This is a genomic window from Nonomuraea rhodomycinica, from assembly GCF_013363995.1.
Taxonomy (GTDB): Bacteria; Actinomycetota; Actinomycetes; order Streptosporangiales; family Streptosporangiaceae; genus Nonomuraea; species Nonomuraea rhodomycinica.
The window spans coordinates 80,711-196,053 of the sequence record NZ_JABWGO010000005.1 but is presented as its reverse complement, the minus strand read 5'-3'; the positions used below and the strand labels follow the sequence as shown (position 1 = coordinate 196,053).

Below are 115,343 nucleotides of genomic sequence, written 5' to 3'. Positions count from 1 at the left end.
CTGAAGGTGGGGACGCAGGAATGAGGCTCGTGCTCACACCGGAGCAGCGGGAGCTGCGCGAGGCGGTCCGCTCGTTCCTGGCCGCGGCCTCGCCGCCCGCCAAGGCCCGCGACGGCTACGACCCGGCCGTCCACGCCCGCCTCAACGGCGAGCTGGGCCTGTCCGGGCTGATCGTCCCCGAGGAGTACGGCGGGGCGGGCGCGGGCATGGCCGAGCTGGCCGTCGCGCTGGAGGAGACCGGGGCGGCGCTGCTGCCGGGGCCGTTCCTGGCCACGGCGTTCGCGGCGCTCGCGCTCACCCGGGCGCCCGACAAGGAGCTGCTGACCGGCGTCGCCGAGGGCCGGATCGCCGCCACGCTCGCCCTGCCCCTCGTGCCGGACGGCCTGGCGGCACGGGCCGAGGGCGGCGCGGTCACCCTGCGCGGGACGCTGCCGCGGGTGCTGAGCGGGACGGAGGCGGACGTGCTGCTCGCCGCCCTGCCCGGGGCGCCGGCGGGCGACGGGTCCGGCACGCAGGGGGAGCCCTCCTCGGACGACGGGACCGGCACGCCGGGGGAGTCGCCGGGCGGCGGGCGGGCGGGGCGGTCCTCGGACGGCGGGCCCGTGCTGGTCGCCGTGGACCTGGGCGGAGCGGGCGTCACCCGCGTCCCGCTGGAGACCCTCGACCTCACCCGGGGCCAGGCGCGGGTGGAGCTGGACGGCGCCCCGGCCCGGGTGCTCGGCCGGCTGGGCGCCGACGGGGCCGCCGCGGTGGCCGATCTGGTGGCCGTCGCGCTGGCCGCCGAACAGCTCGGCGTGCTGCGCGCCTCGCTCGACGCCATCGTCGCCTACGCCAAGATCCGCGTCACGTTCGGCCGCTTCATCGGGTCCTACCAGGGCGTCAAGCACAAGCTGGCCGACATGCACTGCAAGCTCGAACAGGCCGAGTCCGTCGTCCGCCACGCCGCCTGGGCCGCCGACGAGGACCCCGCCGAGCTGCCCCACGCCGCCGCGCTCGCCCAGGCGTACGTGGGCCGCGCCTGCTTCGAGGTGGCCCGTGACCACCTGCTGCTGCACGGCGGCGTCGGGTTCACCTGGGAGCACGACGCGCACCTGTTCTACAAGCGGGCCAAGGCCGACGAGGTGCTGCTCGGCCCGCCGCGCGTCCACCGCGCCCGCCTCGCCGCGCTCATGGAGGCCGGGGCACCCGTTGCGGGGGAGGCGTGATGGCGGCCGACGAGCACCCGCCCGGTTTCTACGCGCTGGCCGCCGCCGACCCCGGCCGCCTCGCGGTGATCGACGCCGACGGCACCCGGACCACGTACGGCGAGCTGCTGACCCTCGTCAACCAGGTCTCCCACGGCCTGCGCGCCCGCGGGCTCGGCACCGGCGACGTGGTCGCCGGCGTGCTGCCCAACGGCCTCGACGCCGTCGTCATGCTCATGGCCACCGGCCAGCTCGGCCTGTACTACGTACCGGTCAACTGGCACCTCACCGCGCCCGAGATCGCCTACATCCTCGGCGACTGCGACGCCAGGCTCGTCGTCACCCACGAGGCGTACGCCGACAAGGTGCCCGCCGGAGCCGAGACGGGCACGGCCGGACTCGCCGCAGGACAACCCGGCAGCGCGCCCGGGAACCGCACCGCGGGCGCGGTCATGTGGTACACCTCCGGTACCACCGGCTTCCCCAAGGGCGTCCAGCGCCGGCTGCCCGGCTCGGAGCCGGAGGCGGTCGTCCCGCTCTACACCTGGTTCCTCGGCGAGGTGGTGGACCTGAGGCCGGGGCGCGACGTCCACCTGGTGACCTCGCCGATGTACCACTCCGCGCCGTGCGCGCACACGCAGTTCGCGCTGCACCTCGGGCACACCGTGGTGATCACCGCGCGGTTCGAGCCGGTCCACGTCCTGGAGCTGATCCAGCGCCACCGGGTGACGAACGCGATGATGGTGCCGACCATGTTCCACCGCATGCTCCAGCTCCCGCGCGAGGTCCGCGAGGCGTACGACGTGTCCAGCCTGCGGCAGGTGATCCACACGGCCGCAGCCTGCCCGGTCGCGGTCAAGCGGGAGATCATGCGGTGGTGGGGGCCGGTGCTGTACGAGTACTACGGCTCCACCGAGTCCACGATCGCCTTCGCGGTCAAGCCGGAGGAGTGGCTGGCCAGGCCCGGGACCGTGGGCCGGCCCGTGCCGACGTTCGAGGTGCGGATCCTCGACGACCAGGGCCGCGAGCTGCCGCCGGGCGAGCCCGGCATGGTGTACGTCAAGTCGGGCCTCGGCCGGTTCGAGTACCGCAAGGACCCCGCCAAGACGGCCGCCAGCATGCGCGGCGAGTGGTACGCCCCCGGCGACATCGGCTACCTCGACAAGGACGGATACCTGTTCCTGTGCGACCGGCGCACCGACCTGATCGTCTCGGGCGGCGTCAACATCTACCCGGCCGAGGTCGAGGCCGCGCTGCTGGAGCACCCCGCGGTCGCCGACGTGGCCGTCATCGGCGTGCCCGACGAGGAGTGGGGGCACCGGGTGGTCGCGCTCGTGCAGCCTGCCGAGGGGGTCACGCCCGGACAGGAGCTGACGGCCGCGCTGCTGGAGCACTGCGCGCCCCGCCTGGCCCGGTTCAAGCATCCGCGGGTGGTCGAGTACCGCGACAGCCTGCCGCGCACGCCGACGGGCAAGCTGTCCCGCTCCCGGGTGCGGGAGGCGTACCTCGCCCAGCGGTGATGTTCAGGAGGCGGCCGTCCTCGCGGCGGCCGCCCGCCGGTAGCGCTCGCCCAGCTCCGCCACCGCCTCGGCCAGCTCAGGCGGGTCCAGCACCTCGAAGTCCACGCCCAGGAACCCCATCCACGCCGCCAGCCCGCCCAGGTCGTCACCGCCGATCCGCAGCAGGCAGGTGCCGTCGTCCATCGGCTCCGGCTCCAGCCCGGCCGGCAGGTGCCCCATCCGGTCGGCCGGCGCGTGCAGCAGCACCGTCGCCCGGTACCTCCACATCGCGGTGTTGACGCCCTTCTCCACGTACTGCGCCACGTCGCCGTCGCCGGGCAGCTCGCGTGCGGCGAACCGCGGTCCCTCCGGGACGCGCGGGCGCATCCGGTCCACCCGGAACGTCCGCCAGTCGCCCCGCTCGACGTCGTAGGCCAGCAGGTACCACCGGCCGCGCCGATGGACCAGCCGGTACGGCTCCACGTCGCGCACCGTGGACTCGCCCTCGTGGCCCGTGTAGTCGAAGCGCAGCCGGTGCCGGTCGCGGGCGGCGTTGGCGATCGTCGTCAGCACCTCCGGCGCCACCGAGGGGGCCTGGCCCGGGATCTGCACCGTGTAGGCGTTGAGAGCGCTCACCCGGTGCCGCAGCCGCGAGGGCAGCACCTGCTCCAGCTTGGCCAGGGCCCGTACCGACGTCTCCTCGATGCCCTCGACGCCGCCGCCCGCGGCCCGGCCCAGCCCCACCGCCACGGCGACGGCCTCCTCGTCGTCCAGCAGCAGCGGCGGGAGCGCGGCGCCCGCCCCGAGCCGGTAGCCGCCCGCGACGCCCGGGGTGGCGTGGACGGGATAGCCGAGGCTGCGCAGCCGCTCGACGTCGTTGCGGATCGTCCGGGTGGAGACCCCGAGCCGTCCGGCCAGCTCGGGGCCCGACCACTCCCGGTGCGCCTGGAGGAGGGACAGCAGCTTCAGCAGGCGCGCGGACGTTTCCAGCATGCGCCCAGTCTGCCCGTCATCGCGGAAGGTTCGCTTCCGTGATGCCGACGTCGGTGCGGTTCAGCCGCCGAACAGCTTCTGCGCCTGCTGGACGACGGTGAGCACGGTCAGCGTGCCGAAGAACGCGATCGACCACACCAGCGCGGCCAGCCGGTACGACCGGACCTTGATCGCGGACGGCAGCGCCCGGCGGTTCAGCACGATGAGCAGGATCGAGTACACGAACATCATCACCGCCGCGAAGCTCGCGGACAGCACCAGCAGGATCAGCGGCTGGTCGAAGCCGAGCAGCAGCACCGCGACGCCGACCAGCGTCATGGCCCAGACCACGGCGAAGTAGACCCGGTTCACCGAGACGGACCGGTCGCGCAGGTAGACCGTCTTGATCGTGTCGGAGGCCAGCCGCGAGGTGTAGTCCACGATGCCCATGGCCGAGGCGAACAGCGCCAGCGCCCCGATCACCCAGAACAGCACCCCGAACCACGGGCCCACCACGTCCTGCAGCGTCTCGCCCTCCACCTTGAGGAACCCGATGCTGTTGGCCAGCCCCTGCTTCCCGAACACGGTGGAGTACGCCAGCATCGACATGAACGCGATCGTCAGGAACGACACCAGCGCGAACGTCGTGGCCTGCTCGACGTTCGCGAAGCGCCACCAGGCCCGCCACCGGGCCAGGTTCGCCTTGGTGGGCGCGAACTGAAAGCCCGTCGAGGAGGCCGCCTCCTCGTGCCCGGTGACCGGGCTGACCAGGCGCGGCACGTACCCGCCCATGCCGAAGCCCTTGTCGCGGATCCAGTTGCTCTGGCAGAGGTTCTGGCCGCCGCCCGCGCCCGCGTAGGCGATGGCGCCCATGAGCAGCGCGAAGTCCAGCGGCGGGACCGGGATCCGGGCGCCCGCCGTCAGCCCCTTGCCCAGCTCCACCCAGCTCTGCGCGGTGATCGCCAGCGCGACCGCCACCACGACGAGGATCGTCACCAGCGCGATCTTGACGAAGATCACCCGTTCCAGCGCGACGTAGATCACCGGCGCCAGCGTGAGCGCGAGCGCGATGACCAGCAGCATGCCGATCGCGATCCAGCGCACGCTGCCCTGGCCCGAGCCGGTCAGGTAGGTGACCATGGTGGCCGACGTGGTCACCCAGCCGGGCCACAGGTTGGACGCGAGCGTCATCAGGACGAACACGATGCCCCAGTGCCGCCACAACCGGCTGAACCCGGTCAGCGCCGTCTCGCCGGTGGCCAGCGTGTAACGCTCGATCTCCATGTTGAGGAACCACTGCGTGATGATGCCGATCGCCGCACCCCAGATGAAGACCAGCCCGACCTGGGAGGCGATGTACGGCCAGAGGATGAACTCGCCCGAGGCGAGCCCCACGCCCGCTCCCACCAGCCCCGGGCCGATGATGCGCCAGGTGGAGCTGGGCGGCTCGGGCAGGTCGCGGACGCTGACGGACGGCAGGACGCGTGCGGGGACGGTGGGGGTGAACTCCGTCATCGCGGTTCTCCTTGTTCGGCTCCCGGCTGAAAGCTCAAAACAGCGGATAGCTTTTATTTCCGGGTTTGCGATGACATATTCACATTTGCACAACTTTCGCGAGACGCCCGTAAAGGCGGCGAAACTTTCCAGCCGCCTCCTGCCCGAGACGCCGGCCGTCATGAGGCGGGTCTGATCCGTGAGTGCTGCGCCAGGAACCAGTCGGCGGCGATGTCGGTCTCCGTGATGCGCCCGATCAGCGCCAAGGCCGAGCTGATGCTCTCCGGATCCTCCACGGGATCGTCGAGGACGTCGTCATCGCTGATCTGGAAGCGCAGGCCGTCCATCAGGTGATCGAGCGCGTGCGGCTCGTCGCCGGACTCGGTCCATGAGGCGAGCTTCGCGGGGCGGTGGGGCGACGCGGAGGGATGCCTCGGGGCGGCGGGGCGATGTGGAGGGATGCCTCGGGGCGGTGTGGACGGGCCTATCCGGGCTGCCGGGTCGTGACGACGTACTCCCCGGCGTCCGTGAATCCCACCACCCGACCGCCCTGCCGCATCAGCCCGCCCAGCACGTCCCGGACCGCCAGCCGCCACGCCTTACCCGCCCCAGGGTCGCGCCGCCGCAGCGTCTCGATGTCGCGCGGTGTCGCCACCAGCGCCACATGGCCGTCCGCGCGGCCCTTCACCGGCCGCTCGTCCTCCACACCCAGCGCCACCGTGTACGGCGGGGCCGGCGGCTGCTCCGGATCCTCCTCCAGCCGCCACGCCATGAACAACCGGTCGGACTCGTCGCCCTCGTTGATGGCGTCGGCCATGACCCCGTAGAAGTTCTCGGCGTACCCGGTCGGCCGAGCCCCGAGCTTCACCAGGTTGAACCGTGCGTTCCTGCGGACCAGCGGGTCGAACGTCCAGGTGATGCGGGTCAGGCCGTGCTCCAGGCACCAGGCGCGCTGGTGGAGCTTGAGCGCGTAGCCGATCCCACGCCCGATCGCGGCGCCGGTCACGTGGGAGTGCAGCGCGCCACCCGCCGCCAGGAACCCCACGGACGCGCCCACCAGCCGCTCACCCTCGTACGCCCCGGCCACGTACCCGCCGGTGTGGGCAAAGCCGATCATCAGCTCGACGGACACGGGGGCGTTGGCGGGATCAGGGTGCCAGATGCCGTCGAACAGGCGGTGGACGTCCTGGAACTCGGGGATCCGGTGCAGTTCGCGGATCGTCACCCCGGTCCGCAGAGCCGCCTGTTCCGCCACCAGCCGCGCAGCCTCCACTCCGCCGCCGGCCCGCCGCGCGGGCTCCCCTCCGTCGCCCGCCCGCCACGCGCCCTCCACACCGCCTCCTCCTGGTCGCCTGACCCACGCTTCCTCTTCCACCCGCCGCCTGGCTTCCACGTCCTTCGCCTCCGCCCGCTGGGTGGCTTCCACATCGCCTCGCATGTGCCGCGTGACCCGCGCTTCGTCATCGGCCCGCCGCCCGGCTTCCGCGCTGCCCGTCTCCGCCCGCTCGCTGGCCTGTGCTTCGTCTTCGGCCCGCCGTATGGCTTTCACGCCGCCTTCCGCTGGCTGCGTGGCTTCCGCGCTGCCCGTCTCCGCCCGTTCGGTGGCCTGTGCTTCGTCTTCGGCCCGCCGTATGGCTTTTGCGTGGGGCTCCGCCTGCTGGGCGGCCTCCGCCTTGCTCTCCGCAGGCTGCTCACTCATGGCCACCCGCCTTTGCCGTCGCGCTGCTCATCCCTGCTCATCCCCGTGTTTCACCTATCGAGCGTTCGTGTCTCGCGGATTCCCGGCGTCGGAGCGCGCTGCTCGTCCCCGCGTTCCGCCCGCCGAGCGCCCGTGTCACCGCGGATCCCCGGCGTTCGCGGCCCGCCGCTCATCCCCGTTCATCCCGGCGGATCACCTCCCGAGCGCCCGTGTCACGGGGACCGTTGGCGTTCGCAGTCCGCTGTACGGTGTCCCCGTTCGGCTCGGAGGGTGCACGGGTTACCGGCGTCTCAGCCTGCCGAGTCGGCCCCGGAAGCCCGGCCTCTTCCGGGGGACCGGTGTGCCTGGCCGGTACCGACGACCCGGCGTGGCCCGCGTACTCGGAGGCGAGAGCGTATCCCGCTCCTCGGCCGTCGGCCCGACGTACCAGCCGCCCGCCCGACACCCGTACGGCGGTCTCCGTCCCGTCGTGCACGGAGGGCAACCCGGCGGCCGCGGCCACGCGTCCGCTCTCGTCGTACACGATCCGCACGTCCGGCCACACACCCTCAGGGACGGCGGCGCGCAGGTGTGCGCCCATCCGGGCCAGCGCGAACCGTGCCAGCGGCCCGCGCTCGCCGGGATCGCCCGTCACCACGATCAGGGTGAGGGACAGCTCGGCCGGCACGGCCCGCACGACGGACTCCAGCGCCGACAGGCGCCGCAACCCGAGGAGGACCACCAGCCCGTCGCCGTCGAGCGTGAGTGGACATCCGCGCAGGACGTCCACCACCGGGGGCGGCGTCCAGGGGGCGTCGAGGGAGTACGGCTTCAGAGTGAGGACGGGGAGCAGCGGTGCGGGTCCGGGGTCGAGTCGCGCGAGCCGCTCACACGCGCGCACCACGTCCTCCCGCTCCGTCCGCACCGTCCCGGATCGAGTGACCGAGTGGGCGGCGGCGAGGGCGGAGCGCTGCGACGCCCCCTGGAGCAGGGTCAGCGCTGCGGTCGCCGGCCGCACCAGCCGCCGGCCCGGACGTCCGTCGAGCCGTTCCATGGCGAGGCCGAGGAGCGTCGCGTACAACGTCATGAGCTCCGCGAACGCCAGCCGGCTGCCCTCCTCGGCCTGTACCTGCGGCACGAGTTCGCGCCACACGGCCATCGCGCCCGCCGGCACGGGATCATCCAGCCAAGCCCGCGCGACCGCCCCCAGCACCCGCGCCACGTCTCCTTCGTCAGACGCTGCACTGAGACGTGATCCGCCACGTACCTCGCCGGGTAGCCGTCCTTCGCGCTCCTCGTGGAGTTGCCCTCCTTCGCGCTTCTCGTGGAGTTGCCCTCCGTCACGCTTCTCGTGGAGTTGCCCTCCGTCACGCTTCTCGTGGGGTTGCCCTCCGCCCCGTCCCTCGTCGGGTTGCCGTTCGTCCCGTCCCTCGCCGGGTGGCCATCCGTCCCATCCTTTGCCGGGTGGTGCTCCGCCGTGCTCCGCAGGGAGGGGCGATCCGTCACGCCTTCCGCCGGATGGCGATGCGCCACGCCCCTCATCGAGACGTGATCCGCCACTCCGCACACCGGATGCCGATGCGTCGCTTCCCGCAGCGGGGAGCGACGCGTTCGGCTCCTCGACCGACAGTGGCGCTACGCCCTGTCCCATGGCGACGGCTGGCGCGTCGGGCCCGTCACCCTGAAGCGCAGTCTCCATCCCCGCACCGGCGAGTTCGGTGCGGGATTCCTCGGCGAGGAGCGGCGCGCCGGGATTCTCTGCGGCGGACGGGGTGCCGTCCGGCTGCTCGCCCGAGGTCGGGCCGTCCGGCCGGTACGAGTCGGCGAGGACGGAGAAGAACAGCGCTCGCTTGCCGGGGAAGTTCGAGTAGACCGCGCCCCGGGTGAGCCCCGCCCGCTCGGCTATGTCATCGATCTTGACGTCGCGGAACCCTCGTTCGGCGAACTCGTCATGCGCCGCGGCCAGGACGCGCGCCCGGTTGCGCTTCTGCGACTCCGCTCTCGTCATCCTCCCCATCCGCTCACGATAGCGTCCGTACCAGCCCTCTGATCAGCCCGAACTCACCCCCGCGACAAGCCCGCGCCCGATTCATGGACCAGCCCTCTGGCCGGCGGGTCTCGGCCCTCGGGTCTCGCGTCTCGGGCCGGGGGAAGCCTCGGCTCCTCTCCGCGATCAGGCGAGGAACTCGCCGAGGAATCGGTGCAGGTTGCCGCCGATGATCTTGGCTACGTCCTTCTCCGGCAGGCCGCGCCCGAGCAGGCCCTCGGTCACCTTCGGAAGCCCTCTCGGCCCCTCAAGGCCCGGGACGACCGCCATCACGTCGACGCCTCTCGGCTCGAGGTCCTCGCAGCACGGCGGGGTCAGGTCCGCCATGACCTCGCGGATGAAGTCGGGCCCGAGCCCCACGTGGTCGATGCCCGCGACGTCCACCACATGCTCGATGTGGTCGAGCACGTGGTCGAGCGTGGCGGACCGGGCGTCCTCGGTGAGGAAGGGGGCGAAGAAGTTCACGCAGACGACGCCGCCGGTGGCCGCCACGCCGCGGAGCTGGTCGTCGGTGAGATTGCGGTGGTGGTCGCGCAGCGCCCGGGCCGACGAGTGCGTCGCCATGACCGGCCTGGTGGCCAGCTCCAGCACGTGCGCCACCCCGGACGCGCCCAGGTGGGACACGTCGAACACCATGCCCAGCCGTTCCATCTCCTTCAGCGCGGCGACGCCGTGCGAGGTGAGACCGCTGCCGGTCGCGTCCTCGCCGCTGCCGTCGGCGAGCGGCGTGCGGCCGAAGTGGGCGATGGAGGCGATCCGCACGCCCAGCCGGTACGCGGTCGGGATGAGCTCCACGCTCGCGTCGAGCCCCGGCATGCTCTCCAGCGCCAGGATGAGGGCGATCCGGCCCGACTCCAGCGCCTGGTCGATGTCCCGTGAGGTGAGGCAGAGCGCCACCCGGTCGGCGTTGCCCTCGGCGATCACGTGGGCGCACTCGATCATGCGCAGCGTCTGCCGCAGCGCACCCTCGGGCCGGTACTGGTCGTCGATGAAGACCGGCAGCACCTGGAGACCGACCCCGCCCTCCTGGAGCTGCGGCAGCCACTGCTCGCGGAAGAAGGCGGCCCATCGCGCGGGCGGCCGGGCGGAGACGGCCATGAGGAGGTCGTTGTGGGCGTCGGCGACGACGGAACGCCGGTGGAGGGATGTGCTGCTCATGCCCGGGACGCTACCGCCAGCGGCTCGGCGGGAGCCATGCTCGTGCGCGATCTGTGGACGACGCCCCCCGAATTCCGGGGAGCTGTGGACAACCGCCGGGCGATCAGCGGATGGCCGATGGACGACGCCGGGGTCACGCGTGACGGCTGGTGGACGACGCCGGGGTCACGCGTGACGGCCGGTGGACGACACCGGGCTCACACGTGGCGGTAGGCGGCGCGCGGCGGCCGGGACGTCAGCCTGCGGTAGAGGGTGGCCGGGCCCGGCCAGTTGTTGGTGACCCGGCCGCCGGCCGTCTTGTACCAGCTCCGGCAGCCGTCCTGCCACACCATCCGCTCCATCGCGGCGTCTAGCCGCCGCGTCCACGCGGCCATCGCCTCCGGCCGCACCTCCATGGGCCCGTGCGCGGACAGGTGCGGCAGGCAGGCCATGACGTGGTTCACCTGGCATTCCAGCATGAAGACGATCGAGTTGTGGCCCAGGTTGGTGTTGGGCCCGTACAGCAGGAACAGGTTGGGGAAGCCGGGCACCGAGATCCCCAGGTACGCCTCCGCGCCGGCCCTCCAGCGCCGCGCGAGGTCCAGCCCGTCGCGGCCGGTGACGCTCATCGGCGCGAGGAACTCGGTGCTCCGGAAACCGGTGGCGTAGATGATCGTGTCGGCCGGGTGGAGAGCCTCGGTCGTCTGGACGCCCTCCGGCGTGATCCGGACGATCCTCTCGGTCACCACGTCCACGTCCGGCCTGTTCAGGGCGGGATAGAAGGCGCTGTCGATGATGACGCGCCGGCAGCCGGGCGGGTAGTCGGGGGTGAGCTTGGCGCGCAGCTCCGGGTCCGGCACCTGGCGGTGCAGGTGTCCGAGGGCGCGCCTGCGCAACAGGCCGGCACTCCAGCCCTGGGCGAGCGCCGGGTACAGGGCGGTCTCGGCGTACCGGTAGATCCACTCGCGGTAGACGCGCTGCACGCCCGGTAAGTAGCGGAACGCGAGCCTCGCCCGGCGGCCGAACGCGGCGTCCGGCTTGGGGATCACCCAGTTCGGGGTGCGCTGGAAGACCTCCAGGCGCTCGGCGGCCCGGGCGATGTGCGGGACGAACTGGGCGGCGGACGAACCGTTGCCGATCACGGCCACCCGTCTGCCGGTGAGGTCGTGGCCGTGGTCCCAGCGGGCGGAGTGGAACGACGTACCCGCGAAGTCCCGCATTCCGGGGATGTCGGGGAGGTTGGGCCGGTTGAGCTGGCCCACCGCGCTCACCACCACGTCGAACGCCTCGGTCGAGGGGGCGGCGGACCCGGTCGCGCCGGTCACCTGCCAGCGGTCGCCCTCGAAGGCCGCGCTCACGACTTCAGTGTTGAACCTGATTTTCCGCCTGACGCCGTATTTATCGGCGCAATGCTGTAAGTAGGCAAGGATTTCGGGCTGGCCGGGATAGCGGCGCGTCCAGCTCCCGTACCTCTCGAACGAGTACGAGTACAGGTGCGAGGGGATGTCGCACCCCGCGCCCGGATAGGTGTTGTCGCGCCAGGTCCCGCCGAGGTCGCCCGCCTTCTCGAACACGGTGTACGTCGTGACGCCGGCCCGTTCCAGCCGGATCGCCATGCACAGCCCGCCGAACCCCGCCCCGATGATCGCGACCCTGGGTGCCATCCATGCCTCCTCGACGGATGTAAGGACGCACTTACGGTACGCCGGGCCCGTGCCGTGCGACAGCCCGGGCATCGCCCCCGGCAAGGGACGCGACGCCCTCCGTTCCCGATAGTCTGCCGAGGTGGCTGCAGTGACGCTGGCAGAGGTGATCGAGGTGCTCGAGGCGGCCTACCCGCCCGCCCGGGCCGAGTCGTGGGACGCGGTGGGCCTGGTCTGCGGAGACCCCGCCCAGCCGGTGGGCCGGGTGCTGTTCGCGGTCGACCCGGTCAGGGCCGTGATCGACGAGGCCGTCGAGTGGGGAGCCGACCTGATCGTCGTCCACCACCCGCTCTACCTGCGCGGCACCACCACGGTCGCCGCCGACACGCCCAAGGGCCGCATCGTCCACACCCTGATCAAGCACGACATCGCCCTCTACACCGCCCACACCAATGCCGACGTCGCCAATCCCGGCGTCTCCGACGCGCTGGCCCGCGCCGTCGGGCTGGTGGGCGACCTCGTGCCGCTCCGGCCGTTCCCGGACGACCCGTGGCGCGGCCTCGGGCGCATCGGGGAACTGCCGGAGCCGGTGACGCTGGAGGAGTTCGCGGTCGCGGTGGCCGAGGGGCTGCCGAAGACCTCGTGGGGCATCCGGGTGGCGGGCGACCCGTCGCGCCGCGTCGCCCGCGTGGCGGTCAGCGGGGGAGCGGGCGACTCGCTGCTGGAGACGGCCCGCGCGGCCGGCGTCGACGCGTTCCTCACCGCCGACCTGCGGCACCACCCGGCCAGCGAGTTCGCCGAGGCGGGCGGGCCCGCGCTCATCGACGCCGCCCACTGGGCCACCGAGTGGCCGTGGCTGGGCGGCGCCGCGTCCATCCTGCGCGGCGGTGGCGTTACCGTTGACACGCGCGTCTCCGCCACGGTCACCGATGCTTGGACAAGAGGATATTGATCATGAAAGCAGCCCCTGACGCCCAGAAGCGACTCCTCGACCTGGCCGAGCTCGACTCCGTCGCCGACCGGCTCGCCCACCGTCGCCGCACGCTGCCCGAGCTGGCCGAGATCGACGAGCAGTCCAAGCGCTACGCCAAGCTCGCCACCGAGGTCATCGAGGCCGAGACCGAGGCCGGTGACCTCGCCCGCGAGCAGGCCAAGGCCGAGGGCGACGTCGACACCGTGCGCGCCCGCGCCGAGCGGGACCAGAAGCGGCTCGACTCCGGCGCCGTGACCTCGCCCAAGGACCTCGCGAGCCTCCAGTCCGAGATCGCCTCGCTGCACCGGCGCCAGGGCGACCTCGAAGAGGTGGTGCTGGAGATCATGGAACGGCGTGAGGCCGCCGACAGCAGGGTCGCCGACCTGCGCGGCAAGCTCGACGAGGTGGCCGCGACCCGCGCCGCCGCCGAGGACCGCCGCGACGCCGCGCTCGTCGAGATCGACAAGGAGGCAGGCGAGACCGCCGGCCGCCGCGCCGCCGTGGCCGGCGACATCCCGGCCGACCTGCTCGGGCTCTACGAGAAGCTCCGGGAGCAGTACGGCGTCGGCGCCGCCATGCTGCGCGGCGGCCGCTGCCAGGGCTGCAAGGTCGCGCTGTCCATCGCCGAGATGAACCGCATCAAGGCCGCTCCCCACGACGACGTGCTGCGCTGCGAGGAGTGCCGCCGCATCCTCGTCCGCACCGCCGAGTCGGGCCTGTGACGTCGTACGTCATCGAGGCCGACGGCGGCTCGCGCGGCAACCCGGGGCCGGCCGGCTACGGCGCCGTGGTCCGCGACGCCTCCGACGGCCAGGTGCTGGCGGAGGCGGCCGAGGCGATCGGCGTCACGACCAACAATGTCGCCGAGTACCGCGGGCTGATCGCCGGCCTGCGCGCCGTCCTCGACGTGGCTGGCGAGGGGGCGTCCGTGGCGGTGCGCATGGACTCCAAGCTGGTCGTCGAGCAGATGGCCGGCCGGTGGAAGATCAAGAACGAGGGGCTGCGCCCGCTCGCCGTCGAGGCGGCCGAGCTGGTGCGGCGGTTGCGCGTGACGGAGTGGACGTGGATCCCGCGCGCCCGCAACACCCACGCCGACCGCCTGGCCAACGAGGCCATGGACGCGGCAGCCAAGGGCCTCACCTGGACCCGCTCCGCCTCCCCGGCCGACGCCTCCGGTGCTGCTGCGCCATCCCCTGGTGCCGGGTCCGGCGCTGCCGTGGCGTCTCCCGGTGTCGCGTCCGGTGGTGGTGCGGCGCGGCCCGCCGGCCGTTCCGGGGACCAGACAGACCTCCTCGACCTCTCGGCCCCCACGGCGTCCGTCGTCGCCGAGCAGCGAGGTCAGGGCGGCCGGCCCGAGGGCGTGGGCACCGGCTGGGCGCCGCCCACCCGGGTCGCCACGTCCCTGCTGCTCCTGCGCCACGGCGAGACCCCGCTCTCGGTCGAGCGCCGCTTCTCGGGGCTCGGCGACCCCGAGCTCACGCCCCACGGCCTGGCGCAGGCCGCGGCCGCCGCCGAGCGGCTGTCCCGCCCGCCGTACCGGCTGGACGCCATCGTGAGCTCGCCCCTCTCGCGCGCCCGCCGCACCGCGCAGGCGGTCGCCGACATGAGCGGCCTGGCCGTCGAGGTGGACGACGACCTCAGGGAGACCGACTTCGGCGCGTGGGAGGGGCACACGTTCACCGAGGTCCAGCGCCGGTGGCCGGAGGAGCTGAAGCGGTGGCTGGCCGACTCCGACGCGGCGCCGCCGGGCGGCGAGAGCTTCACCCAGGTTGCGGAGCGCGTCCAGCGCGCCCGCGACCGGCTGCTCGAACGCTACGAGGGCCGTACGGTGCTGGTCGTCTCGCACGTGACGCCCATCAAGACGGTGCTGCGGCTCGCGCTGATGGCCCCGCCGGCGGCCCTGTACCGGATGCACCTCGACGTCGCCTGCCTGTCGCTGGTCGAGCACTACGCCGACGGCGGGTGCGTGGTGAAGTCGTTCAACGACACGGCGCACCTTCGCTGAGCCGCGGTTCAGCGGTGGCACGAGAACCGTTCCCCGGCAGGGACGATCTGACGCGGGTCCGGGGATCCTGAAGCAGGTCCGGTCCCGCCACAACGCCTCGGTGGGACCGGCCCCCTGACCGATCCCATGACCGCCAGGGCAAGATGGGGCCATGCCGACCCATGTCGCGTTCCTGCGCGGAATCAATCTCGGCTCGCGGCGGCGGGTGTCGATGGGCGACCTGCGCGGCTGGCTGGGCGAGCTGGGCTGCGCCGGGGTGAGGACCTTCCTGACCAGCGGCAACGCCGTCTTCGACAGCGACGAACCGCCCTCCGCCCTGGGCCCGCTGATCGAGGCCGGGCTGGCGGAGCGAGCCGGGTTCCCGATCGCCTGCGTGCTGCGGACCGCCGCCGAACTCCGCGCTGTCGTCGAGCGCGACCCGTTCGGCGACGTGGCGGTCGACGGCACGCGCTACCTCGTGTCCTTCCGCGCCGCCCCGGTCCCGCCGCCGGCCTTCGCCCACACCGACTTCGAGCCGGAACGCTTCCACTTCGACGAATACGAGTCCTACTTCTGGCTGCCGGACGGCATGCGCAATTCCAAGCTGCTCGCCGCGGCCGCCAAGGCCGACGAGGGCACCGCCACGATGCGCAACTGGAACACCGTCACCCGGCTGCTCGCCGTCGCCGAGACCGTTCCGAACGGCTGACCGTCCCGAACGGGAAGGCGACGTCGGCCACATGCTCCGCCGGGCCGGCCGTGTCCCAGTTGGGATGGTAGATCTCGCGCGCCGACAGGCACTGCGGCAGGTCGCGGTCGTCGAGCCAGACCCGCAGCGCGTCGTACACGGGCAGGATCGCGGGATGGCCGCAGCGTTCCTTGGCGACCATGATGTACGCCTCGCGATGCGCCGGCTCCAGCCGCAGCCCGATCCGGCCGGCCGGCTCGATCGGGCTGTCGGTGGGCACGCAGACCTCGACCGGCCCGTGGGAGTCCTGGCTGACGGTGCCGTGGAAGACGGCGAACGGGGGCCCGGACAGGCAGCCGCCGGCCGCCGAGAGGTGGCCGAACAAGGTGGCCGAGGCCGCGGTGATGAAGCCCGCCAGCGAGGCGGCGTCCACGTGGCCCTGAACGGAGATGACGCGCTGCTCGGGGACGTCGCGCTCGCGGACCTCGTACGCGCCTGCGCCCTCTTCCAGGAAGACGCCCCTGATGTAGGCCAGAACGGACTGCTGGGCCCGCCACTCGGCCTCGCGTCGCCCCCAGTACTCCGCCACGGCCTGCGCCGCCTCCGGCCCCGTCAGCCGCAGCACCCGGCCCACCTCCGCCAGAGGCATGCCGATGGCCCGCAGCAAGGTGATGCGCCTGGCCAGCGCCAGCTGCGGGCGACTGTAGCGGCGGAAGCCGGTGCGGGGGTCGACCTGGGCGGGCGGCAGCAGGCCTTTGGTGTCGTAGAGCCGCAGCGCCTTGACCGTCAGGTTCGAACGCGCGGAGAACTCCCCGGTAGTCATCAGATCGGGCACGAGGCCCAGTATGGTGACTGCCCCAAGGGCAGAGGCAACGTCGCGGTGACGCCGCCCGGTGACGCCGCCCGGTGACGCCGCCCATCGTGCCGGGACTGGCGATGCCGGGCGCTTTGGTAGGGTCACAGGCAGACGAGCCGGCCGGGCGACCGCGTCGAGCCCTTCGCGGGGCTCGCCGAGGAAGGTCCGGGCTCCACAGGGCAGGGTGGTCGGTAACGCCGACCCGGGGTGACCCGCGGGACAGTGCCACAGAGAACAGACCGCCTCCCGTCCGCGGGAGGTAAGGGTGAAACGGTGGTGTAAGAGACCACCAGCGCCCACGGTGACGTGGGCGGCTCGGTAAACCCCACCCGGAGCAAGGTCAAGAAGGGACGCTCTCCGGAGCGTCCCGCGCGCGACGTTCGAGGGCTGCCCGCCCGAGCCGCGCGGGTAGACCGCTTGAGGCCGCCGGCAACGGCGGCCCTAGATGGATGGTCGCCCCTTCGGAGACGAAGGACAGAACCCGGCCTACAGGCCGGCTCGTCATTCCCACCTCTCCGGCCGGGGGCCGAGGGCTCACGACGCCTTCGCCCTCAGTTCGGCGAGCGACGCCCGCACGCATTCGCACCGCGCGGCCAGGCCAGTCGATCTACGATTGACGCCTTATGCGACGAAAGACACCCATACTCGCCACCGTCTTCATGATGTTAACGACGGTCTTACCGCTGTCGGCGCCCCAGGCGGCCAGCGCCGCGGACGACGCGGGAAAGCGCGGCATCACCTGGGGGCCCTGTGAGGAGGAGCCCACCGTCGAGTGCGGCACGCTGGCCGTGCCGATCGACTGGTCCAAACCGCGCGGGGCCACCGTGAAACTGGCGCTGGCGCGGCGTAAGGCCACCGATCCGTCCGCGCGGATCGGCTCCTTGCTGACCAACCCCGGCGGGCCCGGCAACTCCGGGGTGAACGACATCCTGCGACCGTCCGGGTTCAGCGAGGACGTACAGCGGCGGTTCGACATCGTCAGCTTCGACCCCCGGGGCGTGGCCCGCAGCGGCTCGACGACCTGTACGGCGTCGGTGTACAACGAGATGCCGTACCCGGTGATGAACAGCCAGGCCGACTACGACAAGTGGGTGGCCTTCGATGCGAAGCTGCACGCCGACTGCCGCAAGCAGACCGGCCCGCTGTACGACCACCTCGACTCGGTCAACGTCGCGCGGGACATGGACGCCATCCGGGCCGCGCTGGGCGAGGACAAGCTGACCTCCTACGGCGTGTCGTACGGCACGCTGGCCCAGCAGATGTACGCCGAGATGTACCCGAACCGGATCCGGGCCATGGTGCTGGACAGCAACATGGACCACAGCCTGAACGTCAAGGGCTTCCAGGTGACCGAGGCGGCCACCGTCCAGGACAGCTTCGAGGAGTTCGTCGCCTGGTGCGAGCGGGACACCGACTGCGTCCTGCACGGCCGCGACGTCAAGGCGCTGTGGAAGAGGCTGCTGGAGAAGGCGGACCGCGGCGAGCTCTACTGGCCGGGCTTCACCGACCGCCCGGTGAGCGCGCACAACCTCCTGTGGCTCGGCGTGGTGCTCAACGAGGCTCCGGCCTGGCGGCAGGAGGCCAAGGTGCTGCTCGCCCTGGACGGTGGGCCGGTGCCGGACGACATGGGCAACCCGCCCGGCAACGGACCGGTGAACGGTGAGTTCGCCGAACTGCCGACCGCGATCCTCTGCCAGGACTGGAACCTGTCGCTGCGCGACTACGCCGAGTACGCCGACGTGATGCGCGCCTCCAACGCGGTGGCGCCCGACCTGCGCTACAACCCGATGCCGATGGGTGACATGCCGCTCTGCCAGGGCCACCAGGTCCCGGTCAACAACCCGCAGCACCGGCTGCGGTACCGGGGGAGCACGCCGCTGCTGGTGGGCACCTCCATGCACGACCCCGACACGCCGTACGAGTGGTCGGCCAACGTGGCCCGCCAGCTCGGCCCCAGGGCCAGGCTGCTCACATACGAGGGCTGGGGCCACGGCATCTACGGCATGACCCAGTGCACCACGGAAGCGATGGACGACTACCTGATCTCGCTGACCGTGCCCGCACGCGGTGCCCGCTGCCCGGCGGAAGAGCCGCAGGGCTGAAAGCGGACGGTGCCGAGCTGACATCCATCAGCTCGGCACCGGGCTGGAAAACAGTTGGACGTGATCGCGGGTCCGCTGATAGGTTTCCGCGAACCGTGACAGGCACGCGAGGAGGTGAGACCCATGAACGCTGTATCGATGTGGGTGCTCCCCTCGTCGTCACGGTAAGGCGATTCGACGTAGGTGTCGCCCGGGAGCGCCGCAACAGGGCAATCCCGGAAGGTGACACCTCATGGAATCTGTGCATCTCACCGCCCGTGGCGACGGGCAGGCCGTGACGATCGAACGCGTCGCCGACGGCTCATGGCAGGCCGTGGAGGACGACCAGGTGGTCGGCCGCGGCGACCTCTCAGGCAGGCCCGACGGGCGGATGTTCGTCAGCGTCGACGCCTGGCACTGCGCCGTCTTCGACCGGCTCGCCGGCGCCATGCTGGCGGAGCTGCCGAGGCCGCTGTACACGCTGGTCGACGAGGACGACCTCGACCTGATCTCCCATTGGGAACGGGCCGGGTTCACGGCGCGGCGGCGCGAGTGGGAGTGCCTCGTGCCGACCGACCCGGCCCTCACGGGGCTCGGCCCGGCGCTCCCGCCGCCGGGGGTGACCATCGGGCCGGCGGAGGACGGCCCGCTGCGGGTGCTGGACCGCGTGATCCGCGACGAGGTCGAGGCCGCCGTCGGCTGGCGGGAGATGCCGGCCGAGGTGCTGCCCCGACCGGCCGCGCCGGACCTGTCGAGGTACACGGTGGCGGCCGAGGCGGGCGAATACGTGGGATTGGTCCGGTTGGCGGCGGTCACCAGACAGCCGCGGATCGGGCTGGTCGCCGTACGGTCCGGCCGCCGGCGCCGCGGGATCGGGCGGGCGCTGCTCGCCCGGGTACTGGACGACCTGCACCGCCGCGGGATCGAGGCGGCGTCGGCCGAGGTGAACGAGTCCAACACGGCGGCCATGGCGCTGTTCGAGGCCATAGGTGCCCGCCGTACGGGCAGCAACCTGGAACTGGTGCTGAAAGGAAGTGAACGACATGGCTAGAACAGCAGGCGGCATCGAAGTCGAAGGCACCGTCACCGAGTGCCTGCGCAACGCCACCTTCAGGGTGGAGCTGGAGAACGGGCACAAGGTGCTGGCCCACATCAGCGGGAAGATCCGCAAGAACTACATCAAGATCCTCCCGTTCGACCGGGTGCTGGTGGAGCTCAGCCCGTACGACCTGAACCGCGGCCGGATCCTCTACCGCTACCGCAACTGAACCCCCGGCCCGCCATCCGCGGGTTACGGCAACCGGCCTCCCACGGGCCGAGCAGAGGAAGCCGCTCCGCTTTCGGCCGTGACCGACACGCGCCTCATCCAGCGCCCCACGGCGCCTCCTCCAGCGCCCCGACGGTGCCCGTTGCGGGGGCCACCGCGCTCCTGGTCTCCACGCCGGTCTCCACGCGGTCCCCACCTCTCCACCGCGACGCTGCCACGCCGGTAGTGGCCCGGGAGGAGCCGGGCGCCGCGGCACCGTCAGCGGGCGGGCGCGCTCCACGGATGAGGGTGGAGCGGCCGTGTGGCAGATGGGTGGCGATGGAGAGCCACCGCGTCTTGTCCAGGGTCGCCCAGCCAGGCCGGACGACGCGTGAGGCGCCGTCCGAGAACCTCTCCGGCTCGGATCCGGCTGACCGTCAAGCGATGCCCGGGGAGCGCGGCCGTCCGGGGCCGGCAGCGCTGCCCGGCACCGCCGGACCGACACCTTCAGCCAGGTCCGGCGTGGGCCGGCAGCGCTGTCCGGCACCGCCGGATCGACACGCTCAGCCGGGTCCAGCGGCCGGACCGGCCCTGCCAGAGCGGCTCGGGATCGGCCACGCCGTTCCGGTGCCGGAACTGCCCGAGTCGTGGCGTCCGGCGCGGTGGGCGCTGCGGCTCACGGCAGAGGGCACGGTAGGGGAGTGTGAGGTCGTGAAGCGCATCTGGCCGGGTGAGACCGGAGCGCCACCCGGTTCGAGTCACATCGGACTCGTCACCATGCGACCGGGCCGAGGGACAGGCTCACGAGCCCCAGAACTTCACTTCTGGATATTCGGCCGAGGGACCGTCCAGGACAGGGCGGCGTTCGCCGCGCAGATGCGTGTCCAGGAAGGCCGTGACGTACGCGCGGGTGATCCGCAACGAGCGCTCGCCGTCGATCGGCGACGCCGGCAGCCCGAGCTGCGGCTGGAGCACCGCGTAGTCCACGAAGCTCATGTGCTCGGCCCCCGTGACCGTCAGCCAGCGCTTCCAGCCGCCCGTCACATGGGGCCAGAACGTGTCCCACGAGCCCGGCTCGCCGCTCGTGCTCGGCTGCTGCCGCGGGTTGCCGATCATCATGAACGGCTTGCCGATGTCCTGGGCCGGGGTCTTGGGGTTGTACGAGCCGTCCAGGTTGACCGCGGCCCGGACACGCCGGCTCACGGGCAGCAGATGGGCGGCGCTCTGCCCGCCGACCGAGTGACCCACCATCGCGATCCTGCGCTCGTCGATGAGGCGCTTCCAGCGCCCGGCCTTCGCCAGCCGGTCCAGCACGAACTCCGTGTCGGCCGCCCGGACCCGCGCCACCTTCTCGCCCAGTTCGGGCGTCTGCCCGCCTTTGCCGGCCTCGAACGTCGCGGTCCTGCCGTCCGGGAGCGTGGTCGCCACGGCCTCGTACGTGTGCCCGATGCCCGCGACCACGTACCCCCTGCTCGCGAACTCCTCGGCCAGCGACGTCAACGTCGCCCGCGGCAGCGTCATGCCGGGGGACATCACCACCAGCGGCCTGCCGCCCTTCCGGCCCAGCGCGGGCGCGTCCGTCGTGGCGTACGTCCTGGTCTTCGCGAGCGTGTCCGGCGGCAGGTCCTTCAGCTGGGGCACGCCGCGCAGGATCAGCTCCGACTCCTGAGGCGTGACGTACGGGGCGGGACTGTCCGCCGCCTTGCGCGCCGGATACCAGACGGACACCATCAGCTCCCGGACCTCGCGGTCGGGCACCCAGGGATCGGGGCGGCTGGAGTCGACCAGGTGGAGAGTCGAGCGTCCGACCGGGTGCGGACCGGTCGGGCGGGGGAGGGCGGGTGTGACGGCGACCGTCACGGATGCCTTGGAACGGGGTGAAGCGGACGCGGCGGCCGGGGCGGCGCCCATGAGCGTTGGGGTGCCGATGCAGGTGAGCGCGAGCATAAGGCCAGCGACGGCGTTCTTGTTCATGCCGCCCACCTTGCCGGGGAACCAGGCGGCACCGTATCCGGCGAAAGAGACGGAGCACGTTCGACTTTCGTAGGGGGTCGTCCGGCCGGACCGCCGATAACCTCGGGCCATGACGTACGGCGACGGAAGCGTTATCGAGCGCATCACGCCGTGGGCGCTCGGTGGGGTGGTGTCCGCGCTGTCCATGGCCTCGGCGACGGGCAGCGTGGGCGTCGCCTCGGGGCTGCCCTGGCCGCTGCTCGCGGCGATGGCTGCCACCTCGGGCGCCGCCGCGGTGTTCGCGGCACTGGCCGAGCGGATGCCGCCGCACGCGGGCAAGCCGATGTCGCTGCACGCGGGAAACGGGGTGTCGCTGCACGGGGATGAACGGACTTCGGTGCAGGCGGGACCGGAGGTGTCGCTGGACGAGGATGAACGGACGCGCCCGCACCCGGATACCGGGACGCGCCCGCACGCGGATACCGGGGCGCGCCCGCACGCGGATTCCCGGACGCGTCTGCACGCGGACACCCGGGCGCCGCTGTCTGCGGACGACAGTGCGCTGCTGTCCGCGGACGACAGGACGCTCTTGCGGGCTGATGGGAGAACGTCGCGCCACGCGGGCGGGAGGCCGTGGCATCACCTGGGGGGAACGCCGTGGCGCGACAGGAGTGGGGAGCCGTCCCGTCGCACGAATGGGGAGCAGCCGCGTCAGACGAGCGGGCGTCGGTTGTGGCCGCTCGCCCTGGTGGGTGCGGTGTTCTATGTGTGTCTGGTGATGTGGCCGGCCGCCGCCGCGGCGTCCTACTACGCGGGCACACGGCTGCGCGGGCGCGCACTGTTGCTGTACTGCGGGGGAGCACTCGGAGTCCTGGCCGCGGGCGGTGTCGTCTCCCACCTCGCGGGCGGCTACCGCATGCTGGTCGCGGGCACCCTGCCCAACGTGGTCGTCATGGGCGGCGCGCTGCTGGGCCTGCCCCTGATGGCCGGCCTGTGGACGCGGGCGCGCAGGCAAGTGATCGACGCGATGCGCGAGCAGGCCGAACAGCTCCGCCGCGAGCAGGGGCTGCGTGCCGATCAGGCACGGGCACAGGAACGCGCGCGCATCGCGCGGGAGATGCATGACGTGGTCGCGCACCGGGTGTCGTTGATGGTGCTCCACGCGGGGGCGCTGGAGCTGCGCGCCCCCGACGAGTCCACGGCCGAGGCCGCTGCCCTCATCGGCCGCGTCGGCCGCGACGCGCTGACCAACCTGCGCGAGGTCCTCGGGGTGCTGCGCTCAGCGGGCGGTGTCTCACACGGGATCGAAGTCGCGGCGTCACAAGAAGGCGGTGCGGCGTCTTGTGAGGAGGCGGCTGTGTGCCGAGAGGGGAGTGCGGCGTCTTCTGCGGGGGTGACTGCGTCAAGAGAGGGCGGTGCCGCGCCATCCGTGGTGGTGCCGAGTGCGGGAGCATCCGGTCAGGTAGCAGGGTTGCGGGCTGTGTCCGGTGAGGGGGTAAGTGGCCTTCCGACTGCGCCGATCGATGGCGTACCGGACTATCACCCCACGGCCAACGATCCCGTACGGCGTGATCACCTGACGGGCGGTGCGGAACTCCATCCACAACCGACCCTCGCCGACCTCGACCGGCTGCTCGACGAGTCGCGTGCGCTGGGCGTCGCGGTCAGCCGTCATGACGAGGGGGAGGCCCGTCCGCTGACGTCCACGATCGAGCGCACCGCCTACCGCGTCATCCAGGAGGCTCTGACCAACGCTCACAAGCATGCGAGTGATACCAGGATCGACGTGTTCGTCCGTTATCTGCCTGCAGATCTTGAGGTGGTGGTGCGCAACACGGCACCGTCCGTGTCCGGCCGTGGGCGTCCGGATGGCGGAGTGCCGCATGGGAGGTGTCCGGGTGCCGGTGGTGGGTTTCCGGGGTCCGGGTGGGGGCTGGTCGGGTTGAGGGAGCGGGTGGAACTGGTCGGAGGCAGCCTGGTGGCCGGTCCCCACGTCGAGGAGCCGGTCAAGGAAGGGAGCCAGCCCGGGGAGCTGGTCTGCGATGAGGTGGGGTTTCAGGTGCTGGCGCGGATACCGGCTCCATGATCCGTGTTCTGGTGGTCGATGATGAAGAGCTCGTCAGGTCCGGATTGCGCATGATTCTGGAGGCGGCGGGCGACATGGCGGTCGTCGGTGAGGCTCGGGACGGCGATGAGGCCGTGTCCGCCGCCGCCCGGCTCAGGCCCGACGTCGTGCTGATGGACGTCCGCATGCCGGGCACCGACGGGCTGACCGCCGGCGCGCGGCTGATGGCGGGGCCGCGAGCGCCGAAGCTGATCATGTTGACCACGTTCGACCTGGACGAGTACGTCCACGAGGCGCTGCGGGTGGGGGCCGTGGGGTTCCTGCTGAAGGACACGCCGCCGCGTGACCTGGCCGCCGCCGTGCGCACGGTCGCGGCCGGGCACGCCATGCTGTCGCCCACGGTCACCAAACGGGTGATCAGTTCGTTCGCCGACAGGACACCTTCCCGGGCGGAGGCCGCGCGCAACCGGCTTGCGACGCTGACGGCCCGCGAGGAGGACGTGATCAGGGCGGTGGCCCGCGGCCTGTCCAACGCCGAGATCGGCCGCGAGCTCAAGCTGACCGAGGCGACAGTGAAGGCTCATGTCAGCCGGGTGCTGGCCAAACTGAACCTGGCCAACCGGGTCCAGGCAGCCATCCTGGTCCATGATGCTGATCTGGGTTGATCGGGTGCGGTCTGTTGGTTTATGGCATGGCACCGGCTTGGGTCGGTCGGGTGCGGTCTGTTGATTCGTGACGCCGGCTCGGGTTGGTCGGGTGGGATCTGTTGGTTCATGACGCCGGCTCGGGTTGGTCGGGTGCGGACCGCAGGTTCATGACCCCATGCTCAGGTGCGTCGATTATTGCTAGCTGGCATGCGGGACGTCAGCCGGCATCCGTTCAAGATCACGTCCGGGCCGGCCTTCTTCGGATGGGTCGCGCTCGCCGACGGCGCCTACCGCTCCCGACCGGTGCCCCGGTGCTGGGCCGCTCGGGCGCTCTCAGTCTGATGCCGGCGCTCGCACTCGGGACGCGCAAAGGCACCGAACCGTAGTCCTTCATCGCCGTGCGCGCCTCTGCGTCGCATTTTCATCCACTGGGCAGGCGGCCCTTCGCCGGCCGGACGTCCCCTGGCCTGGATCGCCGTCCTCGTCATCGCGCCCTCCCCATGACGGCCAACGGCTTTAGAGGATGAGGAGTCCGAAGAATGGTCAGCACCTGGTACGTCACGAAAACACGTTGCGGCGGAACCGAGCGTTCCCTAGGGTCTCGCGCATGACAGGCTTCTGCATCTGCTTCATTCGCATCCGCTCCGGCCGGGCCCAGGCCCGCTAGGAGCGATTCCCTCCATCGCCTCCGGCGTGCCCGGGGCCCTTCGAGATCCCTTTTCTCTCGAAGACCCAGAAGGGCAACTGCTGTGGCGCAGTCTTTCGCATTCGGCGACTATTCCCACACTCAGAAGAAGACCGCCCAGAAGAAGGGCGGCGGCCGCACGCCCAGAGACCGGGCACGACGCGAGCTCTCCCAGAACTTCCTGGTCGATCGGCATGCCGTCGAGCGGATCGTCAAGGCGGCGGAACCCGCCGGGCTCGTCCTCGAACCCGGCTCCGGCGAGGGCGTCCTGACCACAGCGCTGGCCTCGACCGGCGCCCACGTCATCGGCTACGAGCTCGACCCGCTGCTCGCGGCCAAGCTGCGAGCCAGAACCCGTGACCACGCGGGCATCGAGATCGTGAAGGGCGACTTCACCGCGGCCCGGCCGCCGGAGGAGCCGTTCGCGGTCGTCGGCAACATCCCGTACTCGATCACCTCGAAGATCGTGGACTGGTGCCTGACAGCCGAGCACCTCACCTCCGCGACCCTCCTCACCCAGCTGGAGTACGCGCGCAAACGCTCGGGCGACTACGGGCGGTGGAGCCTGGTCACGGTGCTCAGCTGGCCGTGGTTCACCTGGGAACTGCTCGGCCACGTCGAACGGACCAGCTTCCGCCCGGTGCCCTCGGTCGACTCCGCCATTCTGCGCATCGACCGGCGGCCGGATCCGCTGGTCGTGGACGAGCGGGCCTACCGGGACCTGGTGGAGCTGGGCTTCACCGGTGTCGGCGGTTCGTTGCGGGCCTCGCTTGAGCGGCATCACCGACATGTCGCCCGGGCTTTCCGTGCCGCGCGCATCGACCCGGACACGGTCGTCGCCTTCGTCCATCCGGATCAGTGGATCACGCTGTTCCGGGAGCTGCACGGGTGACCGGGCCGCGGTTGTGCCGCCCCCCTCATCCCGTCTGATCCGCCCCATGGCCTTCGCCTGATCCGCCCCCGGCCTCCGCCCCCGGCCTCCGCCCCCGGCCTCCGCCCCCGGCCTCCGCCCCCGGCCTCCGCCCCCGGCCTCCGCCCCCGGCCTCCGCCCCCGGCCTCCGCCCCCGGCCTTCGCCTGGGCGGCCGCCCACGCGAAGGCTGGGGGCGCGTGGGCGGGGCCCGTTGCCGGGGCGTGTGGCCGGGCGCGGCCGCTGCCCCGGACGGCGGCGTGGCATCCTCGTGGGACATGCTGCGTCGGCCTCGGATGGAGGCGTGGTGCTCTCGTGGGAGGTGCTGCGTCGGCCTCGGATGGAGGCGTGGTGCTCTCGTGGGAGGTGCTGCGTCGGCCTCGGATGGAGGCGTGGTGCTCTCGTGGGAGGTGCTGCGTTGGCCTCGGATGGAGGCGTGGCGTCCTGGTGGGGCATGCTCCGCCGGCCCCAGGCAGAGGAACGGCTCCGCCTGGGGCCCTGCTGCTCGCGCGGATGAACACCCCGCCACGGACGCCGCCGGCTCCGTCGCCAGGCTGAGGGCCCGTCACTCGGCCGGTGGACGACGCGGCAGGGGTTCGCCGCCTACCGTCGGCGACGTGTTGAACGACCACGTGACCTTCCGCCGCCTCGCGGCGGGCACCCTGCTCATCGCCGCCCCCCTGCTCCAGGCGGTGGCGGTCATCGTCGACCCCGGCACCTGGGGCGACGACCGTGAGGCGGTCAGCTACGGCTCCAACCCCGCCCTCGCCCAGACCGAGTCCGCCCTCTATCACTGGAGCTGGATGCTCATGGCCGTGGCCGCCATCGGCCTCGTCCACCTCACCCGGCAGCGGGCGACCCGGCTCGGGCACATCGCCGGCGCCATGACGGTCATCGGCTACCTCAACCTGTCGGCCCTGCTGATGATGGACCCCGTCGAGTGGTGGCTCGGCCGGCACCATCCGCCGGAGCAGGCGCAGAAGATCCTCGACGAGATGCTCAACCTCCCGGGCGTGATCATCGGGTTCCAGATGCCGTGGGTGCCGCTCGGCCTCGTCGGACTGCCGCTGCTGACCGTCGCCGTGTGGCGGTCCGGGTTCTCCGGCTGGTGGGTGCCCGTGACGGTCGCTGTCGGCTACCTCGGCGCGTTCGCGGTCGACTACGGCCCGATCACCGTCGTGCTCTGGATCCTCCCCGTCGCCGGGCTCGGCGCGCTCGGGGTCAAGGTCCTGCGCATGGGCGACGACGCCTGGGCCGCCCTCTATGCGCGGCGAGGGGCGCAGGACACGCCTCCGCCCCTGCCGGTCCCCGAGAGCGGCGAGGACCGGCACCACGCGAGGTGACCCGCAGGACGCCCCGCCGGTACCACGCCCGGGTCAGATCTTCACCGACACCGTGGACGGCAGCGGCGGCAGCATCTGCACCCGGGCCGAGCCGATGTCGAAGTACAGCCCGACCAGCTCCAGCCGCCCCGCCCGTACCTGCTCGTCCACCTTGCGGTGGGTGCGGAGGTTCTCGAGCTGCTGCTGCACGTTGATCCGGCAGAGCTGGTCGAGCGCCCGCGAGTCGAGCGGCCCGTCGGCGTTCTCGATGAACCTGGCCAGGCTGTGGTGGCCGTGCCGCAGCCAGCGCCGCATCCCCGGCAGGCTGCCCGCCTTCACCCCGCCGCTCAGCAGCCCGGCCATCGCCCCGCAGCCGGAGTGCCCGCACACGGTGATCGTGTGGACGCCCAGCACCTGCGTGGCGTACTCGATGGCCGCCACCACCGAGTCGTCGTGCGGCTCGGCGCCCCGGCGGGGCACCAGGTTGCCGATGTTGCGGACCGTGAACAGATCGCCCGGCCCGCTCGCCGTGATCAGGCTCGGCACCACCCGCGAGTCGGCGCACGTGATGAACAGGTGCGACGGCTGCTGCTTGTGGGCCAGCTCGGTGAGGATGGGCCGCACCAGCGGCGCCGTACGCCGGTGGAACTCCCGCGCGCCCGCCGTCAGCCGGCACTCGGGCCGGTCGGGCGGCCCCACCGGCGGCTCCGACGACGGCTCGGCCGAGGGCCGGACGGGCCGGCGGTGCCGGTGCGCCCACGGCAGCCACCACCGGTCGGGCGCCCGGGGCGGCTTCTTGGCCTGATAGGTACGGGCGCCGCTCGCGGCCAGCGCGTACCACTCGTCGTGCAACTCGTCGATCTCCACCGTGCCACCCGACCGCTCGTGGTTGAGCCGCCAGGAGTGGATGGCCTCGAAGGCGGCGTTGTCCATGAAGTCGATGTTGAGGTCGAGGTCCACGGCCGAGCGCGGCGGGATGGCGCGCAGCTCGTGGGTCAGCCGCGGCACCCCCAGGAACGTCAGCGACCCGCTGATCGACACGTGCCACCTCCCGTCGTCCACCGGCTCGTGCGTCTTGACCGTCACCCACGTCAGCCGCCGCAGCGCCATCACCGCGGCCAGCGCCAGGCCCGCCACCACGCCCTCGGCCAGGCCGAGCACGACGACCGCCAGCATGGTGATGACGTAGACCGGCACCTCGCCGTGGCCGTGGACCTTGCGGATGTGGCCGAGGTTGACCATCTGCACGCCGATGAACACCAGCAGCGCCGCCAGCGCCTCCACGGGGATGAGCTGGATCGTCCAGCCGAACCCCAGCGCGAACATCAGCACCCACACCCCGTGCAGCACCGCCGACGCGCGGCTGCGGGCCCCGGCCTGGACGTTGGCGGTGCTGCGCACGATCACCCCGGCCACCGGCAGGCCGCCGAGCGCGCCCGAGACCATGTTGGCCGCGCCCTGGCCGGTCAGCTCCTGGTCGAGGTCGGCGCGCGGCCCCGCGTGCATGCCGTCGACCGCCACCGAGCACAGCAGCGACTCGACGCCCGCGAGCAGCGCCACCAGCAGCACGGCGGCCACGATCTCGTGCCAGTCGCCCTGCGGCAGCACCGGGAACGCCCACGTGCCGAGGCTGCCCGACAGGTCGACCCGGGTGACGTCCCACTGGAACGCCCACGCGACGAGCGCGGCCACGAGCAGCGCCGCGAGCGGCGCGGGCACCACCCTGATCTGCTTCGGCAGCCGCGTCCACAGCGCGAGGACCGCGATCGTGAGCAGCCCGACCGCCACGGTGTGGCCGTGCATCGCGGCCACCTGGGCCGGCAGCTCCATGAGGTTGGCCAGGGCCGAGCGTTGCGGGCTTCCGCCGAGCACGATGTGCAGCTGGGACAGCGCGATCACCACGCCGACGCCCGCGAGCATGCCGTGGATGACGGCGGGGGAGACGGCCAGCGCCGCCCGGGCCGCCCGCAGCAGGCCCAGCACGAGCTGGACCGCCCCGGCCAGCAGAGTGATCATGCAGGTCGCCCGCCAGCCGTACGTCTGGACGAGGTCCGCCACCACCAGCGAGAGGCCGGCGGCGGGCCCGCTCACCTGGACGACGGAGCCGCCGAGCGCTCCGGCCACGACACCGCCCACGACGGCGGCTATGAGTCCTGCGGCGAGGGGGGCACCCGAGGCCATCGCGATGCCCAGGGAGAGCGGCACCGCGACGAGGAAGACCACGAGCGAGGCAGGCACATCGTACCTGAGAGTCCTCAGCACGTTACTGTGAGTGTCGCCGGTCATGCCGCAAACCCTAGTGCCCCGCCGGGGCGGGGCTTCAGGGTCGTCACCGGGTTTTACGGAATCCAGGGCTGACGCGGCGGCGCGCCTGGCTGCGACACCGGCCGCCGTCACTCTCGCCGAGCCGGGCGGGCCGTGGGAAGGACGTCCCGGGCGGGCCGTGGGAAGGACGTCCCGGGCGGGCCGTGGGAAGGACGTCCCGGGCGGGCCGCGAGAAGGGCGGCCCGGCGGGGGCCGGGAGAAGGACCTCCCGGCGGGGCCGCGAGGAGGCGGCCCCGGGCGGGATCAGCGGTAGTAGTCGGGGAAGTCCGGCTCGGGGGTGGCCCGGCGACGGCCTCGGCCGCCGCCGCTCTGGCCCGGACGCCGCCCCTCGGGCTTGCCGTACATCTCGTTGTAGGTCGGCCAGCCGCCGGTGCCGCCGGTGGACGGCGACTCGGGCCAGCCGGGACCGCCCGGCTGTCCGGCCGCGCCGGCGAAGTCGCCCGTCTCGTACGCGACGGACTGCGGCGCGGGCGGCGCCGACAGCACGTCGTCGTGGGGCGAGACCGCGCGCGCCGGCGCGGTCGGCACGCCCGTCGCCGGGGACGGGGCGGTCAGCGGGTCGCTGTCGTCGGCCACGGCCCAGCCGGCGCGCACCTCGTACGACGCCGGGTAGGAGCCGGACGGCTGCTGCGGCTGGAAGCCCGGCCACGACCCGGAAGGGCCGGAGGCGGGTGCGGGGGCCGGAGCCGGGGAGTCGTCCAGGATGTCGTGTGACGGCCAGGAGCCGGAGGCGGACGGGATGGCGGGGGTGGCAGGAGTGGCGGGGGTGGTCCACCCGGCGTCGAGGGCGTCGGCGGCGTTGTGGGCGGCCGGGAACGGGTCGCTCGTCGGCGCCCCGTGGATGGGGGCGACCGGCGTGGCGGGGAAGGAGCCGCTGCTCGCCGGGCTGAACGCGCCGCCCGCGGCGGCGAACGTGCCGGTCACCGGGCCGGTGGTGGGCAGCGGGCCGGTGGAGACGCCGTTGCTGGACAGGGAGCCGGGGGCGCCCACGGCCGGGAAGGAGCCGCTGGCGGTCGGGGTCCCGTTGGTCGACAGGGAGCCGGAGGGCAGCGGTTCGGGGCGGTTGGCCGGCACCGGCTTGGCGCCGGCGCCGAGGATGCTCATCACGTCGGCGGGCGGGGCCGAGAAGGTCACCGTGCGCTGGTCGGCCAGGTCGGACGCCGACGGCACGGGACGGGGCTGCGCGGGCTCGACCAGGTCGGCCAGGCCGGCCGTGGGAGCGGGGACGGGAGCGGCGGGCTCGCGGCGCGGCCGGTGCGGCAGCGGCGCCTGGACGGTGGTGGCGTCCGGGTCGGCGGCGGCCTGGCGGCGGGCGGGACGCTTGCGCTCGCCGGTGCGCTCGCGGCCGGCGGGTCGGGCCGCGGCGGGCCGCTCGGGCTCGGCGGGACGGACCGCCGCGGGCCGCTCGGGCTCGCGCTCGTCACGCTCGACGGGGCGGGCGGCGCCCTTGCGGGCCGCCACGGTGCCGCCGGCGCCGAAGCCGCCCTCGGTGGCGTCGCTGCGGATGGTCGCCCAGAACTCCTCGTCGTCCTCGTCGTTCGTCGGGTTGCCCCACTCGTCCACGCCGCGCTTGCCTCGCTGACCGGTGCGCACGGGTTTGGGCTTGACCTCGTCGATGGGGCTGAAGTCAGGGCTGAAGTTGGCCATGCGGGGTTCGTGGGCGGCGAATTCGTCCGTGGACCGAGCGTGCGTCTGCTCTTCCTTCTCGATCATCTGCTTCAGCCGCTCCGGAGGAAGCGAGCTCTCCCGCCGGCTCATCGAACGCATGCCCAGTGCCACGACAGCGATCACGAGGAGCACGACAGCGACCAGGCTGACTACGACCGCGATCATTGCACCACCCTCAAAGCCATGGCCTCCCTGTGGCGCCGGTGAGGTCGCGCGGCCATCGACGCGACCTGCCCCCATTGATCACCAGCGCCTGACAATTGGATCTGATTGTGTCGGACCACTGCGAGCGTTGTCACACCCTAAGCGAAGAATTGGTAACGATTACTACACCGGGTGTTTGGAACCTCACTCGATGTTCACCGCCGTCAGACGACCTCGGGCGATGGTCTTGTCGGCGATCTCCCGCAGGATCTCGGGGAGGGGAGCGCCCTCCTTGGCCTGCACCTTCGCCGACAGCGTGTAGACCGTGAAGCGGTAGCTCACGCCTCGCGCGCACGGAGGCTGGTAGCCCACCTTCCCGCTGGTCACCCGGGCCTGGCTGGAGCCGTCCGGAGGGTTCTCCGCCGCTCCGGGGCCCAGCTCGGTGGTGGTCGCGGGGATGTTGTACAGCACCCACTGCACGCCCGACTCGGACTGCGTGTGGGAGTCGACCACGATCGCGATCGACTTCGCCTGGGGGAGCGGCTCGCTGGACCAGCGCAGCGGCGGGCTGCCCTGGGTGCCCTCGCACGAGTACTCGCGCGGCAACGGCTCGCCCTCGCGCAGCTCGGGGCTGGAGACGTTGATCTGCGCGATCTCCTTGGCCTCCGATCTGCCCACCAGGAAACTGGCGCCGCATCCCGACATGGCCAGCATGGCCGTCACCGCTGTCACAGTGACAACGATGGATCCCATGCGTCCAGTCGTGTTACACAGCCCCATGTCGCATGATGCTACGCGGCCATGAGGCGTGCGCCGACCGTTTCGCGAAGGTCGGTGAATGGTAAAGAGACCCAAAGGGGCCAGAAACCCGACATCGAGACCGTGTATCCGCAGGCGAGCACCGTCTTCACCGCCCGGCCGCCCGCGAGACTCCGATTCCGGGGGACGGCGCCCGTTCTCGGCGAGGCCGGAGGGGCGTCCGGCGGAGATCGCCGGGGGGCGGCGCGGCTTAAGCTGGTTTGCGTGACCGCAACTGGCCCGCTACGGGATCCGGCGCACCGCGTCTCGCCCAAGGCCGTCCGGCTCTGGCTGATGGAGGCGTTGATCGCCTTCGTGCTGCTGATCGGCGGCTCGTACCTGGCCGGGGGGTGGGTCGGCGGGAGCGGGTGGCCGTGGGTGCCCGACTGGTTCGCGGCCCGGCCCTGGCTGCTGCCGGTCACCGTGGGGGTGCTGACGACGCCGTTCCTGGCGGCCGAGCCGTTCGTCCGCTACGCCGTGCACCGCTGGGAGCTGTCCGGGGACGTCGTGTACGCGCGGACCGGGTTCCTGACCAGGGAGTGGGTGTTCGTGCCGGTGAGCCGCATCCAGACGGTCGACAAGGCCCAGGGCTGGCTGGAGCGGGCGCTCGGGCTGGCGACGCTGGAGATCCGCACCGCCTCGCACGCGGGCTCGTCCACCATCAAGGGGCTGGACTACGCGGTGGCGGCGGGGCTGGCCGAGCGGCTGGCGCACCGCGCCGAGCAGCTCAGGGACGACGCCACATGACCCATCCCGCCCAGCCGCCCCAGGAACCCGCGCAGACGGGCCCGCCGTATCCGGGCCCCGCGCCGGTGGGCCCTGCGCCCGGGGGTCCGCCACCGGGTGGTCCGCCACCGGGTGGTCCGCCACCGGGTGGTCCGCCACCAGGTGGTCCGCCGCCGGGTGGTTCGCTGCCGGATGGTCCGCCGCCGATGGCCCGTGAGTCGGTCGCGCCGTTGCGGCTCAGTCCCAAGGTGCTGCTCATCGACCCCGTGCGGATGCTGCCGTCCCTGTTGCTGCCCCTGGTCGGCGTGCTGTTCGTGGGCGGCTTCTCCGGCCGCTCGTACGTCTGGGCGGCCGTCGGCCTCGCCGGCACCGTCGCGTTCGCCGTGGTCAGATGGGCCACGCTCACGTACGAGGTGCTGGGAGACCGGCTGGAGATCAGGCGCTCGCTCGTCAGCCGCTCCGTGCGCACCATCCCGCTCGAACGCATCCGCGGCGTGGACGTCTCCACCCCGCCCCTGCACCGGGTCCTCGGCCTGACCGTCCTCAAGATCGACACCGGGGCGAGCGGCGGCGACGAGGAGGGCAAGCTCGACGGCGTCACACCCGGGGAGGCCGAACGGCTGAAGGCCGTCCTGCTGCGCCGGGCCCGCCCAGCCGCCGCCGGCGTGCCCGCCTCGGCCGGCCCGCTCGCCGGGGAGGCACCCGCCGCGCGCCGCTCCGGCCGCACGATCATCGAGGTGCCGCGGGTGTGGCTGCTGTACGGCCCGCTGTCCGGCGCGTACCTGCTGACCCCGTTCGCGCTGGCCGGCGGCGCCGTCGGGCTGGCCTTCCAGTGGGGCAACGACCTGGGCTTCGGCCGCGACGCCGCCTGGACGGCCGGCGAATGGCTCTGGCGCCACCCGTACCTGCTGCTCGGGGTCGCCGTGCTGCTCGTGCTGGCGATGCCGTTCGCGGGCGGCCTCATGTACGCGGTGTTCAACTGGGACTTCCGGCTCATGGAGCGCGACGGGTACCTCGTGGCCGAGCGGGGGCTGGTCAACCGGCGCAGCGTGTCGCTGGAGTCCCGGCGGGTGCGCGGGTACGAGATCGTCGAAGGCTTCGCGGAGCGCTGGGCCGGAGTCGTCCGTGTCTGGGCGATCGTGACCGGACTCGGCGACTCGTCCACCCGCGGCCAGCTCCTGCCGGACGTGCCGCGGCCGGTCGCCTTCCGCGTCACGGCCGACGCCGTCGGACCCTACCGGGCCGGGCTGCGTCCCCACCCGCCCGTCGCCCGCAACCGCCGCCTGTTCCGCGCCGTCTTCCCGTGGGCGGCGCTCACCGTGCTGGCCGTGCTGGCGGAGGCGGTGACGGGGTCGCCGCTGTGGTGGTTCCTCGCCGTGCCCGCGCTGCTGCTGGCGCTCGTGGGCGTGCCGCTGGGGATCGACCGCTACCGGTCCCTGGGCCACGGTTACGACGGGGTACGGCTGGCGGTCCGCTCGGGCTCGCTCCGGCGCTCGCAGGCGGTGGTGGAACGGCGCGCGGTGGTGGGCTGGCGCGTCAGGCAGACGTGGTTCCAGCGGCGGGCCGGGGTGTTCACGCTGATCGCGGGGGTCGGGGCGGGGAAGGGCGGCTACGAGGCCGTGGACGTGTCCCGGGAGCAGGTGGTGGCGCTACCGGTCGAGGTGACGCCGGACTGGGTGACGCCGTTCCTGCCGGGGGCGGGTTCCGAAGGGCGGTCGTCTGTGGTGGCGGGTTCGGAGGGACGGCCGCCGGCACGGGCAGGCTCTCAGGAGCAGCCGCCGGTGGTGGCGGGTTCTGAGGAGTCGCCGTCTGTGGTGGCGGGGTCTGGGGAGAGGTCCTCCGCGGTGGCGCGTCCTGAGGCGAGGCCGCACGCCGGGGCGGGTGACGCGCCGGGAGGCGCCGTCGGCGGTGACGGCGCGGGACTGCCCCGGGCGTCCGACGACCAGGCGCCGGGCGGGGGCGCTTCGGCCTCCTGACGTGTACGCGCGGGAGGCGGTCCTGGGGACGCCGTGTCGTGGGCGTCGCCCAGGATGCCGCCTGATCCGTCGGCCCTGGTTCCTCGTCAGTCCTGGCGGCGGGCGCCGAACATGATCTCGTCCCAGGTGGGCACCGAAGCGCGGCGCCCCCTCGAACCCTTGCGCGCCTGCCGGGCCGCCGGCGCGGGCGGCGGCGAGGGCACCGGCACGGGGGACCCGTCCTTGTTTCGCTTGCCCCGGTCGTTGCGGGGGTCGGGCTTGGGCTCGTCCTTCGGGCCGGCCGCCTTGGGCTCGTCACCCTTCGCGGCGGCGTCCTTGTCGGCCTCGCCCGTGGTGGCGTCGTCCTTGGTGGCGTCGTCCTTGGTGGTGTCGCTCTTGTCCGTGTCGGTCTTCGGCGTGTCGGTCTTGGCCGTGTCCTCGCGGGCGGCGTCGTTCACCTGAGCCGTCTCCTCCATCTGGGGGGATGGCTGTGGGGTGGGCGCCGGCTTCGGCTTGGGTACGGGCGGGCTCGACTCTTCCGAGGCCGCCGACGTCGCCGCACCGGTCGTGGCTGCGGGCGTCTCGGTGGCAGGCGTGGTGACAGGCGCGCTGCCGGGTTCGGTGACCGGGGTCGCCGGAGGCGCGTCAGCCGTCGGGGTGGCGGCCTGGGGCTCCTCGGCGGCCGTGGTGGTGGCGGGTGTGGTGGACTCGGTGCCGCTGTCGGCCGCGGTGTCGTCGGCTGACGTCTGGGCGGTGGGTGTCTCGGTGGCGGGCGTCGTGGTGGCGGGCGTCGTGGTGCTGGGCTCGGCGGCGGGCGCGTCGGGCGTCTCGGCGGTGGGTGTGCTGCCGGGCTCGGTGGCCGGAGCCTCCGGAGACGCGTCGGCGGTCGGGGTGGCCGGGGGCTCCTCAGTAGGCGCCGTGGCGGCCTGGGGCTCCTCGGCGGTCGTGGTGGTCGCGGGTGTGGTGGACTCGGTGCCGCTGTCGGCCGCGGTGTCGTCGGCTGACGTCTGGGCGGTGGGTGTCTCGGTGGCGGGCGTCGTGGTGCTGGGCTCGGCGGCGGGCGCGTCGGGCGTCTCGGCGGCCGGTGTGCTGCCGGGCTCGGTCGCCGGAGCCTCCGGAGACGCGTCGGCGGTCGGTGTGGCGTGGGCGGCCGAAGGCGCGTCGGCGGTCGCTGCGGCCGGGGCTGCCGTAGGCACGTCGGCCGTCGGGGTGGCGGCAGATGCCTCAGCGACCTGAGGCTCCTCGGCGGTCGTGGTGGCCGGCGCCTCAGCGACCTGAGGCTCCTCGGCGGTCGTGGTGGCCGGCGCCTCAGCGGCCGGCGTGGCCTGGGCGGCGGAAGGCACCTCAGCGGTCGGCGCGTCGGCGGACGCCGTGACCGGCTGCGCGACGGGTGCAGTGGTGGGCTCGGTGACCGGTGCGCCGGCGGGCTCCGTGGTGGGCGTGGGCGTGGACTCGGCAGCCGGCTCACCGGTGGGCTCGCTCGCAGCGGGCGGGGCGGCATCCGGCCGCGTGGCCTCATCCGGCTGGATCGCGGCCTGGGTGGCGTGGTCCGGCTGAGCCTCGGGCTGCGCGGCCTCGGAGGGCGCCGTTGCCGGTGACGTCTCGGCGGCAGGCGCCGCCTCCGAAGGCGCCTCCGTTCCGGTCGAGGCGGCGGCCGGGACAGCGGTTTCGGGCGAGGCCGGCGTGTCGGCTCCCGCGGGCGCCTGCCCCGCGACCGCCTCGGGCGAACTCTGCCCAGGAACGGTCTCAGAGCCCGAGATCTGTCCAGGAATGGTCTCGGATGACGTCTGTCCAGGTACGGCCGCCGACGAGGGCTCGGGAGTCCGGCCCGTGTCGGCAGGCTGCGGCGTGACCGGCAGGAACGCCGGGGTCGGCTGGCTGGACGGCTGGCTCGGCGTCTGGCTGGACGGCGTGCCAGGGGACGCGTCCGCGGGACGCTGCTGGGATGTGTCAGCCGGGCGCGGCGGGAACGTGTCGGCCGGGCGCGGCTGGGACGGGTGCGGCGCGGGCGCGTAGTACGCCTCGGCCTCGTGCCCGGTGCCGCGGTCGCTCGTACGGCCGGCGCCGAAGTCCGGCAGCCACGCCGGGGCGCCGCCACGGCGGGAGGCGTCACCGGGACGGGACTGCGCGCCCCCGCGGTCGCCCGCTGCCCCGGCGCCCGGAACACCGCGTTCCGCGCCCTCGTGGTCCCCGGAGCCGGCGGCGCCCGAGGCGGACGCGCCGGAGGAGGAGCCAGAGGACGAACCCGGGGAACGGTCGAAGCCGAACTCGCCGGGCGGCCGGGTGTAGATGCCCTCCGTGCCGCGCGCCGGAGCGGGGAAGCCCACCGCGGGCTCCTCCGGCTCCGCGTCGCGCCGTGCCGCCGAGGGGAACGGCACCGGGTCGGCGGAGGCCAGCGGCGGCACCGGCTGCAGCTTGGCCACCCGCGGCGTGAACGGCGTGACCGTGGTGTCCTCCACCGGAGGGCTCGGGTCGAAGTCGGCCGACGACAGCCGCATCGCCTCGTCGTCGTGGGGGCTCACGTGGCGGCGGCGCGGGTCGAAGAGCCATTCGGCGTGGCGCGTGTGACCGTTCCACACGTAGCCGAGCTTGACGCGCCAGAGGCCGTCGTCGCGCTTGGCGGAGTCCCAGTCGATCTCGTCGGTGGGCACGCCACGGCGGGTGAGCCGCTCGGCGACCAGCTCGCCGAGCGTGGGGCCGGACGAGGACTCGCCGGGCATGCGGACGGCGACGCGCTGCGCCTGCTGGGCGACGTACTCGCGCTCCTGGAGCACCGGTCCCTCGAACCAGCGGACGCGTTCGACCGGGATGCCGGCGGTCGCGGCGATCTCCTCCGCGGTCTCTCCCGCGCGGATGCGCGCCTGGATCTCCTTGGGGCGCAACGGACTCTCCACTTCGATCTCGTACTGGCCGAGACGGGAGAAGTTGCCGCGGACGGCAGCACGGAGCCGGTCGTCCACGGGAAGTGTGAAGCGGGTGCCTCGCCCGGCAGTCGCCAGCACGAGATAGGTGCCGTCCTCACTTACCGCGACGAGTCGGAGCTCCTGCATGCGAGTCCCTTCGTCAGCGTGCTCATTCTTCCCCCGGACCCTTGAGTCTCTCGCGTGTGCCGGTTGCCTGCCAGCACCGTACCCGGCATGTCCGAACATCGCCTTCCTGGGATAGCCCCGGGACGATGTGACGCCGGTCACATTTGTCGTTTCCATCCTTTTCAGAGCCCGCCGGTCCGGAGAGTCCTCGACGGATTCTGGCGAATGGCGGCCGTTCCCGCCGTCCACTTCGGCGAAGAGGCACGAGTGGAGGGAAAGGTGGAGAGGTGGAGCCCCGGGTCTGGGAGGTCGCCGACGCGGGAGGTCCGGTCGTGGGGGCGAAGATTGCGGACGGCGGCGGCGGCCTCCTCGGGGCTCGTCGCGACGGGGACGCCGGCGCGGGCGAGCCGCCGCACGGCCGTGTCCAGCGTCGCCGACCCGGTGGTACGGGTGCTCGACCCCGTGGCCGGCAAGGTCCAGCCCGCGGACGGTGAGGTCGTCCCTGTGGCAGGTGATGTCGAACCCGTGGTATGCGACCCCGGGCCGGAGTGCGTGGGGGTGGCGGTGACGCCGAGGACGGTGACGGCGGGCCGGCGGGCATGCCGGCGCACCCAGTCGAGCCCGGCGATCGTGTCCGAGAGGCTGCCGGTCGCGCCGCAGCCCAGCACTCGCACCGAGGCGATCCCGGCCCGCGGCGCCACCCCGTGCTCCCGCCCCGCGACCAGGCGCGCCGCGCGCGTGCCGTGGCCGGTGCAGTCGTCGCCGGTGCCGCCCGTGGCGTCGAACGCGTGCCAGGCCCGGTCCCCGAACTCCTCCCGGTCCACGTCCAGACCGCTGTCAACCACGTACACCGTCACCCCGCCGCCCGCGGAGGCGTCCCGCTCGGCGTTCCCCGGTGTGGCGGCCCGCTGGGGGAGCGGCCAGGTCGGCACGTCCGGCTCGACGGCCCGTACGCGCGGGTCGGCGCGCAGTTCGCCCACCTCGGAGGCGGTCAGCCACGTCGCGAACCCCGGCAGCGCCGCCGTGTAGTACCGCCGCACCCGCCAGCGCACCTCGCCGACGAGATCACGCGCGGCGGCCCGGTCCCGCGCCGTCACGAGGTACGGCCGGGCGTTCTCGGCCAGGACGGGGCGGGCGGCCACTCCCGAGGCGGCCGTCATCGCGGGGGACGCCACCGTGGCCGCGGCCGTCGCCACGGCGGCGGCGACGTACACGGACCTGACGCGGAAGGCGCGCCTGACGCGGAAGGCGGACCTGACACCGAACACGGGCCGGACACGCAGGACCGGCCGGACACGCAAGAGGGGGCCACGCGTGCACGTCAGGGGGACACGCGGGTCGACGCGCTCGAAGCGCGGGCCTGATCGTCGGAGCACGAGCCCTGAGGGTGCCTGTCACCCAGGTCACAGGAACAACAGGACACGCGCTCGCGTCTATTCACGAGGAAGCTCTTTACCTAACGCATGACGAGAGAGAGGACTGATCCGAGGCATGGGCGGCGAGCAGCGGAAGTTCGAGCTGAGCGTGCCGCAGATCGGGGGAAGCGCCCTCGCGTCGGTGACGGCCGCGGTGGCGGCGTCCTACCTGGGGGTCGCGGGAACGGTGATAGGCGCCGCCGTGGTCAGCGTGGCCAGCACGGTCGGCACCGCGGTCTACACGCACTATCTCAAGCAGACCGGCGACCAGGTCATCCGGCGGACGTCGATCGTCCGGCGCCGCCAGGAGTGGGAGGACGGAGACCAGGAGGGCGCGGAGCAGGGCGCGCTCGCCACAGCCGTTCAGGCCACAACCGTTCAGGCCACAGCCGTTCAGACCACAACCGTTCAGGCCACCGCCGTTCAAGCCGCAGCCGTTCAGCCCGCCGCCGCTCACCCGGGCGTGCGGGAGGCCGGGCGGGGCGCTGCGGCGGACGACGCGACCGTGGTGATGCCCGCCGTGACCGCCTCCACCGCACTCGCCCCCGCCGCGCTCCCGTCCGCCACCGAGGCGACCGCACCCCTTCCCGCGCAGGCCGCCGTCACCGCGGCGCTCCCCGCGCAGACCCGTGACGTCACCGCCGCGCTTCCCGCGCAGGCTCGTGACGTCACCGCGGCGCTTCCCGCACAGGCCGGCACCGCCACAACGCCGCTTCCCCCGCAAGCCGCCGACGTCACCGCGGCGCTTCCGGCGCACCCCGGCCCCGGCGCCGCTCCGCCCCCCGCGGTCACCCGCGCCCCTCTGCGGCGCGTGCCCGCCTGGGGGAAGGTGGCCGTGGCCGCGGGCGTGGTGTTCGGGGTCAGCATGGGCAGCATCCTCGCCTACCAGGGCCTCGCCCACACGACGGTCCACGAGCAGCTCACCGGCCAGGTGCCCGCCGCCAAGCAGAAGGTCGCCCCGGTACGCCGGGACGACGGCGGCCACGACCCCGCCCCGCGGGCCAGCGCGCCCGTCCCCACCAGGGACGACCGCACCGCCACCGCCGAGCCCGCGACGCCCAGCGCCACCCCCAGCCCCACGGCGACGCCCTCGCGCACCCGGGCCACGAGCACCGCCACGGCCACGCCCACCCCCGCCCCGACGGGCACGCGCACGCAGACCGGCCCGGCCCGCCCGACCGAGTCCGCCACGAGCGCGCCGCCGGAGGAGCCCACCGAGCCGGACGTGGGGCAGGAGGAGCCGCGGCCCGACACCGACGAGGTCATCCCGCAGTGAGGGTCAGGGGCCGAGGACCTGGTCCAGGTAGTCGTTGGCGAACAGGCGGTCCGGGTCCAGCCGGTCGCGCAGGGCCAGGAAGTCCGCGAAGCGGGGGTAGACGCCCTTCAGGTACGCGGCGTCCCGCGTGTGCAGCTTGCCCCAGTGCGGCCGTCCGCCCAGCCGGACCATGATCTCCTCGACGCCCTCGAAGTACGCCGGGTGCGGGGTCGGCCGGTACATGTGGCAGGCGATGTACCCGGTCGCCCGCCCGTACGCGGTGGACAGCCACGCGTCGCTCGGCGGCGACACGCGCACCTCCACCGGGAAGGTGATCTTCCAGTCCATCCGGTCGACCAGGTCGCGGGTCTCGCGCAGCGCCTGGGCGAGGTGTTCGCGCGGCACGGCGTACTCCATCTCCAGGAACCGCACGTCGCGCCGGGAGGTGAAGACCCGGTAGGAGGCGTCGACCGCCTCGGAGTCGCCGAGCGCCGCCGCGCTGACGGCGTTGATGCGCGGGATGAGCGCGGGGAAGCGGGCGCCGGTGGCGCAGGCGGCGCCGAAGAGGGTGTTCTCCAGGAAGACGTTGTCCAGCCAGTGCTTGAACGCGCCGGGCGGGCTGGGCGGCCCCGGGTCGCGGTTGTTGGTCTTGACCAGGCACGCGTCGGTGTGCGGCAGCCAGAAGAAGTCGAGGTGCTCGTTGCCGGCGGTGATCTGGTCGAGCGTGTCGAGGATGCCGGTCAGGGTGGCCCGGCGGCGCCGGTTGCGCAGCAGGAACGCGGGCTCCACCCGGAACGTCACGGCGGTCAGCACGCCGAGCGCCCCCAGCCCGACCCGGGCGGCGTCGAACAGGTCGTCGCCGGGGACGGCCGTGGTCAGGGAGCCGTCGGCGAGCACCAGCTCCAGCTCGGTGACCTGGTCGGCGAGGCCGCCGCTGTCGCGGCCCGTGCCGTGGGTGCCGGTCTGGATGGCGCCGGCGACGGTCTGCTCGGTGATGTCGCCCATGTTGGCCAGGGCCAGGCCGCGCTCGTGCAGCCGCTCGTTGAGGAGCTTGAGCGGCGTGCCGGCGAGCACGGTGACGCGGTCGCCGTCGAAGGAGCGCACGCCGCTGAGCGCCGTGGGCCGCAGCAGGAGGCCGTCGGTGAGGGCCACCCCGGTGAAGGAGTGGCCCGTTCCGACCATGCGGACGCGCCGCCCGGCCGCGGCGGCGTCGCGCACCGCGCGCGCGACCTCCTCCGCCGAGGCGGGCGTGCGCACCTCGTGAGGGGTGACCGACTGGTTGCGGGCCCAGTTCGTGAAGACCATGGACACCCCTTCGAGGCTCGTTCCGTCAAACGTGAACGATACTCAGTTTTGCCAGCCTTCCGGAAGCGGGAAGGCGTCGCCGGGCTGGAGGTTCTGCCGCTTCACGACGTCCGACACCGTGACCAGGTGGTAACCCTTGGCCTGCAGCGTCTTGATCAGCGACGGCATGGCGTCCACGGTCTGCTTCACCCAGTCGTGCATGAGGATGATGCCGTCCTGCTCGGCCACCGCCAGCGTCTGCTTCTTGATGGAGTCGACGTTCTTGGTGTCCCAGTCGCGGGAGCCGGCCGTCCAGAGGATGATCGGCATGTCGAACTCGGCGGCGACCTCGGAGACCTGGATGTCGGCCAGCCCGTACGGCGGGCGCAGCAGCTTGGGCTCGACGCCCGCGGCCTTCTTCACGGCGTCCTGCGTCTTCTGGATCTCGTTCCGGATGGCCGCCGGTTCGAGCTTGGTGAAGTCAGGATGCGTGTAGCTGTGGTTGCCGACCTCGTGGCCCTCCTGGACCATGCGCTTGACGTAGGCCGGACGGGCCTTCACGTACTGGCCCTCCAGGAAGAACGTCGCCTTGGCGTCGTACTTCTTGAGCGTGTCGAGGAGCGTGCCCGCGTACTTGCCGGGGCCGTCGTCGAAGGTCAGCGCGAGGCACTTGACCTGCTCGCAGTCCACCGGCGTCTTCTTGGCGGCCACCGCCGGCTTGGGGGCCGGCGTGGGGGTCGGGGTCTGGGCCAGCGCGGGCACCGGTGTCAGGGCGAGCGTGACAGCCGCGATGGCCAGTAGTGAACTCTTTTGTCGGGACATAACGAAAAGCATCCAATGTGAAGGGTGTTGCGAGGGATGTCCCGACGTTAGCGGATCACCTCTCGGCCGGTGAAGCCGCTTCGGGAAGTCTCAGCAAACCCGAACCTGCCGCGCCCACGAGCGCCGCCAGGAACGCGGCGGCCAGAGCGAAGAGGTACGCGTGTGACGCGCCGACCGCTTCGGTGAGCCGGCCGCCGGCCCACGCGCCGAGCGCCACCCCGAACCCGATGGAGGTGGAGATCCAGGCCATCCCCTCCGTGAGCAGGGACGGCGGCACCAGCCGCTCGGTCAGCGAGAAGCCCGTGATGAGCGTCGGCGAGATCGCCAGCCCGGCCAGGAAGAGGAAGCCCGCCATGACCCACGGGGCGCCGATGAACGTCAGCGGCGTCAGCCCCGCCACGAACACCGCGAGCGCCCGCAGGAAACGCCCGCGCAGCGAGATCCTCCAGTGCCGCGACCCGAACCACAGGCCCGAGACCATCGACCCGCCCGCGAACGCCGCCAGCAGGAACCCGGCCGCCCCCTTCACGCCGTGCTCCTCGGCGAACGCCACCGTGATCAGGTCCACCGAGCCGAACACCGCGCCGAGCCCCAGGTAGACGCAGGCCAGCAGGGCGACGCCGGGGATGAGGATGGGCGTGCCGCCGCCGCCCCGGACGGCCTGCACGGGCGGCTGCGTCCCCCGCTGCCCGGCCAGCGCCAGCGACCCGCCGAGCATGCACACCAGCGCCACCGTCAGCCCCGCGTACGGGTTGATCTCGGTGGCGAGGACGGTGACCAGCGCCGGACCCGTGACGAAGATCACCTCGTCGACCACGGACTCGAACGCGAACGCCGTGTGCAGCCGCGGCGAGCCGCCGTGCAGGGCCGACCAGCGGGCCCGCACCATCGAGCCGAGCGACAACGAGGTGGCGCCGACCAGCAGCGCCGCGGCGTACAGCGTCCACTCGGGCAGGCGCAGCCCCGCGCTCAGCATGAGCGCGGCCAGCGCGAGCGCGTTGAGCGAGGCCAGGGGGACGATGATGCGGGTCTGGCCGAAGCGGTCCACGAGCCGCCCGCTCATCGGGGCGGCGACCGCGAAGGAGAGGTTCGTGGTGGCGGCCACGGCGCCGGCCGTGGCGTACGACTCGGTGAGCCCCGAGATCAGCAGCACGATGCCGATGCCCAGCATGGACATCGGCATCCGGCCGACGAATCCGGCCAGCACGAATCCCTTGACGCCGGGCCCGTCGAACAACCCCCGGTAAGGCCCGACCACCTCATACCCTCCTGTCGTCGCCCGCCCACCTTGTCATGGGCGATGTCCGTTCGGCACCGGATTTTCCCGCCGATTCGGCTAACGTGTCCCGCGTGTCCGATCTTCCCCTCCGCTCCACGCTCCTCGTGGCGGCCACCGTCGCCGTCCTGACGGCGCTCGGCGGGGGAGTGGCCGTGCTGCTCGGCGGGGACCCGCACGACGTCGCGGCCCGCGAGCCCGTACGGCAGGCCCGCCTCGGCGAACGGCAGCAGGTGCGCCTCGACCAGCTCGTCCCCACCACCGCGCCGGTCAAAAGCGACACCGGCCAGGCGACCGGCGGCCCCGGCGTCACCGTGACGCCGCCCAGCGTCATCGCCATCGCCCGCGGCGAGGTGCCCAAACGGACCCGCCTCGCCCTGGCCGAGGTCAAGCACGTGGAGAAGGTCGCCGTCGTGGACGCGGGCGCCGTCCAGGTGTCCGGGACCCCGCTCAACCTGCTCGCCGTGGACCCCGTCGTCTTCCGGTCGTGGACGCCGAAGGCCGTCGCCGCGCACCCGGGCGTCTGGAGCGCCATCGGGCGCGGCGAGCTGGTCGCCGACGCCGCCGCCACCCGCCGGCTGGGCCTCGCCCTGGGCGCGGAGTACCAGGTGGACGGCGGACCCCGGCTGCGCGTCGGCGCCTCCGCCACGCTCGGCCTGCGCGGCGTGGACGGCCTGGTGAGCACCGAGCGCGGCCAGGAGCTGCGGATGGCCCGCGGCGTCGCGGTGCTGCTGCACGGCAAGGGCGCGATCAGCCGGGCGAGCGTGCGCAAGCTGCTGGGCGCCGGCTCGCAGGTCGTCTCCCTCGTCCCGGAGCGGCGGAAGAAGGCCCGCACCCCCGCCACCGCCCCGACCGCCGGACCGCCCACGACCGGGCCGGCCACCGGCGGCCGCCCCTCCAGCTACCTGGAGCTGTACAGGCAGTCGGCCACCCGCTGCCCCGGCCTGTCGTGGACGGTGCTGGCGGCCATCGGCCAGGTCGAGAGCTCGCACGGCCGCAACAACGGGCCGTCCAGCGCAGGGGCGCTCGGGCCGATGCAGTTCATGCCCGCCACCTGGAAGGTGTACGGCGTGGACGGCGACGGCGACGGCAAGAGCGACATCTGGAGCCCGTACGACGCGGTGCCCGGAGCCGCCAACTACCTGTGCGCCAACGGCGCCGGCAAGGGCGGCCAGAAGCTGCGCAAGGCGATCTGGTTCTACAACCACTCCTGGGACTACGTGAACAAGGTCCTGGGCGTCGCCGAGGGGTACGCCCGCGCCTACGCGTCCTGACCGGCGTCCGCCGCCCGGTGTCCTACCGCCCGGCGTCCTACCGTGCGGCGGGGGCCGGGCGGACCGGCGGCGGGCAGCAGGTCAGCGGGCACGGCACCGGCTCGGGCTCGTCCATGAGCTCGCGCACCATCCGCACGAACGCCGGATGCGTGCCGGCCGTCGCCGCCCGCTCCATGGGCAGCCCCAGCTCGGCGGCCACCTGCCGGGCCTCCGTGTCGAGGTCGTAGACGACCTCCATGTGGTCGGAGACGAACCCGATCGGCACCAGCACCACGGCCGGGGCGTCGATCTTGCGCAGGTGGTCGCACACGTCGGGCTCCAGCCACGGCACCTGCGGCGGGCCGCTGCGCGACTGCCACACCAGGTCCCACGGCCCGGTGCGGCCGAGCGCCTCGTTGACCAGCTCGGCGGAGCGGCGCAGCTGCGCCTCGTACAGGCCGCCCTCGGGCCCGGCCGTGCGGGCCATGCTCACCGGGATGCTGTGCGCCGTGAACACCAGCCGCGCGTCGTCGCGGCCCAGCCGGTCGAGGGCCTGGCGGGTGTGGTCGGCCATCGCCTCGACGAACCCGGGGTGGTCGCCGTAGTGACGCATCTTGACCAGCTCGGGGCCGTCGTCGAGGGAGATGCGCGCGATGTCCTCGTAGTACTGCCGGCAGCTCGAGTAGCCGGCGAACGCCGAGGTGGCGAACACCGCCGCCCGGCGGACGCCGTCGTCCCGCATCCGCCGCACCGTCTCCTCGCCGAACGGGTGCCAGTTGCGGTTGCCCCAGTAGACCGGGACGCCCGCGACCGGGCGCAGCGCCTCGACCAGCTCGCGGTTCTGCTGGTTGATCGGACTGACCCCGCCGAAGCCCAGGTAGTGCTCGGCCACCTCCAGCAGCCGCTCGCGCGGCACGCCACGGCCCCGCACCACGTTCTCCAGGAACGGCATGACGTCGTCGGGACCCTCCGGCCCGCCGAAGGAAAGCACCAGAAGCGCGTCGTAATTCCCCACGTGCCAACCCTATGCCGGAGCGCGCGCGGTCCCCCCGCGAGGGAAGGCGTCGGGTTCAAGTGACTGAGCCGCCTCCGCGAAGTGGAGGCAAGGAGACAGGTAGGGTCGGTCGGGTGAGCGCTTTCAACGACATTCGTGACTACGTGGCCATCCCCCGGGTTCTCTCACTGAAGCTCTCGCCGGACGGATCCCGGCTCGTCTCCGTCGTCCAGTCGCTCAATCCCGACGGCAAGTCGTACGGCACGGCGCTCTGGGCGGTCCCGGTCGACGGCGAGCCGTACCGTCTGACCCGCTCGGCCAAGGGCGAGAGCTCGGCCGCGTTCACCGATGCGGGCGACGTGCTGTTCACCTCCTCCCGCCCCGACCCCACGGTCAAGGACGCCGGTGAGGAGGTGCCGGCGCTGTGGCTGCTGCCGCGCGGGGGCGGCGAGGCGCGGCAGGTGGCCGTGCGGCCCGGCGGCATCGCGTCCTTCCGTACGGCGGGCGACGTCGTGGTGTTCGCCTCCGACGTGCTCGACGGCGAGGAGGCGACCGAGGAGGAGCGCCGCAAGGCGCGCAAGGACGCCGGGATCAGCGCGATCCTGCACGAGAGCTACCCGGTGCGCTTCTGGGACCACGACCTCGGCCCCGGCCGCACGCGGCTGTTCGCCGGCCGGCTCGGCGCCGACCGGCTGGAGGACGTCCGCGAGCTGACCCCCGACCCGGGTGAGGCGCTGCGCGACGCCGCGTTCGACCTGACGCCCGACGGCGCGACGGTGGTGACCACCTGGCGGTTGGCGCTGCCGCGCGGCGAGACGCGCACCGAGCTGGTCGCCATCGACGTGGCCACCGGCGAGCGGCGCGTGCTGTTCGGCGACGAGGCCCACGACTTCACCGGCCCGGTCGCGGTCTCGCCCGACGGCACGCGGGTCGCCTGCTCGCGCGACCGGCTCACCGCGCTGGAGGTGTCGGCCCGCTCCGAGCTGTGGGTCGGCGACCTGGCCACCGGCGAGGGCCGCACCTTCGCGCCCGACCTCCTGTTCCCGGCGGACGTGGAGTGGGCGCCCGACTCGTCGGCGCTCTACGTCGCGGCCGACCACCAGGGCCGCCGCCCGGTCTTCCGCGTCGCGCTGGGCGACGGCTCCGGCGAGGCCGTGCGGGTCACCGGCGACGACGCCTCGTACCTCGGGCTGAACGCCTCGGCCGACGGCCGGTTCCTGTACGCGCTGCGCAGCGGCGTCGGCATCGCGCCCGGCCCGGCGCGCATCGACACGGCCCAGGGCGGCGCGGCGGCCGAGATCGCCGACCTGCCGTCGCCGGCGCCCCGCCCCGAGCTGCCCGGCACGCTCACCGAGATCTCCGCCACCGCCGACGACGGCGCGACGGTTCGCGGCTGGCTCGCCCTGCCGGAGGGCGCCTCGGCCGCCGACCCGGCGCCGCTGGTGGTGTTCATCCACGGCGGCCCGCTCGGGTCCTGGAACGACTGGCAGTGGCGCTGGCAGTCGTGGATCATGGCGGCGCACGGCTACGCCGTCCTCATGCCCGACCCGTGCATGTCCACCGGATACGGCCAGGACATGATCGACCGCGGCTGGGGCGACTGGGGCCCGCGCACCATGGCCGACCTGGAGGCGATCGTGGACGTCGCCGTGGCCCGGGACGACATCGACGCCGAGCGGACCGCCGCGATGGGCGGCTCCTTCGGCGGCTACATGGCCAACTGGGTCGCCGGCCACACCGACCGCTACCGGGCGATCGTCACCCACGCCTCCCTGTGGAACCTCGACCAGTTCGCCGGCACCACCGACGCCGCGATGTACTGGCAGCGCGAGTTCGGCCCGGTCGGCTCCGAGCGCTACGACAAGCTCTCGCCCCACCTGTCGCTGACCGGGATCCGCACCCCCATGCTCGTCATCCACGGCGACAAGGACTACCGGGTGCCGATCGGCGAGGCGCTGCGCCTGTGGTGGGACCTCCAGCGCAGCGAGGTGGAGTCCAAGTTCCTCTACTTCCCCGACGAGAACCACTGGATCCTCAAGCCCGGCAACGTCGTCGCCTGGTACGAGACCGTCCTCGCGTTCCTCGCCCAGCACGTGCTCGGCGAGGAGTGGAAGCGGCCGGAGTCGGTGGCCTGATGAACGAGTTCGTACAGCTGGCCGAGGACATCGCGCGTGAGGCGGGCGACATGCTGCTCGCCAAGCGGCCGACGATGTCCGAGGTGGTCGAGACGAAGTCCAGCCCCACGGACGTGGTCACCACGCTCGACACGGCGTCGGAGCGGCTGATCCGCGCCCGCATCCAGGAGGCCAGGCCGGGCGACCGGGTCCTCGGCGAGGAGGGCGGCGAGGCCGGCGGCGACTCCGGCGTGCGCTGGATCGTCGACCCCATCGACGGCACGGTCAACTTCCTGTACGGCCTGCCGGAGTGGGCGGTGTCGATCGCGGTCGAGGTGGACGGCCAGGTGGTCGCCGGGGTCGTCAACGTGGTGCCGCGCGGCGAGGTGTTCACCGCGGCGCCCGGCGAGGGCGCCTGGCTCGGCGGCGAGCGGCTGCGCTGCAACACCGGCGTGCCGCTGGCGCAGGCGCTGGTCTCGACCGGGTTCGGCTACGACGCCCGGCGCCGCGCCGTGCAGGGCCAGGTGCTGGCCGGGGTGCTGCCGCGGGTGCGGGACATCCGGCGCGGCGGCTCGTGCGCGGTGGACCTGTGCTCGGTGGCCGCCGGCCGGGTGGACGCCTACTACGAGCGGGGCGTCAACCGCTGGGACTACGCGGCGGCCGGGCTGGTCGCGGCCGAGGCGGGGGCGCGGGTGGCGGGCCTGAACGGCAGGCCGGCCTCTCCGGAGCTGCTGCTGTGCGCGGCGCCCGGCCTGTTCGAGGAGCTGCACGACCTGCTCGCGCCGCTCGACCCCGAGCGCGACGCCTGAGCGCATCCGCGTGGACACGCGAACGGCCGGGACCCTTCCGGGTCCCGGCCGTTTCACGAGTGATCAGCAGGGCAAGGGAATGCCGTGATCGTCCGCCAGGCGGCGCAGGTCCTCGATCTCGGCGGTGAGGGTGTCGGCGAGGTAGTCGTCGCCGGTGCTGCGGGCCTCCCGGAGGCCCTGATAAGCCTGGTCGAGGCGGCGTTCGATCGTGGTCGTGAACTCGCCCATCTCACCTACTTTCTGCGGGGTTCGAGCTTCCCGGAGGAGAAGCGGCACCCATGACGGGCCGTGCCCCTCATGGCACGGCGATGGGTGTCCCGCAGGCATACCCAGGGCCCTCGCAGTCCGAAACATGAATTCTCGGAGACGCGTCGCGGCAGGTTGGCGGCGCATGCCTTACCGTGCGCTTATCGAAGACGTGTGCAGAATGAGTGACGAGAATCGGAGAGAGGTGCACGGGCGTGCGAGTGCTGGTGGTTGAGGACGAGCGGGTGCTCGCCGACGCGATCGCGACCGGCCTGCGGCGCGAGGCCATGGCGGTCGACGTCGCCTACGACGGCGGCGGCGCGCTGGAGCGCACGTCCTACATCGACTACGACGTGATCGTCCTGGACCGGGACCTGCCGGTCGTCCACGGTGACGAGGTGTGCCGCCGCCTGGTGGAGCAGCGCTCGGCCTCGCGCATCCTCATGCTGACCGCGTCGGGCGACGTGGACGACAAGGTGGAGGGCCTCGGCCTCGGCGCCGACGACTACCTCGCCAAGCCGTTCGTGTTCATCGAGCTGGTCGCCCGGGTGCGCGCGCTCGGCCGCCGCTCGGCCCCGGCGCTGCCGCCGGTGCTGGAGCGGTCGGGCATCCGCCTCGACCCGGGCAAGCGGCTGGTGGAGCGCGACGGCAGGGAGATCACGCTCACGAAGAAGGAGTTCGCGGTCCTGGAGGAGCTGCTGCGCGCCGAGGGCGCGGTCGTCAGCCAGGAGGATCTGCTGGACAAGGCATGGGACGAGAACATCGACCCGTTCACCAACGTGGTACGGGTCACCATGATGACGCTGCGCAAGAAGCTGGGCGACCCGCAGGTGATCGAGACGGTCCCCGGGGTCGGGTACAAGCTGTGACCCGTGCCTTCACGGGCGGGGCCCGGCGAAGGGGGCGGAGTGACCGAGAGGCATGAGCGGCGCGAGACGGCGGTGCCCACGCACCCCATGATCAGCCCGCATTCGGAGCGCAAGGCCACCCGGCCGCACGAGGCGCCGCCGCCGAGCGGCCCACCGGCCTGGGACGGGCCGCCGCCGCCCGAGTACGCGCAGCCGCAGCGGTCGGTACGCGAACGAGTGATGGACCTGCCCGGGAAGGTCAGCATGCGCTGGCGGCTGACGCTCACCTACAGCGCCATGTTCTTCGCCGGCGGTGCCATGCTGCTGCTGGTCATGTACTTCATCGTCAGGGCGGTGCTCTACGCGGGCTTCGAGTACACGGTCCACCTGCCGCCCGGCGTCCCGGACGCGGTGGGGGACTACCTCCAGGGCCAGGTGCAGCTCCTGCGGACCAACGGCATCAACCAGGTGCTGGACAAGCTGGTCGTGCAGTCGGTCCTCGCGTTGCTGGGGGTGGGCATCCTGGCCCTCATCTTCGGCTACTTCGTCGCCGACCGGGCGCTGCGGCCCGTCACGCAGATGACCGCCACGGCCCGCAAGCTCTCGGAGAGCAACCTCTCCCACCAGCGCATCGACCTGGAGGGCCCGGACGACGAGCTGAAGGAGCTGGCCGACACCTTCGACGCCATGCTCACCCGGCTCAACGTCGCCTTCGACACCCAGCGCCGCTTCGTGGCCAACGCCTCCCACGAGCTGCGCACGCCGCTGACCATCAACCGGACGGTGCTGGAGATCGCCCTGTCCGACCCGGAGGCGTCGGAGGACCTCAAGGCGCTGGGCCGCACGCTGCTGGAGGTCAACGCCCGCAACGAGAAGCTCATCGAGGGGCTGCTGCTGCTGGCGCGCAGCGAGCGGGAGCTGGCGGTGCGCAAGCCGCTGGACGTCAAGGACGTGGCCACGTCCGCCGTCGAGCAGGTGACCCCGTTCGCCGAGGAGGCCGGGGTGACGATCACCACCGAGCTGGTCGGCGCGCCCACCGTGGGCGATCCGGTGCTGCTGGAACGCTCCGTCAGCAACCTGCTGGAGAACGCCGTCAAATACAACGTCCCCGAAAACGGAAAAGTCTGGATTCGGACGGGAATGGTGGACGGGGCCTTGGTTGTTCAGGTGGCCAACACCGGACAGCATGTCCCGGCGTACGAGGTGAACAGCCTGTTCGAGCCGTTCAGAAGGCTCCACGCGGACCGCGTGGACTCCGCCAAGGGAGCGGGTCTGGGCCTGTCCATCGTCCGCGCCGTGGTGCAGGCTCATGGCGGAAATGTGACCGCCGTGCCGCGGGAGGGCGGAGGACTTGTGGTGACCATTCGGCTTCCGAGCCGCTGATCCGGCGTGTTGGTCGGGTGGGGGCGTCTCGTTCTTGCCGCACATGTGGTTGGATGTGCCGTCGAACACGGTGGTGCGCGACGCCAGGCTGTGCGTTTGGCCATATTTGGCTAACCATTGCCGATGGCAGAGGGCCCTGGCGTGTTGGGAGGTTCAGTGTTCGTTCAACCGGGGTACCGATGCAAAATCTCCCCGCCGGAGCGGGCACAAGACGCACCTGCCGGACGTTAGAAGACGCGCGGTTCGCGCGACGACATATGGATGAGGGGGATGGAGTAGCACCATGGCTACCGACTACGACAGCCCGCGCAAGACAGACGACGACCTCGGTGAGGACAGCCTGCAGGAACTGCAGGCCAGGCGCACCGACAAGTCGTCCGGCAGCATCGACATCGACGAGACCGACCTCGCCGAGTCGCTGGAGCTGCCCGGCGCCGATCTGTCCAACGAGGAGCTCAGCCTGCGGGTGATCCCGCGCCAGGCCGACGAGTTCACGTGCTCGCGCTGCTTCCTCGTGCACCACCGCAGCCAGCTGGCCTCGGAGAAGAACGGCCAGCAGGTCTGCCGGGAGTGCGCGGCCTGACCACGGAGCGAAGGAGCTCGCCCCCCGGCGGCATGGAACGCCGCCGCACGGGCAACGAGCTGTCGCGACCATAGGACGGAGGCTTCCGCGTGGCCCGACCGGACAGGCACGAACGACACGGCGACGAGCAGCACGTCAACGAGCGCGTCAACGAGCACGGCAATGAGCACGCTGACGCGCCGTACGACGGCGACAACCGGGACCGGCAGGACACGGACCCACGGCCCGACGACGAGCTCGCCGGCACCGACACGGAGGTCGGCGAGCTCGTCGGCAGGCTCACCGAGCCCGCCGAGCTGGAGCCGGCCGAGCGGCGCAGGCTGCTCGGCCGACTGGCGCGCGCGCTCAGCAGCGGCAACAGGAAGGCGCGGGCCGAGGGCGTGGGCCGCGGCCGCTTCCTCGCCGACCTGTTCCTCAACATCGCCCCCCGCATCCCCATCCGCGACCTCCAGACCCTCTCCGAGCACCACCACGGTCTGACCGGCGAGCAGCTCGCCGACGACCTCATCCGCACCGCCCAGAAGGCCACCATGACGGTCGGCGCCATCGGCGGGGCGCTCGCCGCGGCGGAGTTCGCCGCGCCGCCCCTCCTGCTGTCGGCGCCCGCCCAGCTTGTGGCCGAGACCATCGTCGTGGCCGCCATCGAGGTCAAGCTCCTGGCCGAGCTGCACGAGATCTACGGCGTGCGGGTCCAGGGCACCGGCACCCAGCGCGCCGTCGCGTTCACCGCCGCCTGGGCCAAGCAGCGCGGGATCGACCCCCTCGCCCCCGCGTCCGTCACCCTGGCGCTCGGCGCGGCGACCAAGACCGCCCTGCGCAACCGGCTCATGCGCACGCTCGGCCGCCACCTGACCACGCTCGGCCCCTTCCTCACCGGCGCCGTCGCCGGAGGCGCGCTCAACCGGGCGGCCACCAAGAAGCTCGGCGAGGCCATCCGCGCCGACCTGCGCGGCAAGCTGCCGCCGTCCCCCAATCGGGACATGCTCGGCCGCTAGCCACCGCCCGCTCGAACCCCTCAGCCGTCCGGTACGACGGCAAATGCCCTATGTGTGTGATATGTGCGATTCACGTTTGTTTTCGCAGGTCCTGGGCAGGGTGTGTACGCGCCGTTCCGTGTTCCGTATGCCTGCGCATGCTCCCCGAGCGCGAGGGGCGGTGATCCGGCGAACCAGGCTCGGAGGCGGGCGCCGGGAGCCGTGTGTGGCGGCTCTCGCAAGGTGAGCCTAGGAGGACTTGGGTGAGTGGCCGTAGCTCGTTCCTGATCGTCGCCAACCGGTTGCCGGTGGACCGCACGATCGAGCCCGACGGAACGGCCTCATGGCGCAGGAGCCCCGGCGGGCTCGTCACCGCCATCGCGCCAGTGATGCAGCGCCGCCACGGCGCCTGGCTCGGGTGGCACGGCGCCCCCGACGAGAAGCTGGAGCCGCTGGAGCAGGACGGCATGAGCCTGATCCCGGTGCCGTTGTCGGCCCGCGAGGTCGAGCTCTACTACGAGGGTTTCTCCAACGCCACGCTGTGGCCGCTCTACCACGACGTGGTCGCGCCACCGGTCTTCGACCGGACGATGTGGGAGGCCTACCGCGCCGTCAACGAGCGCTTCGCCACCGCCGCGGCCGAGGTCGCCGACGAGGGCGCCGTCGTCTGGGTGCAGGACTACCAGCTCCAGCTCGTGCCCGCCATGCTCCGCAAGCTCCGGCCCGACCTGCGCATAGGGTTCTTCCTGCACATCCCGTTCCCACCCGTGGAGCTGTTCTGGCGGCTGCCCTGGCGCAAGGACCTCGTGGAGGGCCTGCTCGGGGCCGACCTCGTGGGCTTCCAGCTCCCCGGCGGCGCGGCCAACTTCCGCCGGCTCTGCCGCCGCCTGCTCGGCCTGCCGTACAAGGGGAACGAGATCTTCCTGGACGACCGGGTCGTCACCACCCAGGCGTTCCCCATCTCCGTGGACTTCGGCGAGCTCGACTCGATGGTGCGCGAGCCGCACATCATCCAGCGCGCCAAGGAGATCCGCTCCGAGCTGGGCGACCCCGAGCACGTGCTGCTCGGCGTGGACCGGCTCGACTACACCAAGGGCATCGGGCAGCGCCTGGAGGCGTTCGGCGAGCTGCTCAAGGACGGGCGCATCGCGCCCGGCGAGGCGGTGTTCGTGCAGATCGCCACGCCCAGCCGGGAGCGGGTCGAGGAGTACAAGCGGCTGCGCGACGACATCGAGCTCCAGGTGGGCCGCATCAACGGCGAGCACGCCACGCTCGGCCTGCAGCCGGTGCAGTACTTCCACCAGTCGTACGGCCGCGACGAACTGGCCGCGCTCTACCTGGCGGCCGACGTCATGGTCGTCACGCCCCTGCGCGACGGCATGAACCTGGTCGCCAAGGAGTACGTCTCCTGCCACCAGGACCTGCACGGCGCGCTGGTGCTCAGCGAGTTCACCGGGGCGGCCGACGAGCTGCGCCAGGCGTACCTCGTCAACCCGTACGACATCGAGGACGTCAAACGCCAGATGGTCGCCGCCATGCGGGCCACGCCGCACGAGCTGGCCCGGCGGATGCGCACGATGCGCCGCCGGGTCGCCACCTACGACGTGGACCGCTGGGCGAGCGAGTTCCTCACAGCTCTCGAGCAGCCTGCTTCACCGACCGCCATGCCTGATAGCGCTTCTTGGCAGTCCGATTGACCACGATCTGCGCCACGGACATGCCGACGCCCATGAGCACCGCGTAACCGATCGCCTCACCCAGGCTGACCTCGGGGGAGTCCGGGTCGACGGGCGGCTCCTTGCCGGTCGTCTTCACCCAGACGAACCCGAGGGCCTTGCGCGCCACCCACGCGGTCGCCAGGCCCACCAGCCCGCCGATCACCCGCCAGGCCAGGTCCGGCTTCTCATCTGCCATATGGACGTCTCCTTCCCCTGTGTAACGAACCCTAGTCTGCAACGCTGGCGTGGCCCGCGAAGCCGTAGCATATGGAGGCATGACTCAACAGCGACTACGCCATGCCACCATGCCGGAAAAACCGACACTCGACGGCTTGGAGCAGGTATGGGTAGCCCGCTGGGAGGAGGACGGCACCTACCGCTTCGACCGGTCGAAGACCCGCGAGCAGATCTACTCGATCGACACGCCGCCTCCCACCGTCTCCGGCTCCCTCCACGTGGGTCACGTCTTCTCGTACACGCACACCGACACCGTCGCCCGCTTCCAGCGGATGCGCGGGCGCGAGGTCTTCTACCCCATGGGGTGGGACGACAACGGCCTGCCCACCGAGCGTCGCGTGCAGAACCACTTCGGCGTGCGCTGTGACCCCTCGGTGCCCTACGATCCCGGCTTCACACCTCCCGCCAAGCCCGACCCCAAGCGGCAGGTGCCGATCTCGCGGGCCAACTTCATCGAGCTGTGCGAGCGGCTGACCCTCGAGGACGAGAAGGCGTTCGAGGAGCTGTGGCGCCGCCTCGGGCTGTCGGTCGACTGGTCGCTGACGTACGCCACGATCGACGGCGCCGCGCGGGCCGCCTCCCAGCGGGCGTTCCTGCGCAACCTCGCGCGCGGCGAGGCCTACCTCGCCGAGGCGCCCACCCTGTGGGACGTCACCTTCCGCACCGCCGTCGCCCAGGCCGAGCTGGAGGACCGCGAGTGGCCGGGCGCCTTCCACCGCGTCTCCTTCTACGGCGAGAAGGGGCCGATCTGGATCGAGACCACCCGGCCCGAGCTGATCCCCGCGTGCGTGGCGCTGGTCGCCCACCCCGACGACGAGCGCTACCAGCCGCTGTTCGGCACGAGCGCGCTCTCCCCGCTGTTCGGCGTCGAGGTGCCGGTCCTGGCCCACCACCTGGCCGAGCCGGACAAGGGCTCCGGCATCGCGATGATCTGCACGTTCGGCGACCTCACCGACGTCACCTGGTGGCGCGAGCTGGGCCTGCCCACCCGGCCCGTCATCGGGCGCGACGGCTGGCTGCTGCCCGAGCCCCCGGAGGGCGCCGAGCGCGAGCCGTACGAGGAGCTGGCCGGCAAGACCGTCCACAGCGCCCGCGAGCGCATCGTCGAGCTGCTGCGCGAGTCCGGCGACCTCGACGGCGACCCGCGCCCGGTCCAGCGGACGGTCAAGTTCTACGAGAAGGGCGACCGGCCCCTGGAGATCGTCACCACCCGCCAGTGGTACATCCGCAACGGCGGGCGCGACGCCGAGCTGCGCGAGCGGCTGCTGGCCCGGGGCTCGGAGCTGCGCTGGCACCCGGCCCACATGCGGGTCCGCTACGACAACTGGGTGCAGGGCCTGGCCGGCGACTGGCTGATCTCCCGGCAGCGCTTCTTCGGCGTGCCGTTCCCCGTCTGGTACCCGCTGGACGACGCCGGCGAGCCCGACTACAGCCGGCCGCTGCTGCCGCCCGAGGAGCTCCTGCCGGTCGACCCGTCCTCGCAGGTCCCCGACGGCTACACCGAGGACCAGCGGGGCAAGCCCGGCGGGTTCGTCGGCGACCCCGACGTCATGGACACCTGGGCCACGTCCTCGCTCACGCCGGAGATCGCCGGCGGGTGGGAGCGCGACCCCGACCTGTTCTCCCGGGTCTTCCCCATGGACCTGCGCCCGCAGGCCCACGAGATCATCCGCACCTGGCTGTTCTCCACCGTGGTCCGGGCGCACCAGGAGTTCGGCACGCTGCCGTGGAGCGACGTCGCCATCTCCGGGTGGATCCTCGACCCCGACCGCAAGAAGATGTCCAAGTCCAAGGGCAACGTCACCACGCCGCTCGGGCTGCTGGAGGAGTACGGCTCCGACGCCGTCCGCTACTGGGCGGCCAGCGGGCGGCCCGGCACCGACACCGCCTTCGACACCGGGCAGATCAAGGTCGGCCGGCGGCTGGCCATCAAGATCCTCAACGCGTCGAGGTTCGTGCTCGGCTTCCCCGCCTCCGACGGCGAGGTGACCGAGCCGCTCGACCTGTCCATGCTGGCCGCGCTGGCCGACGTGGTCGACGAGGCCACCCGGGCGTTCGAGGACTACGACTACACCCGGGCGCTGGAGGCCGCCGAGCGGTTCTTCTGGTCGTTCTGCGACGACTACCTCGAACTGGTCAAGGCCCGCGCCTACGAGTCCGACGCGGCGGCGGCCTCCGCGCACGCGGCGCTGCGGCGGGCGCTCGACGCGCTGCTGCGGCTGTTCGCGCCGTTCCTGCCGTTCGTCACCGAGGAGGTGTGGTCCTGGTGGCGCGACGGCTCCGTGCACCGCGCCGCCTGGCCGGCCGCCGAACGCGGCGTCGGTGACCCGGCCGTGCTGGCCGTGGCCTCCGAGGTGCTGCGGCGGGTCCGCAAGGCCAAGTCCGAGGCCAAGCTGTCCATGCGCGCCGAGGTGTCCCGCCTCACGGTGACCGGGCCGGAGGCCCGGCTCGTGCGCCTGGCGCAGGACGACCTGTGCGGCGCGGGCAACGTCGAGGAGTTCGTGCTGGACGACGGGCCCGCGTTCGCGGTCGAGGTGGCGCTGGGCGAGAGCTCCTGAGCTCACCGGCCCGCCGGTGAGAGCGCCTGAGGTCACCGGCCCGCCGATCACGGCTCCGGGATGCGTCCGATCGTTCATCGGCGCGCATCCCGGCGCCGGACGTGCCAGTCTGGGGATGTGCTGAGAGACCGCCCCACCAAGCTCGTGCCTCCCGTGCTGGCCAAGATGGCCGCGTGGTCGGGGTGCCTGATCCTCGTCGGCGTGGTGGTCTACTACTTCGCGCTCGGCGTCGGGCGGCTCAGCTTCGTCGCCCTGCCCGTGGCCGTCGCCCTCCTGCTGACCGCGCTGCTGTTCCCGCTCACCAACAGCCTGCGCCAGGCCGGGATGCGCCCCATCTACGCCACCTGGCTCACCATGCTGGTCGCGCTGGCCATCCTGGCCGGCACCGGCTGGCTGGTCGGGGCCCGCGCCACCGAGGAGTTCCCCAACCTCGTCGAGCAGGTCCAGGCGACCTCCCGCGACGTGCAGAACTGGCTGATCACCGGCCCGCTGCACCTCAAGGAGGCGCAGATCACCAGCTACGTCGACGAGATCGCGACGATGGTCAACACCCAGCGCAGCGCCATCACCGGCACGGTGCTGACCGCGGGCGCCGTCGCCTTCGAGGTGCTGGCCTCGATCGTGCTGCTGCTGTTCGTCACGTTCTTCCTGCTCAAGGACGGCGACCGGATCTGGTCGTGGTTCCTCAAGGCGTTCGGGGAGATGGCGCCGCGCGTCGACCGGGCCGGCCGCGCCGCGTGGACCACGCTCTCCCACTACGTGCAGGGCACCGTGGCCGTCGCCGCCGTCCACGGCCTCATCATGGGCATCGTGCTGGCCGGCATGGGCGTGCCGCTGTGGGCGCCGCTGGCCGTCCTGATCTTCTTCGCCAGCTTCATCCCCATCGTCGGCATCTTCTTCGCCGGCACGGTCGCCACCCTGGTCACGCTGGGCGCCAAGGGTCCGGTGTACGCGCTGATCTTCGTGGGCGTCCTCGTGGTCGAGCAGCAACTGGAGAACCACGTGCTCCAGCCGCTGATCGTGGGCCGGGCCCTCAATTTCCACCCGCTGGCCATCATCATCGTCCTCGCCGTGGGCGGCATCCTCGGCGGCATCGCGGGGGCCGCGGTGGCCGTGCCCGTCGCGGCGGTGATCTACCGGGCGCTGCCCGAGCTGCGCCACGACCAGCCCGCTCTGCCACCGGGCGAGCACGCGGACGAGGACGTGGGGGAGGAGCCCGAGCCCACCGCGCCGCGCCCCGCGGGTTCCGGCGCGCCGCGTCCCCGCAGCGGCGAAGGTCCCGCCTCTGCCGCACCGGCCGGGGCCGATCGGGGGGAAGGTCCTGCCTCCGCCGCGGCACAGGCCGATCGAGGGGAAGGCCCCGCCTCCGCCGCGGCACAGGCCGATCGCGGAGAAAGGCCGGCCGACACCGAGTAACCTCGTCACTCGTGACCCGTACCGCCTGGACCACGCCGTCCCGCGGCGCAGCCCGCCCGGAGGCGCCCCGGCGCCGTGGCGCGCCCGCGACACTCCACCCGCGCACCGGGTGTGACCGCATCACCGCCGGAAGGGCGTACCTTGAGGCTGAGGGGCGCATCAGCGCCCCGGAGCACCACGACGAGGTGAACCCGTGACCGCGACCGACCGCGACGCGGCGGGCTCCCGGCCCGCCCCGCCCACGGACGCCCCGGCCGCGCCCCCGCTGGAGATCCTCATCCAGCGGCTCGACCCCGGCCTGCCGGTGCCCGCCTACGCCCACCCGGGCGACGCGGGCGCCGACCTGCACGCCGCGTGCGACGCCGAGCTGCCGCCCGGCGAGCGCGCCGTGGTGCCGACCGGTGTCGCCATCGCGCTGCCGGAGGGTTACGCCGCGTTCGTCCATCCGCGCTCGGGCCTGGCCTCCCGGCACGGCGTCACGCTGGTCAACGCGCCCGGCACGGTCGACGCCGGCTACCGGGGCGAGATCAAGGTGACGATGATCAACACCGACGCCAGGGAGCCGTTCCTCGTACGGCGCGGCGACCGGATCGCCCAGCTCGTCGTCCAGCGGGTGGAGCGGGCGGCCTTCCGCGAGGTGGCGCGGCTCCCGGAATCGGCGCGCGGAGCCGGCGGGTTCGGCTCGACGGGGCGCTGACCAGGGGCCGAGCAGGGTTCACAGAACGCTGAACAGGGAGAGTGAGAGACGTGTTCCGACGCCGTCGTCGCGAGCAGCCGGAGCAGGCGGCGGCCGACGCCGCGGCCCCGGCCGAGCCCACGCGCGAGTCCGGCCCGTGGGACTCCGACGAGCCCCACCCCGACCACGACCGGATCGACCTCGGCGGCCTTCGGCTGCCGCACAACCCCGACTTCGACGTACGGCTGGCCTCCGTCGGCGACCAGCACATCGGCGTCGTCGTCATCCACGGCGACAGCACGCTGCAGGTGCAGGGGCTGGCCGCGCCCAAGTCCATGGGCCTGTGGGACGAGGTCAAGACCAAGATCACACAGCAGTTGCCGGCCCTGGAGGAGCGGGAGGGCCCGTTCGGGGCCGAGCTGCGCGGCGAGATCACCGCCGACGGCCAGACCCGCCAGGCCCGCTACCTCGGGATCGACGGGCCCCGCTGGTTCCTGCTCGCCGTCGTCCACGGCCCGGCCGCCGCCGACGAGGCCGCGGCGGAGCCGTTCATCGACTTCCTGCGCGACGTCGTCGTCGTCCGCGGCACCGAGCCGATGGCGCGCGAGGAGCCCATCGCCCTGCGCCGTCCCAACGAGCACGGCCCGCAGAGCGACGACCGGCCGGGGCTCAACCCGTTCCGGCGCGGACCTGAGATCAGTGAGATTCGCTGACGACCTCCCATCGCATAGGCTGATTCATCATGACTACGGCAGGGACTCCCAAACGGGGGTTGCGCGGGTTCTTCAGTCGGCTGGCATCCCCCCAGTCCGAGATCGAGGCGCAGATGCTGCGCGAGGACGCCGAGCAGACGGGCGCGACGCCGATCGCCTCGTGTGGCGGCAGGCGCCGATTCTGCGTGGCCGGTACGCTACGTACGGTGACGCTGCGGCCGAGGGGCGGCGCCCCCGCGCTGGAGGCGGAGCTCTACGACGGGTCCGACGTGATCGACCTCGTCTGGCTCGGCCGCCGCAAGATCGCCGGCATCGAGCCCGGACGCATCGTCAAGGCCGAGGGCCTGGTGAGCGTCCAGGACGGCCGTAAGGTGATGTTCAATCCGCGATACGAGCTGCGCCCAGGGAGTTGATCAGGTGAAGGCCGAGGCCGGAGACGCCGCCCACGACACCGTGGAGGCGGCGGTTCGCGCCCAGCTCGCCAAGGCGTTCGGCGGGGTGCGGGGCATCATCGAGGCGGCGGTGCCGACGGCCGCGTTCACGCTGGCCTGGATCGTCACCGAGCAGCTCAAGCTGTCGCTGATCGTCAGCGTCTCGCTGTCGGTGCTGCTGCTCCTCGCGCGGGTCCTGCAGCGTTCGACGCCGCAGTTCGTGATCAACAGTCTGATCGGCATCGCGATCGGCGCGTTCTTCGCCAGCCGCACCGGCGACGCCAAGGACTACTTCCTGCCCGGCATCCTGTGGAACGGCGCCTACTCGGTCGCCATGCTGCTGTCGATCGTCGCCCGGTGGCCCGTGGTCGGGTTCCTCATCGGCTCGGTGACGGGCGACCCGACCGGGTGGCGCCAGGACCCGGGCGTCGTCCGGCTCTGCTCGCGGCTGACCTGGCTGCTGCTGGTCCCGTGCGTGGTGCGGGTGGCGGTGCAGCTCCCGGTGTACCTGTTCGGCGGCGGGGACGAGGCGGTGGCGGCGCTGGGCGTGGCCAAGATCGCCATGGGCTGGCCGCTGCAGATCGCCGCGCTGGCGGCCATGGTGTGGGTGCTCGGCCGCGGCCGCACCCCGATCAACCCCGTGGCCCCGGCCTGACCCTTCGCGACGCCGGTCCACGGGCGGGCTGCCGTCCGCTCGTGACCGGATCGCCGGCGCGGCGCTCCCCGGGCCGGCGGCGCTCGATCCAGGGACTTGCCGGCCCGGACGATCTCCGCAGAATGGGCTCATGCCCTTGCCGACCCCGTCCGACCTCCGGCTCACGCGGGCCGTCCGGCGTTACGTCACCCCCGGAAGCGGAGAGGTCCGCCGCTATCTGCAGCTCATGGGCGGTTTCATGATGCTCCCCGACCGGGAGCTGATCCGCTTCGGCCGTTCCCTGGCCCGGGACGCGCGACGGATCACCGACAAAGATCTTCAGCGGCTGCTGGCGTTCGAGTGGCGCTCGCGGATGACCGCCGGCTGGCTCATCGGCCTCGACCGGCGCACGCGCTTCCGGGAGCAGCTCGGCAGCATGCTCCTGGAGAGCCCGCTCGGCTACGCGAGCGACGGTTACTGCTTCGCGCTCGCGCGCTTCGGAGAGGAGCGCGACGCCGAACTGCTCACCGCCTGTCTCGATCGCCGCCCGCCCCGGGTGGACGACCGTCATCAATGGGGCGACGCGATCGGTGCGCTCGGCCACCTCGACGAGCTCCGGGGCGCGGCTCACGCCGCACGCTTCGTCGTCCAGGGCGGGGCGGTGGATGAGACGGATCTTGCCTACCTCTCGGCCTACATGACGGAGAAGTGCGCGTTCGGCGAGAGTTGCATGGCCGGGACGATCGAGGAGTGGTTGCCGCGGCGGCAGCTCTTCTTCGAACGGTGGCCCTGACGCCATCCCATGCCGGGCGCCGGCGCGGGCGCCCGGGGGAAGCCTTGGTGGTGGCGCTGGGTCAGTGCTGCGACAGCAGGTGGGCGAGCTCCTGCTCCACCTCCTGGGTGGCCACGAACAGCAGCTCGTCGCCCGCCTCCAGCGGGTCGTCGTCGGAGGGCACCAGGACCCGCCCCTCGCGCAGGATCGCCACGAGCGCCGAGTCGGCCGGCCACGGCACCGAGCCGGCCCGCTGGCCCACCACGGGCGCGTCCTCGGCGAGCGTGAGCTCCACCAGGTTGGCCTGACCCTGCCGGAACGTCAGCAGGCGCACCAGGTCGCCGACGCTCACCGCCTCCTCGACGAGGGCGCTCAGCAGGCGCGGCGTCGAGACGGCCACGTCCACGCCCCACGACTCGTTGAACAGCCACTCGTTGTTGGGGTGGTTGATCCGGGCGACCACGCGCGGCACGCCGTACTCGGTCTTGGCCAACAGCGACACGACCAGGTTGACCTTGTCGTCCCCCGAGGAGGCGACGACGACGTGGCAGTTGTTGAGGCCGGCCTCGTCGAGCGAGGCGATCTCGCAGGCGTCGGCGAGCAGCCACTCGGCCCGCGGCACGCTGTCGATCTTGATGGCCTTGGGGTCCACGTCGATGAGGAGGACCTCGTGGCCGTTCTCCAGCAGCTCGGCGGCGATGGACCGGCCCACGGCCCCGGCCCCCGCGATCGCGACGCGCATCAGTCGTCCTTCTCCGGTGCGGCGGCGAGCACCTTGTTGATCCGGTCCATGTCGTTCTCGGCGCCGATCACGTGCAGGATGTCGCCCTCCTGCAGCACGGTGTCGTCCGCCACGACCAGCGACTCGCCCATGCGGTTGATGAACGCGGCCCGGCACCGCGCCCTGGGCTCCAGATCGACGGCGCGCGTGCCGATCCAGGACGGGTGCACGGGCACCTCGGCCAGGACGACGCGGCCGGTCGGGTCGCGCCACAGCGGCTCGGCGCCCTCCGGCAGGACGCGCCGCAGGATCTGGTCGGCCGTCCAGCGCACGGTCGCCACCGTGGGAATGCCCAGGCGCTGGTAGACCTCGGCCCGCCGCGGGTCGTAGATGCGGGCCACGACGTTGTCGACGCCGAACGTCTCCCGCGCCACCCGGGCGGAGATGATGTTGGAGTTGTCGCCGCTGGAGACGGCCACGTACGCGGCGGCGGACTCGATGCCCGCGTCGGTGAGCACGTCGCGGTCGAACCCGATGCCCGTCACCCGCCGGCCGCGGAACCCCGCCCGCAACCGGCGGAACGCCTGCGGATCGCGGTCGATGATCGCGACCGAATGGCCGCCGTCCTCGAGGATGTGGGCCAGGGTCGAACCGACCCGCCCACACCCCATGATCACTATATGCATACTCCCCCGCATCTCGCGGTCGGCCGGTTGCTCGACACCAGTATGGCCTGATAGGGGAGCGCTCCGATGCGTGGCCATAACGGAGACTAGGCTCTGGTTACGTGGCGAAGGTGACAGATCTTCTGAAACGCGTCCTGGTGGGCCGGGCGCTGCGCAGCGGCCAGCTGCACGAGCAGCTCCTGCCCAAGCGCATCGCCCTGCCCGTGTTCGCGAGCGACGCGCTGTCCTCCGTGGCGTACGCGCCACAGGAGATCCTCGTCATCCTGTCGCTGGCCGGGGTCTCGTTCTACACCTACAGCCCCTGGATCGCCCTGGCCGTGGTGGTCGTCATGCTGACGGTCGTCGCGTCGTACCGGCAGAACGTGCACGCCTACCCGAGCGGCGGCGGCGACTACGAGGTGGCCACCACCAACCTCGGCCGCAACGCCGGCCTGACGGTGGCCAGCGCCCTCATGGTCGACTACGTGCTGACCGTGGCGGTGTCCGTGGCCAACGGCGTCGACTACGTGGGCGCCACGATCCCGTTCGTCGGCGAGCACAAGCCCGCCGTGGCCATCGCCATCGTCGTCCTGCTGACCGTGGTCAACCTGCGCGGCCTGCGCGAGTCGGGCGTCGCCTTCGCCATCCCGACGTACGCGTTCATGGTCGCGGTGATCGGGCTCGTCGCGTGGGGCGGGTTCCGGCTGCTGGTGCTCGGCGACGAGCTGCGCGCGCCCAGCGCCGGCTTCGGCATCGTGCCCGAGCAGACCAACCTGACGGCGTTCGCCGCCGCGTTCCTCGTGCTGCGCGCGTTCTCCTCCGGCTGCGCCGCGCTGACCGGCGTGGAGGCCATCAGCAACGGCGTGCCGGCCTTCCGCAAGCCCAAGAGCAGGAACGCCGCCACCACCCTGCTCATGATGGGCGTGGTCGCGATCACCATGTTCGGCGGCATCATCGCGCTCGGGCTGGCCTCCGGGGTGAAGGTGGCCGAGCCGTCCGTGGTGGCCACCGACCTGCTCAAGCCGGACGGCACGCCCGTCGGCCCCGGCTACTACCAGCAGCCGATCATCGCGCAGGTGGCCGACGCGGTGTTCGGCGGCGGCTCGGCGGCGTTCGTGGTGATCTCCGCGGTGACCGCGCTCATCCTGTTCCTGGCGGCCAACACCGCCTTCAACGGCTTCCCGGTGCTCGGCTCGATCCTGGCCCAGGACCGCTACCTGCCGCGCCAGCTCCACACCCGCGGCGACCGCCTGGCCTTCTCCAACGGCATCGTCATCCTCGCCGCGGCGGCGTGCCTGCTGCTGTGGGGGTTCAACGCGGACGTCAGCCGCCTGCTGAACCTCTACATCGTCGGCGTCTTCGTCTCCTTCACGCTCAGCCAGACCGGCATGGTCATCCACTGGACCCGCCACCTGCGCACGGAGACCGACCCGGGCGCCCGCCACCGCATGCACCGCTCCCGGGCCATCAACTTCTTCGGCGGCATCATGACCGGGCTCGTGCTCATCGTCGTGCTGCTGACCAAGTTCCTGGTCGGCGCGTGGATCGTGTGCCTGGCCATGCCGATCCTGTTCCTCATGATGAAGGGCATCCGCCGGCACTACGACAACGTGGCCGCCGAGCTGGAGCTCACCGGCGAGTACGACGCGTCCATGCTGCCGGCCCGCAACCACGCGATCGTGCTCGTCTCCAAGATCCACAAGCCGACCCTGCGGGCCCTCGCCTACGCCCGCGCCACCCGGCCCTCCACGCTGGAGGCCGTCACCGTGGGCGTGGACGACGAGGAGTCGCGCCAGCTCCAGGAGGAGTGGGAGCGGCGGGGCATCCCGGTGCCGCTGAAGATGCTGCACTCCCCGTACCGGGAGATCACCCAGCCGATCCTCGACTACGTCAAGACGCTGCGCCGGCGCTCGCCGCGCGACGTGGTGACGGTCTTCATCCCCGAGTACGTGGTCGGCCACTGGTGGGAGCACCTGCTGCACAACCAGAGCGCGCTGCGGCTGAAGGCCCGGCTGCTGTTCAAGCCCGGGGTGATGGTGACGAGCGTGCCCTGGCAGCTGCACTCCTCCGACCGGCTCAAGGGCCGCCCGGAGCCGTTCGCGGCCGGCTCGGTGCGCCGCTCCTGGCAGGACGTCGTCAAGGACCAGGGCATCGAGACCCGCTGACGTCCGCCGCCGCCCGCGCGGGTGGGTCCCGGCGGGGTGCGGCGGGCGGCGAGGGGCCGTCCGGGCAGGGCATAGGGTGTCGATGTGGAAGCGGAACAGGCATCTTTGGAGCTCACGGTCGGCCCGGTCGCGCACGGAGGCTGGTGCGTCGCCCGGCACGAGGGCCGCGTGGTCTTCGTCCGGCATGCCCTGCCCGGCGAGCGCGTCGTCGCCGCCGTGACCGAGGAGACGACCCGCTTCCTGCGGGCCGACGCCGTGGAGATCCTGGAGCCCTCGCCCGACCGGGTCGTCCCGCCCTGCCCCTACGCCGGCCCCGGCCGGTGCGGCGGCTGCGACTGGCAGCACGCCACGCTGGAGGCGCAGCGCGCGCTCAAGGCCGACGTGGTGGCCGAGCAGTTGCGGCGGCTCGCCGGCATCGACCGCAAGGTCGTGGTGGAGGAGGTGCCGGGGGCACCCGACGGCCTCGGCTGGCGCACCCGCGTGCAGTTCGCCGTACGCGGGGACGGCGTGCCGGGCTTCCGCAAGCACCGCTCCCACGACATCCAGCCCGTCGACGCGTGCCTGATCGCCCACCCCGAGGTGGAGGCGGTCGGGGCCGAGCTGCGCGAGTGGCCCGGCGCGGCGGGCGTCGAGGTGATCGCCTCCACGGGCGGCGACCGCGCCGTCGTGGTCAAGCCGCGCCCGCGCCGCACCGTGGCCGTGCCCGACCTCGACGCGCCCGCCTCGATCCTGGTCGACCAGGGCAAGGGCCGCACGGTGCCGCGGCGCGGCCCGGGCGTGCTGCGCGAGCGGGTCGGCGACCGGGAGTTCCGGGTCTCGGGCAGCGGGTTCTGGCAGGTCCATCCCGGCGCCGCCGAGACGCTGCTGGACGCCGTCCTGACCTTCGCCGCGCCGGAGCCGGGGGAGTGGGCCCTCGACCTCTACTGCGGGGTGGGGCTGTTCGCCGCGGGCCTGGCCGAGGCGGTGGGGCCCGAGGGGGCGGTCTTCGGCCTGGAGTCGGAGGAGGCGGCGGTCCGCGACGCCCGGGCCAACCTGCGCGACCTGCCGCAGGCGCGGATCGAGCGCGGCCGGGTGGAGGAGGCGCTGGACCGCTTCCAGATCGAGCGCGCCGACGTGGTCGTGGTCGACCCGCCCCGCGCGGGCCTCGGCCGCGAGGTGGTGGACCGCGTCGCGAGCCTGGAGGCGCCGCGCGTCGTGTACGTCTCGTGCGACCCGGCGACGCTGGCCCGCGACGTGGCGTGGCTGGGGGAGCGCGGGTACGGCCTGGCCGACCTGCGCGCGTTCGACGCCTTCCCGATGACCCACCACGTGGAGTGCGTGGCGCTGCTCGTCCGCGGGTGAGCTAGAGCCCGCGCACCAGCGCGACGGAGAAGGGCAGGCTCGGCGTGCCCTCGCCCAGCGGGCCGCCCTTGTCGAACTGCGAGCGCACGACGTACAGGCCGTCCCGGTGCCACGTCAGCGTGGTCGGGAGCTGGAGCGCCTCGTCGGTCAGCCGCCGCTCGACGCGCGCCGTCGTGCCGTCCCGGGTGACCCGCCACCGGCTGATCGTGTCGACGGTGTTGTGCACCGCCCACAGCGTCGCGCCGCGCAGTTCCAGCCCGTCGGCGTGCAGCATGTCGCCCCCCTCCAGCGCGACCTTGCGGACGGCGCGGGTGGCGAGGTCCACGCGGTAGAGGCCGCCGCCCGTCATGTCCGCCGTCAGCAGGTAGCGGCCGGCGGGGTCGGTGACGATCCCGTTCAGCGTGTACGTGCCGGGAGCGCTCGCGCCGACGGCGTCGCTCAGATCCGCGTACGGCGTGAGCGGCGCCCGGCCGCCGTGGGCCCGGGCGAGCTGGCGGGGGGTGACCCGGTAGACGACGGCCCGCGCGCTGTCGGTGAGGTAGGCGGCGCCGTCCGGCGCGATGGCGACGTCGTTGACGAACGTCGGCTCGTCCCCCTCGACCTCGAAGCGGGCGAGCGGGGCGCGGGTGCGCGTGTCGTAGACGGTGACGCCGCTGGTGGAGTCGGTGACCCACAGCCGTCCGGCGCGGTCGGCCTCCAGGCCGTTGGCGGTGTGCCGGCCGTCGGCGCCGGCCGGCAGGAACGTCTCGGCGACCCGCCGCCCGGGCGTCATGCGGAACACGGTGCCGTCGGTGTAGGAGCCGGCGTACAGCTCGCCGGTGCGCGGATCGGCGGTGACGCCCTCGGGGTACACCCGGGCGCCGGGCAGCTCGAACGCGGTGGAGACGGTCGCGGCCGGGGCGGCCAGGGCAGCGGGGGCGGCCGGGCGGGCCGCCAGGGCGGCGGAGGTGGGGCCGGCGAGCGTGAGGGCGAGGGTCGTGCCCGCTACGGCGGCGACGGTACGGAGGGAAGGCATGAGTCACTCGCAAGGGTTCGACTATTAGAACGAGTACGTACGATAGTTAGAGTTCTAATACCTGTCAACGTCGGCTGAACAGGGTCGTTACCATGCGGAGATGACCTCGATGCCCGTCCCCGAGCGCCTGGGCTTCCACCTGAAGCGGGCGGAGCAGGCGCTCAACGCGGCCAAGAACGCCGCGTTGAGGCCCGCCGGCCTCACCGTGCCGCAGTACTCGGCGCTGCTCCACCTCGCGCAGAGTCCGGGCATCTCGGCCGCCGCGCTCGCCCGGGCGTGCGGCGTGACGCCGCCCACCATGAACACCGTCCTCAAGAACCTCCAGGAGCAGGGCCTGATCGAGCGGACGCCGCACGAGTGGCACAAGAACATCCTGGAGACGCGGCTCACCGCGAAGGGCGCGCAGGTGATGGCCACCGCCGACGCCAACGCCGTACGCGTCGAGCGCGGGCTCGCCGGCGCCTTCAGCGACGAGGAACGCGAGACCCTGATCGCGCTGCTGGCGCGCTGCGTCGAGCACCTGGAGGGGGCACGGCCCGCCTAGGGCCTGTCTTCAAAGTGATCGGGTCAGGTCGGCTGCCACGTGGTCAGGGCGGGTGCGGGGCCGGCCGCGGCTGAGGCGGGGAACGCGAATGGCCTGCAGCACCTGCTGCAGGCGGGTGCAGTCGTTGACGTTCCCGCCGGTCACCAGGAACGCCAGCGGCCGGCCTGCACCGTCGCAGGCCAGATGAATCTTGCTGGTCAGTCCGCCGCGGGATCGTCCGAGGGCGTGATCGGATGGCTCGCCGGCGCCTGGCCCGCCATTTTCACCCCGGGAGATCACATTGAAGACACGACCTAGCGCGCACGCCAGGCCGGACCCCTGGGCGCGTGGCCGGTTCTGTCGGTGCTGGCGGGCACCAACGCTGGTCGGTCCTCCCTCGCGCATGCTGAACGGCCAGCTCCTGGTCGGCCCGGTGGGGCAGGGGGCGGCCGGCTGGTAATCGGATGGCGTCCCCGGGACGGGGTCGTTAGGGTCGCGTCGTGATCTACGAACATCCCCTGGCCTACCTGCTCGGCGTCGAGGGGGTCGCGCTGCTGCGCTCCTTCAGGGGTGAGCACGACCGCGACTTCGTGGAGGCGCGGCTGGGCGAGATCCGGAGGCTCCTCGGCGACGAGGCGCTGGTGGGCGCGGCCGTCGAGGTGGCGGACGTGGACGCCGTCGAGGGATACCGCGTCTGGTCCGGCACCTACGACGGGCCCAACGGCCTATTCGACATCGAGGAGCCCGTCGTCGGGCGGATCCTCGACGGCCTTCCGGCGGGCGACGCGCTGGACGCGGCCTGCGGCACCGGCCGGGTGGCGGCGGCGCTGGCCGGGCGCGGCCACCGGGTCATCGGCGTGGACGGCTCGCCCGACATGCTCGCGCGGGCGCGCGCCCGGGTGCCGAGGGCCGTGTTCTCGCTCGGCGACCTGGGCGACCTGCCGGTGCCCGACGACGCCGTGGACCTCGTGGTCTGCTCCCTCGCCCTGACGCACGTCCCGTCGCTCGGGCCGGCGATGGCCGAGTTCGCCCGGGTGCTGCGTCCCGGCGGGCATCTGGTGATCTCGGACATGCATCCCGAGGGGGTGGCGCGGGGCTTCGTCCCGCCCGTACGGCTGGCGGACGGGCGGCCGGGCCGGATCGCCACCTACCGTCACGCGGTCGGCGACTACCTGCGCGCGGCCCTGTCGGCGGGGCTGCAGGTGCGCCGCTGCGAGGAGCCGAGGATCGCCGACACGCCACCCGCGCACGACACTCCACCTGCGGCCGACACGTCACCTCAGGTTGAGGCGCCACCTGAGGCCGCCCCCTCCTCGGCCGAGGTGGTCGCGGTCTGGGACGTCTGGCCCTGGTCGCTGGCCGGCCTGGTGCCGGAGGCCGCCCGGGCCGCCTACGGCGACGTGCCCTCGATGCTCATCTGGCACTTCCAGCTCCCGGCGTCCGGCTCCTGACGCCGGACGCCGGACGCCCCGCCGTACACCTTGGGTGATCTTGATTTCCGGCGTGGTCGCGGGCACCATCGGCGCATGATCAAACGCTGGCTCGCCATCACCCGCTCCTACGGCGTCCCGGTGGCCGTGCCCGCCTGGGCCGTGGCCGCCGGAGTGGTCGCCTTCACGGCGATGCTGTACGTTCTGGCCGCATGCCTTCCGCCTGATTCGCTCCAATAACGGCGGATATGCGCAGGGCAGGTCTTCACCCGAGGCGCATAGATGGTCCTCCGAGGCGGGGGTGTCTCTACCTGCTCCCCTCGACGCCAGATGCCCGAGGGCCCGCCGCGTGGCAGGCTGACCCACGGTGGCCGGGCCTTCACGGAACGGGGCGACGCGGGCGGCTGCGAGACGTCGTCCGCGCAGGCTCGGAGGCATGGCCACCGGCAGGCAGGTCCCCGACGGAAGGAGCACGAATGAGCAGCAGTGTCGTGGCGCGCCGGCTCAACGACCACGTCGAGATCCACCACGTCGACCGGCCGGACGTGGTGCTGGAGGTGCCGCGCAAGGACTTCGCCGACCTGATCGCGGCGGTCATGCCGCTGGAGGCCGAGGTCACGGAGTCAGCGGCCTGACGTCCACGGCGCGGGCGGGCGTCACGGAGCTCGCGGCCTGACGTCTCATCCCCCTGCCGAAGCCCCCGCCGGTCTGGTGCCCGGCGGGGGCTTCCCGCCTCACCCGCACGGCCACGGCCGCTGCGCACGGTCAAGGGACAGGCTTTTATCGGCATTCCGGTCGTCCGTTTGCCGGGAAAGCGGACGTGGTGGTCATGTGGGGCGTACGGTGCGCCACATGCGTCCCCAGAGAAGGGTTCTGGCGATGACCGGGACCGCGCTCGCCGGCGGGTGAGCGTCGCCCTGGTCGTGGCCGGGCTGCTCGGTCCCGGAGCCTCGGGGCAGCTCCCCGCCTGGAACGCGGGACACGCCGCCCTGCCGCCCCCGGCCGCCGGGGAGGACGTTCCCGAGCCGGCCCGGCAGCCGAGCCCCGACGCCGGTCAGCGCACCGCGTTCCTGCACCGGCTCGAAGGCATCGCCCCGTGGCTGGCGCCCGAGGAGGGCGCGGCGCTGAGCCGCGCCCGCGCCACCTGCCGCGACATCCGGCAGGGCAAGCCGCCGGGCGAGCTGGTCAGCGACGCCCAGGAACGCTTCACCGACGTGACCAGGCGGCAGGCCGCCGAGATCGTCGAGGCGGTCCAGGAGTGGTGCCCCCGCCCCTGAGCACCCCTCGGCAAGGGCTCACAGGCGCGGGTCCACCGGCTCCGACTCCAGGGCGAGGACCGCGAAGACCGGCTCGTGGACCCGCCACGCCGGCTCACCCTCGCACAGCCGGGCCAGGGCCTCCAGCCCCAGCGCGTACTCCCGCAGCGCCATCGACCGCTTCTTGCCGAGGAAGCGCCTGCGCAGCACGTCCAGCGACTCGGTGTAGTCCGGCCCGTAGATGATGCGCAGGTACTCGCGGCCCCGGACCTTCACCCCCGGCTGCACCCGTCCCGGCGTGTACGCGGCGGGCTTGACCACCATGCCCTCGCCGCCCTCGGCCGTCAGCGACTCCCACCAGGCCACCGCCCCGGCCCGCGACTCCTCCGACTCCAGCGACACGAACCGGTGGCGCGTGTGCGTGATCAGCGGCGAGTCCAGCAGGGCCAGCGTGGACAGGTGCCAGGCGTGCGGCTCCAGCGCCGTGGCCCGGCCCTCGCAGGCGAGGATCTGGAACGGCGCCACCCGCACCCCGTCCAGCCCGTCGACCGGCCAGCAGTACCGGGCGTAGGCGTCGCGGAACAGGGCAGCGTTGGAGGAGCGGCGCCGGGTGCGCGACAGCAGTCCGCCCACATCCAGTCCGCGCCCGGCCGCCGCTTCCAGGGCCGCCACGGCCTCGGGCAGCGCCACCCGCGCCGCGGCTCCCACCGAGGCGTACTGGGTTCTGATCAGCTCGCCCGCCTTGGCCGACCAGGGCAGCAGCTCGCAGTCCAGCACCACCCAGTCGGAGCCGAGCTCCGCCCACAGCGGCGCGCACGCCTCGCGCAGCCGGTCCACGAGCGGCCCGTTGTCGGCGAAGAACGGCCGGCCGGTACGCGTGTACACGGCGCCGGTGCTCCCGTCGGTGACGCCGAACCGGTCGCGCGCCGCCTCCGGCGTCCGCGCGAGGACGGCCACGGCCCGCGAGCCCATGTGCTTCTCCTCGCACACGACCTCGCCGACCCCGGCGGCGGCGAACTCCGCGAACGCCTCGGCCGGGTGCTCCAGGTAGCCGTCCAGCGTGGACGTCTCCGGCGGCGCCATCGTCGGCGGCAGGTAGACCAGCCAGCGCGGGTCCACCGCGAAGCGGCTCATCACCTCCAGCGCGGCGGCGGCGTTCTCCTCCATCACCTTGACCCGCGGGCCGAAGCGGGTCTCGACGTACCGGGTGCCCCGCACGTCGTCGATGTCCAGCATGCCCGGCTCGCGGACCGAAGCGGCCGGGCCGCCGAGCGGCTTGACCGGCTCGTACCAGACCTTCCGCGCCGGCACGCTCACCAGCTCCCGCTCGGGGTAGCGCAGCGCGGTCAGCGCGCCGCCGAACACGCAACCCGTGTCGAGGCAGATCGTGTTGTTGACCCACTCGGGCCGCACGGTCGGGGTGTGGCCGTAGACGACCATGGCCCGGCCCCGGTAGTCGTCGGCCCACGGGTAGCGCACGGGCAGGCCGTACTCGTCGGTCTCCCCGGTCGTCTCCCCGTACAGGGCGAACGAGCGGACCCGCCCGGACGCCCGCCCATGGTAGGACTCCTTCAGGCCGGCGTGCGCGACGACCAGCCGCCCGCCGTCGAGCTGGTAGTGGCTGATCAGCCCGTCCATGAACGCCCGCGCCCGCTCCCGGAACTCCGGCGGCTGCGCGGCGAGCTGGTCCAGCGACTCCTGGAGCCCGTGCGTGGCCCGCACGTTGCGGCCGTTGAGCGCGCGCACCAGCTTCTGCTCGTGGTTGCCGGCCACGCACAGCGCCGTGCCCGCCTCGACCATGTCCATGACCAGCCGCAGCACGCCCGGCGTGTCGGGGCCGCGGTCCACCAGGTCGCCGACGAACACCGCCGTGCGCCCCTCCGGGTGCCGCAGCCCCTGCCAGCCGAGCCGCGCGAGCAGCTCCTCCAGCTCGGCGCGGCAGCCGTGCACGTCGCCGATGACGTCGAACGGGCCCGTCAGCTCCCGCTTGTCGCTCCACGCCTTCTCGTACGTCACCGAGGCGTTCTCGACGGCGTCGAGCCCGCGCAGCACGTGGACCTTGCGGAAACCGTCCTTGGAGATCTTCGACAGCGAGCGGCGCAGCTCCTTGCGCTGCCGGATCACCACGCCCGGCCCGAAGTCGCGGTCGGGACGGGCGGCGTTGCGCTCGATCGCCGTCTCCTCGGGCACGTCCAGCACGATGGCGTCGGCCAGCACGTCGTGCCGCCGGGCCAGGTCGATGAGCGCCTTGCGGGCGCCGTACTGCACGTTCGTCGCGTCCACCACGGTCAGCAGGCCGCGCGCCAGGCGCACGCCCACGATGTGGTGGAGCAGCTCGAACGCCGCCGGCGTCGCCGACTGGTCGTTCTCGTCGTCGGCGACCAGGCCGCGGCAGTAGTCGGACGAGATCACCTGCGTCGGCTTGAAGTGCCGGGCCGCGAACGTCGACTTCCCGCTGCCCGACACCCCGACCAGCACCACCAGGGACAGCTCAGGAACGCTGATCACGGGTGAACACTCCCATCTGCGTCGGCGGACCGACCTCGGGGTCGTCCTCGCCCACGGGTGACAGGGCGACGGTGTAGCCGTGGCGGGCGGCCACCTCCGAGGCCCACGCCGCGAACTCCGCCCGCGTCCACTCGAAGCGGTGGTCGGGGTGGCGCAGCCCGGTCAGGAACTCGTAGCGCACGTTGTACTCGATGTTCGGGGTGGTGACGAGCACGTGCCGCGGCCGGGCGTGGCCGAACACGACCCGCTCCAGCGCGGCCAGGCGCGGCGGGTCCACGTGCTCGATCACCTCCATGAGCACGGCCCCGTCGTAGCCGGTCAGCCGCTTGTCGGTGTACGTGAGCGCCCCCTGGAACAGGGTCAGCCGCTCGCGCTTGGCGGCCGGCATGCGCTCCAGCTTCAGCTTGCGCGCCGCGATGGTCAGGGCCATGGGCGAGACGTCCATGCCGCCCACGCGGGCGAAGCGCGGCCGGGCCAGCAGCGCGCCGACCAGCTCGCCCTGGCCGCAGCCGAGGTCGATGACGCTGGTCGCGCCCAGCTCCTCCAGGGTGCGCAGCACGGCCTCGCGCCGCTTCCCGCTGAGCGAGCGAGGGGCGGCGGGCGCGTCCTCGCGCTCGGTCGCGGCGTCCGCCGGCTCGGTGGCGGCGTCGTCCGGTTCGGCGGGCGAGTCCTCCAGCTCGGTGGCGGCGTCCTCCGGTTCGGCGGCCGGGGTCGTGGGGGAGGGCTCCTCCGGGATGGCCGGCTCCAGCGCCTCCTCCGTCTCGTCGCCCAGCTCCGCCAGCCGCGTCAGCGCCGCACGGGCCAGCGTCCACCGCCGGCCGAGGTAGCGCCGCGTGATCAGCGTCCGCTCCGGGTGCGCGCCCAGCCAGCCCTCGCCGGCCCGGACGAGCTTGTCCACCTCGTCCGGCGCGATCCAGTAGTGCTTGGCGTCGTCGAGCACGGGCAGCAGCACGTACAGGTGGTTGAGCGCGTCGGCCAGCCGCACGGTCCCGGTGAGGGTGAGCGTCACGTACCGCGAGTCGCCCCACTCGGGGAACCCCTCGTCGAGCGGCACGGCCTCCGCGGACACCTCCCAGCCGAGCGGCTCGAACAGCCGCCGCGCCAGGTCGGGGCCGCCCCGGCAGGGCAGCGCGGGCAGCCGGATCTCCAGCGGCAGCGCTGTGGCCGCCAGCTCCGGCCGGGCCGCGCACCGCCCCGCCCGCGCGGTGCGGAACACGTCGGCGAGCGCGACGGCCAGCAGGGACGAGGCGGCGTAGGGCCGGTCGTTGACGTACTGCGACAGGCTGAAGTCCGGCGAGCCCTTCCCGCGTGAGCGGGCCAGAGTCACCGGGTCGACCTCCAGGAGGAGGGCGGCGGTGCAGCGCTCCTCGCCCGCCTCCGGGTAGAACACGGTGGCCTTGCCGGACGACTGCCCGAACTCCTGCACCCGGTCGGGATGCTTGTGCAGCAGGAAGCCCAGGTCGCTCGCCGGTCTCGCGGTCGTCGAGATCGTCAGCAGCACGCGCCAAGTGTGCCGGTCCCGGACGAACCACGCCAACCGATATATCGGCTGACGATCGCCTGCGGATCAGACGTGCGGCAGCACCTCGGCGGCGATGAGCTCCAGGTGCTCGGCGTCGGACAGGTCCATCACCTGGAGGTACACGCGCTCGGCCCCCAGCTCCCCGAGCCGCCCGAGTTTGTCGACGACCTCGGCGGGAGTGCCGGCGAGCCCGTTGCGGCGCAGGTCGGCGAGGCCCGTGCCGATCGCCGCCGCGCGCCGCTCCAGCTCGGCCTGGTCGCGGCCCACGCACACGGTCTGCGCCGCCGACAGCACGAGCGCGCGCCCGGTCTCCTCGGCCGCCCGCCGTACCCGGTCGAAGGCCGCGCCCGTCTCCTCGGGCGAGTGGAACGGCACGTTGTACTCGTCGGCGTACGTCGCCGCCAGCCGGGGCGTGCGCTTGGCGCCGAGGCCGCCGATGATGATCGGCGGGCTCGGGCGCTGCGCCGGCTTGGGCAGCGCGGGGGAGTCGACCAGCCGGTAGTAGGCGCCCTCGAACGAATACGGCCCGTCGGACGTCCAGAGCCCGCGGACGATCTCCAACTGCTCCTCGAACCGGCCGAAGCGCTCCGCCACCGGCGGGAACGGGATGCCGTACGCCGCGTGCTCACGGTCGTACCAGCCCGTGCCGAGGCCCAGCTCGACCCGGCCGCCGCTCATCTGGTCCACCTGCGCCACGGTGATCGCCAGCGGTCCCGGCAGCCGGAACGTGGCCGGGGTCACCAGCGTGCCGAGCCTGATCCGGGAGGTCTCCCGCGCCAGCCCGGCCAGCATGGTCCACGCGTCCGTGGAGCCCGGCCCCGGGTCGCCGGCGGTGATGCGCAGATAGTGGTCGGACCGGAAGAACGCGTCGAAGCCCAGCCGCTCGGTCGCCTGGGCGACGGCGAGCAGGTCGTCATAGGTGGCGCCCTCCTGGGGCTCCGTGAAGATCCGCAACTTCATGTCGTCATTATCGGCATAGAGCGGACGGCATCCGGAGAACGGCCCCGGTGAAGCCGTCCGGCTTGCTACCGTCGCGATCGACGCTCTGTGTGATCGGCCGACGACTCGGGGTGGCGCATGTCTGGTTCGCGGCTGTCCGGCCCGCGGTCGTCCGGCTCGCGACCGCCCGGGACGGATGCTTCCGGAACGCGGTCGTCCGGGACGGATGCCTCCGGAACGGCGGCGTCCTCTCGCGGGCGGGCGGCCGAGGGGCGGCGCGCGCGGCCCGACGGCACGCTTCCGCGCCCGCTGGCGTTCCTGGCGGCGCTGGGGCTCGCGGGCGTGACCGCGGTGGCGGTCACGCTGCTGCCGCCCCGCGCCCTGCCCGACCTCGTACCGCCGGCGGTGTCCCCCGCGCTCGCCCGGCCCCGGCCTCCCGGGGCGTCCTCCTCCGCCGCGACCGGACCCGCGGCGTTCGTCCGCTTCGCCGAACCCGGCCGCGACCCCGACCTCGACCTCGCCGCCGACGCCCGCCGCACCGGGTCGCGCTGGTACGCCCTCGCCCACCTGGTCGCCGGCCCCGCTCCCTGCACCCCTGCCTGGACCACCGCCTCCACCCCGCCCGCGAAGGACACCGCACCCGCGAAGGACACCGCACCCGCGAAGGACACCGCACCCGCGAAGGACACCGCACCCGCCAAGGACACCGCACCCGCGACCGACGCCCCGCCCTCGGAGGGCACCGTCCCCACGCCGTCCCCCAGCCTCCCGGCCGACCCCGGAACGACCGACGACGGGGACGCGCCGGCCGAGAAGCCCAGGACCACGGCCACGGACGAAGAGCCCGCGTCCCGCGGCGAGGAGCAAGGCGACGAGGAGAGGGAGCGCGCACTCGCCGCGGCGATCCGTGCGCTGCGGGACGAAGGGGGCGGTGCCGGCCTCGTGCTCGGCGGCCCCCGGGGCCGTGACCTGGCCGCCGCCTGCCCCACCCCGGAGAGCCTGGCCGCCGCGTACGGCGCCGCCGTCTCCCGGCTCGGCGCCGCGTACCTCGACGTGGAGGCGCGCGACGCCGCCGACCGGCCCGCCGTGGTCCGCCGGGCGCGCGCCCTGCGGCTGCTCCAGCAGCAGCGGCGGCTGCCCGTGACGTTCACGCTGCCCCTGCACGAGAACGGCCTGGCCGCACGCGACGTGGCGATGCTGCACCTCACCCGCCTGTACGGCGCCGACATCGCCACCGTCGACCTGCTGGCCACGATCGAGCCGGCCGGCTCGGCCCCGGGCAGGCTGCGGCGCGTCGCGTCGGCCGTGCGCGCGGCCGTCCGGCAGGTCGCCCGGGTGCAGGGCCTGGACGGACCCGCCGACGCCTGGCACCGGGTCGCCCTCACCCCCGTCCTGCACGACGCCGCCGACCTGACCGAGACCGACGCCCGGGCGCTGGCCGCGTTCGCCGCCCACAACGACCTGGCCTGGCTGTCCCTGCGCGGCGCCGAACCGGAGCCGGCCGTGGCCCGCGTCCTCGCGCACACACTGGCCTGACCCGCCGCGGCCCATGCCCTGGCCCGACCCCGCCCGGCCCGATCCCGCCCGGCCGCTTGACTTCCCCGATGCCGTGCCTTTCCCGGAACTATAGGATTCCGGCAAGTGAAGATGACGTCGCCGGCGAGGGGGAGGGCGGTGGCAGGCCAGGCGCTCACAGCGCGCAAGGTCCTCGTCTACTGGATGGACGGCGCGGTCGCCCTGCTGGCGCTGACCCTCATGGGCATGGTGGTCACGGCGTTCGCGGAGGGGACGATCTCCGTGCCGCACGCCGTGGCCGCGGGAGCCTGCCTGGCCGGCACGTGCGGGCTCTTCCCGTTCCTGCTGCGTGAGGCGTTCGACACGCGTCCGGCGCCCAGCGTCCGGCTCGTGCTGGCGGGGCTGCTGGCGGTCGGCGCGCTGGCGCTGGTGCCGCCCGCGACGGCCGGCACCGGCGACGGGATGTGGGCCATGGTGATGTTCCTGTGGCTGTCGGCCGCGGTGCTGTACCTGCCGCTCTGGGCCGCGTGGTGCACCGGCGCGGTCGTGCTCGCGCTGACGACCGCCACGGTCGCCCTGCTCACCCGCCAGCCGTGGCAGCCGGTCCTGCTCGTCCAGGCGATCACGGCCGTGCTGATGAGTGTCGCCATGTGGCTGTGGCGGTGGCTGTGGTGGACGATCAGGGACGCCCACGACGGCAAGGAGGCCAAGGCGAGCCTGGCCGTGGCGGAGGAGCGGCTGCGCTTCGCCCGCGACCTGCACGACCTGCTCGGGCACAGCCTGTCGGTGATCTCGCTGAAGAGCGAGCTGGCCGCCAAGCTGGCCACCCGGGCCGCGGCCGAGGGCAAGGCGGCGCGGGAGATGGCCGACGTGCGGCGGCTGGCCGTGGAGGCGCTGGCCGAGGTGCAGGTCGCCGTGGACGGCTACCGGACCCTCGACCTGGACGAGGAGCTCGACGGCGTGCGGGCCGCGCTGGAGGCGGCCGGCGCCCGCTGCGAGATCGACGCCGCCACGGCCGGTCTGTCGCCCGGAGCCCGGGTGCTGCTCGCCTGGGCGGTCCGCGAGGGGGCCACGAACGTCCTCAAGCACAGCGCGGCCACGCGGTGCTCGATCACGATCCGCGACGGCGCGCTGGAGATGCGCAACGACGGCGTCCGCGTCCCCGCAGAGCCGCGTGGCGCGGGCGGCGGCAGCGGGCTGCGGGGCCTGGCGGAGCGGCTGGCCGCCGCGGGCGGCGCGGTCACGGCCGGGCCCGGCCCCGCCGGCGAGTTCGTCCTGAAGGCGGTGGTGCCGGCGTGAGCGGGGAGGCGAGCCGGATCCGGGCCGGGCGGACGGGAACCGGGTGGATCGCGGCCGCCCGGGCCAGGGCCGGCCGGTTACGGCGCAGACGAGTGACGAAGCTGGACAAGGTCCGCTGGCTCATCGTCTACTCCACGGACCTCGTCCAGCTGGTCAACCTGGCCGGTCTCCTGGAGCTGTACGTGCGCTGGGAGCAGGGCCTGATCGGGGCGCCGCTGGCGATCGCGGTGAGCGTGCTGCTGGTCGTCCTGTTCGTGCTCGCGGCCCGCAGCTTCCGCCTCGCGGTCAGGGGCGGCGAGCGGCCCATGGCCCTGCTGTGGGTCTCCGGCGTGGTCGCGCTCGCCCTGTCGGTCTTCTGGGTGATCTGGGCGCCGGTGCTGTGGCTGGGCATGCTGCTGCCGTACGCGCGCCGGCGTGTCGTCATCGCGGCGGCCGCGGCGTCGGTCGTGGCGTTCAGCGCCTACCTGGCGCTGTTCGCGGGCGGCGTGCTGTGGGTCCTCGTCGTCCTCCAGGCGGGCATCACCGCGTTCATCCTGTGCTGCGTCGGCGCGAACCTGTGGCTGTGGCGGCTGGCCAAGGAGGCCCACGAGGGCCAGGAGGCCAGGGCGCTGCTGGCCGTCTCGGAGGAGCGGCTGAGGTTCGCCCGCGACCTCAACGACCTGCTCGGGCAGAGCCTGTCCGGCATCTCGGCCGGGGCCGCGCGGGCCGAGGAACTGCTCGCGTCCGACCCCGAGGCGGCCGCGCGGCGCATGTACGAGGTGCGCGACGCGGCCCGGCAGGCGCTGCGCGAGGTGCGCGCGACCGTGCAGAGCTATCGCACGCTCGACCTCGACGAGGTGCTCGCCAGCGTACGGGCGGTCCTGGAGGCGGCGGGCGTGCGCTGCGCCGTGGACGCCGACACCGCGGCGCTCGGGCCCGAGACCCGGACGCTGCTCGCGACCGTGGTCCGGGAGGGCGCGACGAACGTGCTCAAGCACAGCAAGGCCGAGCGCTGCACGATCACGATCAAGGATGGGGTGCTGGAGATGTCCAACGACGGGGTGAGCGGCCCGGTGGGCGAGCACGCGCCGGACGGGCTGGGCGGCCTGTCGCGGCGGGTCGGCGCGGCGGGCGGCACGCTGCATGCCGCGCCCACGCGCGAGGGCGCGTACGTGCTGCGCGCGGCGGTGCCGGCATGACCGCGCGGATGGCCGGGCGGGCGGCAGGGCGGACGGCCGGGCGGACGGCCACGCGGATGGCCGGGCGGATGGCCGGGCTGGCGGCCGGGACGACTGCGGCGAAGGGGACGGCGGGATGACGACGCGGGTGCTGCTGGCCGACGACGAGAACTTGATCCGCGGTGCCCTGGCCGCGCTGCTCGACCTGGAGGACGGCATCGAGGTGGTCGCCCAGGTCGGCAGGGGCGACCAGGTGCTGGCCGCCGTGACCGAGCACCGCCCCGACGTGGCCGTGCTCGACATCGAGATGCCCGGCATGGACGGGCTGAGCGCCGCCGAGCAGATCAGCTCCCAGTGCAAGATCGTCATCCTGACCAGCCTGGGCCGCCCCGGCTACCTGCGGCGGGCGATGGCCGCCGGTGTCAGCGGCTTCCTCGGCAAGGACGCCTCCGCCGAGGAGCTGGCTATGGCCATCCGCAAGGTCCAGTCGGGCGGGCGCTACCTGGACGCCGAGCTGGCCGCCGCCGCGATGGCGGCCGGCGACAGCCCGCTCACCGACCGGGAACGCGACGCGCTGCGCCTCGCGGGCGACGGCGCGACGATCGCGCGGATCGCGGGCGAGCTGCACCTGACCGAGGGCACGGTGCGCAACTACCTGTCCAGCGCGATGACCAAGCTCAACGCGCAGAACCGGCTGGAGGCCATCCGTACCGCACAGCGCATGGGCTGGCTGTGAGGCTCCGCGTCAAGATTGCGTAAGCCTGGCGGTATAGGTGCCTTCCGAGGGGTAGATGCCGGTTCCATAAGGAGGGACCGCGCATGGCTGCACCCGCTCATCAGGAGAATCTGGGACATGTCGTCTTCATCACCGCCGCGGCGGCCATAGGCGGGTTCCTGTTCGGCTACGACAGCGCCGTGATCAACGGCGCCGTCGTCGGCATCCAGAAGTACTTCCACGTCGGGGCGGTCGAGATCGGCATCGTGGTGGCCATCGCGCTGCTCGGCTCGGCCATCGGCGCCTGGGTGGGCGGCAACCTGGCCGACCGCTGGGGCCGCACGCGCACCATGCAGGTGGCGGCCATCCTGTTCGCCATCAGCTCGATCGGGCAGATGCTGCCGTTCAGCGTCTGGGACCTCGGGGTGTGGCGGCTGCTCGCCGGTGTGGCCATCGGCATGGCCTCGGTGCTCGGGCCGGCCTACATCGCGGAGGTGGCGCCGCCCGCCTACCGGGGACGGCTGGGGTCCTTCCAGCAGCTCGCGATCGTGCTCGGCATCGCCGTGTCGCAGCTCGTCAACTACGCGCTGGCGCGGGTGGCCGGCGGCAACGTCAACAACGGCCTGTGGGGGTTGCAGGCGTGGCAGTGGATGCTCGGCGCCTGCGTCGTGCCGGCCCTGCTCTATCTGCTGTTCGCCTCGACGATCCCCGAGTCGCCCCGCTACCTGATCATGGCGGGCCGCACCGAGCAGGCCCGGCGGGTGCTGCTGGAGGTGGAGGGGCCCGGCGCCGACATCGACGACCGCGTCCACGAGATCCAGCACGTGCTGCGCACCGAGCGCCGGCCCACGGTGAAGGACCTGCGCGGCCCCGCGTTCGGGCTGCTGGGCATCGTGTGGGTCGGCATCACGCTGTCGATCTTCCAGCAGTTCGTCGGCATCAACGTGATCTTCTACTACTCGACGGTGCTGTGGCAGTCGGTCGGCGTCACGCAGGCCAACTCCCTGCTGATCAGCTTCTCCAGCTCGGTCATCAACATCATCGGAACGTTCATCGCCATCGCCCTCGTCGACCGGATCGGGCGCAAGCCGCTGCTGCTCATCGGGTCGGCCGGCATGGCCGTCTCGCTCGGCACCGCGGCCTGGGCGTTCAGCTTCGCCCGCACGGTGAACGGCGCGGTGTCCCTGCCCGACCCGCAGGGCCTCATCGCGCTGGTCGCGGCCAACGTGTTCGTGCTGTTCTTCGCCCTCTCCTGGGGTGTGGTGGTCTGGGTCCTGCTGGGCGAGATGTTCCCCAACCGGATCCGCGCCGCCGCCCTGGGCGTGGCCGCCGCGGCGCAGTGGATCGCCAACTGGGCGATCACGGTGTCGTTCCCGGCGCTGGCGGACTGGAACCTGCCGCTCACCTACGCCATGTACTCGGCCTTCGCCGTCCTGTCGTTCCTCTTCGTCACCAAGTGGGTGCGGGAGACCAAGGGGCGGCCGCTGGAGGAGATGGGCTGACCCGCCCGCTCACCGGCGCGCGGCGGCCCCGCGGCCTTCCAGGGGACGCCCGGCGGCCCCCGGCCTTCCAGGGGACGCCGGGCGGGCGGCCGGACGGAGTCGCGGACGACGATGTGCGTGCCGAGCAGGACGTGCCGGCGCTCCTCGGGGTGCAGGGCGAGCCGCACCGCCGTGCGTCCCCGCTCTTCGGTGGGGATGCGCACGGTCGTCAGCCCCGGGGTGCCGGCTGCCGGCTACGCCGGGTCACGTGCCGGCCGAGTGCTACGCCGGCATGGACACGGAGACCGGCGCGTTCGGCGTACACCGGGAGCCCGCGCGCTACCTGGCCGCGCTCACGTGCCCGGTGCCGGCCGTACACGATGTGCCGGAGGCGGCGACGTGGGAGGTCGGCCTTCCCGGACGGCATCCGCGCTCACGGACCGTGGTGTGGCCGCAAGCGGGACACTTCCTGCACGTGGAGCGGCCGTCGGCGTTCGTGGACCTGATGACGTCATGGTGGGACGCCTGACGGCGACCGCCGCGGCTACGCGGAACCCGGCGGATCGACTACCCTCCGGGACGTGATCGACGACGTGCTCGGCCCTTCCCTGGACGTGCTGTTCTGCGGCATCAACCCCGGCCTCATGTCGGAGGCCACGGGCCACCACTTCGCCCGCCCGGGCAACCGCTTCTGGCCGGCCCTGCACCTGTCCGGCTTCACCCCCCGCCTCCTCGCCCCGTCCGAACAGCACCTGCTCCCGTCGTACGGCCTCGGCATCACGAACGTGGTGGCCCGGGCGAGCGCGAAGGCGTCGGAGCTGACGAGGGAGGAGCTGGTGGAGGGCGGCCACCGGCTGGCCGGGTTGGTGGCCGAGGTCCGTCCGAAGGTGCTGGCGGTGCTGGGGGTGTCGGCGTACCGGACCGCGTTCGCCCGTCCGAAGGCGGTGGTGGGGTTGCAGGGGGAGTCGGTGGGTGGGGCGCCGGTGTGGGTGCTGCCTAATCCGAGCGGGTTGAACGCGCATTGGACGTTGGCGGGGATAGCTGAGGAGCTGCGGCGGGTGCGCGAGCACATAGGACGTGCGTCAGCAGCACAGTGTCAAGAGCGGTAAGTGCATCGGTGATCTTTGCGTAGCGGGCGCCAGGGGCTTTATCGCTGATCCAAGCTTCGCGCGCAAAGATGTCGCAAAATGGGCGTGACCACGCGGAAAGTTGCAATCCGTCACAATGAATCACGCAAATGGATCTTGTGTGTCCTTTATATGGAGCTTACGCTCGGTCCGTTTGCAATCTTGCTCTGAGCCACACGGACGGGATCTTCAGATTCACGCCGGGTGAACTGGGGCTTCGTCCGGCGCCGTACGGCGCCCCGCGTGGTTCGGAGTGTGACGGCGTATGCGTCGATCTGTGTCATGGGGTCGTTCACGGCGTCGTGCGATCTTTACGCGTCTTGCATCTGTCTGACGCTGGTACCAGGGCTGGCGCAGGTTGCGGTGTTACCTTGCTCAACGACAGCGAGATTGTTCGGATCATTCGATCTTGGCGAAAGGCGCATTGAAACCGGATGTGCGGAGCTTTGGTGACAAGAGCCGGAACGTGGCCGCGCTCATGGAGGTCGCTCCCCTTTAGTCGACTTGCTTCTGGCGTCTCAGGGGGTCGGCCTGGGTTCATTTCGGTTTATGAAGAGGCCTCATTGTAGGATGAAGCTATGGCTGATTTTCATTTGCCCTCAACGTTTCCGACTCAACCTGCTGAAAAGAAGATGCGCAAAACTATAGCGCTCGGTGTCATCTCTGCCGCATTCTCCTGGCTCCTGGCTCTTGGTTTGATACATATGGGCGACGCGATCCGTTTCAAGCTCTGTCTCGAAGGGGATGTGTCGTCGGTAGATGTATCCTGTTCTCGAATGCTTTTGCTCTCTGACATCAGCTCTCTCGTCTTACTTTTGGCTGCAGTGGTATGTCCCTTGCTGGCGTTGATGGCAGCCGTCTTGCCGAGGTATCATATGCGAGCAAGAAAAACCCTTACTCTTTGCTTGCCGGTAACTCCTGGGCTCAGTGCAGCAATGGCAGTCTGTGTCATTCACCCGCATTGGTCGACATTTGACTGGGCCTCCTTTGTCGCGGTTACTGATTTCTTGTGACCCTATATGTCGGCAATCTGGTGGAGGGCGGTCGCCGGCTGGCGGGGTCGGTGGCCGAGGTCCGTCCGAGGGTGCTGGCGGTGCTTGGGGTGTCGGCGTACCGGACCGCGTTTGTCCGCCCCAAGGCGGTGGTGGGGTTGCAGGGGGAGTCGGTGGGTGGGGCGCCGGTGTGGGTGGTGCCGAATCCGAGTGGGTTGAACGCGCACTGGATGTTGGCGGCGATCGCGGACGGGCTGTGGCGGGTGTGCGAGCGCATCGGCTGCGTGTGATTGGCGCTCTCTCGTGGAGGGTTACGCGGCTGGCATGGCCAGTTTCCGGTTAAGGAGTATTGCCGGCCCTTGTCGGGTGAATCGGTCGGCGCGGGGATCGAGATCCGGGTCGACGGCGACACCCACCTCCATGTGAAACGACCCCGTGAGGTGCATCCGAACGTCCGTCCGCTCTCGAAGATCCTGGTGACGAGCGGAGGATTTCGTGACCATGACCGTACTGACCGGCTCCGTGCGCGAGCTGGTCGACCGACATCTGGCGGAGATCGTCGAGCGTGAGACGGGCGAGCTCGGCTTCGTGGGGGACGAGGGCGTCGGCACCGTGCGCCGTTTCCTCGCGGACTTCGTCCTGAGCGGTGGCAAGCGGCTGCGGCCGTCCTTCGTGTACTGGGGGCACCGGGCCGCGGGCGGGCGGCCGGAGGATCTGGACGCGGTGCTGTCGGCCGGCTGCGCCGTCGAGCTGGTGCACGCCTGCGCGCTGCTGCTCGACGACGTCATGGACGAGTCGGGCACCCGGCGGGGCCGTGTCACGGCGCACCTGGCGCTGGCCGAGGAGCACCGGCGCGCCGGGTGGCGCGGCGATCCGCGGCGGCACGGGGAGTCGGTGGCGACGCTGCTCGGCCTGCTCGCCTACACCTGGGCCGACAGCGCGATGCTGGCCGCCCGCGGGCCGTACCGGGCGTGGGAGGTGTTCACCCGGCTGCGCGTGGAGCTGATCGGCGGCCAGTACCTGGACCTGGCCGGCGCCGCCCACGGCCGCGCCACGCGCCGCCGGATCGTGGAGATCGGGGCGTACAAGTCGGGCAAGTACACCGTCGAGCGTCCTCTGCACCTGGGGCACGCGCTCGCCGGCGGCGACGGTGTGACGCTCGCGGCGCTCAGCGCGTACGCGGCGCCGCTGGGGCAGGCGTTCCAGCTGCGCGACGACGTGCTCGGCGTCTTCGGCGACCCCGCGCGCACCGGCAAGCCCGCGGGCGCCGACCTGCTGCTCGGCAAGCAGACCTACCTGCTGGCCGAGGCTCGCGCGCGCACCGGCGACCTCGGCGCCGCCGTCCTCGGCCCCGTAGACGACGAGGCCAAGCTGGGTGGCGCGGCCGACGTGCGTCACGAGGTGGACTTGGCCGCCGCCCGCGAGCTGATCGTCGCCTGCGGCGCCCTCGACGCGGCCGAGCGGCGCATCGGCGCGCTGGCCGGCGAGGCGGCGGCGGCGCTGGAGGCGCCCTGCCTGCCCGCCGACGCCGCGGCTGCCCTCGTCGAGCTGGCCCGCCAGGCCACGGAACGGGTGGCGTGATGGTCATGGAGTGGGTGACTTGCCAGGCCGCTGAGCGGGTCGGCGTGATGGTCATGGAGTGGGTGGCCCGCCAGGCCACGGAGCCGGGTGGCGTCATGGCCATGGAGCGGGTGGCCCGGCAGGCCACGGAGCGGGTGGCGTGATGGACGTGGTCATCGGGGCCGGGCTGGCCGGGCTGTCGGCGGCGATCCACCTGGCCGCGGCCGGGCGCGAGGTGACCGTCGTGGAGACGCGGGACGTCCCCGGCGGCTGCTGCGGCACGGCCGAGCTCGGGCCGTACCGCTTCGACACCGGGCCGTCGGTGCTCACCATGCCGGGCGTGCTGGCCGAGGTCTTCGGCGCGGCGGGAGAGAACCTCGACCGGTGGCTGCCGCTGCGCCGCCTCGACCCCGCGTACCGGCTGCTCTTCCACGACGGCTCCCGGCTGGACGTGCTGCCGGACGCCGACGCCATGATCGGGCAGGTGCGCGAGCTGTGCGGGGCCGCCGAGGCCGAACGCTACCGTCGCTTCCGCGCCCTGCTGGGCCGGCTGTTCGCCGCCGAGTGGAGCGTGTTCGTCGACGCGGACATGACCCGCCTGCGCGCCCTGGCCAGGCCGGTCGCGCTGCTGCGCCTGGCGGCCATGGGCGGCTTCCGCCGCCTCGACCGGCTCGTGGCCGCCCATCTCACCGACGAGCGGCTCATCCGGGCGCACACCTTCCAGGCGCTGTACGCGGGGCTGTCGCCGCGGCGGGCGCTGGGCGTCTACGCCGTCATCTCGCACATGGACACCGTGGGAGGCGTCTACTTCCCAGAGAGCGGCGGCATGCACGCCGTGCCCGTCGCCATGGCCGCCCTCGCCGAGAAGCTCGGCGCGACGTTCCGGTACGGCACGCGTGCCACCCGCGTCGAGGCCGGCGGCGACGGCGTCACGGCGGTGCGCCTGGACACCGGGGAACGGCTGGCCGCCCGCGCCGTCGTGGTGGCCGGCGACCTGGTGCGCGCCCACGCGGAGCTGCTGCCGCGGGCCGCGGCCGACTGGCGGCTGCGCCGGCCGCGCTTCTCCCCGTCGTGCGTCGTGACCCACATCGGGCTGAACCGGCCCCTGCCCGGCCAGGCCCACCACACCCTGCACCTCGGCAGGCAGTGGGCGCGGACGTTCGCCGCCCTGGAGGCGGGACGGCCGCAGCCCGACCCCAGCGTCCTCGTGACCCACCCGTCCCCGGACACGCTCAGCGTCCTCGAACCCGCGCCCAACCTGCTGGGCCGCGGCTGGGACACCGTGGAGGACCGGCTCCTGGCCCGCCTGGACGCGCTCGGCTACGGCGACCTGTCGCGGGCGCCCCGGCTCACCTGGGATCCCCGCAGGTGGGCAGCCGAGGGACACACCGCGGGCACCCCGTTCGCCCTGGACCACCGCTTCACGCAGACGGCCTGGTTCCGGCCGTCCGGCGCGGCCCGCCGCGTCCCGGGACTGCACTTCGCCGGCATGCACACCGCTCCGGGTGTCGGCGTGCCGCCCGTGCTGCTGTCCGGGCGGCTGGCCGCCCGCCGCGTTCTCAAGGAGGCACGATGACCTGCCTGGGCACCCGGGCCGCCGCCGCGGACGGCACGACCGCCCCGGCGGCCGCCGCGGAGGGCGCGACCGGCCTGACCGCCGCCTACGAGCGCTGCCGCGCCCTGCACGCCCGCTTCGGCCGCTCCTACTACCTGGCCACGCTCCTGCTGCCCGCCTGGAAGCGCCGCCACGTCCACGCCCTGTACGGCTTCGCCCGGTACGCCGACGAGATCGTCGACTCGTTCACCATGAACGGCGACCGCGCCGGCGCCCTCGACGGGCTGGCGACCCGCGTCGCGGCGGCCCTGGCGGGCGAGCGGTCCGACGACCCGGTCCTGCCCGCGTTCGCCCACACCGTGCGCTCCTTCGGCATCGGCCACGGCGAGGTGGCCGCGTTCCTGCGCTCGATGCGCGCCGACCTGACCGTGACCCGCTACGCCACCTACGACGACCTGCTCGGCTACATGGAGGGCTCGGCGGCCGTCATCGGCACCATGATGCTGCCCATCCTGGAGCCGCTGCCGGGAAGGGAGGCCGCGGCCCGCGAGCCGGCCCGGCAGCTCGGCCTGGCCTTCCAGCTCACCAACTTCCTTCGCGACGTGGCCGAGGACCTCGCCCGCGGCCGCGTCTACCTGCCCACGGCCGACCTCGACCGCTTCGGCGTCACGGAGGCGGCGCTGCGCGGCGCGCGCACGCCTCCCGAAGCCCGGCGGCTGCTGGCCTTCGAAGCCGGACGCGCCCGGGACCACTACGCCCGCGCGCTGGAGGGCGTCGCGCTGCTCACCCCGTCGTCGCGGCCGTGCGTGCGGGCCGCGTACGAGCTGTACGGCGGGATCCTGACGGGGATCGAGCGCGGCGGCTACGAGGTGCTGGCCCGGCGCGCGAGGGTGCCGCGCCGGCGCAGGCTGGCGATCTTCACCCGGCACCTCGTGGCCGCCCGGTCGGCGGGCCGGCGCGAGCGCCGCGTCACCGTGGAGGTGCCCTGACGCCCTCCGCTCAACCGGCCAGCGGGTCCGTGCCGTTCCACGTGCCCTCGCTCCCGTACGGCGCGAAGCGGGCGAACAGCTCCTCGGCGTACCAGCCGTCGCGCCGTACGCGGCCGATCACGTCCCGGTGGGCGTCGCCTCGGTAGGCGAACCGGCGGACGTCGGCCTCGTCCCGCCACAGGGAGAAGGTGGCCTGGCGGGCGAGCGGCCACTCGCCGGCGCCCACGGAGGCCAGACAGCCGGGCTGCCGCAGCAGCTCGCGGTCCACGGACGCGACGGCGCGGTAGAAGGCGACGAGCCGGGCGGGCCGGATCGACGCCCGCGTGAGCACCGCCACCGGGCCCTCGTGGCCGCCCGGGGAGCCGGTGACGGCGAACGAGTCACGGCCACCGGGGAAGGCGACGGGGCGCTCACGGCCACCGGGGAAGCGGTCAGGGCCGCCGGGGAAGGGGTCAGGGCCGCCGGGGAAGCGGTCAGGGCCACCGGGGAAGCCGTCACGACCGCCGGGGAACGAGTCACGGCCGCCGGGGGAGTCGGCGGCGAACGGGTCGCGTCCGCCCCAGCGGCCGTGCCAGGACAGCGGAGTCAGCCGCACGTGCCAGGACTCCGCCGCCGCGCGCCGCCAGCGCCGCGCGATCGGCGAGCCGCGCAGGAACGCCTCCAGCGCCGCCTCCTCCCGCCACACCGCGAACAGCGCCCAGCGGCGCAGGTCCGCGCCGGGCGTCATGGAGGCGCCCCGGCCGGTGCCGAGCAGCCGGTGGAACGCCAGGCCGCCGGTACGCCGCAGCACCGGCCGGTCGAAGGCCATGTACCGCATGGCACTCGTGTCCGGATATCTGATGAGGTGGAAGGACGCCACCCTGCCGGGCACGCTCACCGCCCGCCGCTCATCCCGCCGCCCGTTTCACGGCCGGTACCCACGCCCGTTCCGCCGCCCGAAGGCGGGCCGAACGCGGACCGAGAGCGGGCCGAGAGCGAGCCGAGCGGACGCGGAGGCCCGTAGGAGCGCCCTCGCCACGTGCGGCGCGGCCGGTACGTCGCCCGCGTGAGCTGGACGGCCGTCGCCGGATCGAGCAGCGGCGACAGCAGCAGGCCCAGGCCGGGCCGCTCGTAGCTGCCGCGCAGCGCCCACGCGAGCAGCAGCCGCACCCCGACCAGCCCCAGGTCGAGCGGCGTGGTCCGGCCCGCCAGCAGCCGCGCCACGGGCAGCGCGGCGGTCAGCCACACCACGGCCAGGTCGGCGGCCTGCCGTCCCCGCCCCGTCACGTCGGCCAGCGCCAGCGTGCGCCCCCACTCCCGCCACACGCCGGCCACCGAGTCGTGCATGTCCACGACCAGCAGGTCACCGGCGTCGAGGAGTCCCACCCGCCAGCCGTCCGCGGCCAGCGTCCTGGCCAGCGCGACGTCGTCGGCCAGATGCCCGCGTACCCGGGCGAAACCGTCGGCGGCCAGCATCGCGGACCGGTGGAAGGCCAGGCACTGGCCGTTGGCCAGGACCCGGTGCGGCGGGGGCGGCGTCGCGGCCCCGATCGGCCCGAGCCGGTAGACCAGCGTCGCCAGGAACGAGGCGTGCAGCGCCTGCTCGACCGGGCCGTCGCAGACGAACCGCGGTCCGGCCGAGACCAGGTCGAACTCCTCCAGCCCGGCCGCCAGCGCCCCGAACAGGCCGGGCCGCGGCCGGGCGTCGGCGTCCAGCGTCACCACGACCGGGCCTTTCGCGGCGGCCAGCCCCTGGTGGACGGCCCATGGCTTGCCGACCCAGCCCTCCGGCGGCGGCGTGCCGCGTACGACGGTCGCGCCCAGGGACGCGGCCAGCCGCGCCGTGCCGTCCGTGGACTCGTCGTCCACCACGATCACCTCGCGCACGGCCGGATCGGCCAGCGCGGCGGCCACGCACGGCCCCAGCCGCCCTTCCTCGTTCCGGGCCGGTATGACGACCGACACGCCGCCCCCGGAGTCGGCGGGCCCGATCACCGACATGCCGCCCCGGGAGCCGGCGGGCGCGACCACCGACCCGCCGCCCCCGGAGCCGCCGGGCACGGGACGCAGCGGCGGCCGGCGCCGCCGTCCCCTCGCCAGCCGGGCGCAGACGACGGCCCCCGCGACGGCCTGCGCCGCCCCGACCACCACGGACCATCGCGCGAGGCCGCCCACGCTCAGCAGGCCCCCGGGCCTCAGCAGGCCCCCGGGCCTCATCAGGCCGCCGGGCCTCATGAGGCCGCCTTCCCGGTGGGGAAGTCGTCGTCCACCATCGAGGCGACGATCCGCCCGCCCATCGCCACCAGCGGCAGCCCGCCGCCGGGGTGCGCCGAGCCGCCCACCAGGTACAGCCCGCGCCGGGGCCCGCGGTTGGCCGGGCGGCGGAAGGGGGACAGCCGGCCGGTGTACGCGGTGCCGTAGATGGCGCCGCCCCACGCGCCGTAGCGCCGCCGCAGGTCGGCGGGCGTGAACAGGTCCACGAAGCGCAGCCGCCCCGCCAGGTCCAGGCCGCGCTCGGCGAGCCGTTCGAGCACCAGGTCCTGGTACGACTCCGGCGGCGCCGGCCAGCGGGACGGGTCGCGGGCGGGGACGTTCACCAGCAGCGTCAACGCCTCGGCGCCGGCCGGGGCCTGCGACGGGTCGTCCACCGAGGCGCAGCCGACGTAGACGGTCGGGTCGGTGGACGGCGTCCGGCGCCGGAAGAGGGCGTCGAACTCGGCCCGCTGGTCGGCCGGGAACAGGATCGAGTGGTGGGCGAGCCCCTCGGTGCGCCCCTCCACCCCGGCCAGCATCAGGAAGGCCGACGACGACGGGCCGAGCGCGGCGACGCGCCGCAGCCTGTGCCGGTCGGGCAGCAGCCGCCCGTACAGCTCGGCCGCGTCGGTGTTCGCGACGACCACGTCGGCGGTGATGCGCTCGCCGTCCGCCAGCCGGACCCCGCCGACCCGCCGCCGGTCGGCGACGATCGCGTCGACCCGGGCCGACAGCCGCACCTCCACACCGGCCTCGGCCAGCAGGGCCGCGAGGTCGCCGGCGAGACGCGGCAGGCCGCCGGGGACGTACCAGGCGCCGTGGTCGTGCTCGATGGCCGGCACGCAGCCGAGCGCGGCCGGGGTGCGGTACGGGTCGGATCCGGCGTAGGTGGCGTAGCGGTTGACGTACTGGCGCAGGCGCGGGTCGCGGAAGAAGCGGCGCGCGAGGCCCGCCAGCGTGCGGCCGGGCGCGACCGCGAGCAGGTCCGACAGGTGCGCCGCGCGGGGCGGGCGGTTCAGCGGGCCGGCGAAGAACGTGCGCGCCGACGCCGACAGGCAGCGCCGCGCCCAGGCGTGGAAGGCCAGCCAGCGCGCCCCCTCGCCCGGCGCCAGCCGCTCCACCTCCCGCGCCATCCGGTCCGGGTCGCGGTGCGCGGTCAGCACCGACCCGTCGGCGAAGCGGTAGCGGCACAGCTCCCGGACCTCCACCAGCTCGCGTCCCACGCCCAGGTCGCGGAACACGCCGGGCAGCGTGAGCAGCGACGGGCCCAGGGAGAAGCGGAAGCCGTCGTGCCGGTGCTCGGCCAGCTTGCCGCCGAGCCGCGGGAGCCGCTCCAGCAGGGTCACCTCGTGCCCGGACCGGGCCAGCAGCAGGGCGCTCACCATCCCGCCCACGCCGCCGCCCACCACGCTCACCGCCGCCACACGTCCTCCTCGGTCCTCGTACCCGCCCGGGCCCGGGCTCGCGCGCCGACCCCCGCCGCCACCCGTACGGCGACGAAAGCTCCCATGGCCACGCCGCCGCACACGGCGACCACGAGGTCGGGCGGCCGGAACACCAGCGCGAACCCGACCGTCTCCATCACCGCCATCACCGCGTACACCGCCGCCGGCCCCACCGCGCCGGACACCTCCGGCAGCAGCCCGTGGATCACCGCCATCACCGCCAGCGACACCAGCAGCCACCCCGCGAGGTCGCTCAGCGGAACGCCGCGGTAGAAGCCGCCGTCGTGCCAGGTCCACGCCCCGAGGCGGAGCATCTGCGGATCCAGGAACAGGTCCCACGCGGTCAGCGCCAGAGCCCCGAGCAGGAGGCGGGCGACGCCACCGCCCGGCGCGACCGCGTACGCGGCCAGCCCCATCCCGCCCCAGGCGACGGGCACGATCACCGGCACGCCCAGCAGCTGCGGCTGGAGCACCTCGGTGTAGGAGTACGCCCCGAACGGCACCCCGGTCGTCACCCCGGCCAGCTCGGCGGCGTAGCCGACGGCCGCCACGGCGCCGAACGCCGCCACGGCCCGCCCCGGCCGGCCGGTCGCACCGGCCGCGAACGCCACGGACGAGGCCGCCAGCAGCAGCACGACGGGGCCCGTCCATCCGCGCAGCTCGTCCGTCGCACCGCTGACGACCTGCGCGGCGACCATCGCGCACAGCAGAACCGTTCCGATGATCGAGGGGGCGCGTCGCCGGGCCGAGACTGCGGTCACGCCGGTACCTTCGGACGATCCGGCCGATCGGATGCATCGTCCGGCCGCTCTCGAAGCCGCGCCGTCGACGATCACCTTCACCCCCGAGGTCGCCGCGTTACGGGCCTGCGGTGGGCCGGGCGTAGATATTGCCGTTGGAGCTGCCGAGGTACACGAAGCCGTCCGCCACGACAGGGTCCGTCTGGGCGGTGCCACCGGTCCGGAACCTCGATCGCACCGTGCCGGTGGCGGCGTCGAGGGTGTACAGCGTTCCCTCGCGGTCGGAGACGTGGATGGTTCCGTCCGCCGCCACGGGGCCGCTGCCGCGGCCGCCCGGAAGCGGGAGGCGCCGGCGCGTCCTGCCCGTGGCGGTGTCGAGCGCGTACAGCGTACGGTCGCGGCCGACGGTGTACAGGAGTCCGCCCGCCACCGCGGCTCTCCAGGTGAACATGGGCTGGTCGCCCCCGGCCCGGACCTGCCACAGGGGCGTGCCGGTCGCGGCGTCCAGCGCGTGGGTGGTGCCCTCGTCGTCGCCCACGTACACGGTCCCGCCGGCCACCACCGGGCGGGACGCGATGGTGCCGGTGATCCGTGATCTCCAGCGGACCTCGCCGGAGACGGCGTCCAGGGCGTTCACGTCGCCGCTGCTGCTCGTGGCGTAGACGGTCGCGCCGGCCCTCAGCAGGAGGATGCGGTCGTGTTCCGCGCCGAGCCGGTAGCGCCGTCTCTCGGTGCCGGTGGCGGGGGCGAGGGCGTACACCACGCCGTGGTCACTGCCGGCGAGGACGACGTCGCCGGCCAGCACGGGCTCCGGGGTCAGCATGTCGCCCGCCGGCTCGAAGCTCCACAGCCGCTTGCCGGAGGTGGCGTCGAGCGCGACGAGTTCGGCCTTCAGGGACCAGGTGGGATGCCTGGTCCAGAGGTAGAGGCGGCCCGCCGCGACCACGAGGTGACCGGACACGATGAGCTTGCGGCTCCATCTCGGGCGGCCGGTGCCCGCGTCCAGCGCCACCAGCCCGCCGACGCTGCCGGCCGCGTACACGGCGCCGTGCGCCACCACGTGGCCGTCCTCCACGGAACCGCCCGTCCGGTGGCGCCACCGCACCGCGCCGGTGGCGGCGTCCAGCGCGGACACCGTGCCGTCGCCGCTGGTGGCGTAGACGACGCCGCCGGTCACCACCGGCTCGGTACGCACGGCCGCGTCGGTCGGGAAACTCCATCCGGGTTCGCGCGCGGGGGCGGGGGCGCGAGCGCCCGGCTGGTACCGGGCGAGCAGCCGGTCGCGCAGCAGCGGGGAGAGCAGCCGCACCGCCTGCCGTGAGGACGAGGCCAGCCGGACGACGACGGGGCCCACGTTCATGATCGTCGCGCCGTAGAAGCCGTTCGTCTCCGCCACGGTGTACGACAGGAAGCCGGGGGCCTCGGTGGTGGGGTCGATGTCGCCGGTCTCTTGGACGGCGGCCGCCTCGGCGGTGTACAGCTTGCGCGCGCCCGCCTCCGACGACGACACCCATTCCACGGACAGCGAGACGACGGCGCCGTCGTCGGCCGGCGGTATCCAGTCGCATTTCGCCGCGCCGTCCGTCGCCGGGGCCGGGCGGTAGCCGTCCGCGAAGGCCGCCAGGTCGCGGGCGGTCAGCAGGCCGCAGGCGTCCGGCCAGGCCGTAGCCGGGCGGGCGGTCCCGTAGATCAGCTCGTACGCGGTGAGCCGCCCGTCCCCGGGGACGTCGCTGAATACGAAGGCCATGTCCCGGCTCGCCCCGGCAAGGGAGACCAGGTGGGCGGGCAGGTCGATCGGCAGCCCGCCGAGCCGCCCGGTGCCGGGGTCCATGGAGATCAGGTAGGCGGGCAGCGGCCAGGTGGAGTGCTGCAGGGTACGGCCCTGGTCGTTCGCCACGGTGGGGGAGCCGGCGTACAGGGGCGGGTTCCAGCGGTCCGGGTCCGTGACCGTGACGGCTTGCGAGCCGGTGGACAGCAGGCGGCCGTCGGGCCCGAGGAAGAAGTCGTCCGCACCCGCCCTGGCCTTCACGTACCCTTCGGCGTTGGCCGTGAGCCTGATCGGCGGGCCGCCGCCCGCCGGGGAGGACGACGACGGCAGCAGGCGCGTCCACTCCTGCCGCAGGGTGCGCGGATCGATCGAGGCCAGCCGCAGCTCGTTCCCCTGGCAGTAGCTGAGCAGCCGCACCGACCGGGCCGTCGCGGCACCGGTCAGCCGGCAGTCTCGCGGGTAGGTCGTCCTGGCCGTGGTCGTCCCGGTCCGCGCGTCGAGGGCCTGGATGTCGAGGGGTTCGTCGGCCCGCTCGAACACCACGACGCCGCGCTCGGTCGCCAGGATCCGCGGGCCGTGGTACGAGCCGGTGTCACCCAAGCGGGGCCGGCCGGGGGCGGTGACGGCCGTGCGCCGCCACAGCGGCGCGCCGGTGGCCAGGTCGTGGCCGTACAGGGTCTGCTCGGCGCCGTCCGGCTCTCCTCTGGCGACGACGAGCGTGTCGCCGGCGATCCAGACGCCGGTGACGGGCGCGGGCCGGGCGGGGTCGGCGGGGATGACGCGTCGGAGCGCGCCCGTGCGCGGGTCGTGGACTCTCACGGTGCTCTGCCGCGTCGCCACGGCGACCGCCCGGGCGGACACGGCGTGGCCCGGGGCCTGCAGGAACATGAGGCCGTTCCCGGCATCCGCGGGCACCGACCACGACGCGTGCCACTCGACGGGTACGCGAGGAGGTCTCGTGACGTCGTCCACGGCCGCGGCCGAGCAGGTCGCCAGGACGACCACGAGCAGGATCGCGGCCGAGCGGCGCCTGCGCGCGGTCAGCACTTCCCGGCCTTGGCGAGCTTCGGCTCGATCGCGCACGCGCCGCTCCTGGAGATCGGCTGCCAGCCGCCGAGCGGAGAGGTCGTGTAGTAGGCGTGGTAGGTGCCGGAGGTCCCGGTCACCCGGAACGGGGTCCGGTCCGGCCCCTGGATCGTCAGCTGCTCGGTCCGGTCCCCCGCGAGCACGGTGACCAGGAGGTCGAAGGCGTAGTAGGCGGCCGTGCCCGTGACCGTCAGGGACAGCGTGACTCGTTCGTCCTGTCTGAGGTCGATCTGCTTCTTCCTGAAGTACGAGATGTCGGGATCTTGGGGACTGGTGAAGCGGGGCGCGGGCTGGTCGAGGTCGGCGGCGAGTTCGATGGTGAAGGCCTCTCCGCCCGACGTGTGGATGAACAGCGCGCCGTCCGAGACGGGCTTGCGGTCGAGGACGCGCGGCTGGATGTCGACGATGCGCAGACTGCTGCGGTTGCCGACGAGGACGACGGTGAGGTCGGCGGTCTCGAGCGGGGCCCGGTCGTGGCGCGCCATGACCGTGTCGCGTCGCGAGCCGGACGCGCTGCCCAGCAGGACCGTCCGGTCCGCGGGGTCGGTCACCGCTTGCCTCAGGGCGGTGTCCTGCGTGGCGTAGTCGACGGCGACGTGGCCGACCTTGATCGGGGGCTCGCCGCTGATGCTCCCGACGGTGTCGGAGCCGCGGGCGTTGAACCAGGCGGTGAACACGACCCCGACGGCCGCCACGATCACGGCGCTGACGATTCCCGCCAACCACGTCCGCATGGCCTTCCATCCGCCGGCCTCCTCGGCGCGGGGGGCGGATGCGGCACGCTGCTTCTGGCGCGCTCTGACCATGGGAATCCCCTTCGTCGGCGGTGCAACGGCAGCTGATGTATAGCTGATGGGACGGCCGCGCGGCCGTGGTGTCGACGAATTCAGTCTGGGAGCTCCTGAATTCCCTGAGGGCGGATCGGGAACGAGAGATTGCCGGCGCGGGCGCAATAAGGATTCCGCCCGGAAATGCCGGAAAGGGATCCGATCGAGACCGGCGGCTCCACCTGCCGCGGCATGCCGATCCGGTGCCGACCGGGTCTCGGGGGACTCTTGACGATCTCGGAGCCCGATCCCTACCATTCAGTAACTCTCTTAATGATCACCTCAATCCCCGTTTACGGTTCAACCACTTCCTTTGCGCGGGAGTGCGCTCAGCCGTGGTCACGTAGGGAAAATGTCGCATGTCAGATGACTATGACGTCGTCATAGTGGGCGCGAGCATTGCCGGATGCGCCGCCGCCATACTCTTCGCGAATCTCGGCGCCCGCGTCGCGCTTCTCGAAAAGCATTCCGGCATGGACGCGTACAAGGTCCTCTGCACCCACACGCTCCAGCCGAGCTGCATGCCGGTCGTCAAGACGCTGGGCCTGCTGCCCCCGCTGGAGCGGGCGGGGGCACGGCGGCACGTCACCCACCTGTGGACCCGCTGGGGATGGATCGAGCCGCGGCCCGCGCCCGGCAGGGAGCCGCTGCCGCACGGGCTCAACGTCCGCCGCCGGACCCTCGACCCCCTGCTCAGGCGGCTGGCCGCCGAGACACCGGGCGTCGAGCTGCGGCTCGGCAGCGGCGTCAACGGGCTCCTGGAGGAGGACGGCCGCTTCACCGGCGTGCGCGTCACGGCCAACGGCACGGAGACCCGGCTGACGGCGCGGCTGGTCGTGGGCGCCGACGGCCGCAACTCCACCGTGGGCTCCCTCAGCGGCCTGCCCGTACGGCTGAGCGCCAACAACCGGCTGGGCTTCCTCGCCCAATACCGCGGCCTGCCCGACGGCGACGCGAGCCGGGTGTGGTTCCTCGACCCCGACACCGCCTTCGCCTTCCCCAACGACGACGGCGTCACCGTGGTCGCCTGCAGCCCGAGCAAGGAGCACCACGCCTCCGCCTTCCGCGCCGACCCGGAGGGCAGCTTCGAGCGGTTCGTCCGCGCCCTGCCCGACGCGCCCCCGATCGACCAGGGCGAACGCATCTCCAAGGTCATCGGTACGCGCGACCTGCCCAACGTCTACCGCAAGCCGTACGGGCCGGGCCTCGCGCTCGTCGGCGACGCGGCGCTGGCCACCGACCCGCTGTGGGGCGTCGGGTGCGGGTGGGCGTTCCAGTCGGCCCAGTGGCTGGTGGACGCGGTCGGCCCGGCCGTGGCCGGGGGAGGGGACGTGCCGGCGGGGCTCGCGGCGTACGGCGGGAAACACCGCGCCGCGCTCGACAGCCATCACCGGCTCATGGAGGACTACGCGGCCGTGCGGCCGTTCAACGTCTTCGAACGGCTGCTGCTCTCCGCCGCGGCCCGCGACGCCGGGGCGGCCCGGCACTATTACGCCTTCGCCTCGCGCCTCATCGACGTCAAGGAGTTCGCGTCACCGGGCTCGCTGCTGCGCGCCGCGCGGGTGAACGCCTTCCACCGTCTGCGCAACGCGCCGTCGAACAGCTAAGGATTCCCGTGACCTCTCGTATCGCCGTCGTCGGCATGGCATGCCGTTTTCCCGACGCCTCCACGGCCGGTGAGCTGTGGGACAACGCCGTGGCCGGCCGCCGGGCCTTCCGCCGGCTGCCCCCCGAACGCATCCGGCTGTCCGACTACTGGTCCGAGGACCGCACGGCGCCCGACCACTTCTACACGACCGAGGCGGCGCTGTTACGCGACTGGGAGTTCGACCGGCTGCGGTTCAAGGTGGCGGGGACGACGTACCGCAACACCGACATGGTCCACTGGCTCGCGCTGGAGGTCGCGGCCGAGGCGCTGGCCGACGCGGGCTTCCCCGACGGCAAGGGCGCGCCGCACGAGACCACCGGCGTGGTCATCGGCAACTCCCTCACCGGCGAGGGCCAGCGCGCCGCCGGGATCAGGCTGCGCTGGCCGTACGTGCGCCGCGTCGTCGCCGGAGCCCTGGAGGGGACGATGGACACCGAGCAGCTCGCCGAGCTGCTCGCCCGCATGGAACGCGACTACAAGGCGCCCTTCCCCGTGCCCGACGGCGACTACCTGGCCGGCGGCCTGTCCAACACGATCGCCGGGCGCATCTGCAACCACTTCGACCTCAACGGCGGCGGCTACGCCGTGGACGGCGCCTGCGCCTCGTCGCTGCTCGCGCTCACCACGGCCTGCAACGCGCTGGTCGCCGGCGACCTCGACGTCGCCGTCGCCGGCGGGGTGGACATCAGCATCGACCCGAACGAGCTGATCGGCTTCTCCCGGGCCGGCGCGCTCGCCGCCGACGAGATGCGCGTCTACGACCAGCGCTCCGCCGGCTTCTGGCCGGGCGAGGGCTGCGGCATGGTCGTGCTGATGCGCGAGGAGGACGCCGTCGCCCGGGGTCACCGCGTGCACGCCCTCGTCGCCGGATGGGGGGTGTCCTCGGACGGCGCGGGCGGCATCACCCGGCCCGAGTCCGACGGCCAGCGGCTCTGCCTCGACCGCGCCTACGAGCGCGCCGGGTTCGGCATCGACGAGGTGCCGTACTTCGAGGGGCACGGCACCGGCACCGCCGTGGGCGACGCCGCCGAGCTCCAGACGATCTCCGAGGCGCGCCGCGCCGCCGCCCCCGGCGCGCCGCCCGCGGTCATCGGCTCCGTCAAGGCGAACATCGGCCACACGAAGGCCGCCGCCGGCATGGCCGGCCTGATCAAGGCCGTCATGGCGGTCAACAGCGCGGTGCTGCCGCCGACGACGGGATGCGAGCGGCCGCACAAGCTGCTGTCCGGCGAGTCCCCCGCCCTGCGCACCCTGCGCAAGGCCGAGCCGTGGCCGGCCGGCGCGCCGCTGCGCGCGGGCGTCAGCGCCATGGGCTTCGGCGGCATCAACACGCACGTCGTGATCGAGTCGCCGCGCCCCCGCCGCCCCCGCCTGGACGGGCGCACCCGCACGCTCATGAACTCGCCCCAGGACGCCGAGCTGTTCTGCCTGGACGCCGACACCGCCGACGACCTGCGCCGCGAGGCGGAACACCTGGCCGCGGTCGCGGTGGGCATGTCGCGCTCGGAACTGCCCGACCTCGCCGCGCACCTCGCGCGCGGGCTCGGCGCGCGAGGAGCCCGACCGCGGCGCGCCGCGGTCGTCGCCGGCACGCCCGCCGAGCTGGCCGAACGGCTGCGCCGGGTCGCCGAGCTGGCCGGGCAGGGCACGGAGCGGCACATCGACGCCGCGGCCGGGATCTTCCTCGGCGCCCTGGGCGAGCTGCCGCGCATCGTCCTCATGTTCCCCGGCCAGGGCTCCGGCACGCGCTCCGACGGCGGAGCGCTGCGCCGCCGCTTCGACACGGTGGACGAGCTGTACGAGACGGCCGCGCTGCCCGCCGACGGCGACCAGGTCGAGACCGCCGTGGCCCAGCCGCGCATCGTGACCGCGTCCGTCGCCGGGCTGCGGGTGCTGTCGGAGCTGGGCGTCGAGGCCGGCGCCGCGGTCGGCCACAGTCTCGGCGAGCTCGTCGCGCTGCACTGGGCCGGCTCGTTCGACGAGGCGGCGGTGCTGCGCGTCGCCGCCGCCCGGGGGCGCGCGATGAGCGAGCTGTCCGAGAGCGGCGGGGCGATGGCGAGCGTCACCGCCGACCCCGACACCGTGGCCGCGCTCATCGGCGACGACCCCGTGGTCGTGGCCGGGCTCAACTCGCCCCGCCAGACCGTGGTCTCCGGGCCCGGAGAGGCGGTGACCCGGGTCGTGGAGCGGGCGACCCGCCAGGGCCTGCGGGCCGTCCGGCTGCCCGTCTCGCACGCCTTCCACTCGCCGCTGGTCGCCCCCGCCGCCGGCGTCTTCGCGGGCACGCTGGCCGAGGAGAGCCCGGCGCCGGTACGCCGGCACGTGGTCTCCACCGTGACCGGGGCGCCGGTCGTCGGCGAGCCCCTCGACCTGCTGCGCGAGCAGATCACCGCGCCCGTCCGCTTCGCCGAGGCGCTCGCCGCCGCCGCCAAGGACGCCGACCTGCTCATCGAGGTGGGCCCCGGCCAGGTGCTCACCCAGCTCGCGCGGGACATCGTGAGCGTCCCCGCCGTCGCCACGCGCACCGACGACGAGTCGCTGGGCGGGATGCTGCGGACGCTGGGCGCCGCGTTCGCCGTCGGCGCCGCCGTGCGGGTCGGCGCCCTGTTCGACGACCGCTTCACCCGCCCCTTCGACCCGGCCGCCACGCCCACCTTCATCACCAATCTGTGCGAGGTCGTCCCGGAGATCGACGCCGCGCTGCTGACCGGCGGCGCGGCGGCTCCGTCGGCGGCGCCCGAGGCCCCCGCCGACGGCGAACCGGCCGGCGACCCGCTGCTCCTGCTGCGCCGGCTGGTCGCCGCGCACGCCGAGTTCCCGCTGGAGGCGGTGCAGGCCGACAGCAAGTTCCTGGACGACCTGCACCTGAGCTCGATCGTGGTGGGCGAGATCGTCGGCGAGGCCATGCGCCGCCTCGGGCTGTCCGAGCCCGCCGCGCCCACCGGGTACGCCACCGCCACGCTCGGTCAGGTCGCCGAGACGCTGGAACAGCTCGTCGCCACGGGCCAGGCGCCCGCCGAGGACGCCGAGACGGCCGCGGCCCGGATCGTCCCGCCCGGCGTCGCGCCCTGGGTCCACGGCTTCGCCGTGGCGCGCAGGCGGAGCGGCCCGCTGCGCCGTACGGCCCCGCGCAGCCCGGGCGTCTGGCGCGTCGTCGGCGAGCACCCCGCCGCCGGAGCGCTGCGCGCCGCGCTGGAGGAGGCCGAGACGGGCGCCGGCGTGCTGGCGATCCTGCCCTCGGGCCCGGACGCCGAACGGCTGGCGGTGCTGCGCGCCGCCGCCGACGCGGTGCTCGCCGACAAGGACGTGACCCGCTGCGCGATCCTCCAGGAGGAGCCCGGCGGCGCCGGCTTCGCCAAGACCCTCCACCTGGAGGCGCCCTGGGTCGCCACCACCGTCGTCACCCTCCCGCTCGACGCCGCCGCGCCTGCGCGGGCCGCCGCCGAGGCCGCCGCCACCGGCGGGTTCACGGAGGTCTGCTACGACGCCGACGGCACCCGTACCGAACCCGTCCTGACCCCGGTCGAGCTCGACGGCGACCGGATCCCGCTCGGCCCGGACGACGTGCTGCTCGTCACCGGCGGCGGCAAGGGCATCACCGCCGAGTGCGCGCTCAGCCTGGCCAAGGAGACGGGCGCCCGCCTCGCGCTGCTCGGCCGCTCCGACCCCGAGCGGGACGCCGAGCTGGCCGCCAACCTGGAACGGATGGCCGCCACCGGCGTGACCGCCCGCTACCTGCGCGCCGACGTCACCGACCCCGCGGCGGTGGCCGAGGCGGTCGCCGCGGTCGAGGGCGACCTCGGCCGGGTCACCGGAGTGCTGTACGGGGCCGGCGGCAACGTGCCCAAGCTGCTCCAGGAGCTCACCGACGACGACTACGCCGCCACCGTCGACCCCAAGGTCGCCGGCCTGCGCGCCGTGCTGGCCGCCGTCGACACCGCGGCCCTGCGGCTGCTCGTCACGTTCGGCAGCATCACCGGACGGGCCGGGCTGCGCGGCGAGGCCCACTACGCGATCGCCAACGAGTGGCAGAGCGACCTCGTCGAACGGCTCGCCCGCGAGCTGCCGCACTGCCGGTGCCGGGCCGTCGAATGGTCCCTGTGGTCCGGCGTCGGCATGGGCGAACGGCTCGGCTCGGTGGAGAGCCTCGCCCGCGTCGGCGTCACCACCATCACCCCCGACCAGGGCGTGGCCATGCTGCGCGACCTGGTCGCCGACCCGGACGCGCCCGTCGTCACCGTGGTCACCGGCCGCTTCGGCGACCTGCCGACGGTCACCTTCGCCGCCGGCCGCGAAGGCTGCGACGAGCTGCCGCTGCTGCGCTTCCTGGAGCAGCCGCGCGTCCACTACCCCGGCATCGAGCTGGTCGCCGACTCCGAGGTGAGCTGGGCCGCCGACCCCTACCTCGCCGAGCACGTCTTCGGCGGCGGCGAGGGCGCCGTCGTCCCCGGCACGGTCGGCATGGAGATGATGGCCCAGGCCGCGGCCGGTGTGCTCGGCGCCGACGCCGTCCCCGTCCTGGAGAACGTCGAGTTCCTGCGGGCCGTCGTCGTGCCCGAGGACGCCCCGGTGACCGTCCGGGTGGCGGCGCTGCGCGTCGGGCCGGGCCGGGTGGCCGCCGCCGTCCGCACCAGCGCGACGAAGTTCCAGGTCGACCACTTCCGGGCGGTCTGCGACTACACCGGGACGGCCGGCGAGCCGGAGCCGCTCGGGCTGGTCCGGCGCGACGACATGGCCCTTCCGCCGATGGCGTTCGACCCGGCCACGGACCTGTACGGGCCGATGCTCTTCCACGGCCCGCGGTTCAAGCTCGTCGAGAGCATCCACCGCACCGGCGCCCAGCACGTCACCGGCCGGCTCCTGCCCGGGACGGGCTCGTCCTGGTTCGGCCGCTACCTGCCCGACCGGCTGCTGCTCGGCGACCCGGCCGCCCGCGACGCGTACATGCAGCCGATGCAGACCTGCGGGCCGACCGTGCTGGCCATCCCCCTCGGCGTGGACCGCGTCGTGCCGGGCCCCCGCGCGGGCGAGCGGGCGGCCGACGTCTACATCCGGCACCGGTACGACGACCAGTGCTGGGACATCGAGGTCACCGACCGCGACGGCCGGGTGGTCGAGACGTGGCAGGGCTTCCGGACGCAGCTCGTCAGCAAATACGAGGTGCCCCGCGAGTGGGTTCCCGTGCTGCTCGGCTCGTACCTGGAGCACGTGCTCATCGAGCAGGAGCTGGCCGGACGCGTCGTCCTCGACGTGGACGGCGAGGGGCTGGAGCGGCGGCAGGCGAGCCTGCTGGCGGTCCGGCGGCTGTTCGGCGCCGAGGCGGAGCTCGCCTGGCGGCCGGACGGCAGGCCGGAGGTGCTCGGCGCCGGCACCGCACCGGCGTCGCGCGCCGCCGGCGTGACGGTGTCCGTGGCGCACGCCGCCGGCGTGACCATGGCGACGACCACGGCCGGGTGCGACCTGGAGACCGTCACCCCCAGGAGCGAGGAGGCGTGGACGTCGCTGCTCGGCGCCGACCGGCTCGCGCTGGCCGCGACCGTGGCCGAGGAGACCGGCGAGGACGCCGACACGGCCGCCACGCGGATCTGGACGGCCGCCGAATGCCTGGTGAAGGCGGGCATGCCCGTCGACACGGCCGTCACCTTCGACTCCGCCAGGGAGGGCGGCTGGGTGGGGCTCGTCGCCGGCGGGCGCCGGATCCTGACGCTGTCCACCCGGCTGCGCGGCGTGCCCGCGCCCGTGGTGCTCGCCGTCCTCGCCGAGACCGACCCCCACGCGGGCAAGGCCGGTGAGCTGCGATGAACGGGGACGCCTACGAGTACCGCCACGTCGTCGGCATCGAGGACACCGACCTGCTGGGCAACGTCAACTACGTCAACTACATCCGCTGGCAGGGACGCGCCCGGGAGATGTTCCTGCGCGACTACGTCCCCGACGTGGTGGCCGGCTTCGCCGACGGGGTGCGGCTGCTCACGGTGAGCTGCCGCTGCGACTACCTGCGGGAGCTGGCCGTGTTCGACGAGGTGGTCGTCCGGATGCGGCAGGGGGAGCTGGGCCAGACCCAGTCCGTGATGACGTACGAGTACTGGCGCCAGCTCCCGGGCGGGGGAGAGGAGCTGGTCGCCACCGGCGAGCAGCGGATCGCCTGCGTGCGCCCCGACGAGCACGGCCGCATGGTGCCCGCGCGGATCCCGGAGCCGATGCGGCGCCTGCTCGAGCAGGTGCAGAGCCCCTCCACCCGCCGCTGACCCCGGGAAGGCCCGCCGCCGGCCCGGAAAGGACCGTTCATGCACGCTGTCGCCGCCACCGCCCGCTGGACCGCCGCCGCCCGGGCCGAGGAGTCGCGCCGCGAGGACGCGATCTTCACGGACCCGTACGCCGAGCACCTCGCCGGGCAGGAGGGCACGACCCTCTTCGCCCGCTACGACAACCCCGGGGTCGGCGCGTTCATCGCCATCCGCACCCGCTACCTGGACGACGTCATCCGCGAGCGGGCCGGTCGGCTCACCTCCGCCGGCCGCCCCGGCCTCGGCCAGGTCGTGCTGCTCGCCGCCGGCATGGACACCCGCTCGGTGCGGCTGCCCTGGCCCCCGGGGACCGTCCTGTACGAGCTCGACCAGGCGGACCTGCTGGCCGAGAAGGACAAGCGGCTCGCCGAGCTGGGCGCCCGGCACGCCTGTGACCGGCGGCCCGTCGGCGCCGACCTGACCGGCGACTGGCCGCGGGCGCTGCGCGAGGCGGGCTGGGACCCGTCGGCGCCCACGCTGTGGGTGGCGGAGGGGCTGCTGTTCTACCTGCCGGAACCCGCCGCCCGCCGGCTGCTCGAACGGGCGGCGGAGGCCGGCGCCCCGGGGAGCGTGCTCGCCGGGGACCTGCTCAGCCACCAGTCCATGATCAGCGAGTTCTCGAAGGAGGGGCTGCGCCGGCTCACCGAGGACGGCTGCCCGTGGCTGTTCGGCACCGACGAGCCGGAGGCGTTCCTGTCCGGCTGCGGCTGGCGGGTGACGGAGCTGCGGATGCCCGGCGAGGACGGCGCCTCCTACGGCCGGTGGCCGTGGAACCCGCCGCTGCCGCGGGAGGCCAGGGGCTTCCCGCAGAACTTCCTGTTCGTCGCCGCCCGCGCCTGAGACTCCCGCCGCCGTCCGGCTGGTCATGCCGGGCCCGGCCCGGGGTGATCTACCATCGCGGTTGTGGTGACCAAGAACGCGCACTGTTCCTTCTGCGGCACCGCGTTCGCCCCTGGCCAGGCGTGGCCGCGCACCTGTTCGGGCTGCGTGGAGCACCAGCTACCTCAACCCGCTGCCGGTCGCCGTGATGCTGCTGCCGGTGGACGAGCGCGTGCTGGTGGTCCGCCGCGCGGTCGAGCCGCACCGCGGCGGGCTGGCGCTGCCCGGCGGCTTCATCGACGTGGGGGAGTCCTGGCAGCAGGCGGCCGTCCGGGAGCTGCGCGAGGAGACGGGGATCGTCGTCGACGCGGACGCCGCGCGGCTGCTCGACACGGTCAGCGCTCCCGACGGGACCCTGCTGGTCTTCGCCCTGGGGCCGCGGACCCGCGCGGCGGACCTGCCGCCGGTCGCGCCCACGGCCGAGACGACGGAGTGGCTGCTGCTCGACGGGCCCGAGGAGCTGGCGTTCCCCCTGCACACCCGGGTCCTGGCGGAGTACTTCGCGTAGCACCATGGAAGGACAGGACACCCGACGTCCGGGGAGGCCGCCACCATGGCCACGACATTCGATCACGGAGCCCCGTCCGCGGACAGCGGCCCCCGCTACCTGCCGATCGCCGAGCACGGCCTGATCGGCGACCTGCGCACCGTGGCCCTGGTCGGCACCGACGGCACCATCGACTGGTACTGCTGTCCGGCCTTCGACTCGCCCAGCGTCTTCGCTGCCATCCTGGACACCGACCGGGGCGGCGCGTTCGAGCTGGCCGCCGCCGTGCCCGCCAAGACGAAGCAGTTCTACTTCCCCGACACCAACGTGCTGATCACCCGCTTCTTCACCGGCGACGGCGTCGGCGAGATCCAGGACTTCATGCCGGTGACCGTCGACACCGGCGAGGTCGACCGGCACCGGCTGATCCGGCGGGTGCTGTGCGTGCGCGGGGAGATCCCGTTCCGGGCGCGGGTGGCGCCGCGCTTCGGGTACGGGGCGCAGCCGCACGAGCTGTCCCGGCGCGACGGCCTGGTCGTCTTCTCCTCGCCGGACCTGTCGCTGGCGCTGACCGCCACGGTGCCCGTCACGTGCGACGACCGGGACGCGCGCGCCGCGTTCACCCTCCAGGAGGGCGAGTCGGCGGTGTTCGCGCTGGACCGGGTGCGCGAGGACGTGGAGCCGCGCGGCTGCCCGCACGCGGAGGCCGAGGACGCCTTCGCCGCCACGGTCGGGTTCTGGCGGCGCTGGCTGTCGGCCTCCCGCTACCGCGGCCGGTGGCGGGAGATGGTGCACCGCTCGGCGCTGACGCTCAAACTGCTCACGTACGCGCCCACGGGCGCGATCGTCGCCGCGCCGACCACGAGCCTGCCCGAGCAGATCGGCGGCGAGCGCAACTGGGACTACCGCTACCTGTGGGTGCGCGACGCCGCGTTCGCCGTGTACGCGCTGCTGCGGCTCGGCTTCACCGGCGAGGCCGAGGCGTTCATGGACTTCCTCACCCGCCGCGTCTGCCGCCGCGAGGACGGCCCGTCGGGGCCGCTGCAGATCATGTACGGCATCGACGGCCGCACCGACCTGCCCGAACGCGAGCTGCCCCACCTGGAGGGACACCAGGGCTCGGCGCCTGTGCGGGTCGGCAACGACGCCGCCGGCCAGCTCCAGCTCGACATCTACGGCGCGCTCATCGACTCGATCTACCTGTACGACAAGTGGGGCAAGCCCATCTCCAGCGACCACTGGGACGACGTCTGCGCCCTGGTGGACTGGGTCTGCGCCCACTGGAACCAGCCCGACGAGGGCGTCTGGGAGACCCGCGGCGGCCGCAAGAACTTCCTGTACTCGCGGCTGATGTGCTGGGTGGCGATCGAGCGGGCCATGCGGACGGCCCGCCGCCGGGGCCTGCCCGCCGACATCCCGCGCTGGCGCGACACCCGCGACACGATCTACCGGGAGCTCATGCGGCGCGGCTGGTCGCCCAAGCGGCAGGCGTTCGTCCAGCACGAGGACGACGACGTCCTCGACGCCGCCGTGCTGATGATGCCGCTGGTCAAGTTCATCTCGCCCACCGACCCGAAGTGGCTGTCCACCCTCGACGCGCTGACGGCCGGCCTGGTGTCGGACTCGCTCGTCTACCGCTACGACCCGGAGGCCAGCCCCGACGGCCTGCGCGGCGAGGAGGGCACGTTCTCCATCTGCTCGTTCTGGTACGTGGAGGCGCTCGTGCGGGCCGGCCGGATCGAGGAGGCGCGCCTGGCCTTCGAGAAGATGCTCACCTACGCCAACCACGTCGGCCTGTACGCGGAGGAGATCGGGCAGAACGGCGAGCAGCAGGGCAACTTCCCGCAGGCCTTCACCCACCTGGCCCTCATCAGCGCCGCCTTCAACCTCGACCGCGCCCTCGGCTGACGGGCGCCCGTCAGCCCGGAGGCGAGCTCAGCGGCGGTTGGACTTGCGGTGGATGAGACCGAACACCATGCCCACGATCCACAGCACGAACAGCACCTTCAGCACGCCCCAGCCGCCGAAGATCGCGCCGAGGATCAGGAACACGCCGAGGATCGGCACGAACGGCGGCGGGCCGTGGTGGCGGCGGCCTCCGCGGCGCAGGTCGCGGTAGGCGCGGTGCGCCTTCCGGTGGGTGTCGTGGACCTGCTCCATCTGCTGACGATGGGCGTGCATCGCCGCCTTCCAGTCGTCCATGCCGGGCATTCCCGACGCGCCGGGCATGCCGGGGCCCGGGTGGACGGCGGGGGAGCCGGGCAGGTCGGCCGTGATCTCCGCGAGGTCGCGGGCGGTCTTGGCGGCCAGGGTGCGGTCCAGGCGCTCGTCGAGCTCCTGGTGGTCGAGCCGGCCCTGCGCGAAGTGCTCGCGCAGGGCCTCCATCGTCCGCTCGCGTTCGGCGTCGCCGATGCGGAGATCCTTGGGGTCCATGGCGGGGGCCTCCCTCTCTCCGAGCCGGCTGTCCGTTGCGAAGCCGGTCATGCGGTCACTCCTCGCCCGGGTCGCCGTCGGCCAGAATCTGGTAGAGCTTGCGCCGGGTCTCAACAAGAGTCTTACGCGCTTCGCGGATCTGTGCGTCGGTTCCGGTCTGGAGAACCTGAACCATCGCGAACGCGGACTGGCGCGCGATGTCCCACAGATCGGCCGCGTTGTCGTCGATGTCGGGACGCATCTCGTCCCACGGGGCGCGGGTCTCGTCGCTGTGGGACTCGATGTAGGCCCGGCCGGTGTCGGTGAGGCGGAAGGTCTTGCGGCCCTCGTTCTCCTCGGACACCACCAGGCCCTCGTCGGTGAGCTGCTGGAGCGCCGGGTACACGGCGCCGGGGCTGGGCTTCCAGCCGCCCTCGCTGCGCTCGGCGATCTCCTGGATGATCTGGTAGCCGTTGCGCGGCTCCTCCGAGAGCAGCGCCAGGATCGCGGCGCGCACGTCGCCGCGCTTGGCCTTGCGGCCCCGGCCGCCCCAGCCGCGGTGGCCGAACGGCCCGCCGGGACCGAACGGGCCGCCCGGGCCGAACGGCCCGCCCGGCCCCATGCCGCCCCAGCCGCCCCGGCCGAACTCCGGCGGGAACGGGCCGCGCCGGCCGCGGTGGCGTTCCTCGCGCGGGCCGTGGCGGTGGCGGTGGCCCGCCTCCTCCCAGGCGCCTGCCGCGGCCCTCAGGTTGCGGACGGCCTCGCGGGCGGCCCGCTTGAGCTCGCGCGCGTCGGGCCAGTGCCCCCCTGCGGGGCTGGTGTGTGACATTGCCATGGCATGTCCTCCTTCGAGATACCTCGCGACTGTTCGCGATGCTTCAACGATATATCGGAAGAATGTCGTTGGCAACGCCGCGGGCAGAGTGAGGCAGATCACGAAAAAGTCGCGGAATTCGGGAACAGGATCCGGGAGGGCTGCGTTGTTCAGTGCAGACGAGGTCGTTCCGCGTCGGCAGGGCTGGGGGGTGCTGTCGCCGTGGAGACGGCCTCGTCTGCGTTTGCGGGCCGTTGACCCGCCCGTTCCCCGGCGTCGAGCGTCACCCCAAGGCAGGGTCACGGGAACGTTCCCCGACGGCCTGCTCACCTGTCCCCGCTTTGCCGTACAGTCCGGATCATGATGGGGCACACGCACGCGATGACCGGGGCCATCGCCTGGCTGGGGCTCGCGCCGACGCTCGCGGCGCTGCCGATGGTGACGGAGTCGAGCCGGTTCATCGAGACCGGCATCATGGCCAACGCGCTCAGCCCGGCCGAGTTCATCGCCGGGGCGCTCGTCTGCGCGGGGGCCGCCATGCTCCCCGACCTCGACCACCCCAGCGCGACGATCGCCCAGACCTTCGGCCCCGTGACCTGGCTGCTGAGCAAGGCGGTCTGCTGGGTGAGCGGCGGCCACCGCGGCGCCACCCACTCCCTGGTGTTCGCGGTCGCGCTCGGGCTGGGCGCGCACTGGCTGGCCGGCGCCTACCCGATCGGGCGCGACATCCTGGTCGTCCTGCTCATCGGGCTCGCCTTACGCGCCATCGGCATCGGCATCCCCGGCAACAAGATGGGCTCGGCGCTGGTCAACATCGGGCTCACCGCCGGCCTGTACGCCGTCTTCCTCTCCCAGGGCGTGGGCTACGCCTGGCTCGGCATGGCCGTGGCCCTCGGCTGCCTGATCCACGTGTTCGGCGACTGCATGACCGAGCGCGGCTGCCCGGTGCTCTGGCCGATGTCGGTGAAGTTCGTGCTGCCGTGGAAGATCGGCATCAAGACCGGCAAGAAGTTCGAGCAGAAGATCCTCGCCCCCGTGCTGTCCGTCGCGATCATCGGCCTGCTCTTCCTGCGCCTGGGGCCGGCGATGTGACCCCGCCCTCCATGGGCCGCCAGGGGGACTCTCCCGGTTAACTTGATGTCGAGATACTTTCCGGGATATCTTGATGTCGAGACACCGCTGCAACCGCCGGTTAGGGTCACCTAACGTGCTGATCAGTCCCGGGGTGCGGCAGGATTCAACTGGGAGCGAATCCGGCATAGCGCGCGCAATGCCGCGGGCAGGGAGCCGCGAGCGTCCCCACGATCACGCAACGGTCTATGGAGGAGGCGAATCACCGTGTCCGCGAACAGCTTCGGCAGCCGTGACACGCTACGCGTCGGCGACGCGTCGTATGAGATTTTCCGGCTGGACGCCGTCGAGGGCGCTGCCCGCCTCCCGTACAGCCTGAAGATCCTGCTGGAGAACCTCCTCCGCACCGAGGACGGCGCGAACATCACCGCCGACCACATCCGGGCGCTGGGCGAGTGGGACCCGAACGCGGCCCCCAGCGTGGAGATCCAGTTCACCCCCGCCCGCGTCATCATGCAGGACTTCACCGGCGTCCCCTGCGTCGTCGACCTGGCCACCATGCGCGAGGCCGTGCGCGACCTCGGCGGCGACCCGTCCCGCATCAACCCGCTGGCGCCCGCCGAGATGGTCATCGACCACTCCGTCATCGTCGACTACTTCGGCCACCCCGACGCCTTCCAGCGCAACGTCGAGCGCGAGTACGAGCGCAACCGCGAGCGCTACCAGTTCCTGCGCTGGGGCCAGACCGCCTTCGACGAGTTCAAGGTCGTCCCGCCCGGCACCGGCATCGTCCACCAGGTCAACATCGAGCACCTGGCCCGCGTGGTGATGACCCGTGACGGCAAGGCGTACCCCGACACCTGTGTCGGCACCGACTCCCACACCACGATGGAGAACGGCATCGGCGTCCTCGGCTGGGGCGTCGGCGGCATCGAGGCCGAGGCCGCGATGCTCGGCCAGCCGATCTCCATGCTGATCCCGCGCGTGGTCGGCTTCAAGCTGAGCGGCAAGCTCCCCGCCGGCGCCACCGCCACCGACCTGGTGCTGACCATCACCGAGATGCTGCGCAAGCACGGCGTGGTCGGCAAGTTCGTCGAGTTCTACGGCGAGGGCGTCTCCTCCGTGCCGCTCGCCGACCGGGCCACGATCGGCAACATGAGCCCCGAGTTCGGCTCCACCTGCGCGATCTTCCCGATCGACGGCCAGACCGTCGACTACCTGCGCCTGACCGGCCGCTCCGAGGAGCAGATCGCGCTCGTCGAGGCGTACGCCAAGGCCCAGGGCCTGTGGCTGGACCCGTCCGCCCCCGAGCCGGTCTTCTCCGAGTACCTGGAGCTCGACCTCGGCACGGTCGTGCCGTCCATCGCCGGCCCGAAGCGCCCGCAGGACCGCATCGTGCTGTCCGACGCCAAGCGGGCCTGGCGCGCGGCCGTCAAGGACTACGCGGACGCCAAGGACTTCGCGCCCGCTGCCCAGGGCCCCGCCGACGAGGCGTCCGAGGAGTCGTTCCCGGCCTCCGACTCTCCCGCGATCAGCCACGACGGCAGCGCCGACCAGCCGCACGCCGCCGCGCTCGACGGCGAGCGCCCGCACAAGAAGGTGCCGGTCACGCTGGCCGACGGCACGTCGTTCGAGATTGACCACGGCATCGTCGCCATCGCCGCGATCACCTCCTGCACCAACACCTCCAACCCGTACGTCATGCTGGGCGCGGCCCTGCTGGCCCGCAACGCGGTGGAGAAGGGCCTGACCCGCAAGCCGTGGGTCAAGACCTCCCTCGCGCCCGGCTCCCAGGTCGTCACCGGCTACTTCGAGCGCTCCGGCCTCCAGCCGTACCTCGACAAGATCGGCTTCAACCTCGTCGGTTACGGCTGCACCACCTGCATCGGCAACTCGGGCCCGCTGCCCGAGGAGATCTCCGAGGCGATCCAGGCCAACGACCTCGCGGTCACCGCCGTGCTGTCCGGCAACCGCAACTTCGAGGGCCGCATCAACCCCGACGTCAAGATGAACTACCTGGCCTCGCCGCCGCTCGTCGTGGCGTACGCGCTGGCCGGCACGATGGACGTCGACCTCGACAACGAGCCGCTCGGCACGGGCGCCGACGGTCAGCCGGTGTTCCTGCGCGACATCTGGCCCTCGCCGGAGGAGATCTCGGCCGTCGTCAACTCCTCCATCGGCCGTGACATGTTCGAGCGCGACTACGCCGACGTGTTCAAGGGCGACGACCACTGGCGCTCGCTGCCGATCCCGACGGGTGACACGTTCGAGTGGGACCCGGACTCCACCTACGTCCGCAAGGCCCCGTATTTCGAGGGCATGCCGGAGCAGCCGGAGCCGGTCACCGACATCGCCGGCGCCCGGGTGCTGGTCAAGGTGGGCGACTCGGTCACGACCGACCACATCTCGCCGGCCGGCTCCATCAAGGTCGGCACGCCCGCCGCGCAGTACCTCCAGGCCAACGGGGTCGAGGTCAGGGACTTCAACTCCTACGGCTCGCGGCGCGGCAACCACGAGGTGATGATCCGCGGCACGTTCGCCAACATCCGCCTGCGCAACCAGATCGCGCCGGGCACCGAGGGCGGCTACACCCGCGACTTCACCCAGGCCGACGGCCCGGTGTCGTTCATCTACGACGCCTCGGTCAACTACGCCGCCGCCGGCACGCCGCTCGTGGTGCTGGCCGGCAAGGAGTACGGTTCGGGCTCCTCGCGCGACTGGGCGGCCAAGGGCACGGCGCTGCTCGGCGTCCGCGCCGTCATCGCCGAGTCGTACGAGCGCATCCACCGCTCCAACCTCATCGGCATGGGCGTGCTGCCGCTGCAGTTCCCGGAGGGCGCCTCGGCCGAGTCGCTGGGGCTGACCGGCGAGGAGACGTTCGACATCACCGGGGTGGAGGAGCTCAACAAGGGCGGCATCCCGCGCACCGTGCACGTCAAGGCCGGTGACGTGGAGTTCGACGCGGTCGTGCGCATCGACACGCCGGGCGAGGCCGACTACTACCGGCACGGCGGCATCATGCAGTACGTGCTGCGCTCGCTGTTGGCCAAGTAGCACCTGACGCGACGACGCCGCCTCCGGAGATCCGGGGGCGGCGTCCTCGCTTGCCGGCGTTTCATGGCGTGTCGGCGGTTCATGGCGCGGTGGGGGGCTGCGCGCGGCGGCGGGGCTGCGCGCGACCGCGGGGCTGCGCGCGACCGCGGGGACTCCGGGCCGGGCCGGGGACCGCGGCGATGATTGACTCGTCCGCGTGACTTCTATGGAATTAGTGCTCCTTGTCGGCTCTGTCGCGGTTTTCGTGGGCGCGGTCGTGCAGGGGAGCGTGGGCTTCGGCCTCGGGCTGGTCGCGGCGCCCGTCCTCACCCTGGTCGACCCCGGGGTGATGCCCGGCGCGATGCAGGTGGCGAACATGACGCTGCCGCTGCTGACCCTGGCCGCGGAGTGGCGCAGGGTGGACTGGCGCGGGCTCGGGTTCGCGGTCCTCGGCAGGCTGCCGGGCAGCGCCGTCGGCGCGGTGATCGTGGTGCACGTGTCGGTCCACGCACTGGGCGTGCTGGTCGGGGCCATGGTGCTGGTGGCGGTGGTCCTCACGGCGAGCGCCCTGGCCGTCCCGCGCAACGGCGCGACGATCGCGGGCGCGGGGTTCGTCTCGGGGGTCACCGGCACGGCCACCGGCATCGGCGGCCCGCCGATCGCGCTGGTCTACCAGCACGCCAAGGGCCCGCAGATCCGCGCGACGCTGGCCATGTTCTTCTTCCTGAGCGCCGCCCAGTCGCTGGTCATCCTGGCCGCGGTGGACCGGCTGCCGGCCCGGGCCCTGGCGACGGGCGGCCTGCTGCTCGTCCCGATGGCGCTCGGCTTCGCCGTGTCGGGGCCGCTGCGGCGCTACCTCGACGGCGGCAAGGTCCGGACCGCGGTCCTGGCGGTGGCGGCCACGTCGGCGGTGGTGCTCATCACCCAGAGCCTGGCCCTCTGACCTGCCGCTCCGAAGGGGAGCATGAACTGGGCCCGGGCCGGCTCGGGGTGGGATCGGGCCAGGATGTCCCGCGGGCGCACCACGCAGGACCCCTGCACGTACGCCACCGGCGCACCGGCCGTCAGGCCCTCGGGCGGTGCGGGGAACGCTGCGCACCAGGCGGCGAACTCCGCACCGCCCTCCTCCGCGCCCGCGTCGAACGACCGCCGTGCAAGCCGACGGGTCGCCCGTAGGGCGCCCGCCGGCTGGTGGGTCGATGTCAGCGGAGCAGTTGGGCTGCGGCCCAGTCGGCGTGGTCGCTGTTGATGCCGTCGCCGGCGTCGGTGACCTTCAGTTCCAGGGTTTTCACGCCGGCGATGCTGATGTCGATGGTTTGGGTGGGGCTGGTCGGGGTCATCACGTTCGGGCTCTGGTAGAGCTTGACGCCGTCGCCCCAGACTTGGAAGGTGATCGTCGAGTTGGCATTGACCTCGTCGTCGACGCCGATGTCCGACTGGAAGCGGGTGTAGGCGCCGTTGAGGGTGTAGGTGATGGTGCCGTTGGCGTGGGTGCCGAGGCCTTTGGCGTAGCTGGTGCCGTTGAGTTTGATCGGGTTTCCGTCGACGCTCTTGTCCTTCTGGACGGTGCCGAAGTCGCTTGCGGCGCTGCTCCAGGTGAGACCGCTGAGGGCGGTAGGTGTCTGCTGGACGAGCTTGGCTGCGGCCCAGTCGGCGTGGTCGCTGTTGATGCCGTCGCCGGCGTCGGTGACCTTCAGTTCCAGGGTTTTCACGCCGGCGATGCTGATGTCGACGGATTGGGTGGGGCTGGTCGGGGTCATCACGTTCGGGCTCTGGTAGAGCTTGACGCCGTCGCCCCAGACTTGGAAGGTGATCGTCGAGTTGGCGTTGACCTCGTCGTCGACGCCGATGTCCGACTGGAAGCGGGTGTAGGCGCCGTTGAGGGTGTAGGTGATGGTGCCGTTGGCGTGGGTGCCGAGGCCTTTGGCGTAGCTGGTGCCGTTGAGTTTGATCGGGTTTCCGTCGACGCTCTTGTCCTTCTGGACGGTGCCGAAGTCGCTTGCGGCGCTGCTCCAGGTGAG

The 115,343-nt window shown here is 73.0% G+C and carries 96 protein-coding genes, 1 other RNA gene and 3 pseudogenes (1 of these 100 cut by a window edge); 63 read left to right on the top strand and 37 right to left on the bottom strand.

Annotated features, from left to right (window positions below; genetic code table 11):
• The 3 genes in view from HT134_RS22420 to HT134_RS22410 are tightly spaced (each overlapping or abutting the next) and all read left to right on the top strand, a layout consistent with a single transcriptional unit that may run on beyond the window.
• Positions 1–24, top strand: the final stretch of a protein-coding gene (locus HT134_RS22420) for an acyl-CoA dehydrogenase family protein (protein WP_175602404.1). The gene continues 1,161 nt to the left of window position 1, outside the view; 24 of the gene's 1,185 nt are visible here — the last part of the coding sequence; its start codon lies beyond the left edge, outside the window; its stop codon occupies positions 22–24.
• Positions 21–1,205, top strand: coding sequence for an acyl-CoA dehydrogenase family protein (locus HT134_RS22415; protein ID WP_175602403.1), 1,185 nt, complete (start codon positions 21–23; stop codon positions 1,203–1,205). Before HT134_RS22420 ends, HT134_RS22415 begins: the two co-directional genes overlap by 4 nt.
• A complete protein-coding gene (locus HT134_RS22410; protein WP_175602402.1) occupies positions 1,205–2,704 on the top strand; it encodes an AMP-binding protein in 1,500 nt (499 codons plus the stop codon). Before HT134_RS22415 ends, HT134_RS22410 begins: the two co-directional genes overlap by 1 nt.
• A gap of 3 nt (positions 2,705–2,707) precedes the next feature.
• On the opposite strand, the gene HT134_RS22405 is transcribed toward HT134_RS22410, so the two are convergent.
• From HT134_RS22405 to HT134_RS22365, 8 genes and pseudogenes are all read right to left on the bottom strand, one after another.
• Positions 2,708–3,676 carry a helix-turn-helix transcriptional regulator gene (locus tag HT134_RS22405; RefSeq protein ID WP_175602401.1) on the bottom strand — a complete coding sequence of 323 codons (969 nt, stop codon included), beginning with the start codon at positions 3,674–3,676 and terminating at the stop codon, positions 2,708–2,710.
• A 60-nt stretch (positions 3,677–3,736) separates the two neighbouring features.
• Positions 3,737–5,170, bottom strand: coding sequence for an Nramp family divalent metal transporter (locus HT134_RS22400; protein WP_175602400.1), 1,434 nt, complete (start codon positions 5,168–5,170; stop codon positions 3,737–3,739).
• 158 nt (positions 5,171–5,328) lie between these two features.
• Positions 5,329–5,496, bottom strand: a complete 168-nt coding sequence (locus HT134_RS22395) for a hypothetical protein (RefSeq protein WP_175602399.1) — start codon at positions 5,494–5,496, stop codon at positions 5,329–5,331.
• Between the two features lie 137 nt (positions 5,497–5,633).
• The gene (locus HT134_RS22390; protein WP_312888331.1) at positions 5,634–6,482 is read right to left on the bottom strand and encodes a GNAT family N-acetyltransferase; all 849 of its coding nucleotides are present in this window, start codon (positions 6,480–6,482) and stop codon (positions 5,634–5,636) included.
• Between the two features lie 535 nt (positions 6,483–7,017).
• Positions 7,018–8,049: a TetR/AcrR family transcriptional regulator gene (locus HT134_RS45815; RefSeq protein WP_175602258.1), complete on the bottom strand. Its 1,032-nt coding sequence runs from the start codon at positions 8,047–8,049 to the stop codon at positions 7,018–7,020.
• 594 nt (positions 8,050–8,643) lie between these two features.
• Positions 8,644–8,844: pseudogene (locus HT134_RS22375) on the bottom strand (TetR family transcriptional regulator); the annotation flags it as partial.
• 156 nt (positions 8,845–9,000) lie between these two features.
• The gene (locus tag HT134_RS22370; RefSeq protein WP_175602398.1) at positions 9,001–10,032 is read right to left on the bottom strand and encodes a dipeptidase; all 1,032 of its coding nucleotides are present in this window, start codon (positions 10,030–10,032) and stop codon (positions 9,001–9,003) included.
• 197 nt (positions 10,033–10,229) lie between these two features.
• Entirely contained in the window at positions 10,230–11,675 is a 1,446-nt protein-coding gene (locus HT134_RS22365; RefSeq protein ID WP_175602397.1) for a flavin-containing monooxygenase, read from the bottom strand.
• A 130-nt stretch (positions 11,676–11,805) separates the two neighbouring features.
• Between HT134_RS22365 and HT134_RS22360 the strand changes: the two genes are divergently transcribed.
• The 4 genes from HT134_RS22360 (at position 11,806) to HT134_RS22345 (ending at position 15,320) form a co-directional block, all read left to right on the top strand.
• Positions 11,806–12,606 carry a Nif3-like dinuclear metal center hexameric protein gene (locus HT134_RS22360; protein WP_175602679.1) on the top strand — a complete coding sequence of 267 codons (801 nt, stop codon included), beginning with the start codon at positions 11,806–11,808 and terminating at the stop codon, positions 12,604–12,606.
• A gap of 2 nt (positions 12,607–12,608) precedes the next feature.
• Positions 12,609–13,349, top strand: coding sequence for a zinc ribbon domain-containing protein (locus HT134_RS22355; RefSeq protein WP_175602396.1), 741 nt, complete (start codon positions 12,609–12,611; stop codon positions 13,347–13,349).
• Positions 13,346–14,632, top strand: coding sequence for a bifunctional RNase H/acid phosphatase (locus tag HT134_RS22350; RefSeq protein ID WP_175602395.1), 1,287 nt, complete (start codon positions 13,346–13,348; stop codon positions 14,630–14,632). The genes HT134_RS22355 and HT134_RS22350 overlap by 4 nt, the downstream gene beginning before the upstream one ends.
• Positions 14,633–14,783: 151 nt before the next feature.
• Complete coding sequence (locus tag HT134_RS22345) at positions 14,784–15,320, top strand: DUF1697 domain-containing protein (RefSeq protein WP_175602394.1); 537 nt, start codon at positions 14,784–14,786, stop codon at positions 15,318–15,320.
• Here the strand turns inward: HT134_RS22345 and HT134_RS22340 are convergent.
• On the bottom strand, positions 15,277–16,134 hold the full coding sequence (locus tag HT134_RS22340) for a MerR family transcriptional regulator (RefSeq protein WP_175602393.1): 858 nt from the start codon (positions 16,132–16,134) through the stop codon (positions 15,277–15,279). The two genes, HT134_RS22345 and HT134_RS22340, sit on opposite strands and share 44 nt — an antisense overlap.
• Positions 16,135–16,267: 133 nt before the next feature.
• Here HT134_RS22340 and rnpB point away from each other — a divergent pair.
• The 4 genes from rnpB (at position 16,268) to infA (ending at position 19,504) form a co-directional block, all read left to right on the top strand.
• Positions 16,268–16,660: RNase P RNA component class A (gene rnpB, locus HT134_RS22335), an RNA gene on the top strand.
• A gap of 157 nt (positions 16,661–16,817) precedes the next feature.
• Positions 16,818–18,257, top strand: coding sequence for an alpha/beta fold hydrolase (locus HT134_RS22330; RefSeq protein WP_175602392.1), 1,440 nt, complete (start codon positions 16,818–16,820; stop codon positions 18,255–18,257).
• Positions 18,258–18,489: 232 nt separating this feature from the next.
• On the top strand, positions 18,490–19,287 hold the full coding sequence (locus HT134_RS22325; protein ID WP_175602391.1) for a GNAT family N-acetyltransferase: 798 nt from the start codon (positions 18,490–18,492) through the stop codon (positions 19,285–19,287).
• Positions 19,280–19,504, top strand: a complete 225-nt coding sequence (infA, locus tag HT134_RS22320; RefSeq protein WP_175602390.1) for a translation initiation factor IF-1 — start codon at positions 19,280–19,282, stop codon at positions 19,502–19,504. Before HT134_RS22325 ends, infA begins: the two co-directional genes overlap by 8 nt.
• A 779-nt stretch (positions 19,505–20,283) precedes the next feature.
• Here the strand turns inward: infA and HT134_RS22315 are convergent.
• Positions 20,284–21,456: an alpha/beta hydrolase family protein gene (locus tag HT134_RS22315; protein WP_175602389.1), complete on the bottom strand. Its 1,173-nt coding sequence runs from the start codon at positions 21,454–21,456 to the stop codon at positions 20,284–20,286.
• A 937-nt stretch (positions 21,457–22,393) separates the two neighbouring features.
• Between HT134_RS22315 and HT134_RS48305 the strand changes: the two are divergent.
• The 5 genes and pseudogenes from HT134_RS48305 to HT134_RS22295 all read left to right on the top strand — a co-directional run.
• A pseudogene (locus HT134_RS48305) lies at positions 22,394–22,717 on the top strand (histidine kinase); the annotation flags it as partial.
• Positions 22,706–23,521, top strand: a complete 816-nt coding sequence (locus HT134_RS48300) for a sensor histidine kinase (RefSeq protein WP_446685762.1) — start codon at positions 22,706–22,708, stop codon at positions 23,519–23,521. The pseudogene HT134_RS48305 and the gene HT134_RS48300, both read left to right, overlap by 12 nt.
• Entirely contained in the window at positions 23,518–24,165 is a 648-nt protein-coding gene (locus tag HT134_RS22305) for a response regulator (protein ID WP_175602388.1), read from the top strand. Before HT134_RS48300 ends, HT134_RS22305 begins: the two co-directional genes overlap by 4 nt.
• 848 nt (positions 24,166–25,013) lie before the next feature.
• Positions 25,014–25,724 (top strand): ErmE/ErmH/ErmO/ErmR family 23S rRNA (adenine(2058)-N(6))-methyltransferase, encoded by a 711-nt coding sequence (erm, locus tag HT134_RS22300; protein ID WP_217708252.1) that lies wholly within the window; start codon positions 25,014–25,016, stop codon positions 25,722–25,724.
• A 633-nt stretch (positions 25,725–26,357) separates the two neighbouring features.
• Positions 26,358–27,083 carry a hypothetical protein gene (locus HT134_RS22295; protein WP_175602386.1) on the top strand — a complete coding sequence of 242 codons (726 nt, stop codon included), beginning with the start codon at positions 26,358–26,360 and terminating at the stop codon, positions 27,081–27,083.
• A 33-nt stretch (positions 27,084–27,116) separates the two neighbouring features.
• On the opposite strand, the gene HT134_RS22290 is transcribed toward HT134_RS22295, so the two are convergent.
• The 3 genes from HT134_RS22290 to HT134_RS22280 all read right to left on the bottom strand — a co-directional run bounded on the left by HT134_RS22290 (position 27,117) and on the right by HT134_RS22280 (position 31,931).
• Positions 27,117–29,348 carry a SulP family inorganic anion transporter gene (locus HT134_RS22290; protein WP_175602385.1) on the bottom strand — a complete coding sequence of 744 codons (2,232 nt, stop codon included), beginning with the start codon at positions 29,346–29,348 and terminating at the stop codon, positions 27,117–27,119.
• A 282-nt stretch (positions 29,349–29,630) separates the two neighbouring features.
• Positions 29,631–31,220 carry a hypothetical protein gene (locus HT134_RS22285; RefSeq protein WP_175602384.1) on the bottom strand — a complete coding sequence of 530 codons (1,590 nt, stop codon included), beginning with the start codon at positions 31,218–31,220 and terminating at the stop codon, positions 29,631–29,633.
• Between the two features lie 183 nt (positions 31,221–31,403).
• On the bottom strand, positions 31,404–31,931 hold the full coding sequence (locus HT134_RS22280) for a YbhB/YbcL family Raf kinase inhibitor-like protein (RefSeq protein WP_312888330.1): 528 nt from the start codon (positions 31,929–31,931) through the stop codon (positions 31,404–31,406).
• A 291-nt stretch (positions 31,932–32,222) separates the two neighbouring features.
• Between HT134_RS22280 and HT134_RS22275 the strand changes: the two genes are divergently transcribed.
• The gene (locus HT134_RS22275; protein WP_312888329.1) at positions 32,223–32,744 is read left to right on the top strand and encodes a PH domain-containing protein; all 522 of its coding nucleotides are present in this window, start codon (positions 32,223–32,225) and stop codon (positions 32,742–32,744) included.
• A 185-nt stretch (positions 32,745–32,929) separates the two neighbouring features.
• On the top strand, positions 32,930–34,699 hold the full coding sequence (locus HT134_RS22270; RefSeq protein ID WP_217708203.1) for a PH domain-containing protein: 1,770 nt from the start codon (positions 32,930–32,932) through the stop codon (positions 34,697–34,699).
• Positions 34,700–34,785: 86 nt separating this feature from the next.
• Here the strand turns inward: HT134_RS22270 and sepH are convergent, their stop codons facing one another.
• Together sepH and HT134_RS22260 are read right to left on the bottom strand one after the other, a co-directional pair.
• The gene (gene sepH, locus HT134_RS45805) at positions 34,786–37,728 is read right to left on the bottom strand and encodes a septation protein SepH (protein ID WP_246364966.1); all 2,943 of its coding nucleotides are present in this window, start codon (positions 37,726–37,728) and stop codon (positions 34,786–34,788) included.
• 161 nt (positions 37,729–37,889) lie between these two features.
• The gene (locus HT134_RS22260) at positions 37,890–38,975 is read right to left on the bottom strand and encodes a S8 family serine peptidase (RefSeq protein ID WP_175602382.1); all 1,086 of its coding nucleotides are present in this window, start codon (positions 38,973–38,975) and stop codon (positions 37,890–37,892) included.
• A gap of 223 nt (positions 38,976–39,198) precedes the next feature.
• On the opposite strand from HT134_RS22260, the gene HT134_RS22255 reads away from it, so the two are divergent.
• Entirely contained in the window at positions 39,199–40,398 is a 1,200-nt protein-coding gene (locus HT134_RS22255; protein WP_175602381.1) for a hypothetical protein, read from the top strand.
• Positions 40,399–40,401: 3 nt separating this feature from the next.
• Here the strand turns inward: HT134_RS22255 and HT134_RS22250 are convergent, their stop codons facing one another.
• The 3 genes from HT134_RS22250 to HT134_RS22240 are packed head-to-tail and all read right to left on the bottom strand — an operon-like array spanning position 40,402 to position 43,741.
• Positions 40,402–41,682, bottom strand: a complete 1,281-nt coding sequence (locus HT134_RS22250; protein ID WP_175602380.1) for a D-arabinono-1,4-lactone oxidase — start codon at positions 41,680–41,682, stop codon at positions 40,402–40,404.
• A gap of 42 nt (positions 41,683–41,724) precedes the next feature.
• A complete protein-coding gene (locus HT134_RS22245) occupies positions 41,725–42,483 on the bottom strand; it encodes a polysaccharide deacetylase family protein (protein ID WP_175602379.1) in 759 nt (252 codons plus the stop codon).
• A gap of 55 nt (positions 42,484–42,538) precedes the next feature.
• The gene (locus tag HT134_RS22240) at positions 42,539–43,741 is read right to left on the bottom strand and encodes an MFS transporter (protein WP_175602378.1); all 1,203 of its coding nucleotides are present in this window, start codon (positions 43,739–43,741) and stop codon (positions 42,539–42,541) included.
• Positions 43,742–43,833: 92 nt separating this feature from the next.
• Between HT134_RS22240 and HT134_RS22235 the strand changes: the two genes are divergently transcribed.
• Complete coding sequence (locus HT134_RS22235; RefSeq protein ID WP_312888328.1) at positions 43,834–45,033, top strand: lytic transglycosylase domain-containing protein; 1,200 nt, start codon at positions 43,834–43,836, stop codon at positions 45,031–45,033.
• A gap of 37 nt (positions 45,034–45,070) precedes the next feature.
• Here the strand turns inward: HT134_RS22235 and HT134_RS22230 are convergent, their stop codons facing one another.
• Entirely contained in the window at positions 45,071–46,027 is a 957-nt protein-coding gene (locus HT134_RS22230) for a ferrochelatase (protein ID WP_175602376.1), read from the bottom strand.
• 113 nt (positions 46,028–46,140) lie between these two features.
• Between HT134_RS22230 and HT134_RS22225 the strand changes: the two genes are divergently transcribed.
• Together HT134_RS22225 and HT134_RS22220 are read left to right on the top strand one after the other, a co-directional pair.
• Positions 46,141–48,141: an alpha/beta fold hydrolase gene (locus HT134_RS22225; protein ID WP_312888327.1), complete on the top strand. Its 2,001-nt coding sequence runs from the start codon at positions 46,141–46,143 to the stop codon at positions 48,139–48,141.
• Positions 48,141–48,929: an inositol monophosphatase family protein gene (locus HT134_RS22220; protein WP_175602374.1), complete on the top strand. Its 789-nt coding sequence runs from the start codon at positions 48,141–48,143 to the stop codon at positions 48,927–48,929. Before HT134_RS22225 ends, HT134_RS22220 begins: the two co-directional genes overlap by 1 nt.
• Positions 48,930–48,992: 63 nt before the next feature.
• On the opposite strand, the gene HT134_RS22215 is transcribed toward HT134_RS22220, so the two are convergent.
• Positions 48,993–49,157 carry a hypothetical protein gene (locus HT134_RS22215; RefSeq protein ID WP_175602373.1) on the bottom strand — a complete coding sequence of 55 codons (165 nt, stop codon included), beginning with the start codon at positions 49,155–49,157 and terminating at the stop codon, positions 48,993–48,995.
• Positions 49,158–49,390: 233 nt separating this feature from the next.
• Between HT134_RS22215 and HT134_RS22210 the strand changes: the two genes are divergently transcribed.
• From HT134_RS22210 to HT134_RS22190, 5 genes are all read left to right on the top strand, one after another.
• Positions 49,391–50,044 (top strand): response regulator transcription factor, encoded by a 654-nt coding sequence (locus tag HT134_RS22210; protein WP_175602372.1) that lies wholly within the window; start codon positions 49,391–49,393, stop codon positions 50,042–50,044.
• Positions 50,045–50,083: 39 nt separating this feature from the next.
• Complete coding sequence (locus HT134_RS22205) at positions 50,084–51,406, top strand: sensor histidine kinase (RefSeq protein WP_312888326.1); 1,323 nt, start codon at positions 50,084–50,086, stop codon at positions 51,404–51,406.
• A gap of 283 nt (positions 51,407–51,689) precedes the next feature.
• Entirely contained in the window at positions 51,690–51,989 is a 300-nt protein-coding gene (locus HT134_RS22200) for a DUF4193 domain-containing protein (RefSeq protein WP_020542847.1), read from the top strand.
• A gap of 89 nt (positions 51,990–52,078) precedes the next feature.
• Positions 52,079–52,984, top strand: a complete 906-nt coding sequence (locus tag HT134_RS22195) for a hypothetical protein (protein ID WP_312888325.1) — start codon at positions 52,079–52,081, stop codon at positions 52,982–52,984.
• A 242-nt stretch (positions 52,985–53,226) separates the two neighbouring features.
• A complete protein-coding gene (locus tag HT134_RS22190) occupies positions 53,227–54,660 on the top strand; it encodes an alpha,alpha-trehalose-phosphate synthase (UDP-forming) (protein WP_312888324.1) in 1,434 nt (477 codons plus the stop codon).
• Here HT134_RS22190 and HT134_RS22185 read toward each other — a convergent pair.
• Positions 54,593–54,877, bottom strand: coding sequence for a DUF4235 domain-containing protein (locus HT134_RS22185; RefSeq protein WP_175602370.1), 285 nt, complete (start codon positions 54,875–54,877; stop codon positions 54,593–54,595). The two genes, HT134_RS22190 and HT134_RS22185, sit on opposite strands and share 68 nt — an antisense overlap.
• A 109-nt stretch (positions 54,878–54,986) precedes the next feature.
• On the opposite strand from HT134_RS22185, the gene valS reads away from it, so the two are divergent.
• The 7 genes from valS (at position 54,987) to HT134_RS22150 (ending at position 62,139) form a co-directional block, all read left to right on the top strand.
• Positions 54,987–57,476 carry a valine--tRNA ligase gene (gene valS, locus HT134_RS22180; protein ID WP_175602675.1) on the top strand — a complete coding sequence of 830 codons (2,490 nt, stop codon included), beginning with the start codon at positions 54,987–54,989 and terminating at the stop codon, positions 57,474–57,476.
• Positions 57,477–57,593: 117 nt separating this feature from the next.
• Entirely contained in the window at positions 57,594–58,892 is a 1,299-nt protein-coding gene (locus HT134_RS22175) for an AI-2E family transporter (RefSeq protein ID WP_175602369.1), read from the top strand.
• A gap of 265 nt (positions 58,893–59,157) precedes the next feature.
• The gene (gene dut, locus HT134_RS22170) at positions 59,158–59,589 is read left to right on the top strand and encodes a dUTP diphosphatase (protein WP_217708247.1); all 432 of its coding nucleotides are present in this window, start codon (positions 59,158–59,160) and stop codon (positions 59,587–59,589) included.
• Positions 59,590–59,639: 50 nt separating this feature from the next.
• Positions 59,640–60,281 carry a DUF3710 domain-containing protein gene (locus HT134_RS22165; RefSeq protein WP_175602367.1) on the top strand — a complete coding sequence of 214 codons (642 nt, stop codon included), beginning with the start codon at positions 59,640–59,642 and terminating at the stop codon, positions 60,279–60,281.
• Between the two features lie 29 nt (positions 60,282–60,310).
• Positions 60,311–60,694, top strand: coding sequence for an OB-fold nucleic acid binding domain-containing protein (locus tag HT134_RS22160; RefSeq protein WP_175602366.1), 384 nt, complete (start codon positions 60,311–60,313; stop codon positions 60,692–60,694).
• A 4-nt stretch (positions 60,695–60,698) separates the two neighbouring features.
• Positions 60,699–61,367: a DUF3159 domain-containing protein gene (locus HT134_RS22155; protein ID WP_175602365.1), complete on the top strand. Its 669-nt coding sequence runs from the start codon at positions 60,699–60,701 to the stop codon at positions 61,365–61,367.
• A 130-nt stretch (positions 61,368–61,497) separates the two neighbouring features.
• Positions 61,498–62,139, top strand: coding sequence for a DUF6000 family protein (locus tag HT134_RS22150; protein ID WP_175602364.1), 642 nt, complete (start codon positions 61,498–61,500; stop codon positions 62,137–62,139).
• Positions 62,140–62,200: 61 nt separating this feature from the next.
• Here HT134_RS22150 and HT134_RS22145 read toward each other — a convergent pair whose 3' ends face one another.
• Positions 62,201–62,860 carry a potassium channel family protein gene (locus tag HT134_RS22145; protein ID WP_175588327.1) on the bottom strand — a complete coding sequence of 220 codons (660 nt, stop codon included), beginning with the start codon at positions 62,858–62,860 and terminating at the stop codon, positions 62,201–62,203.
• Positions 62,860–63,525, bottom strand: a complete 666-nt coding sequence (locus tag HT134_RS22140) for a potassium channel family protein (protein ID WP_175588328.1) — start codon at positions 63,523–63,525, stop codon at positions 62,860–62,862. The genes HT134_RS22145 and HT134_RS22140 overlap by 1 nt, the downstream gene beginning before the upstream one ends.
• A 101-nt stretch (positions 63,526–63,626) precedes the next feature.
• Between HT134_RS22140 and HT134_RS22135 the strand changes: the two genes are divergently transcribed.
• Together HT134_RS22135 and HT134_RS22130 are read left to right on the top strand one after the other, a co-directional pair.
• Positions 63,627–65,669 (top strand): APC family permease, encoded by a 2,043-nt coding sequence (locus tag HT134_RS22135; protein ID WP_175602363.1) that lies wholly within the window; start codon positions 63,627–63,629, stop codon positions 65,667–65,669.
• Between the two features lie 84 nt (positions 65,670–65,753).
• Positions 65,754–67,010 carry a class I SAM-dependent RNA methyltransferase gene (locus tag HT134_RS22130; RefSeq protein ID WP_175602362.1) on the top strand — a complete coding sequence of 419 codons (1,257 nt, stop codon included), beginning with the start codon at positions 65,754–65,756 and terminating at the stop codon, positions 67,008–67,010.
• 1 nt (position 67,011) lies between these two features.
• Here HT134_RS22130 and HT134_RS22125 read toward each other — a convergent pair whose 3' ends face one another.
• On the bottom strand, positions 67,012–68,025 hold the full coding sequence (locus HT134_RS22125; protein ID WP_175602361.1) for an SMP-30/gluconolactonase/LRE family protein: 1,014 nt from the start codon (positions 68,023–68,025) through the stop codon (positions 67,012–67,014).
• A 100-nt stretch (positions 68,026–68,125) separates the two neighbouring features.
• Between HT134_RS22125 and HT134_RS22120 the strand changes: the two genes are divergently transcribed.
• On the top strand, positions 68,126–68,569 hold the full coding sequence (locus HT134_RS22120) for a MarR family winged helix-turn-helix transcriptional regulator (protein WP_217708201.1): 444 nt from the start codon (positions 68,126–68,128) through the stop codon (positions 68,567–68,569).
• A 27-nt stretch (positions 68,570–68,596) separates the two neighbouring features.
• Here HT134_RS22120 and HT134_RS22115 read toward each other — a convergent pair.
• Positions 68,597–68,794, bottom strand: a pseudogene (locus HT134_RS22115) (transposase); the annotation flags it as partial.
• A 254-nt stretch (positions 68,795–69,048) separates the two neighbouring features.
• Here HT134_RS22115 and HT134_RS22110 point away from each other — a divergent pair.
• The 4 genes from HT134_RS22110 to HT134_RS22095 all read left to right on the top strand — a co-directional run bounded on the left by HT134_RS22110 (position 69,049) and on the right by HT134_RS22095 (position 71,255).
• On the top strand, positions 69,049–69,999 hold the full coding sequence (locus HT134_RS22110) for a class I SAM-dependent methyltransferase (protein WP_175602360.1): 951 nt from the start codon (positions 69,049–69,051) through the stop codon (positions 69,997–69,999).
• A gap of 75 nt (positions 70,000–70,074) precedes the next feature.
• On the top strand, positions 70,075–70,218 hold the full coding sequence (locus tag HT134_RS22105; protein WP_175602359.1) for a hypothetical protein: 144 nt from the start codon (positions 70,075–70,077) through the stop codon (positions 70,216–70,218).
• Positions 70,219–70,454: 236 nt separating this feature from the next.
• Positions 70,455–70,613 carry a hypothetical protein gene (locus HT134_RS22100; RefSeq protein ID WP_175588333.1) on the top strand — a complete coding sequence of 53 codons (159 nt, stop codon included), beginning with the start codon at positions 70,455–70,457 and terminating at the stop codon, positions 70,611–70,613.
• Positions 70,614–70,883: 270 nt separating this feature from the next.
• On the top strand, positions 70,884–71,255 hold the full coding sequence (locus tag HT134_RS22095) for a DUF732 domain-containing protein (protein WP_175602358.1): 372 nt from the start codon (positions 70,884–70,886) through the stop codon (positions 71,253–71,255).
• A gap of 18 nt (positions 71,256–71,273) precedes the next feature.
• Here the strand turns inward: HT134_RS22095 and HT134_RS22090 are convergent, their stop codons facing one another.
• From HT134_RS22090 to HT134_RS22080, 3 genes are all read right to left on the bottom strand, one after another.
• Positions 71,274–73,742, bottom strand: coding sequence for a polynucleotide kinase-phosphatase (locus tag HT134_RS22090; RefSeq protein WP_175602357.1), 2,469 nt, complete (start codon positions 73,740–73,742; stop codon positions 71,274–71,276).
• Positions 73,726–75,243, bottom strand: a complete 1,518-nt coding sequence (locus HT134_RS22085; RefSeq protein WP_175602356.1) for a 3' terminal RNA ribose 2'-O-methyltransferase Hen1 — start codon at positions 75,241–75,243, stop codon at positions 73,726–73,728. The genes HT134_RS22090 and HT134_RS22085 overlap by 17 nt, the downstream gene beginning before the upstream one ends.
• Positions 75,244–75,309: 66 nt before the next feature.
• Positions 75,310–76,224 (bottom strand): LLM class F420-dependent oxidoreductase, encoded by a 915-nt coding sequence (locus HT134_RS22080; protein WP_175602355.1) that lies wholly within the window; start codon positions 76,222–76,224, stop codon positions 75,310–75,312.
• 321 nt (positions 76,225–76,545) lie between these two features.
• On the opposite strand from HT134_RS22080, the gene HT134_RS22075 reads away from it, so the two are divergent.
• The 13 genes from HT134_RS22075 (at position 76,546) to HT134_RS22015 (ending at position 88,593) form a co-directional block, all read left to right on the top strand.
• Entirely contained in the window at positions 76,546–77,739 is a 1,194-nt protein-coding gene (locus HT134_RS22075) for a hypothetical protein (RefSeq protein ID WP_175602354.1), read from the top strand.
• Positions 77,740–77,877: 138 nt separating this feature from the next.
• A complete protein-coding gene (locus HT134_RS47695; protein ID WP_217708200.1) occupies positions 77,878–79,017 on the top strand; it encodes a sensor histidine kinase in 1,140 nt (379 codons plus the stop codon).
• 92 nt (positions 79,018–79,109) lie between these two features.
• A complete protein-coding gene (locus HT134_RS22065) occupies positions 79,110–80,195 on the top strand; it encodes a sensor histidine kinase (protein ID WP_175602352.1) in 1,086 nt (361 codons plus the stop codon).
• 115 nt (positions 80,196–80,310) lie between these two features.
• On the top strand, positions 80,311–80,910 hold the full coding sequence (locus HT134_RS22060; RefSeq protein ID WP_175602351.1) for a response regulator transcription factor: 600 nt from the start codon (positions 80,311–80,313) through the stop codon (positions 80,908–80,910).
• A gap of 83 nt (positions 80,911–80,993) precedes the next feature.
• On the top strand, positions 80,994–82,391 hold the full coding sequence (locus HT134_RS22055) for a sugar porter family MFS transporter (RefSeq protein WP_175602350.1): 1,398 nt from the start codon (positions 80,994–80,996) through the stop codon (positions 82,389–82,391).
• A 247-nt stretch (positions 82,392–82,638) separates the two neighbouring features.
• On the top strand, positions 82,639–82,899 hold the full coding sequence (locus HT134_RS22050) for an alpha/beta fold hydrolase (RefSeq protein WP_175602349.1): 261 nt from the start codon (positions 82,639–82,641) through the stop codon (positions 82,897–82,899).
• A 52-nt stretch (positions 82,900–82,951) separates the two neighbouring features.
• The gene (gene mug / locus HT134_RS22045; RefSeq protein WP_175602348.1) at positions 82,952–83,479 is read left to right on the top strand and encodes a G/U mismatch-specific DNA glycosylase; all 528 of its coding nucleotides are present in this window, start codon (positions 82,952–82,954) and stop codon (positions 83,477–83,479) included.
• A 596-nt stretch (positions 83,480–84,075) separates the two neighbouring features.
• The gene (locus tag HT134_RS22040) at positions 84,076–84,510 is read left to right on the top strand and encodes a hypothetical protein (RefSeq protein WP_175602347.1); all 435 of its coding nucleotides are present in this window, start codon (positions 84,076–84,078) and stop codon (positions 84,508–84,510) included.
• Positions 84,507–84,779 carry a uracil-DNA glycosylase family protein gene (locus tag HT134_RS22035; protein ID WP_175602346.1) on the top strand — a complete coding sequence of 91 codons (273 nt, stop codon included), beginning with the start codon at positions 84,507–84,509 and terminating at the stop codon, positions 84,777–84,779. The genes HT134_RS22040 and HT134_RS22035 overlap by 4 nt, the downstream gene beginning before the upstream one ends.
• Positions 84,780–84,990: 211 nt before the next feature.
• Positions 84,991–86,070: a polyprenyl synthetase family protein gene (locus tag HT134_RS22030; protein ID WP_175602345.1), complete on the top strand. Its 1,080-nt coding sequence runs from the start codon at positions 84,991–84,993 to the stop codon at positions 86,068–86,070.
• A 5-nt stretch (positions 86,071–86,075) separates the two neighbouring features.
• Complete coding sequence (locus HT134_RS22025; RefSeq protein ID WP_175602344.1) at positions 86,076–86,213, top strand: hypothetical protein; 138 nt, start codon at positions 86,076–86,078, stop codon at positions 86,211–86,213.
• Positions 86,213–87,625 carry a phytoene desaturase family protein gene (locus HT134_RS22020; RefSeq protein WP_175602343.1) on the top strand — a complete coding sequence of 471 codons (1,413 nt, stop codon included), beginning with the start codon at positions 86,213–86,215 and terminating at the stop codon, positions 87,623–87,625. The genes HT134_RS22025 and HT134_RS22020 overlap by 1 nt, the downstream gene beginning before the upstream one ends.
• Positions 87,622–88,593, top strand: a complete 972-nt coding sequence (locus HT134_RS22015) for a phytoene/squalene synthase family protein (protein ID WP_175602342.1) — start codon at positions 87,622–87,624, stop codon at positions 88,591–88,593. Before HT134_RS22020 ends, HT134_RS22015 begins: the two co-directional genes overlap by 4 nt.
• A gap of 10 nt (positions 88,594–88,603) precedes the next feature.
• Here the strand turns inward: HT134_RS22015 and HT134_RS45795 are convergent, their stop codons facing one another.
• The 6 genes from HT134_RS45795 to HT134_RS21985 form a co-directional block, all read right to left on the bottom strand.
• A complete protein-coding gene (locus HT134_RS45795) occupies positions 88,604–89,401 on the bottom strand; it encodes a spheroidene monooxygenase (RefSeq protein ID WP_246364962.1) in 798 nt (265 codons plus the stop codon).
• A gap of 65 nt (positions 89,402–89,466) precedes the next feature.
• Positions 89,467–90,807, bottom strand: a complete 1,341-nt coding sequence (locus HT134_RS22005; protein ID WP_246364960.1) for a glycosyltransferase family 2 protein — start codon at positions 90,805–90,807, stop codon at positions 89,467–89,469.
• Positions 90,804–92,249 carry a phytoene desaturase family protein gene (locus tag HT134_RS22000; RefSeq protein WP_312888323.1) on the bottom strand — a complete coding sequence of 482 codons (1,446 nt, stop codon included), beginning with the start codon at positions 92,247–92,249 and terminating at the stop codon, positions 90,804–90,806. The genes HT134_RS22005 and HT134_RS22000 overlap by 4 nt, the downstream gene beginning before the upstream one ends.
• The gene (locus tag HT134_RS21995; RefSeq protein WP_312888322.1) at positions 92,237–93,031 is read right to left on the bottom strand and encodes a carotenoid biosynthesis protein; all 795 of its coding nucleotides are present in this window, start codon (positions 93,029–93,031) and stop codon (positions 92,237–92,239) included. The genes HT134_RS22000 and HT134_RS21995 overlap by 13 nt, the downstream gene beginning before the upstream one ends.
• Positions 93,032–93,128: 97 nt before the next feature.
• Complete coding sequence (locus tag HT134_RS21990; RefSeq protein ID WP_175602341.1) at positions 93,129–95,861, bottom strand: outer membrane protein assembly factor BamB family protein; 2,733 nt, start codon at positions 95,859–95,861, stop codon at positions 93,129–93,131.
• A complete protein-coding gene (locus HT134_RS21985; RefSeq protein ID WP_175602340.1) occupies positions 95,819–96,670 on the bottom strand; it encodes a hypothetical protein in 852 nt (283 codons plus the stop codon). Before HT134_RS21985 ends, HT134_RS21990 begins: the two co-directional genes overlap by 43 nt.
• 440 nt (positions 96,671–97,110) lie before the next feature.
• On the opposite strand from HT134_RS21985, the gene HT134_RS21980 reads away from it, so the two are divergent.
• The 6 genes from HT134_RS21980 (at position 97,111) to HT134_RS21955 (ending at position 107,900) form a co-directional block, all read left to right on the top strand.
• The gene (locus tag HT134_RS21980; RefSeq protein ID WP_312888370.1) at positions 97,111–98,298 is read left to right on the top strand and encodes an NAD(P)/FAD-dependent oxidoreductase; all 1,188 of its coding nucleotides are present in this window, start codon (positions 97,111–97,113) and stop codon (positions 98,296–98,298) included.
• Positions 98,299–98,306: 8 nt separating this feature from the next.
• Entirely contained in the window at positions 98,307–104,141 is a 5,835-nt protein-coding gene (locus tag HT134_RS21975) for a type I polyketide synthase (RefSeq protein ID WP_175602338.1), read from the top strand.
• The gene (locus HT134_RS21970; RefSeq protein WP_175602337.1) at positions 104,138–104,587 is read left to right on the top strand and encodes an acyl-CoA thioesterase; all 450 of its coding nucleotides are present in this window, start codon (positions 104,138–104,140) and stop codon (positions 104,585–104,587) included. The genes HT134_RS21975 and HT134_RS21970 overlap by 4 nt, the downstream gene beginning before the upstream one ends.
• 39 nt (positions 104,588–104,626) lie before the next feature.
• A complete protein-coding gene (locus HT134_RS21965) occupies positions 104,627–105,466 on the top strand; it encodes a class I SAM-dependent methyltransferase (protein WP_175602336.1) in 840 nt (279 codons plus the stop codon).
• A 199-nt stretch (positions 105,467–105,665) separates the two neighbouring features.
• Positions 105,666–106,013, top strand: a complete 348-nt coding sequence (locus HT134_RS21960; RefSeq protein ID WP_312888321.1) for an NUDIX domain-containing protein — start codon at positions 105,666–105,668, stop codon at positions 106,011–106,013.
• A 45-nt stretch (positions 106,014–106,058) separates the two neighbouring features.
• Complete coding sequence (locus HT134_RS21955; RefSeq protein ID WP_175602335.1) at positions 106,059–107,900, top strand: glycoside hydrolase family 15 protein; 1,842 nt, start codon at positions 106,059–106,061, stop codon at positions 107,898–107,900.
• A 27-nt stretch (positions 107,901–107,927) separates the two neighbouring features.
• On the opposite strand, the gene HT134_RS21950 is transcribed toward HT134_RS21955, so the two are convergent.
• Both HT134_RS21950 and HT134_RS21945 read right to left on the bottom strand, forming a co-directional pair.
• Positions 107,928–108,476, bottom strand: coding sequence for a DUF1707 SHOCT-like domain-containing protein (locus HT134_RS21950; protein ID WP_175602334.1), 549 nt, complete (start codon positions 108,474–108,476; stop codon positions 107,928–107,930).
• 4 nt (positions 108,477–108,480) lie between these two features.
• Entirely contained in the window at positions 108,481–109,239 is a 759-nt protein-coding gene (locus HT134_RS21945; protein WP_246364958.1) for a PadR family transcriptional regulator, read from the bottom strand.
• A gap of 339 nt (positions 109,240–109,578) precedes the next feature.
• Here HT134_RS21945 and HT134_RS21940 point away from each other — a divergent pair, with 339 nt between their 5' ends.
• The 3 genes from HT134_RS21940 (at position 109,579) to HT134_RS21930 (ending at position 114,265) form a co-directional block, all read left to right on the top strand.
• Positions 109,579–110,310 carry a metal-dependent hydrolase gene (locus tag HT134_RS21940; RefSeq protein ID WP_175602333.1) on the top strand — a complete coding sequence of 244 codons (732 nt, stop codon included), beginning with the start codon at positions 109,579–109,581 and terminating at the stop codon, positions 110,308–110,310.
• A gap of 240 nt (positions 110,311–110,550) precedes the next feature.
• Entirely contained in the window at positions 110,551–113,343 is a 2,793-nt protein-coding gene (acnA, locus tag HT134_RS21935) for an aconitate hydratase AcnA (protein WP_376768106.1), read from the top strand.
• A 244-nt stretch (positions 113,344–113,587) separates the two neighbouring features.
• Entirely contained in the window at positions 113,588–114,265 is a 678-nt protein-coding gene (locus tag HT134_RS21930) for a sulfite exporter TauE/SafE family protein (RefSeq protein WP_312888318.1), read from the top strand.
• 259 nt (positions 114,266–114,524) lie between these two features.
• On the opposite strand, the gene HT134_RS21925 is transcribed toward HT134_RS21930, so the two are convergent.
• Positions 114,525–115,343 (bottom strand): NPCBM/NEW2 domain-containing protein (locus HT134_RS21925; RefSeq protein ID WP_175602330.1); only part of this gene is annotated, 819 nt, incomplete at its 5' end.

Coding starts and splice junctions, on each gene's coding strand:
- HT134_RS22415 (WP_175602403.1), top strand. CDS start 21: ATGAGGCTCGTGCTCACACCGGAGCAGCGGGAGCTGCGCGAGGCGGTC.
- HT134_RS22410 (WP_175602402.1), top strand. CDS start 1,205: ATGGCGGCCGACGAGCACCCGCCCGGTTTCTACGCGCTGGCCGCCGCC.
- HT134_RS22405 (WP_175602401.1), bottom strand. CDS start 3,676: ATGCTGGAAACGTCCGCGCGCCTGCTGAAGCTGCTGTCCCTCCTCCAG.
- HT134_RS22400 (WP_175602400.1), bottom strand. CDS start 5,170: ATGACGGAGTTCACCCCCACCGTCCCCGCACGCGTCCTGCCGTCCGTC.
- HT134_RS22395 (WP_175602399.1), bottom strand. CDS start 5,496: ATGGACGGCCTGCGCTTCCAGATCAGCGATGACGACGTCCTCGACGAT.
- HT134_RS22370 (WP_175602398.1), bottom strand. CDS start 10,032: ATGAGCAGCACATCCCTCCACCGGCGTTCCGTCGTCGCCGACGCCCAC.
- HT134_RS22365 (WP_175602397.1), bottom strand. CDS start 11,675: ATGGCACCCAGGGTCGCGATCATCGGGGCGGGGTTCGGCGGGCTGTGC.
- HT134_RS22355 (WP_175602396.1), top strand. CDS start 12,609: ATGAAAGCAGCCCCTGACGCCCAGAAGCGACTCCTCGACCTGGCCGAG.
- HT134_RS22345 (WP_175602394.1), top strand. CDS start 14,784: ATGCCGACCCATGTCGCGTTCCTGCGCGGAATCAATCTCGGCTCGCGG.
- HT134_RS22330 (WP_175602392.1), top strand. CDS start 16,818: ATGTTAACGACGGTCTTACCGCTGTCGGCGCCCCAGGCGGCCAGCGCC.
- HT134_RS22325 (WP_175602391.1), top strand. CDS start 18,490: ATGGAATCTGTGCATCTCACCGCCCGTGGCGACGGGCAGGCCGTGACG.
- infA (WP_175602390.1), top strand. CDS start 19,280: ATGGCTAGAACAGCAGGCGGCATCGAAGTCGAAGGCACCGTCACCGAG.
- HT134_RS22315 (WP_175602389.1), bottom strand. CDS start 21,456: ATGAACAAGAACGCCGTCGCTGGCCTTATGCTCGCGCTCACCTGCATC.
- HT134_RS22305 (WP_175602388.1), top strand. CDS start 23,518: ATGATCCGTGTTCTGGTGGTCGATGATGAAGAGCTCGTCAGGTCCGGA.
- HT134_RS22290 (WP_175602385.1), bottom strand. CDS start 29,348: ATGACCGGCGACACTCACAGTAACGTGCTGAGGACTCTCAGGTACGAT.
- HT134_RS22285 (WP_175602384.1), bottom strand. CDS start 31,220: ATGATCGCGGTCGTAGTCAGCCTGGTCGCTGTCGTGCTCCTCGTGATC.
- HT134_RS22270 (WP_217708203.1), top strand. CDS start 32,930: ATGGCCCGTGAGTCGGTCGCGCCGTTGCGGCTCAGTCCCAAGGTGCTG.
- sepH (WP_246364966.1), bottom strand. CDS start 37,728: ATGCAGGAGCTCCGACTCGTCGCGGTAAGTGAGGACGGCACCTATCTC.
- HT134_RS22255 (WP_175602381.1), top strand. CDS start 39,199: ATGGGCGGCGAGCAGCGGAAGTTCGAGCTGAGCGTGCCGCAGATCGGG.
- HT134_RS22250 (WP_175602380.1), bottom strand. CDS start 41,682: ATGGTCTTCACGAACTGGGCCCGCAACCAGTCGGTCACCCCTCACGAG.
- HT134_RS22245 (WP_175602379.1), bottom strand. CDS start 42,483: ATGTCCCGACAAAAGAGTTCACTACTGGCCATCGCGGCTGTCACGCTC.
- HT134_RS22220 (WP_175602374.1), top strand. CDS start 48,141: ATGAACGAGTTCGTACAGCTGGCCGAGGACATCGCGCGTGAGGCGGGC.
- HT134_RS22215 (WP_175602373.1), bottom strand. CDS start 49,157: ATGGGCGAGTTCACGACCACGATCGAACGCCGCCTCGACCAGGCTTAT.
- HT134_RS22200 (WP_020542847.1), top strand. CDS start 51,690: ATGGCTACCGACTACGACAGCCCGCGCAAGACAGACGACGACCTCGGT.
- HT134_RS22185 (WP_175602370.1), bottom strand. CDS start 54,877: ATGGCAGATGAGAAGCCGGACCTGGCCTGGCGGGTGATCGGCGGGCTG.
- valS (WP_175602675.1), top strand. CDS start 54,987: ATGCCGGAAAAACCGACACTCGACGGCTTGGAGCAGGTATGGGTAGCC.
- HT134_RS22160 (WP_175602366.1), top strand. CDS start 60,311: ATGACTACGGCAGGGACTCCCAAACGGGGGTTGCGCGGGTTCTTCAGT.
- HT134_RS22150 (WP_175602364.1), top strand. CDS start 61,498: ATGCCCTTGCCGACCCCGTCCGACCTCCGGCTCACGCGGGCCGTCCGG.
- HT134_RS22145 (WP_175588327.1), bottom strand. CDS start 62,860: ATGCGCGTCGCGATCGCGGGGGCCGGGGCCGTGGGCCGGTCCATCGCC.
- HT134_RS22140 (WP_175588328.1), bottom strand. CDS start 63,525: ATGCATATAGTGATCATGGGGTGTGGGCGGGTCGGTTCGACCCTGGCC.
- HT134_RS22125 (WP_175602361.1), bottom strand. CDS start 68,025: ATGCCTTCCCTCCGTACCGTCGCCGCCGTAGCGGGCACGACCCTCGCC.
- HT134_RS22120 (WP_217708201.1), top strand. CDS start 68,126: ATGACCTCGATGCCCGTCCCCGAGCGCCTGGGCTTCCACCTGAAGCGG.
- HT134_RS22105 (WP_175602359.1), top strand. CDS start 70,075: ATGATCAAACGCTGGCTCGCCATCACCCGCTCCTACGGCGTCCCGGTG.
- HT134_RS22100 (WP_175588333.1), top strand. CDS start 70,455: ATGAGCAGCAGTGTCGTGGCGCGCCGGCTCAACGACCACGTCGAGATC.
- HT134_RS22080 (WP_175602355.1), bottom strand. CDS start 76,224: ATGAAGTTGCGGATCTTCACGGAGCCCCAGGAGGGCGCCACCTATGAC.
- HT134_RS22060 (WP_175602351.1), top strand. CDS start 80,311: ATGACGACGCGGGTGCTGCTGGCCGACGACGAGAACTTGATCCGCGGT.
- HT134_RS22055 (WP_175602350.1), top strand. CDS start 80,994: ATGGCTGCACCCGCTCATCAGGAGAATCTGGGACATGTCGTCTTCATC.
- HT134_RS22040 (WP_175602347.1), top strand. CDS start 84,076: ATGGCTGATTTTCATTTGCCCTCAACGTTTCCGACTCAACCTGCTGAA.
- HT134_RS22030 (WP_175602345.1), top strand. CDS start 84,991: ATGACCGTACTGACCGGCTCCGTGCGCGAGCTGGTCGACCGACATCTG.
- HT134_RS22025 (WP_175602344.1), top strand. CDS start 86,076: ATGGAGTGGGTGACTTGCCAGGCCGCTGAGCGGGTCGGCGTGATGGTC.
- HT134_RS22020 (WP_175602343.1), top strand. CDS start 86,213: ATGGACGTGGTCATCGGGGCCGGGCTGGCCGGGCTGTCGGCGGCGATC.
- HT134_RS22015 (WP_175602342.1), top strand. CDS start 87,622: ATGACCTGCCTGGGCACCCGGGCCGCCGCCGCGGACGGCACGACCGCC.
- HT134_RS45795 (WP_246364962.1), bottom strand. CDS start 89,401: ATGGCCTTCGACCGGCCGGTGCTGCGGCGTACCGGCGGCCTGGCGTTC.
- HT134_RS22005 (WP_246364960.1), bottom strand. CDS start 90,807: ATGAGGCCCGGCGGCCTGATGAGGCCCGGGGGCCTGCTGAGGCCCGGG.
- HT134_RS21985 (WP_175602340.1), bottom strand. CDS start 96,670: ATGGTCAGAGCGCGCCAGAAGCAGCGTGCCGCATCCGCCCCCCGCGCC.
- HT134_RS21970 (WP_175602337.1), top strand. CDS start 104,138: ATGAACGGGGACGCCTACGAGTACCGCCACGTCGTCGGCATCGAGGAC.
- HT134_RS21965 (WP_175602336.1), top strand. CDS start 104,627: ATGCACGCTGTCGCCGCCACCGCCCGCTGGACCGCCGCCGCCCGGGCC.
- HT134_RS21955 (WP_175602335.1), top strand. CDS start 106,059: ATGGCCACGACATTCGATCACGGAGCCCCGTCCGCGGACAGCGGCCCC.
- HT134_RS21950 (WP_175602334.1), bottom strand. CDS start 108,476: ATGACCGGCTTCGCAACGGACAGCCGGCTCGGAGAGAGGGAGGCCCCC.
- HT134_RS21945 (WP_246364958.1), bottom strand. CDS start 109,239: ATGGCAATGTCACACACCAGCCCCGCAGGGGGGCACTGGCCCGACGCG.
- HT134_RS21940 (WP_175602333.1), top strand. CDS start 109,579: ATGATGGGGCACACGCACGCGATGACCGGGGCCATCGCCTGGCTGGGG.